93 protein-coding genes and 6 tRNA genes (1 of these 99 running past the window's edge) are annotated in these 115343 nt (G+C 46.3%); 57 read left to right on the plus strand and 42 right to left on the minus strand.

Going from position 1 to position 115343, the window contains the following annotated elements; translation table 11 throughout:
* The coding region (locus BMX05_RS09535) for an RNA-guided endonuclease TnpB family protein (protein WP_143051958.1) at positions 1-504 on the plus strand (504 nt) is incomplete at its 5' end.
* Positions 505-719: 215 nt separating this feature from the next.
* On the opposite strand, the gene BMX05_RS09540 is transcribed toward BMX05_RS09535, so the two are convergent.
* A complete protein-coding gene (locus BMX05_RS09540; protein ID WP_093310913.1) occupies positions 720-1253 on the minus strand; it encodes a gamma carbonic anhydrase family protein in 534 nt (177 codons plus the stop codon).
* A 75-nt stretch (positions 1254-1328) separates the two neighbouring features.
* On the opposite strand from BMX05_RS09540, the gene dapB reads away from it, so the two are divergent.
* Positions 1329-2132 (plus strand): 4-hydroxy-tetrahydrodipicolinate reductase, encoded by an 804-nt coding sequence (dapB, locus tag BMX05_RS09545; protein WP_093310916.1) that lies wholly within the window; start codon positions 1329-1331, stop codon positions 2130-2132.
* A gap of 42 nt (positions 2133-2174) precedes the next feature.
* Here the strand turns inward: dapB and BMX05_RS09550 are convergent, their stop codons facing one another.
* The 3 genes from BMX05_RS09550 to BMX05_RS09560 form a co-directional block, all read right to left on the minus strand.
* A complete protein-coding gene (locus tag BMX05_RS09550) occupies positions 2175-5057 on the minus strand; it encodes a bifunctional diguanylate cyclase/phosphodiesterase (protein WP_177166866.1) in 2883 nt (960 codons plus the stop codon).
* A gap of 81 nt (positions 5058-5138) precedes the next feature.
* Positions 5139-5696, minus strand: a complete 558-nt coding sequence (locus tag BMX05_RS09555; protein ID WP_093310928.1) for a type III secretion system chaperone family protein — start codon at positions 5694-5696, stop codon at positions 5139-5141.
* Positions 5697-5720: 24 nt separating this feature from the next.
* Entirely contained in the window at positions 5721-6305 is a 585-nt protein-coding gene (locus BMX05_RS09560) for a CinA family protein (protein ID WP_093310931.1), read from the minus strand.
* Positions 6306-6476: 171 nt separating this feature from the next.
* On the opposite strand from BMX05_RS09560, the gene purL reads away from it, so the two are divergent.
* From purL to flgJ, 12 genes are all read left to right on the plus strand, one after another.
* Positions 6477-10385, plus strand: coding sequence for a phosphoribosylformylglycinamidine synthase (gene purL / locus BMX05_RS09565; RefSeq protein WP_093310934.1), 3909 nt, complete (start codon positions 6477-6479; stop codon positions 10383-10385).
* A 321-nt stretch (positions 10386-10706) separates the two neighbouring features.
* Entirely contained in the window at positions 10707-11108 is a 402-nt protein-coding gene (gene flgB, locus BMX05_RS09570; RefSeq protein WP_093310940.1) for a flagellar basal body rod protein FlgB, read from the plus strand.
* Between the two features lie 17 nt (positions 11109-11125).
* On the plus strand, positions 11126-11596 hold the full coding sequence (gene flgC, locus BMX05_RS09575; RefSeq protein ID WP_093310943.1) for a flagellar basal body rod protein FlgC: 471 nt from the start codon (positions 11126-11128) through the stop codon (positions 11594-11596).
* A 28-nt stretch (positions 11597-11624) separates the two neighbouring features.
* Positions 11625-12329: a flagellar hook assembly protein FlgD gene (locus BMX05_RS09580; protein WP_093310947.1), complete on the plus strand. Its 705-nt coding sequence runs from the start codon at positions 11625-11627 to the stop codon at positions 12327-12329.
* 40 nt (positions 12330-12369) lie between these two features.
* Positions 12370-14646, plus strand: a complete 2277-nt coding sequence (locus tag BMX05_RS09585; protein ID WP_093310950.1) for a flagellar hook-basal body complex protein — start codon at positions 12370-12372, stop codon at positions 14644-14646.
* Positions 14647-14700: 54 nt separating this feature from the next.
* Positions 14701-15447: a flagellar basal-body rod protein FlgF gene (flgF, locus tag BMX05_RS09590; RefSeq protein WP_093310952.1), complete on the plus strand. Its 747-nt coding sequence runs from the start codon at positions 14701-14703 to the stop codon at positions 15445-15447.
* Between the two features lie 50 nt (positions 15448-15497).
* Positions 15498-18479, plus strand: a complete 2982-nt coding sequence (locus BMX05_RS09595) for a tetratricopeptide repeat protein (protein WP_093310953.1) — start codon at positions 15498-15500, stop codon at positions 18477-18479.
* Between the two features lie 112 nt (positions 18480-18591).
* Positions 18592-19788, plus strand: a complete 1197-nt coding sequence (locus tag BMX05_RS09600) for an RNA-guided endonuclease InsQ/TnpB family protein (RefSeq protein ID WP_245710662.1) — start codon at positions 18592-18594, stop codon at positions 19786-19788.
* Positions 19789-19925: 137 nt separating this feature from the next.
* Positions 19926-20711 carry a flagellar basal-body rod protein FlgG gene (flgG, locus tag BMX05_RS09605; RefSeq protein WP_093310956.1) on the plus strand — a complete coding sequence of 262 codons (786 nt, stop codon included), beginning with the start codon at positions 19926-19928 and terminating at the stop codon, positions 20709-20711.
* Positions 20712-20731: 20 nt separating this feature from the next.
* A complete protein-coding gene (flgH, locus tag BMX05_RS09610; protein WP_093310958.1) occupies positions 20732-21415 on the plus strand; it encodes a flagellar basal body L-ring protein FlgH in 684 nt (227 codons plus the stop codon).
* A 43-nt stretch (positions 21416-21458) separates the two neighbouring features.
* Positions 21459-22568 carry a flagellar basal body P-ring protein FlgI gene (locus BMX05_RS09615; RefSeq protein WP_093311268.1) on the plus strand — a complete coding sequence of 370 codons (1110 nt, stop codon included), beginning with the start codon at positions 21459-21461 and terminating at the stop codon, positions 22566-22568.
* Between the two features lie 15 nt (positions 22569-22583).
* Positions 22584-23690: a flagellar assembly peptidoglycan hydrolase FlgJ gene (flgJ, locus tag BMX05_RS09620; protein WP_093310961.1), complete on the plus strand. Its 1107-nt coding sequence runs from the start codon at positions 22584-22586 to the stop codon at positions 23688-23690.
* Here flgJ and tadA read toward each other — a convergent pair.
* Positions 23687-24142: a tRNA adenosine(34) deaminase TadA gene (gene tadA, locus BMX05_RS09625; protein WP_093310962.1), complete on the minus strand. Its 456-nt coding sequence runs from the start codon at positions 24140-24142 to the stop codon at positions 23687-23689. The genes flgJ and tadA overlap by 4 nt on opposite strands.
* Before the next feature lie 117 nt (positions 24143-24259).
* On the opposite strand from tadA, the gene BMX05_RS09630 reads away from it, so the two are divergent.
* The 9 genes from BMX05_RS09630 (at position 24260) to BMX05_RS09670 (ending at position 36907) form a co-directional block, all read left to right on the plus strand.
* The gene (locus tag BMX05_RS09630; protein WP_177166867.1) at positions 24260-25024 is read left to right on the plus strand and encodes a DsbC family protein; all 765 of its coding nucleotides are present in this window, start codon (positions 24260-24262) and stop codon (positions 25022-25024) included.
* Positions 25025-25076: 52 nt separating this feature from the next.
* Complete coding sequence (locus tag BMX05_RS09635) at positions 25077-26387, plus strand: homoserine dehydrogenase (RefSeq protein WP_093310967.1); 1311 nt, start codon at positions 25077-25079, stop codon at positions 26385-26387.
* A gap of 15 nt (positions 26388-26402) precedes the next feature.
* Positions 26403-27794, plus strand: coding sequence for a threonine synthase (thrC, locus tag BMX05_RS09640; protein WP_093310969.1), 1392 nt, complete (start codon positions 26403-26405; stop codon positions 27792-27794).
* 178 nt (positions 27795-27972) lie between these two features.
* Positions 27973-30249: a methyl-accepting chemotaxis protein gene (locus BMX05_RS09645; protein WP_093310971.1), complete on the plus strand. Its 2277-nt coding sequence runs from the start codon at positions 27973-27975 to the stop codon at positions 30247-30249.
* A gap of 89 nt (positions 30250-30338) precedes the next feature.
* On the plus strand, positions 30339-32183 hold the full coding sequence (locus BMX05_RS09650; protein ID WP_093310974.1) for a single-stranded-DNA-specific exonuclease RecJ: 1845 nt from the start codon (positions 30339-30341) through the stop codon (positions 32181-32183).
* Positions 32184-32213: 30 nt separating this feature from the next.
* On the plus strand, positions 32214-34256 hold the full coding sequence (gene prlC / locus BMX05_RS09655) for an oligopeptidase A (RefSeq protein ID WP_093311271.1): 2043 nt from the start codon (positions 32214-32216) through the stop codon (positions 34254-34256).
* Positions 34257-34379: 123 nt separating this feature from the next.
* Positions 34380-35246 (plus strand): polyamine aminopropyltransferase, encoded by an 867-nt coding sequence (gene speE / locus BMX05_RS09660; RefSeq protein WP_093310978.1) that lies wholly within the window; start codon positions 34380-34382, stop codon positions 35244-35246.
* Between the two features lie 69 nt (positions 35247-35315).
* Positions 35316-36032 carry a class I SAM-dependent methyltransferase gene (locus BMX05_RS09665; protein ID WP_093310982.1) on the plus strand — a complete coding sequence of 239 codons (717 nt, stop codon included), beginning with the start codon at positions 35316-35318 and terminating at the stop codon, positions 36030-36032.
* A 2-nt stretch (positions 36033-36034) separates the two neighbouring features.
* Positions 36035-36907, plus strand: coding sequence for an AEC family transporter (locus BMX05_RS09670; RefSeq protein ID WP_093311274.1), 873 nt, complete (start codon positions 36035-36037; stop codon positions 36905-36907).
* Here the strand turns inward: BMX05_RS09670 and BMX05_RS09675 are convergent.
* The 6 genes from BMX05_RS09675 to BMX05_RS09700 all read right to left on the minus strand — a co-directional run bounded on the left by BMX05_RS09675 (position 36898) and on the right by BMX05_RS09700 (position 45950).
* Positions 36898-38691, minus strand: a complete 1794-nt coding sequence (locus tag BMX05_RS09675; protein WP_177166868.1) for a flagellinolysin — start codon at positions 38689-38691, stop codon at positions 36898-36900. The two genes, BMX05_RS09670 and BMX05_RS09675, sit on opposite strands and share 10 nt — an antisense overlap.
* A gap of 61 nt (positions 38692-38752) precedes the next feature.
* A complete protein-coding gene (locus BMX05_RS09680; RefSeq protein WP_093310990.1) occupies positions 38753-40819 on the minus strand; it encodes a class I SAM-dependent methyltransferase in 2067 nt (688 codons plus the stop codon).
* A 76-nt stretch (positions 40820-40895) separates the two neighbouring features.
* Positions 40896-41339 carry a flagellar export chaperone FliS gene (gene fliS, locus BMX05_RS09685; protein WP_093310993.1) on the minus strand — a complete coding sequence of 148 codons (444 nt, stop codon included), beginning with the start codon at positions 41337-41339 and terminating at the stop codon, positions 40896-40898.
* Between the two features lie 124 nt (positions 41340-41463).
* On the minus strand, positions 41464-44298 hold the full coding sequence (fliD, locus tag BMX05_RS09690) for a flagellar filament capping protein FliD (RefSeq protein WP_093310997.1): 2835 nt from the start codon (positions 44296-44298) through the stop codon (positions 41464-41466).
* Between the two features lie 130 nt (positions 44299-44428).
* A complete protein-coding gene (locus BMX05_RS09695; RefSeq protein WP_177166869.1) occupies positions 44429-44881 on the minus strand; it encodes a flagellar protein FlaG in 453 nt (150 codons plus the stop codon).
* A 229-nt stretch (positions 44882-45110) separates the two neighbouring features.
* Positions 45111-45950 carry a flagellin N-terminal helical domain-containing protein gene (locus BMX05_RS09700; protein ID WP_093311005.1) on the minus strand — a complete coding sequence of 280 codons (840 nt, stop codon included), beginning with the start codon at positions 45948-45950 and terminating at the stop codon, positions 45111-45113.
* Between the two features lie 747 nt (positions 45951-46697).
* Between BMX05_RS09700 and BMX05_RS09705 the strand changes: the two genes are divergently transcribed.
* The 4 genes from BMX05_RS09705 (at position 46698) to BMX05_RS09725 (ending at position 50553) form a co-directional block, all read left to right on the plus strand.
* Entirely contained in the window at positions 46698-48005 is a 1308-nt protein-coding gene (locus BMX05_RS09705; RefSeq protein ID WP_093311009.1) for a methyl-accepting chemotaxis protein, read from the plus strand.
* 398 nt (positions 48006-48403) lie between these two features.
* The gene (locus BMX05_RS09715) at positions 48404-49078 is read left to right on the plus strand and encodes an HNH endonuclease (RefSeq protein WP_245710679.1); all 675 of its coding nucleotides are present in this window, start codon (positions 48404-48406) and stop codon (positions 49076-49078) included.
* A gap of 85 nt (positions 49079-49163) precedes the next feature.
* A complete protein-coding gene (locus BMX05_RS09720; RefSeq protein WP_093311021.1) occupies positions 49164-49742 on the plus strand; it encodes a GNAT family N-acetyltransferase in 579 nt (192 codons plus the stop codon).
* A gap of 16 nt (positions 49743-49758) precedes the next feature.
* The gene (locus tag BMX05_RS09725; RefSeq protein WP_093311025.1) at positions 49759-50553 is read left to right on the plus strand and encodes an alpha/beta fold hydrolase; all 795 of its coding nucleotides are present in this window, start codon (positions 49759-49761) and stop codon (positions 50551-50553) included.
* 184 nt (positions 50554-50737) lie between these two features.
* On the opposite strand, the gene cysM is transcribed toward BMX05_RS09725, so the two are convergent.
* The 4 genes from cysM to gatC form a co-directional block, all read right to left on the minus strand.
* Positions 50738-51628 carry a cysteine synthase CysM gene (gene cysM, locus BMX05_RS09730; RefSeq protein ID WP_218139033.1) on the minus strand — a complete coding sequence of 297 codons (891 nt, stop codon included), beginning with the start codon at positions 51626-51628 and terminating at the stop codon, positions 50738-50740.
* 206 nt (positions 51629-51834) lie between these two features.
* Positions 51835-53292, minus strand: a complete 1458-nt coding sequence (gatB, locus tag BMX05_RS09735; protein ID WP_093311033.1) for an Asp-tRNA(Asn)/Glu-tRNA(Gln) amidotransferase subunit GatB — start codon at positions 53290-53292, stop codon at positions 51835-51837.
* A 45-nt stretch (positions 53293-53337) separates the two neighbouring features.
* Positions 53338-54810, minus strand: coding sequence for an Asp-tRNA(Asn)/Glu-tRNA(Gln) amidotransferase subunit GatA (gene gatA, locus BMX05_RS09740; RefSeq protein ID WP_395855295.1), 1473 nt, complete (start codon positions 54808-54810; stop codon positions 53338-53340).
* Positions 54811-54863: 53 nt separating this feature from the next.
* A complete protein-coding gene (gatC, locus tag BMX05_RS09745) occupies positions 54864-55151 on the minus strand; it encodes an Asp-tRNA(Asn)/Glu-tRNA(Gln) amidotransferase subunit GatC (RefSeq protein WP_093311035.1) in 288 nt (95 codons plus the stop codon).
* A 256-nt stretch (positions 55152-55407) separates the two neighbouring features.
* Here gatC and BMX05_RS09750 point away from each other — a divergent pair, with 256 nt between their 5' ends.
* The gene (locus BMX05_RS09750) at positions 55408-56445 is read left to right on the plus strand and encodes a rod shape-determining protein (protein ID WP_093311280.1); all 1038 of its coding nucleotides are present in this window, start codon (positions 55408-55410) and stop codon (positions 56443-56445) included.
* Here the strand turns inward: BMX05_RS09750 and BMX05_RS09755 are convergent.
* Positions 56442-57317, minus strand: coding sequence for a PHP domain-containing protein (locus tag BMX05_RS09755; RefSeq protein WP_093311038.1), 876 nt, complete (start codon positions 57315-57317; stop codon positions 56442-56444). The two genes, BMX05_RS09750 and BMX05_RS09755, sit on opposite strands and share 4 nt — an antisense overlap.
* A gap of 111 nt (positions 57318-57428) precedes the next feature.
* Between BMX05_RS09755 and BMX05_RS09760 the strand changes: the two genes are divergently transcribed.
* Positions 57429-57986 (plus strand): septation protein A, encoded by a 558-nt coding sequence (locus BMX05_RS09760; RefSeq protein ID WP_093311041.1) that lies wholly within the window; start codon positions 57429-57431, stop codon positions 57984-57986.
* Positions 57987-58077: 91 nt separating this feature from the next.
* Here the strand turns inward: BMX05_RS09760 and cmoB are convergent, their stop codons facing one another.
* Both cmoB and cmoA read right to left on the minus strand, forming a co-directional pair.
* Positions 58078-59100, minus strand: coding sequence for a tRNA 5-methoxyuridine(34)/uridine 5-oxyacetic acid(34) synthase CmoB (gene cmoB, locus BMX05_RS09765; RefSeq protein ID WP_093311044.1), 1023 nt, complete (start codon positions 59098-59100; stop codon positions 58078-58080).
* A 33-nt stretch (positions 59101-59133) separates the two neighbouring features.
* Positions 59134-59883, minus strand: a complete 750-nt coding sequence (cmoA, locus tag BMX05_RS09770; protein ID WP_093311046.1) for a carboxy-S-adenosyl-L-methionine synthase CmoA — start codon at positions 59881-59883, stop codon at positions 59134-59136.
* Positions 59884-60045: 162 nt separating this feature from the next.
* Here cmoA and BMX05_RS09775 point away from each other — a divergent pair, with 162 nt between their 5' ends.
* Together BMX05_RS09775 and BMX05_RS09780 are read left to right on the plus strand one after the other, a co-directional pair.
* A complete protein-coding gene (locus BMX05_RS09775) occupies positions 60046-61119 on the plus strand; it encodes an efflux RND transporter periplasmic adaptor subunit (protein ID WP_177166870.1) in 1074 nt (357 codons plus the stop codon).
* The gene (locus BMX05_RS09780; RefSeq protein WP_093311052.1) at positions 61112-64351 is read left to right on the plus strand and encodes an efflux RND transporter permease subunit; all 3240 of its coding nucleotides are present in this window, start codon (positions 61112-61114) and stop codon (positions 64349-64351) included. The genes BMX05_RS09775 and BMX05_RS09780 overlap by 8 nt, the downstream gene beginning before the upstream one ends.
* A 49-nt stretch (positions 64352-64400) precedes the next feature.
* Here the strand turns inward: BMX05_RS09780 and BMX05_RS09785 are convergent, their stop codons facing one another.
* Positions 64401-65297, minus strand: coding sequence for a hypothetical protein (locus BMX05_RS09785; RefSeq protein ID WP_143051961.1), 897 nt, complete (start codon positions 65295-65297; stop codon positions 64401-64403).
* Between the two features lie 318 nt (positions 65298-65615).
* Here BMX05_RS09785 and ttcA point away from each other — a divergent pair, with 318 nt between their 5' ends.
* The gene (ttcA, locus tag BMX05_RS09790; protein WP_093311284.1) at positions 65616-66470 is read left to right on the plus strand and encodes a tRNA 2-thiocytidine(32) synthetase TtcA; all 855 of its coding nucleotides are present in this window, start codon (positions 65616-65618) and stop codon (positions 66468-66470) included.
* On the opposite strand, the gene BMX05_RS09795 is transcribed toward ttcA, so the two are convergent.
* The 12 genes from BMX05_RS09795 to ccoN all read right to left on the minus strand — a co-directional run bounded on the left by BMX05_RS09795 (position 66458) and on the right by ccoN (position 78258).
* Complete coding sequence (locus BMX05_RS09795; protein ID WP_093311060.1) at positions 66458-66997, minus strand: adenine phosphoribosyltransferase; 540 nt, start codon at positions 66995-66997, stop codon at positions 66458-66460. The genes ttcA and BMX05_RS09795 overlap by 13 nt on opposite strands.
* Positions 66998-67063: 66 nt before the next feature.
* Positions 67064-67837, minus strand: a complete 774-nt coding sequence (gene fnr, locus BMX05_RS09800; protein ID WP_093311287.1) for a fumarate/nitrate reduction transcriptional regulator Fnr — start codon at positions 67835-67837, stop codon at positions 67064-67066.
* A 145-nt stretch (positions 67838-67982) separates the two neighbouring features.
* Positions 67983-69398 (minus strand): oxygen-independent coproporphyrinogen III oxidase, encoded by a 1416-nt coding sequence (gene hemN, locus BMX05_RS09805; RefSeq protein ID WP_093311063.1) that lies wholly within the window; start codon positions 69396-69398, stop codon positions 67983-67985.
* 25 nt (positions 69399-69423) lie between these two features.
* A complete protein-coding gene (locus BMX05_RS09810; RefSeq protein ID WP_245710681.1) occupies positions 69424-70107 on the minus strand; it encodes a sulfite exporter TauE/SafE family protein in 684 nt (227 codons plus the stop codon).
* The gene (ccoS, locus tag BMX05_RS09815; RefSeq protein WP_093311067.1) at positions 70104-70328 is read right to left on the minus strand and encodes a cbb3-type cytochrome oxidase assembly protein CcoS; all 225 of its coding nucleotides are present in this window, start codon (positions 70326-70328) and stop codon (positions 70104-70106) included. Before ccoS ends, BMX05_RS09810 begins: the two co-directional genes overlap by 4 nt.
* Complete coding sequence (locus BMX05_RS09820; RefSeq protein WP_093311072.1) at positions 70325-72790, minus strand: heavy metal translocating P-type ATPase; 2466 nt, start codon at positions 72788-72790, stop codon at positions 70325-70327. Before BMX05_RS09820 ends, ccoS begins: the two co-directional genes overlap by 4 nt.
* A gap of 20 nt (positions 72791-72810) precedes the next feature.
* Positions 72811-73308, minus strand: coding sequence for a FixH family protein (locus tag BMX05_RS09825; protein ID WP_093311077.1), 498 nt, complete (start codon positions 73306-73308; stop codon positions 72811-72813).
* Positions 73309-73401: 93 nt separating this feature from the next.
* A complete protein-coding gene (ccoG, locus tag BMX05_RS09830) occupies positions 73402-74862 on the minus strand; it encodes a cytochrome c oxidase accessory protein CcoG (protein ID WP_093311081.1) in 1461 nt (486 codons plus the stop codon).
* A gap of 231 nt (positions 74863-75093) precedes the next feature.
* Positions 75094-76011: a cytochrome-c oxidase, cbb3-type subunit III gene (gene ccoP, locus BMX05_RS09835; RefSeq protein ID WP_093311084.1), complete on the minus strand. Its 918-nt coding sequence runs from the start codon at positions 76009-76011 to the stop codon at positions 75094-75096.
* Complete coding sequence (locus BMX05_RS09840; RefSeq protein ID WP_093311087.1) at positions 76004-76204, minus strand: cbb3-type cytochrome oxidase subunit 3; 201 nt, start codon at positions 76202-76204, stop codon at positions 76004-76006. The genes ccoP and BMX05_RS09840 overlap by 8 nt, the downstream gene beginning before the upstream one ends.
* Positions 76205-76209: 5 nt before the next feature.
* The gene (ccoO, locus tag BMX05_RS09845; RefSeq protein ID WP_093311090.1) at positions 76210-76818 is read right to left on the minus strand and encodes a cytochrome-c oxidase, cbb3-type subunit II; all 609 of its coding nucleotides are present in this window, start codon (positions 76816-76818) and stop codon (positions 76210-76212) included.
* Positions 76819-76836: 18 nt separating this feature from the next.
* Positions 76837-78258 (minus strand): cytochrome-c oxidase, cbb3-type subunit I, encoded by a 1422-nt coding sequence (gene ccoN / locus BMX05_RS09850; RefSeq protein ID WP_093311093.1) that lies wholly within the window; start codon positions 78256-78258, stop codon positions 76837-76839.
* Positions 78259-78759: 501 nt separating this feature from the next.
* Here ccoN and BMX05_RS09855 point away from each other — a divergent pair.
* The 7 genes from BMX05_RS09855 to BMX05_RS09885 all read left to right on the plus strand — a co-directional run bounded on the left by BMX05_RS09855 (position 78760) and on the right by BMX05_RS09885 (position 81589).
* Positions 78760-78835: transfer RNA gene (locus BMX05_RS09855), tRNA-Val, on the plus strand.
* 23 nt (positions 78836-78858) lie between these two features.
* A tRNA-Asp gene (locus tag BMX05_RS09860) sits at positions 78859-78935 on the plus strand.
* A gap of 3 nt (positions 78936-78938) precedes the next feature.
* A tRNA-Val gene (locus tag BMX05_RS09865) sits at positions 78939-79014 on the plus strand.
* 26 nt (positions 79015-79040) lie between these two features.
* Positions 79041-79117: transfer RNA gene (locus tag BMX05_RS09870), tRNA-Asp, on the plus strand.
* Positions 79118-79152: 35 nt separating this feature from the next.
* Positions 79153-79228 (plus strand) — tRNA-Val (locus BMX05_RS09875).
* A 21-nt stretch (positions 79229-79249) separates the two neighbouring features.
* A tRNA-Asp gene (locus tag BMX05_RS09880) sits at positions 79250-79326 on the plus strand.
* A gap of 229 nt (positions 79327-79555) precedes the next feature.
* Positions 79556-81589: an NADPH-dependent 2,4-dienoyl-CoA reductase gene (locus tag BMX05_RS09885; RefSeq protein ID WP_177166871.1), complete on the plus strand. Its 2034-nt coding sequence runs from the start codon at positions 79556-79558 to the stop codon at positions 81587-81589.
* 97 nt (positions 81590-81686) lie between these two features.
* On the opposite strand, the gene BMX05_RS09890 is transcribed toward BMX05_RS09885, so the two are convergent.
* The 5 genes from BMX05_RS09890 to BMX05_RS09910 all read right to left on the minus strand — a co-directional run bounded on the left by BMX05_RS09890 (position 81687) and on the right by BMX05_RS09910 (position 86660).
* Positions 81687-81911: a hypothetical protein gene (locus BMX05_RS09890; protein ID WP_093311099.1), complete on the minus strand. Its 225-nt coding sequence runs from the start codon at positions 81909-81911 to the stop codon at positions 81687-81689.
* A 72-nt stretch (positions 81912-81983) separates the two neighbouring features.
* Positions 81984-82601 (minus strand): 3'-5' exonuclease, encoded by a 618-nt coding sequence (locus BMX05_RS09895; protein WP_093311104.1) that lies wholly within the window; start codon positions 82599-82601, stop codon positions 81984-81986.
* Between the two features lie 11 nt (positions 82602-82612).
* Positions 82613-84457, minus strand: coding sequence for a putative nucleotidyltransferase substrate binding domain-containing protein (locus BMX05_RS09900; protein WP_093311109.1), 1845 nt, complete (start codon positions 84455-84457; stop codon positions 82613-82615).
* 96 nt (positions 84458-84553) lie between these two features.
* Positions 84554-86356 carry a sodium:solute symporter family protein gene (locus BMX05_RS09905; protein WP_093311113.1) on the minus strand — a complete coding sequence of 601 codons (1803 nt, stop codon included), beginning with the start codon at positions 86354-86356 and terminating at the stop codon, positions 84554-84556.
* A 46-nt stretch (positions 86357-86402) separates the two neighbouring features.
* Complete coding sequence (locus BMX05_RS09910) at positions 86403-86660, minus strand: DUF4212 domain-containing protein (protein ID WP_093311293.1); 258 nt, start codon at positions 86658-86660, stop codon at positions 86403-86405.
* A 317-nt stretch (positions 86661-86977) separates the two neighbouring features.
* On the opposite strand from BMX05_RS09910, the gene BMX05_RS09915 reads away from it, so the two are divergent.
* Together BMX05_RS09915 and BMX05_RS09920 are read left to right on the plus strand one after the other, a co-directional pair.
* Entirely contained in the window at positions 86978-90961 is a 3984-nt protein-coding gene (locus BMX05_RS09915) for a hybrid sensor histidine kinase/response regulator (RefSeq protein ID WP_093311117.1), read from the plus strand.
* A 12-nt stretch (positions 90962-90973) separates the two neighbouring features.
* Entirely contained in the window at positions 90974-91846 is an 873-nt protein-coding gene (locus tag BMX05_RS09920; RefSeq protein ID WP_093311121.1) for a 23S rRNA (adenine(2030)-N(6))-methyltransferase RlmJ, read from the plus strand.
* Here the strand turns inward: BMX05_RS09920 and BMX05_RS09925 are convergent.
* The 4 genes from BMX05_RS09925 to BMX05_RS09940 form a co-directional block, all read right to left on the minus strand.
* Complete coding sequence (locus tag BMX05_RS09925) at positions 91843-92145, minus strand: BolA family protein (protein WP_093311125.1); 303 nt, start codon at positions 92143-92145, stop codon at positions 91843-91845. The genes BMX05_RS09920 and BMX05_RS09925 overlap by 4 nt on opposite strands.
* 18 nt (positions 92146-92163) lie before the next feature.
* Positions 92164-93066 carry a hypothetical protein gene (locus tag BMX05_RS09930; RefSeq protein ID WP_093311129.1) on the minus strand — a complete coding sequence of 301 codons (903 nt, stop codon included), beginning with the start codon at positions 93064-93066 and terminating at the stop codon, positions 92164-92166.
* A 71-nt stretch (positions 93067-93137) separates the two neighbouring features.
* Positions 93138-95036, minus strand: a complete 1899-nt coding sequence (locus tag BMX05_RS09935; RefSeq protein WP_317622229.1) for a beta-ketoacyl synthase — start codon at positions 95034-95036, stop codon at positions 93138-93140.
* Positions 95037-95463: 427 nt separating this feature from the next.
* A complete protein-coding gene (locus BMX05_RS09940) occupies positions 95464-98292 on the minus strand; it encodes a LuxR C-terminal-related transcriptional regulator (RefSeq protein ID WP_093311139.1) in 2829 nt (942 codons plus the stop codon).
* Between the two features lie 179 nt (positions 98293-98471).
* Between BMX05_RS09940 and argH the strand changes: the two genes are divergently transcribed.
* The 13 genes from argH (at position 98472) to scpB (ending at position 110093) form a co-directional block, all read left to right on the plus strand.
* Positions 98472-99866 carry an argininosuccinate lyase gene (gene argH / locus BMX05_RS09945; RefSeq protein ID WP_093311143.1) on the plus strand — a complete coding sequence of 465 codons (1395 nt, stop codon included), beginning with the start codon at positions 98472-98474 and terminating at the stop codon, positions 99864-99866.
* A 4-nt stretch (positions 99867-99870) separates the two neighbouring features.
* Positions 99871-100035: an LPS translocon maturation chaperone LptM gene (lptM, locus tag BMX05_RS12510; protein ID WP_177166872.1), complete on the plus strand. Its 165-nt coding sequence runs from the start codon at positions 99871-99873 to the stop codon at positions 100033-100035.
* 23 nt (positions 100036-100058) lie between these two features.
* On the plus strand, positions 100059-101318 hold the full coding sequence (gene lysA / locus BMX05_RS09950) for a diaminopimelate decarboxylase (RefSeq protein WP_093311146.1): 1260 nt from the start codon (positions 100059-100061) through the stop codon (positions 101316-101318).
* Positions 101319-101353: 35 nt separating this feature from the next.
* Positions 101354-102187, plus strand: coding sequence for a diaminopimelate epimerase (dapF, locus tag BMX05_RS09955; RefSeq protein ID WP_093311151.1), 834 nt, complete (start codon positions 101354-101356; stop codon positions 102185-102187).
* Positions 102184-103023 (plus strand): DUF484 family protein, encoded by an 840-nt coding sequence (locus BMX05_RS09960; RefSeq protein WP_093311154.1) that lies wholly within the window; start codon positions 102184-102186, stop codon positions 103021-103023. The genes dapF and BMX05_RS09960 overlap by 4 nt, the downstream gene beginning before the upstream one ends.
* Positions 103008-103724, plus strand: a complete 717-nt coding sequence (locus BMX05_RS09965; protein WP_093311158.1) for an HAD family hydrolase — start codon at positions 103008-103010, stop codon at positions 103722-103724. Before BMX05_RS09960 ends, BMX05_RS09965 begins: the two co-directional genes overlap by 16 nt.
* 22 nt (positions 103725-103746) lie before the next feature.
* Positions 103747-105078 (plus strand): DNA-processing protein DprA, encoded by a 1332-nt coding sequence (gene dprA, locus BMX05_RS09970; RefSeq protein WP_093311165.1) that lies wholly within the window; start codon positions 103747-103749, stop codon positions 105076-105078.
* 51 nt (positions 105079-105129) lie between these two features.
* Positions 105130-105636, plus strand: a complete 507-nt coding sequence (gene purE, locus BMX05_RS09975; protein WP_093311168.1) for a 5-(carboxyamino)imidazole ribonucleotide mutase — start codon at positions 105130-105132, stop codon at positions 105634-105636.
* A gap of 12 nt (positions 105637-105648) precedes the next feature.
* Complete coding sequence (locus tag BMX05_RS09980) at positions 105649-106200, plus strand: L-threonylcarbamoyladenylate synthase type 1 TsaC (protein WP_093311170.1); 552 nt, start codon at positions 105649-105651, stop codon at positions 106198-106200.
* A 47-nt stretch (positions 106201-106247) separates the two neighbouring features.
* A complete protein-coding gene (gene hemF / locus BMX05_RS09985; RefSeq protein ID WP_093311173.1) occupies positions 106248-107174 on the plus strand; it encodes an oxygen-dependent coproporphyrinogen oxidase in 927 nt (308 codons plus the stop codon).
* A 799-nt stretch (positions 107175-107973) separates the two neighbouring features.
* Positions 107974-108600, plus strand: coding sequence for an L-threonylcarbamoyladenylate synthase (locus BMX05_RS09990; protein ID WP_093311175.1), 627 nt, complete (start codon positions 107974-107976; stop codon positions 108598-108600).
* Between the two features lie 3 nt (positions 108601-108603).
* Positions 108604-109410, plus strand: coding sequence for a segregation and condensation protein A (locus BMX05_RS09995; protein WP_093311178.1), 807 nt, complete (start codon positions 108604-108606; stop codon positions 109408-109410).
* A 5-nt stretch (positions 109411-109415) separates the two neighbouring features.
* On the plus strand, positions 109416-110093 hold the full coding sequence (gene scpB / locus BMX05_RS10000) for an SMC-Scp complex subunit ScpB (protein ID WP_093311180.1): 678 nt from the start codon (positions 109416-109418) through the stop codon (positions 110091-110093).
* Positions 110094-110138: 45 nt separating this feature from the next.
* On the opposite strand, the gene BMX05_RS10005 is transcribed toward scpB, so the two are convergent.
* Both BMX05_RS10005 and BMX05_RS10010 read right to left on the minus strand, forming a co-directional pair.
* Positions 110139-110858, minus strand: coding sequence for an SIR2 family NAD-dependent protein deacylase (locus BMX05_RS10005; RefSeq protein ID WP_093311183.1), 720 nt, complete (start codon positions 110856-110858; stop codon positions 110139-110141).
* 11 nt (positions 110859-110869) lie between these two features.
* Positions 110870-112039, minus strand: a complete 1170-nt coding sequence (locus BMX05_RS10010; protein ID WP_177166873.1) for a MalY/PatB family protein — start codon at positions 112037-112039, stop codon at positions 110870-110872.
* Positions 112040-112147: 108 nt separating this feature from the next.
* On the opposite strand from BMX05_RS10010, the gene fur reads away from it, so the two are divergent.
* From fur to BMX05_RS10025, 3 genes are all read left to right on the plus strand, one after another.
* On the plus strand, positions 112148-112558 hold the full coding sequence (gene fur / locus BMX05_RS10015) for a ferric iron uptake transcriptional regulator (RefSeq protein ID WP_093311188.1): 411 nt from the start codon (positions 112148-112150) through the stop codon (positions 112556-112558).
* A gap of 252 nt (positions 112559-112810) precedes the next feature.
* Positions 112811-115069: a GTP diphosphokinase gene (relA, locus tag BMX05_RS10020; RefSeq protein ID WP_093311191.1), complete on the plus strand. Its 2259-nt coding sequence runs from the start codon at positions 112811-112813 to the stop codon at positions 115067-115069.
* Positions 115070-115158: 89 nt separating this feature from the next.
* Positions 115159-115343 carry the 5' portion of a response regulator gene (locus tag BMX05_RS10025; protein WP_177166874.1) on the plus strand. The gene runs 2695 nt beyond the window's last position, so 185 of the gene's 2880 nt are visible here — the first part of the coding sequence; its start codon is at positions 115159-115161; the stop codon falls past the right edge of the window.

A 115343-nucleotide genomic window follows, 5' to 3' on the forward strand; every position in this document is an offset into this window, starting at 1 on the left:
CGCCGGCTGAGCAAGAAAAAGCTCGGCTCGGCCAACCGCGCCAAGGCCCGACAGAAGGTGGCGAAACTTCACGCCAAAATCTCCGATTGCCGGCAGGACAACTTGCACAAGCTGTCCCGCAGATTGATTAACGAGAACCAAGTGATCTGCGTCGAATCCCTGAAAGTGAAAAACATGATCCGTAACCCGAAATTGAGCAAGGCCATTGCTGACGCTGGCTGGGGCGAGTTCGTGCGCCAGTTGGCGTACAAGGCGGAATGGGCAGGGCGCTCACTGGTCGCCATTGACCCGTGGTTCCCCAGCTCCAAACGCTGTTCGGGTTGCGGACATACCTTATCGTCGCTGCCGTTGTCGGTCAGGCAATGGCGCTGCCCGGAATGTGGCGCAGACCATGACCGCGACATTAACGCCGCGACCAACATTAAAGCCGCCGGGCTGGCGGTGTTAGCCCTTGGAGAGAATGTAAGTGGCATGGGGTCAGTCCCCGTGTCCTGTTCTCGATGAATTGGGAATCCCCTTCCTTTAGGGAGGGGAGGATGTCAATTTAACTGGATTGCGTCTTATATCAGAGCGTGAAGTATTCTAACGCTGTATTAAGATGTATTAAGAGGCCGTAGCAGCCTAGCTAGGTGAGTGAAACGAACGATTTCGAGCGCCTTGCTATGGAAATTAAGTGCCACGCAAGGCCCAAAAGATAGAGGACAGGCACGGGGAGGACGTCAAGCTAAATACTCGTCCTTTAACTTCACATAATTGGCTGCACTGTATTTAAAAAAGGCGCGCTCGCTATCTTTTAACACTCGGATTGCTTTGGCAGGATTGCCTGCATACACATGGCCAGATTCTAAATGTCGTTTGGGTGGTACCACAGCACCTGCGGCAATAATGACCTCATCTTCCACCACGACGCCATCCATAATAATGGCGCCCATCCCAACTAGGATCCGGTTCCCGAGCGTGCAGCCATGCAAAATCGCTTTGTGGCCTACGGTGACATCTTCCCCCAAGGTTAAAGGCCAGCCACCTGGGTTAAAGTCGCTGGCATGGGTAATATGCAACACGCTACCATCTTGCACACTGGTACGGGCACCAATACGGATCTGGTGCATATCACCACGGATCACCGCTTGCGGCCACACGGAAACATCCTCTCCTAAGACAACATCGCCGATCACGCTCGCTTGTGGATCAATAAACACCCGTGGGCCACAAACAGGGGTGTGCCCGCGAAAAGTACGTAAATGATGTGACATGATGGCTCCTCACAGCAGATTAAAAAAGATTAAGGTATCATACTCGACCTAATCCAAAACTAGGAGTATCAACATATGCAACGTATTGCCATTTTAGGCGCAGGTGGCCGCATGGGCCGCACCTTGATTCAAGCGGTTCATGATGATCCTGAAGTCACCTTGGGGGCAGGGATTGTTGAGGCAGATTCTTCTTTAGTGGGGGTTGATCTTGGCGAGTTAGCAGGCGTCGGTAAATTAGGCATTAAAGCAGTAGCCAGTATCGAGGACGTTTGGGATGCCTTTGATGTTTTGATTGATTTTACTTCCCCCACTAGTACCTTGGCGACTTTGGCTTTGTGTGCATCAAAAGGCAAACAAGTGGTGATTGGTACCACGGGCCTGACAGAAACCCAAAAAGCTGAGCTGGCTACCTATGCCCAACAAACCAGCGTGATGTTTGCGCCGAATATGAGTGTCGGGGTGAACTTATGCTTGAAGTTGTTACAAGTTGCCGCACAAGTGCTAAATACTGGGTATGACATTGAGGTACTAGAAGCTCATCATAAACATAAGGTGGATGCACCTTCCGGTACTGCCTTACGTATGGGTGAGGTGGTTGCTGAGACCTTAGGCCGAGATTTAAAAACCTGTGCTGTGTATGGTCGCGAAGGCCAAACGGGAGCACGTCCTGAACAAGAAATCGGTTTTGCTACCTTGCGTATGGGAGATGTGGTCGGCGATCACACAGTGACTTTTGCCACTGAGGGTGAGCGTGTTGAAATCACGCACAAAGCGTCCAGCCGGATGACCTTTGCTAAAGGTGCTGTACGTGCCGCTAAATGGCTGGCAGCGCATCCCACCGGCTTATTTGATATGCAAGATGTGCTGGATTTAAAATAATCTTTTGGGTGTGCTCTTGCTAGGGGCTATACCCTAGCAAGCTTAACTGTTCAGTGGTTGTAACCAGCCTTGCTCAGGGGCATAGTTCGCAATCCATGTGGGCAATTCCTGCGCTGGCATAGGCTTTGCTATTCCGTACCCTTGCCCTAATTCACAACCCAAGCGGATCAAATGCTGGCCGTGTTCCATACTTTCGACCCCTTCAGCAATCACTTGGCGGCCAAAGGTGCGGCTTAACCCGATCACGCCTTCGATAATAGCCATATCTTCCGGATCTTTAAGCATATCGCGTACAAAGGACTGATCAATTTTAAGGACATCTGCCGGTAAACGTTTAAGATATGTTAATGAAGAATAGCCTGTACCAAAATCATCCAAGGCAAAGGTGACCCCAAGCTTGCGGCATTGATCGATGACATCAGAAACATACTGAATATCTGCTAGGGCGGAAGTTTCTACGATTTCTAGCTCCACCTGTTGCGGACACACATCTGGATAACATTTCAATAAACGGGCCAGATGCTCGCAAAACCCCCTTTGCTGCAGATGACGCCCCGCAATATTAATACTAATGGTGAGCTGTAAGCCTTGTTGACGCCAAATATGCAGTTGGCGAATCGCTTCTTCTAAAATCCACTCGCCTAGGCTGACCGACAGCGGGTGTTCCTCAATCAAGGGTAAAAACTCGCCTGGACTGACCAGACCACGTTGTGGGTCTTGCCAACGTACCAAGGCTTCTGCGCCAATCACACGTCCTTCACGCATGTTGACCTTGGGTTGGTAATACAGACAAAATTCGTAATTCTCAATCGCTTGAGCGATACGGTTTAAGGCTTCTTGATGCGCGTGGACTTTGCGATCTTGTTCAGGGTCAAACAAATGGTAGCCGTTGCGGCCTGCTTGTTTGGCTTGATACATGGCTTGGTCAGCGTGTCTTAAGAGGGTATCTGCATCGGCATCATCATCAGGAAAAATGGTAAGCCCTATGCTGGCGGTGACATAAGCGAGCTCCCCGTTATGCAATAAATAAGGCTGAGAGATAATTGCCAGTAAACGTTCTAAGGCTTGTTCACAATCGTGCAGATGTTCTAAATCACACAGTAAAAGCACAAACTCATCGCCTCCCAAACGCGCGACCGTATCACTGCCGCGCATATGGTTTTTTAAACGCCGTGCCACTTCTACCAATAAGTAATCACCGGCTTCATGGCCGTAAGTATCATTGACGGGTTTAAAACCATCTAAATCCATATAACACACGGCCATTTGGGTTTGGGTGCGCCGTGTTTGTGCCAAGGCTCGTTGCAAACGATCGGCAAGCAGGACACGATTGGGCAAATCGGTTAACGCATCATAATGCGCAAGCTGCTCTAAATGCTGTTGGTGCTGTTTGAGTTGGGTGATATCAGAAAAAATCCCCACATAGTGGTTAATGCTTTGATCACTCCCATACACCACAGAAATTGTGAGTAATTCTGCGTACACTTCGCCGTTTTTGCGTCGATTCCAAATTTCTCCACGCCAGAAGCCTTCCTCGTGCAGGGTTTGCCACATATGACGATAAAAGAGCGGGTTTTGATGGCCTGATTTTAAAAAGCTTGGATCACGCCCTAAGATTTCGTTACGGCTATACCCTGTGATTTCACAAAAGGTCGGGTTGACATCAATCACACGGTTTTGGTGATCTGTGATTAAAATCCCCTCATGTGCATGAGTAAACACACTGGCAGCAAGGCGCAAACGTTCGTCCGCTTCTTGGCGCTCGCTAATATCACGACAGATACAATACACCAAGGTTTCCCCTTCCCAGTGCACACTATTTGCACTGATTTCTACTGCGTATGTGCTGCCATCTTTGCGTTTGTGTTGGCTTTCAAAAGTCCGGCTATTGCGTCTTAACCCTTCAATAAAAGCGCGTACTTGGGATTGATCTGCCCCATATTGCCAATCGGCGGCATTCATTTGGCTAAGTTCTGCTAAAGAATAACCCAGCATATAAGCAAAGCTGGGGTTAGCCTCGACCACCTTGCCTTCTAAATCCAAAATCACAATGCCATCGCGCGAGGTATTAATCAGGGTTTTATTACGAAAGACCTCACGCGCCAACGCGGTTTCCATGGCTTTGCGTTCGCTAATATCTGTGGAAATCCCTGCGATCCCAGTGACTTGTCCTTTATTATCGAATAGAGGGTATTTAATGGATAAAAAGGTTTTGCCTGTTTGGGCATTGGCTGTAGAGAAATACTCTTCAAACACCAAGGGGCGTTTTAATGCTAAAACTTGCAAATCATTGCGCCAATGCTGGGCGGCTTGCGTATATTCTAAAAAGTGCTCTCGGCTACAACCGAGCCAGTCTTTTGGTTGCTTATTGGTGCTTAGTAAATCCAGTAACGGCGGATTAGCAAAAAGTAAACGCCCTTCTGTATCAAAGGCATACATAAACGCAGGGCTTTGTTGAACCAAGCGCTCAATGTAAGCTGTCTGTGCTTGCGGCTGCGGACTGGCTCCCAGATCTGTCATCAAGGTAATAAAACCTTGCTGGTGCCAAGGCAGCACACTAATGCGTAATTTTTTTTGCTGAGGCGCATACCAAGCCTCGAACTGTTTCGGCGTTTGCGTCTGCACCACTTGCGCATAAGCCTTCAAAAAAGGCGCTTGTTGAACCTGATACACTTGGGTGGCGGTTTGCTGGCAAATGCGCTCGCTGGAAGAAGCAAGTAAACGTGCAAATGCAGGATTAAGGTGGACAAAACGATAATCACAAGGCTGATTGTTCGCATCGAACACCAACTGCTGAAACGCTAACGCTTCTGGGATCTGCTCAAATAAGTGTGCGTAATCGCATGGCTCTGGAGGACAAGCACAAGACGGCATCCTAGCCGATAAGACGTCTTGACCAAGTTGAGAAGAAGGGGCCTGATCCATAGGATAATCCATAATTACTAGGGCTTGATATGCTGACAAGAAAGAAAAGCAACAGGTATGCGTTGCAAAAAGTAAGCGCTGTTAGCGGCTATAACGATAAATATCATCGGCGACCTGATCTAAGGCACTGCTAAAAAGTTGTAGAATATTTTCTTCAAATTCTTGCACGTTTAAGCCGTATTGCACTGGATATTGAATTTCAAGGCGCAGGCTATCACGCTGATACATGTAAGCCTTGGGTTGGCGTTTATCACGATTCCAGCGGTTACAATAGTGGAGCAAATCATTATAGTGATTTTCTTTGGTGCTAAAGCTAGCTACTAAAGCGAGATTCCAAATTTGCTGATTATCTAAGCGATCAAAAATAATATAAGCGCGATATTGTATCCCATTTTCGACTAACACAAGGTCTAAATCTTGATCTTGGCTGACCTCATAGCGAATCCCTAGCCGGTCTAACAGCTGCCTGATCGCTTTATCTGGCGCGATGGCGTTGGTTTGCGTTGCGTCTGTTGGTGCCACTTGCTGGCTTAATGCACCATAAGATACTACGGCGTTTGCCTCACTGGTGTGAGGCAAGGTGAACATCAAACCAGCAAGCACACAAGCATACTGGGGATATTTGATTAACTGAGGCATTGTGTTAACTCCATGTGAAAAGCACTAGGTGTTCAGCGGCTGTTGTAGCCATAACTTCAATCCTTGCAGCGCACAAAGGACCGCACAACGGCGTATCTGATCACGATCCCCAACGAAATGTAAACGACGACTGACCAGCGCATATGGATTGGTACCCCAAGCAAAATCCACAGTACCTACCGGCTTATTAGCACTGCCGCCTCCAGGGCCTGCAACCCCACTAATGGCTACACCCAGATCTGCTTGTGCGTGTTGTAAAGCCCCTTGCACCATGGTTTCTACCACAGGCGCACTTACAGCACCGAGCTGATCTAAATAGACTTGAGGTACGTTTAAGGCTTGATGTTTAGCGCGATTGGCATAAGTGACCCAAGTGAGGTCCAGACAAGCCGAACTACCAGCAATTGCGGTTAAGCTTTGCGCTACCCAGCCACCAGTACAAGATTCTGCACAAGTTAAGTGCAGATAGTGTGCGCAGGCTTGCGTGATGACCTGGTACGCTGTGTCATAAATCAAAGCATCTGCAATCGGGCGCTGAAAGTCTTGCGTGCTCAAGTGTACATCCAATGCACAGGCAAAAGATTGCTGTGTATACTGAAAGTAAGACATTAAAACTTCCTAATATGAAATCTCTTGCACCTAAGATACGCCACGGCGCGAACTTTTTTGTGTTTTAAGATCTTTTTTGTGCTTGAAAGTCTCACTCAGACAGTGAGGATTTTTGCTATCATAAGCCTCGGTAAATACCTTATCTACAGCTTATATAGAGGCTTTCTGATCATGCTAGAGTTGCGTGGAGCGCCCGCCTTATCGGCTTTCCGTACCCAAAAACTACTCTCCACTTTACAGGCAATTTGCCCCCAAGTAACCCAAGTGTATGCTGAGTTTATGCACTTTGTGGATTTAGAATCCAGCCTGAGTGAAGATCAATTAACGCGTCTACAGCAGCTCTTGCACTATGGGCCCCACAATGAAAGCGCCGCTTTACAAGGCCAGTTATTCCTTGTCGTACCGCGTCTTGGCACCCAATCGCCTTGGTCTTCCAAAGCGACAGAAATTGCCCAAAACTGTGATCTCACCTCTGTGTTACGTATTGAGCGTGGTACCGCTTTTTATGTGCAAGCCAGTATCCAGCTCAATGACCAAACATACCAAGCCATCAGTGCGGCCCTGCATGATCGCATGACGCAAACTGTGCTAACCAGCACAGCCCAAGCAGCAAGTTTATTTCGTCATGAAGCGCCGCGGCCTCTTACCCAAGTCGACATTTTACAAGGTGGGCGCGCCGCTTTAGTCGCGGCAAATCAACATTTAGGACTTGCGCTTGCTGAAGATGAGATTGACTACCTGTATACAAGTTTCCAAGATTTGGGGCGTAATCCCAATGATATCGAATTAATGATGTTTGCGCAGGCCAACTCTGAGCACTGCCGCCACAAAATCTTTAATGCTACTTGGAGCTTGGATGGGGAAGTACAAAGCCATTCCCTATTTGGCATGATTCGCAACACGCACCAGCAGCATCCAGAGAAAGTCCTTTCTGCATATAAAGATAATGCTGCAGTGATTGAAGGCCATGTTGGCGCACGTTTTTATCCTGATCCACGCACGCACCAATATCAAGCGACGGAAGAAAAAGTCCATATTTTGATGAAGGTGGAAACCCATAATCACCCAACGGCCATTTCGCCTTTTTCTGGTGCTTCCACAGGGCACGGTGGCGAAATTCGTGATGAAGGTGCCACCGGACGTGGTTCTAAACCCAAAGCTGGTCTCACCGGTTTTAGTGTCTCCAATCTGCGTATTCCAGATTATATCCAACCTTGGGAACAAGAAGATTATGGCAAGCCGGAACGTATCGTTTCCGCTCTGGATATTATGTTGGAAGCCCCTTTAGGGGGTGCGGCCTTTAATAATGAGTTTGGACGCCCGAATCTCAACGGTTATTTTCGTACTTTTGAGGAGTATGCACTGGGTGCCGCTGGGATGGAGCGTCGTGGTTATCACAAACCTATTATGCTGGCCGGTGGTTTGGGTAATATTCGTGAACAACATATTGAAAAGCACGAGATTCCCGTTGGTGCGCACCTGATTGTTATGGGTGGGCCAGCGATGTTAATCGGTCTGGGTGGTGGTGCGGCCTCATCGATGGCAACTGGGGCATCAAGCGAAGATTTGGATTTTGCCTCGGTACAGCGTGAAAACCCAGAAATTGAGCGCCGCGTACAAGAAGTGATTGATGCTTGTTGGGCTTTAGATGATCACAACCCGATTTTATTTATCCATGATGTCGGTGCCGGTGGTTTATCCAATGCCTTGCCTGAGTTAGTGAAAGATGGTGGCCGTGGCGGTAAATTTGCCTTAAGACAAGTTCCCAATGCGGAACCTGGCATGAGCCCGCTAGAAATTTGGTGTAACGAAGCGCAAGAGCGCTATGTGCTGGCAGTGGCGCCTCAAGATTTAGCGACTTTCGATGCCTTATGTCAACGCGAGCGTTGCCCTTATGCTGTGGTTGGCGAAGCAACCCAAGCGCATCATTTAAGCGTGCATGATGCGCACTTCAACACGCACCCGGTGGATTTACCTATGAGTGTGCTGTTTGGAAAGCCACCAAAAATGCACCGTGAGTTTACCCGCCAAACGATCCAACAGGTGGATTTAGATCTGTCCCAAGTGGATTTGACCGAGGCGCTTGCGCGTGTCCTTCAGCATCCTAGTGTTGCCAGTAAAAGCTTCTTGATCACTATTGGTGATCGCAGTATTACCGGCATGGTCGCTCGTGATCAAATGGTTGGCCCTTGGCAAGTTCCAGTGGCAGATTGCGCTGTCACTACGACTACAGTGAGCGCACGTACAGGGGAAGCAATGGCGATGGGCGAGCGTACGCCGGTGGCCTTGATCCATCCAGCAGCATCTGGCCGTCTCGCGATTGCAGAAACCCTAACGAACTTATGGGCTGCGGATATCGAGGCCATCAGTGATATTAAGCTATCTGCTAACTGGATGTCCGCGGCGAATCATCCTGGAGAAAACCAAGCTTTATATGACACCGTGTATGCGGTAGGTATGGAGCTTGCACCCGAATTAGGCATTGCGATTCCTGTAGGTAAGGATTCGATGTCGATGCGTACCCAGTGGCAGCAAGCAGACACGCAAAAATCTGTGACCTCTCCTTTATCTTTAGTGATTTCTGGATTTGCTCCCGTCACAGATGCTGCGCAAACTTGGACGCCACAATTACAGCAAGATCAGGATTCTGTGCTGGTTTTGGTGGATCTAGGTCGTGGCCAAGCACGCTTAGGGGCTTCGATTCTCGCACAGGTCTATAACCAAATTGGTGCGCAGGCACCCGATTTAGATCAAGCAGAGGATTTAAAAGCTTTGTTTAAAGTATTGCGCACCTTACGTCAGCAAGGCAAGGTGCAGGCTTATCATGATCGCAGTGATGGCGGTTTGTGGGCCTGTGTTGCTGAGATGGCATTTGCTGGCCATGTTGGTGTCGATATTGATTTAAGTACTTGGGCAGCTACCCCAGATCAAGCCTTGGCGGCCTTGTTTAATGAAGAAATCGGGGTGGTGATTCAGATCAAGCAAGCCGATTTAGCAGCGACCCTCACGTGTTTGGCAGATGCTGGCTTGGCAGCTTGCTCAGGGGTGATTGCCACGCTGAATACAGATCAACACTTACGTGTACGTTATCAAAATCAGATATTAAGCCAAGATACACGTGTGGCTTATCAGCAATTATGGAGCCAAACGAGTTACCGTTTACAAGCCCTGCGTGATAATCCTGTGTGTGCTGAGCAAGAGTTCAATCGCTTGCAAGATGAGCAAGACCCAGGTTTGCATGCCCAGCTCAGTTTTGATGTTGCCGAAGATATTGCCGCGCCTTTTATTGCCACTGGGGTCCGTCCCAAAATGGCCATTTTGCGCGAGCAAGGGGTGAACGGCCAATTGGAAATGGCTGCCGCTTTTGATCAAGCCGGTTTCGATAGTTTTGATGTGCATATGAGCGATTTGCTCGCCGGTCGTGTTTCTTTAGCCGATTTCAAAGGCTTGGTGGCTTGCGGTGGTTTCTCTTATGGTGACGTTTTGGGGGCTGGCGGCGGCTGGGCAAAATCTGTGCTTTTCCATACACAAGTGCGTGACGAGTTTGCGGCCTTCTTTGCGCGTACAGATACCTTTAGTTTAGGGGTGTGTAATGGCTGCCAAATGCTGTCGCAGTTGAAAGACTTGATTCCTGGTGCGGAGTTCTGGCCACGTTTTGTCCGTAATTTATCCGAACAATTCGAAGCCCGAGTGGCTATGGTAGAGGTACAAAACTCACCCTCGGTTTTATTACAGGGAATGGCAGGGTCACGTATGCCGATTGCGGTGGCGCATGGTGAGGGACGCGCTGAATTTACGGATCCGCAGCATCTGCAAGCGGCACAAGACTCTGGCTGTGTTGCCTTGCGTTATGTTGATCATTATGGCCAAGTGACCCAGGCATATCCTGCTAACCCGAATGGCTCACCTGCAGGGATTACTGGCCTAAGCAGTCGTGATGGTCGGGTGACTTTGATGATGCCACACCCTGAACGTGTCTATCGCACCATCACTCAATCCTATTGCCCACCTGAATGGCGTGCACATACCTATGGTGCTTGGATGCGTTTATTCCGCAACGCACGCGTTTGGGTCGACTAGACTGATGAGCAAAAGACGTTGGGTTGTTTAGCAGCAACCCAGCATCTTACAAGGATGCCTGTGCCCAAATTGGGCACAGGTTGATGTGGTTTTTGCTAAGATAAAATAAGGCGTTAGCAAATCAGTTGTTATTTCAATTAACAGACATTGAAAATGCTTTTTTATTTGCTGCTGGGATCAAGGTGAGCAAGCCTTTTTTTATCAAAGACACCCTAGCGTGTTTAAGTCACAAAGATATACAGGTTGCAACCGAGCTTGGCTTGTAAAACACTGGTTAAAACGCTAGCTTAAATTTTTTAAGGCCCAACAGGAGTTTGGATCATGCCTACTATCAATTTTGATAATGCGCTGGGGATTCATCCTCAAGCGGTTCAAGTCCGCAGTCAGCGTGCCGAAATACTAGCTAATAATATTGCCAATGCAGACACGCCTGGGTTTAAAGCCCGTGATTTAGATTTTCAAGGGATGCTTAAAGGGGAATATGATAAGCGCCAACGTATGGAATTAGCCCGTACCAATGCGTCCCATATTCCTGCAGCAGTAGAAACGCATGATTCTGCGTTGAAATTCCGCATCCCAAATCAACCTGCAGTCGATGGTAATACGGTAGAAGCCGATATTGAGCAGGGTAAATTCGCACAGAATTCACTGCAATATCAATCAAGCTTTACTTTCCTTAATAGTAAATTCAAGGGGCTCTCACGCGCTTTGAAGTCAGAATAAGCCCGAGGTAATGGAGCATGTCACTAGATAAGGTTTTTAATATCGCAGGGAGTGGTATGAATGCGCAAACTCTGCGCTTAAATACCACCGCAAGTAACCTCGCGAATGCTCAGAGTGTCAGCTCAAGCATTGATGAAACTTATCGTGCTCGTAAACCTGTATTCGCACCTATTTTAGAGCGTTACAAACAGCCTGCATTAACCGATGAACAAGGCTTTGAAAATCCGGTCACCAGTTTTAACCCAGAACATGTCGCAGGTGAAGGGGTGCAAGTGCTGGGGATCGTGGAAAGTGATGCGCCTTTGCAAGCACGATTTGAACCTAACCACCCTATGGCCAATGACGATGGTTATGTGTATTACCCTAATGTCAATGTGGTTGAGGAAATGACAGATATGATTTCTGCGTCTCGGTCTTATCAAACCAACGTAGAAGTTGCCAATACGGCGAAACAAATGATGATGAAAATCCTCACCTTAGGCCAATAATGCCCACTGATTTTAGGGAGTGACCTGCATGAGTATAGGTACAGATAATACAGCCGGTGATGCCATGTCTCGCCTTGCCATTGGCCAAAGGGTCGATGCATCTAAAGGGGATAAAACCCGTAACGAGATGGGCAAAAATGAGTTCTTGGAACTTATGATCGCGCAAATGGAAAACCAAGATCCTTTGCAACCTCAAGGGAATACAGAATTTATTGCCCAGTTAGCACAGTTTAGTTCTCTTGAGGGGATGCAAAACCTCAACGAAACTGTGAACCAGTTTGGCGATATGATGCGCGCCAGTCAGGTCGTACAGGCATCCACCATGATAGGTCGAGATGTCCAAGTCCAAGGGGATACAGCTTACTTTACCGCGCAAAAGCCGGTTGCAGGCACCATAGAACTACCTTCTAGTACGAGCAACTTATTAATGAAGGTGTACAACCAAGCCGGTGAACTGGTTGATTCCAGCTCCCTAGGAAGCCATGAAGCGGGCGATGTTCCTTTTAACTGGGTTGGCGTTGATGAAACCGGCGAAGAATTAATGCCAGCAGGTTTTTACCGTTTTGAGGTGACCGCTGAACAAGACGGTGAACAAACCGCGCTCACCACCTATCTTGGCGCTCAAGTCGGCAGTGTGACTATGGGTTCTGGAGCGAATGCAAACGATATTATGCTGAATGTGGTCGGCCTTGATGAGCCTGTCGCCTTGTCCAGCGTGAAAGCAATTAACTAATTGGCTGACTTGCCTAAAAGACTGAACAGGATTAACGCTTATGTCGACCTTTAATATAGGTGTCACTGGCTTAAAAGCTTCTACCACGAACTTAAATGCGATTGGTAATAACGTTGCCAACTCAAGCACGGTAGGCTTTAAGAAATCACGTGCTGAGTTTGCGGATATTTATGCTAACTCAGGTGTTTCCAGTAGTGGCGCAAAAACCGGAAGCGGTGTATTGGTCTCCAGCGTGACACAAATGTTTGCCCAAGGCGATCTAGATGTCACAGGTAATGACTTGGATTTGTCGATTGATGGTAACGGCTTTTTTATCATCAACAATAATGGCGAAACCATGTACACGCGTGCGGGGATGTTTGGCTTAGATCGTGATGGTTTTATCGTCAATAGTTCAGGCGCGCGCTTACAAGGCTATGAAATGCAAAATGGCCAGTTTGCTGGTGGTGCGCTGACAGATTTGCAAATTCAAACCAAAAGTATCCAGCCGAAAGAAACAAGTGAAATTGACTTGGCGGTTAACTTGGATTCGCGCTCTTTACCACCAGAAGGTTATCCACTGAATCCAGAAGATCCAGATACTTACACCCGTGCAACACCCGCAACCATTTATGATAGTTTGGGTAACCCCCACACTTTAATGCAGTATTTTTCTAAACAGCCGCCTTATTTGCCACAACTTGGTGAGCCAAGCTATCGCTTAACCAGCTTAATTAGCTTATTACGCAACGAATCTTACCTAGATACGATTGCCGATGATGATACCAACGATGGCTTTGCCAATGCCACCGGTGCGGCAGAAATTGACTTTAATAAAGATGGTGTTTTCAGTGCGGGCGATGGTGAATTTGCCTTGGTAGCCGTACCCTCTGCAAGTACAGGCGCGACTTTGCCGCAACTCTCTGCCGGTAAATTCTTCCTTGCAAGTACAGATGTTAACAATGGTTTTATTTCGCCTGCAGGTTATAACCCAGATTCCGATTTGATGGCCCGTGCTCGGGTGGAAAACATTAAAACCCTCAAAGGCGTGTTGGAGGGGTATTTGGATGATGAAGGTTTAGAATTTAAACAAAAAGAACTGTATCAAAGTGCCATTGACGTCATTGATGAGATGGTACCGACTTTGGATGTGGCTTCCGAGTTGGATGATAAGGTGTATGCATCTATCCTCACCAACATTGAGTTGGCACTTGGTGATACAGCCACTGTGTATGCCAATATCTACCAGCTACAAAATAGTGTCACTAGTGCGTACGAGTCTTTTCTGAAAAATGAAACCTCCACGGTCGACCCACTGACAGGTGTGACCGCTTCTGCGGCTTCGACCCCTATCAGCCAGCAAGATTTGGCATCCAATTTACAAGATTTCTTACTCTCAGTAGTGGGTGCGCTCATTAATGGGGACACAGAAGTGACCTATAAGGGAGCTTCCACAGCTAACCCAGTCAATGCCGCAATTCAAGGTTCTGCTGCTGATAAAATTAATCTTGCCCAGTTATTGGGGGTTTCTGAAGATGCCATCAAAGAAGCCAAAACCAATACGGATCTCAAGCGTAGTTATCAGCTTGCGTATGATGCGATTAACAATGCACCTATGAGCGAGCCTGCCGGCAGTGATCCTATTTTAGACTTCCGGAATGTCTACCAAGCCTTGACCACACCGAACTCAGATAATATTTGGGAGGTCTCCCTTGAGGTCGATGGTGCGCCAGTGTACAACACCAATTCTTTTGGTGCCGATGGTGAGCCTTTGCTGACATATCGTATTAAGTTCGACGAATTTGGCCAACTTTCTGATAATTCACAAAACCCGATTGTATTTAATAACTGGGAGCCTTTCGATTCCCAAACCAATCCAACTGGGGCGGATAAGCCTGTTAGTGTGTCCATTAATCTTGATGGTTCGACCCAGTATGGTGCTTCCTTTGCAGTGAACTCGCTCACCCAAGACGGTTATACTTCTGGGCGTTTGGCTGGCTTGCAAGTGGATTTAGATGGTAATGTGCAGGCGCGTTATACCAATGGCCAAGTGGCCGATGTGGCGAAAGTCGCGGTTGCTACCTTTGATAATCCACAAGGCTTAGACCCAGTCGGCGGCACCAATTGGCGTCAGACCCTAGATTCTGGACAACCCACGGTTAACGAAGCCCGTACAGGTACAGCAGGTGCGATTAAAGGGGGTACTTTGGAATCCTCCAACGTGGACCTTTCCGAAGAGTTAGTCAAAATGATTTTGGCACAGCGTGATTTCCAAGCGAACTCGAAAACCATTCAGACCGCTGATACCCTGTCACAAACCATTATTAACCTACGTTAAGCCTTGGCTGCCTACCCTCGCTGAGGGTGGGCCTCTTTCTTTATAGGTGATGTGATGGATAAAGGTTTATATATTGCCATGTCCGGTGCCAAGCAAAATATGCTGGCACAAGCGGCACGCGCAAATAACTTAGCTAATGTGAATACCACAGGCTTTAAAGCCGACTATGAGCAAGCCCGTGCTCAGCCGGTTTTTGGTGAGCATTTCCCAACGCGTGCGTATGCACAAACCGAACGCCCTGCGACAGATTTACGCAGTGGTACCTTGATTGAAACCGGCCGCGCCTTGGATCTTGCGATTAAAGAGCAGGGGTGGTTGGCCGTCGAAGATAATAACGGCGAGGAAGCTTATACGCGTTTAGGGGAGCTTGCCATTGATGCTGAAGGGATCTTGCGTACCTCAACCGGTCGTCCTGTACTCGGGGAAGGTGGCCCAATTACCGTACCTCCTGCAGAACAACTGACGATAGGTATGGATGGCACCATTAGTATCCGTCCGCTGGGGGCCGTCGGTGCAGAACTGGCCGTGATTGATCGTATTAAGTTGGTGAATCCAGAAGCCGAAGGCCAAGCGCTCGATAAAGGGCTAGATGGTTTATTTCGTTTGCGTGATGGTGGACAAGCGGCTTTAGATCCTAATGTACAAGTGGTTTCTGGGTTTGTTGAGGCCAGTAATGTCAGTGCAGCCGATGAACTCATTAACATTTTGTCTTTGCAACGTCAGTATGAAATGCAAACCAAAATGATGAAAACCTTTGAGGAAAATGCCGGCGCTAGTGCGACTATTATGCGTATGGGCTAAATCAAATACCCTGATACTTTTCCTCCTTTTTAAGGAAGCTTGCTTTGTCTATGCCGATTCAACGCTTGATTCAACAGGCTGAACACTTTTTGAATCAGCATGAGTATGTCGCTGCCGAACAAATTTACCTGAGTGTTTTAGAGCTGGATCCTCAGCAAATCCAAGCCTTGCTGGGGATGAGTTTGCTTTCTTTACAATGTGCCCAGCTCAAACATGCACAAAAATTTGTGCAGCAGGCGCAGCAAATCCTTGAACAACAAGCGTCTTCAACCGAGACGCAAGTAGCTCTTGCTTGGGTACGTTTGCAACAATTGCGTATTTGGCAAGCCCAACAAGCGCATCAGAAGGTTATCGACAAAGCCCTCGCTTGGGATGCACAGGATGTCAATTTTTTGTGCTTAGCTGCGCAAAGTGCGCGCATGCTAGGTGCTTGGTCACAAGCGCGAAGTTATCTTGAACAAGCACAAAATCAATTACCTGAACATCCTTTACTGCAAACAGAAGCCTATACCCTTGCCTATTGGCAACCTGCGACAAAAGACACGCAACACCAAGCTGCTCAAGATTTATTGACCTTGGTGCGTCAGCAAAGTCAATGGACTCCCTTGTTAATCCAAGCCAGCGCTGCTGTGATCGAGTTAGAACTGCCGCAGGCCTTAGAGGTTTTGCCTCCTTTACTTGGGCGTTTACATCAACTTGATCCCCAGCATCACGAATTTTTAGCCCTGTACGCAGGCTTTCAATATCTGCAAGGTAAAACTGCAGAAGCAGAAATCTATTGTCAGCGGGCTTTGGATATTTGTGCAATTAATCCTTGGGCCTACTTAGTGCGCGCTCGTGTGTATGCACAACAACATAGATACAGGGATGCCAACGCCGCTTGGGCGAAACTTTTAACTTGGCAGCCAGGACGTTTTGAGGAAGCTTGGCAAGATGCGCAAATACGTTATATTCAACGCCGAGATGCGAAAGATGCCTTCCAACGTGTATTAAAGATTCAACCACTTGATCCAAGTGCAGGGCGATATTATGCTTTACAGGCTTTTATGCTTGCGGAAGAAGGTCAATATGCGGCTGGGGCTAAAGTGGTGCAGGGCGCTTTGCAATGGGTCACCCAAGATCAAGCAGAATTACATGCCTTATGTGCGGTTTTAGTTCTCCAACCTTGGTTGGATGCCTTGCGTGAGGGGCAAAAACTCAAGCTGACTAAAACACAAAAACGTTTATATCAAAGCTATCGTACTGGCACACCGCCCTCCTCTTGGCTTGCGCTAAATGAGTATTTACAAGTTTTGGATGCAGCCTCTGAGCAAAAATGGCCACTGGCTTATCAGAAAATGCAGGCGGTCTTGGCGGCGTATCCCCGTTTAGCTTTATATCGCAAAGTCTTTGCGTATTTGGCGCAACGTACCGAACGCACCCAAGAATGTATTAAGATTTTGGAAGCCTTGTTGGAGGATTTCCCCAAAGATGTCGGTACGCGCCAGCAGCTGATGCGTTTATATGCCCATCAAGGGGATGATGCGCGTGTTTATCAGCATGAACGCGCTTTGGTTGAGTTTGTTCCCGAATATTTACAAGAAGCGATTCAAGCCCGTTTAGATCGAGAACCTGAGAACCCACGCCATCTGCATGATATGGCGGTATTGTTAGCAGAACAGCCGCAAAAGCGGGCCAAGAGTTTGCCTTGGTTTACCGCCTACTTGGCAAAAAAACCGCAAGCAATCAACACGCATCTTAAATATGCGGGTGTGTTAAGGGATTTAGAAGATTTTCCGGCAGCGTTACAAGTGTACGAGGAAATTGCCCAGTATGCCCCAGAACATCCAGAACTTTGGTTAGGGCGCGCACGTGTTTATCTTGCAGATAACCAATACGCGCAAGCGCAAGCCTGTGCCGATCAGGCTTATCAACTGCGTGCAGATGAAACCAGTTTGACCGCCTTAGCGCATATTTATCAAGAAATTGGTGTTTCTGCTGAGCGGGTTTTAAGTTTGCATGATGAAGTAGTCCAATTACGTCCGGATGCGAGCGTGGCGCGTTGGAATCGTGCCTTGGCGCGTTTACAATATGCGCAGGATTACCCCAGCCTACAACAAGCCATGCAAGAATATGATCATGGTTTTGCTGCAAAAACCCGTAAACCTTGGCGTCAATTTAAAATCCCACAGTGGCAAGGGGAATCGCTAGCAGGTAAAACCTTATTGTTATGGCGTGAGCAGGGCGTTGGTGATGAAATTCAGGCTTCGCGTTATTACGCGAAAGTCATTGCCCAAATAGAGGCTGAAGGCGGCCATTTAATTCTAGAATGTACAGATCGTTTATTGCCCTTGTTCAGAGCCAGTTTTGCCAGTGCACGCGTGCGCATCCAACCAGAACGTCCCAATGATGACCAGACCCGCACTGATTTGGATTACCACTTTCCAGTGTGTTCTCTGATTGGTTTAGTCACCCAAGCCAGTGATTTTACCTATCCACCGCAAGTACAAGCGCATTATCGTTTTCCTGAGAAATGGATGCATAAGTGGCAAACAAGAATCGCAGCTTTAGGGTCTGGGTTAAAAATTGGTTTGTGTTGGCGTAGCGGGATGCGTAATGCACAACGTAATAAGCATTACGCCACTTTGGAGGCGTTAGCGCCTTTAATGCAGCTGCCTGGGGTCACTTGGGTGAATCTCACCTATAGTGATTATCAGCAAGACTTGGTCGAGATCAAACAAAATTATGGGGTTGATTTGCATACTTGGGAAGATTTAGATCTTAAAAATGATTTTGCACAAGTGGCCTGTATGACCAGCCAGCTTGATTTAGTGATTAGTGCGGCTTCTGCACCTGCGCCCTTAAGTGCCGCTTCAGGGACACCAGTTTGGTGTTTTGCATTCGGTGCACAAACGCCTAACACACCGCCTTATTATCGGATGCAGGGCTATCCTATCCTGTATTGGTGTCGCCATTATTCAGAAACTTACCAGCACATTTTCCAACGTATGGCAGATCAACTACAAAAGACGAAGATTAATTTTTTGCCATAAAGGCCGATATTGGCTAATAGTTTGGGGCTTTTTAGCAGAAACCGCGTAAACCCTCGCCCAATCGGGCGGGGATATCAGCGGATGACTGCGAAGCAGGCATGGGTTGTTGTTCATGGAAAAGACAGGCATTATTTACAGTATGATCAAAGCCACAAAAGTACGCATCTACCCCACACCCGAGCAGGCAGATTTTTTAAACCGCCAGTTCGGTGCTGTGCGCTTTGCGTATAACAAGGCTTTGCATATCATCAGCTCACAATACAAACGCCATGGCCTAAAACTCAAAGCCAAGCAAGACCTTAAGCCGCTGCTCGCGGTGGCGAAAAAGTCCCGCAAGTATCACTGGCTCAAGGATTTTGATTCGATCGCACTTCAGCAAGCGTGCATCAACCTCGATAAAGCCTTCCAGAACTTTTTTGACCCCAAGCGCCCCGCCCGTTATCCCAAGTTCAAGCGCAAACATGGTAAGCAATCCAGCTATCACTGCACGAGTGTCAGCATGGGTGAAAACTGGATCAAGGTGCCGAAGATGGAACCCATTAAGGCGAGGATTCATCGCAAGGTGGAGGGCAAGCTGAAAAGCATCACCCTATCCCGAACTGTGACCGGCAAATACTATGCCTCGCTGCTGATTGATAATGGCCTAGACACACCTGCGCCCATGCAAACGCTTGATAGCGTATTGGGCCTTGATATGGGGCTGACACATCTGGTCATCGACTCAGACGGCAACAAAATAGAGAATCCACGCTTTTTGAAAAAAGCCAGTGCCAATCTGCGCCGTAAGCAAAAAGCCTTATCACGCTGCCAGAAAGGCAGCAAGGGCCGTGCGCAAGCGCGTCTTCAACTTGCCAAGGCGTATGAGCGTCTGAAAAACGCCCGTGCTGACTTTCAGCACAAGCTGTCTCGAACGATTGTTGACGAAAACCAAGCGGTGATTGTTGAGACACTAAAAGTAAAAAACCTGCTGAAAAACCGGACGCTGGCAAAGTATATTGCCGATGCCGGCTGGTTCAGTCTGGTTCAGAAGCTGGAGTACAAGGCCAAAGAACAAGGCAAACATCTGGTTAAAATCGACCAGTGGTTTGCCAGCTCCAAGACCTGCGCCTGCTGTGGGCACAAGGTAGACACTCTACCCTTGTCAGTACGCTACTGGACATGCCCAGCTTGTACAGTAGCGCTTGACCGCGACATCAACGCCGCGATCAATATCCGCCAGCAGGGTATTATTAAACTAAGGGCCGAAGGACTGTCGGTTCCTGCCAATGGAGGCTTGCGTCAATCCGGTCACGCGCCGGTTGCGGCCTGAGAAGTTGGAAGCCTCGCCTGTTAGGGCGGGGAGCAGTTACTCACCTGTAGTTACAGCGCCTTGCTAGGCGTTCGTGCTGAAATTAGTTACCATGCAGTGAGAGTTGCCTAACGCTCGTTGCGCAAGAGGATACGATTATGCATGCCGCACTTTGGGTCAGTAAAACAGGTTTAAGTGCACAAGACACTAAACTCACGACGATTTCTAATAACCTTGCTAACGTCAGCACTGTGGGTTTCAAACGTGACCGTGCTGTGTTCCAAGATCTTTTGTATCAAAAACAGCGTCAACCCGGTGGCCAGTCTTCTGAAAATACCCAACTGCCTTCTGGTTTACAATTAGGCACAGGGGTGCGTACTGTTGCCACCCAAAAAGTGTTTACCACAGGGAGTTTGCAAGTCACAGAACAACCGCTTGATATTGCGGTCAATGGACGTGGTTTTTTCCAAATCCAAATGCCAGATGGCACCCTAGCCTATACTCGTGATGGTCAATTCCAAGTCAATTCTGAAGGCCAGGTGGTCACCTCTAATGGCTTTTTAATGGAACCGAATATTGCCGTTCCTCCTGATGCAGATTCCATTACGATTAGCCGCGATGGCCTCGTAAATATTACCGTGCCTGGTGATCCTAACCCACAGCAGATTGGCCAAATTACCGTCGCTGACTTTATCAACCCTGCAGGTTTAGAGTCTGCAGGTAATAACCTTTTCCTTGAAACAGCCGCCAGTGGTGCGCCTATTGTCGGGATTGGGGGTCAGGATGGCATAGGAACCTTGGAACAGGGGATGTTAGAAAACTCTAACGTGAGCGCGGTTGAAGAATTGGTCAATATGATTACCACCCAAAGGGCTTATGAAATGAACTCTAAAGTGGTGTCAACAGCGGATCAGATGCTGCAAAACCTGACCCAAACCCTTTAAGTTTAATGGAGAAATTCGGGATGCTGCCTAGATCGATACCTTTATCTTCGCTTGTTTCCACCCTAGGTATGCTATGGCTGCTTGTCGGCTGTAGCCAAGATCCGGTAGCACAGCCCGATGATCCAACTTATGCACCTGTGCAACCGGCACAAATGCAGCCACCGCCCAGTGCGGATGGTTCTTTGTACCAACAAAGTTTTAGTAATCCCTTGTTTGGTGATCGCAAAGCCTACCGTATTGGGGATGTGATTACTATCCAGCTGACAGAACGTACCCGCTCTAGCAAATCCGCGACTACAGAGATCAGCAAAGAAGCCAGTGTTAACCTAGGTAACCCTACACTTTTTGGGAAAGAGCGTTTAGATTTAGCCGTGGGTATTGATGGCGCACGTGATTTCAGCGGAGATGCATCAAGTGATCAAAGCAATAGTCTGACAGGTAATATCACAGTCACCGTACATCAGGTGTATCCAAACGGTAATTTATTTGTGCGCGGTGAAAAATGGCTTACTTTAAATCAAGGTTCAGAATTTATTCGTGTTTCTGGCATTATCCGTCCTGAAGATATTTCCCCTGCAAATACCATTCCTTCAACTAAGTTAGCCGATGCCCGTCTAACCTATAGTGGGAGTGGCGATCTTGCTGAATCAAATCGCCAAGGCTGGTTGACCAAATTCTTTAATAGCGAATGGTGGCCATTTTAGTGGTACTTTAGTGGTACAAAGAGGGCGAAAACAGATGCAGCAAATGGGTAAGTTTTTATCTTGGGGATTGGTTGGCATTCTAAGTTTTATAACTGTGCCTTTCAGTTATGCAGAACGCCTTAAAGATATTGCCAGTGTGCAGGGAATCCGCTCTAACCAACTGATAGGTTATGGTCTGGTTGTAGGACTGAATGGCACTGGGGATAAGGCCCCTTTTACCAATCAAACTTTCACTAATATGATGAATCAGTTTGGGATTACTTTACCCCCAGGGGTGGATCCCAAGTCTAAAAATGTGGCTGCGGTCACCGTGAGTGCCGAGCTTCCTGCGTTTGCTAAGCCTGGGCAAACGCTGGATATCACTGTCGCTTCAATTGGTAATGCTTCGAGCTTGCGTGGTGGCACTTTATTAATGACCCCATTAAGAGGTGCAGATAATAACGTCTATGCCGTAGCGCAAGGGCATGTCATTTCTAGCGGTTTTGGTGGCGGTGGTGCGGATGGTACTAATGTGACTGTTGGTGTTCCCAGTGTGGCCCGTATTCCAAATGGTGCAAGTGTTGAGCGCACAGTGCCTAGCGGCTTTCATCAAGGGGATACGCTGACCTTTAATTTACATACCCCAGATTTTACTACTGCCAAACGGGTGGCTGAGCGGGTCAATGAATTATTAGGCGATGGTGTAGCACAGGCTTTAGATGCAGTTTCTGTGCGGGTACGCGCCCCTAGAGACCCGAATCAAAGGGTCAGCTTTATGTCGATTCTTGAAAATCTTGATGTCGAGATGGCAGAAGTGGCGGCTAAAGTCGTGATTAACTCGCGGACAGGGACCATTGTCATTGGTAAAAATGTTACGGTTTCCCCTGCAGCGGTCACGCATGGTTCTTTAACTGTCAGTATTACTGAAAATTACCGCCCAGCAGCGGGTGCCGGATTTAATAATGGTGAGACTCAAGTCCAAGGTGGCTTGCCAAAATCGGATGTGGCGATTCAGCAACAAAATGGCCAAATGTTTAAATTTGCCCCTGGGGTGACCTTGGATGAGATTGTCCGTGCTGTCAATCAAGTGGGTGCCCCCCCAACAGATTTAATGGCGATTTTAGAGGCACTTAAGCAAGCAGGGGCGCTTAAGGCTGACTTGATTGTGATTTAACAGCGAGCATTCATCATGGCAATTGGCAAAGATTTTTCACAAGCAAGGGTTTATTCAGACATGCAAGGGCTGGATAAATTACGGCGTGCAGCTCGTGAAGATAGCCCAGAAGCTTTGCAAGAAGTGGCCCGCCAGTTTGAAGCCATGTTTGTGCAGTTGTTATTAAAAAATGCGCGGACTTCTAATGAGTTCCTCACTAAGGATACTTATCTGGATAGCCATCAGCTGCGTTTTTATCAGGGTATGTACGATGAGCAGATGAGTTTGGAAATCGCTGGCCAAGGCTTAGGGCTCGCCGACGCTTTGGTACGTCAGCTAGGTCAGCAGCTGGATGTTAAAACAGAAAAAACTGACACAGACCAAGGGTTTCGTACCAGTATTCAAGAGATGCTCGCGCGTGGTTCTCAAACTCCCGCGGTGAAGTATGCCTTACGGCAAGCGCAACAACCCCAAGTCCCTCCAGAACCTTTATTAGATTTGCAACAAGCCGCTATTGCGACAGGGGTTTGGCGCCCTGAATCCACACCAGAAAAACGCCATCTACCGGCAACAACATCTGCGCAAAGCCAAGCTGCAAGCCGCCCGCCCTTGCAAGCGGCCGCTATAGATAAGCAAGCACGTTTTGATTCTCCTGATGAGTTTGTACAACATCTTTACCCCATAGCAGAGCAAGAAGCCCAGAAGTTAGGGGTAGATCCCAGAGTGATTTTGGCACAAGCCGCGCTAGAAACAGGTTGGGGTCGCTATATGATTAGCCACCCAGATGGTAGCAATAGTTTTAATTTGTTTGGTATCAAAGCCGATCAACGTTGGTCCGGCGATCAGGCGGTGGTTTCCACCTTGGAATACCGTTCTGGCGTTGCCCAACGTGAGCGGGCGGCTTTCCGTTCTTACCAATCGTATGCGCAAAGCTTGGCGGATTATGTTGGCTTTTTACAGCGCAATCCGCGTTATCAACAGGCCTTGCAAGTGGCAGAAGACCCCAAAGCTTTTACCCAAGGTTTACAGCAAGCTGGGTATGCCACAGATCCTAGTTATGCACAGAAAATCCTGCGGATTATGCATAGCCCGGTCATGCGTAATGCCTTAGCTAACTTATCAACTGCCAGCAACCAAGGTTAGCGACGTTTTTGCTGAAAAAACGCCTTTAATAAACGTCGTGCAGGCGCAGCTAAAATACCACCTGTGACTTGCATCTGTGGATGGTACCAGGGCTGTGCAGGCAAGTTGCATACAGATTCAATGACCCCTGTTCTCGGCTCGCTCGCACCATAGTATAAATGGCTAATACGTGCATTGATCATCCCGCCTGTGCACAAGGTGCAAGGTTCCAAAGTAACGTATAAATGACAGCCACTCAGGCGGTAATTGCCTAGCGTGCGTCCCGCATCGCGCAGGGCCTGAATCTCTGCATGGGCACAAGGGTCTGAGGTTTGAATCACTTGGTTGTAACCACGCCCGATAATCTCTCCTTGTGCATCGACCACCACAGCACCCACAGGGACTTCTTGCTCAGCAAAAGCTTGTTGGGCAAGCTCTAGTGCGCGGTGCATATAAAATTCAGGTTTACGCATACCTTTCCTTTTGGGTCTTTTAACTTACAGTGCGCCAAATTTGGTGAGGCGCACAAGACATAGTACACTGGGAAAAATACAGCACCATAAAAAATGGTGGGCGCAGGGAGATCAAGATTGAAAAAATTAACCCGTTTGGCCATGTTGCCTTCTTTGGCTTGGGCCATGTGTTTATCCGTTGGCACGGCGGCCGCCGATGATGCCGCGATTGGATTGATTAAGCAAAAATTAGGTGCTTTGCAACAGCAAATGCCTGTTGAAAGCATTCAGGCCAGTGAGCAAGTCAAAGGCTTGTACGAAGTCCGCCTGAGCACAGGTGAGACATTTTTTGCCACACCGAATGGGCGCTATCTTGTCGTTGGTGACTTATATGAAGTGGCCGAGCAGGGTGTGTTAAACCTGAGTGAACAGGCACGCGATCAAGCACGGATTCAAGCGGTACAAGCGATTGATCCTAGTACGCAAATTCTTTTTTCTCCTAGTGCACCTGTAAAAGCGAGTGTTTATGTCTTCACGGATGTAGATTGTCCGTATTGTCAAAAACTACATCAAGAGGTGCCCAAACTGACGGCAGCCGGCGTCGAAGTCCGTTATTTGGCGTTCCCACGGACAGGCCCGCAAAGTGCGACCTATCAAAAAATGCAGCAAGTATGGTGCGCTCAAGATAAAGCCCAAGCACTCACGCAAGTCAAACAGGGCCAAAGCCTAGAAACACCGCCCTGTGATAGTCAGGCATTACCAACACAATATGCGCTTGGACAAAGTGTTGGGGTGCGAGGTACGCCAAGTATTGTCTTGCCCGATGGACGCATGATTCCCGGTTATGTACAAGCAGAGCAGTTAATCACGGCTTTGGGCTTGTCTTTAGAAACAGCGAACTAATGCCCCCGCATTTCCTTTTATTTTTTGCAGCAACTCAAAGAGGATACCCAGCTTGAAACCCGTTAAAGTAGGCATTTGTGGTCTAGGTACTGTTGGTGGCGGTACCTTTAATGTATTAGAACGTAATGCAAGTGAAATCGCGCGTCGTGCCGGGCGTCCTATTATTGTGGAACAAATTGCAACCCGTCGCGACAACCCCAGCTGTGATACACATCAGGTTGCCTGTACCCAAGATATTTTTGAAGTTGTTAACAACCCTGAAATTGATATTGTGGTGGAGCTAATCGGTGGCTATGACACAGCTTACGAGCTGGTGATGCAGGCGATTCGCCAAGGTAAGCATGTGGTAACAGCGAATAAAGCCCTGATCGCTGTCTATGGCAACGAGATTTTTAAAGCCGCAGAAGAAGCAGGCGTCATTGTTGCTTTTGAAGCGGCTGTTGCTGGTGGGATTCCCATTATCAAATCCATTCGTGAAGGCCTGACTGCCAACCAAATTAATTGGGTCGCCGGTATTATCAATGGGACGGGTAATTATATCCTAACGAACATGCGCGATCATAAGCGTGATTTCACCGAAGTCTTAGCTGAGGCACAAGCTTTAGGTTACGCAGAGGCTGATCCGACGTTTGATGTCGAAGGGATAGACGCCGCACATAAACTTACCATTTTGGCCTCAATCGCTTTTGGGATCCCGCTACAATTTGATAAAGCCTACACAGAAGGCATTGCGCGTTTGCTGCCTATGGATATTGAGCAAGCCGATGTTTTAGGCTATGTCATCAAACACTTAGGTATCACCAAGCGTACTGAACAAGGCTTAGAGTTACGGGTTCACCCAACCTTAATTCCTAAAGAGCGTTTATTGGCCAATGTGCATGGGGTCAAAAATGCGGTCATGGTTTACGGGGATGCGGTCGGGCCAACCCTTTATTATGGTGCAGGTGCAGGTGCAGAGCCGACAGCTTCCGCTGTGGTTGCCGATATTATTGATGTCGCGCGCGAAATGGCCACAGATCAAAATAACCGAGTTCCTTATCTAGCCTTTAGCGAAGTTGCGCAGGCAAAAGATATGCCTGTGCTGCCAATGGAAGCCATAGAAACCGCGTACTATTTGCGTTTACATGCAGTGGATCGCCCCGGCGTGTTGGCACGCGTTGCCACCATCTTAAGTGATCAAGGGATTAGTATTGAAGCTCTGATTCAAAAAGAAGCGACCGAAGGCGAGTTAGTGCCTATTATTTTGATGACTCATAAAACGCGTGAAGCCAGCATGAACGAAGCCATCCGCCAGCTTGAAGCCTTGGTGGATGTTGCGGGTGATGTGGTGCGTATTCGTGTAGAAAATCTCGACGAACAATAAGCAAGGTATCTCAAGGTGCGTTATATCAGTACTCGCGGGCAAGCGCCCGCTCTTAATTTTGAAGATGTGGTTCTGACGGGGTTAGCAAGCGACGGTGGCTTATATGTACCGGAACAAGTCCCCCAATTCAGCCCAGAACAAATTGCCAGCTTTAGTGGGCAAAGCTACGCAGAAGTTGCCTACCAGATTATTCATCCTTTTGTCGGCGGCATGATTGAGGATGCGACCTTACGTACCTTGATCGAAGAGGCCTATGCCAGTTTTGCCCATGATGCGGTTGCACCGATTAAGCAACTGGATACGAATCACTTTTTACTTGAACTTTTCCACGGCCCCACCTTGGCCTTTAAAGATGTGGCCTTGCAACTGCTGGGACGCTTGCTCGATCATTTCCTCGGTTTACGTAATGAAAAAGCCGTGATCATGGGCGCTACTTCGGGTGATACTGGCTCTGCAGCTATCGAAGGTTGTAAGCCTTGTGCACATGTAGATATTTTTATTTTGCACCCACATCAGCGTGTATCTGAAGTACAAAGACGACAAATGACCAGTGTGCTGGCCGATAATGTCTTTAATATCGCGGTGGAAGGTAACTTCGATGATGCGCAAGCGATGGTCAAAGCCAGCTTTGCCGATCAAAGTTTCTTGGAAGGTCGGCGTTTAATCGCAGTCAACTCCATCAACTGGGCGCGCATTATGGCGCAGATTGTGTATTACTTTACTAGTGCCGTGGCTGTCGGGGCGCCGCATCGTGAAGTTTCTTTCTGTGTGCCTTCGGCGAATTTCGGTGATGTTTTTGCAGGCTACATGGCTTACAAAATGGGCTTGCCAATCAAGCAACTGATTGTTGCCACCAATGCCAATGACATTTTGCATCGCACTTTAGCACACAATGATTTTAGTAAACGCGAGTTGGTGCCAACTCTAGCCCCATCTATGGATATTGTCGTTAGCTCCAACTTTGAACGTTTACTCTTTGATTTGTACCAGCATGATGGTGCTGCGGTCACTGGTTTGCTAGAGCAGTTCCAACAGCAAGCCATGACTTTAGATGCAGAGGCTTGGCAACGTGCCCAGCAGCTCTTTAGTAGCTACTGTGCCGATGATGCGACTATTTTAGAAGTGATTCAAGATGCGCATCAACGCACAGGTGAGCTCCTTGATCCTCATACAGCAACCGCTTACCTAGCCACGCAAAAGTGCCGTTTGGATACGCACACCCCTGTGATTAGCTTAGCAACGGCACATCCTGCGAAATTTGCTGACGCTGTGGTACAAGCAGGTTTTGCAGAAGCCCCTTTGCCTGCACATATGGCAGATTTGCTGACCCGCGAAGAACGCTATCAAGTGTTACCTGCAGACTTGCGCACAATCCAAGAATTTGTGCGTACGCATAAACGTCCTTAAGTTATCAAGGTCCCACACTTGTGGGGCCTTCCTGCCTGCCTCCAGCCATGATCCAAAGTGTGAGTGTGCTTTCTGCAACCTATCGCCTTTGCCTGTATCTTTTTGTTAATTTGCCGCAAAATACCTGTATCCGTGATTGCAGACTTGATATCTGCTTTACCCAGCCGATGAGGCCTTTATGCTCAATAATCTACGTATAGGTACACGTATTATTTTAGGCTTTACCCTAGTGTTAGTGCTTGGGGTAAGTATGCTGATTCCTATGTTTTTGGCAGATCTAGATGAACTCACGGTAGGTGTAGAACGTCGTGAGCTAGAACGCCTGCACGAAACTGCATTGGCTGAACTGACCGCACAACAGCAAATGGCCGTCAACTTAAGCCATTTAGTCGCCCAATTACCTGTAGTGCAGCAGGCATTTGCCAATCAAGATCGAGCCTATCTACAAAGCTTGCTATTGCCTGTATTTGCCACTTTAAAAGACACTTTAGATATTCGCCAATTCCAACTCCATACCCCGCCGGCCACCTCCTTTTTGCGTTTACATAAACCAGAAAAATTTGGCGATGATTTATCCAGCTTTCGCGCTACTGTCGTGGCAACTAACACCCAGAAAGTCGCAATTAGCGGCATTGAAAAAGGGGTTGCTGGTTTAGGCGTCCGTGGCGTGGTCCCTATTTCTTGGCAACAAAATCATCTGGGTTCGGTGGAATTTGGCTTGGCTTTAGGACAACCTTTTGCCAAAGCTTTTAAAGAAAAACATCATGTTGATCTGGCAATTTATTTACCTGAAGGTACAGGCTTTCGCACGTTTGCCTCCAGCCGTGGCCAACAAAGCAGTAGTTTTTTAAGCCAAGAGCAACTACAAGTCGCCTTTAATGGGCAAGCTGTCAAGCAGCGTCATCAAGAAGCAGGCGGACACTGGGCCACCTATGCCAATGTATTAACTGATTATTCTGGTAAAAGTTTGGGGATTATCGAAATTACCATGGATCGCAGCCACTATGTGGAGGTCATGGAGAAATCCTTGCGCCAAGCTTTGATGACTGCGGCTTTGATGTTAGTGATCGGAGTTGTCATCGCTATTTTGATTACGCGTAGTATTTTGCAACCTCTCTACCAGCTCCGTGATTTGATGCATAACATTGCCGAAGGGGATGGCGATTTAACCGTTAAGCTACCAGAACAAGGCAATAATGAATTTAGTGATGTCGCTGCCAGCTTTAACCGCTTTACTGAGCATGTAGAAAATATTGTCCGTGAAGTCATGCGTTCTTTAGCCACCTTGGCAGAAGGGGGCGCACGCATGTATCAGGTGACAGAACACACTAATGAAATTATTCAACTGCAGCGGCAAAATACGGCAGAAGTGGCAGCTGCTATGCATCAAATGAATGCGACTGCGCAAGAAGTGGCCAGTCATGCAGCGGCGACAGCGCAATCAACAGATCAAGCCGATGAACATGCAGGCACAGGGTTAAGAGTCGTGACCGACAGCACCCAAGCGATTCGTTCTCTCGCTGAAGATGTCGAACAAGCCGTGACTGTGATTCGTAAACTCGATGAATACAGTGAAAATATTGGCACCATTTTAGATGTGATTCGTGGGATTGCCGAACAAACGAACCTGCTGGCCTTAAATGCGGCAATTGAAGCGGCACGTGCAGGAGAACAAGGACGCGGTTTTGCGGTCGTGGCTGATGAAGTTCGCCAACTAGCACAACGTTCGCAAGAGTCTACCAACGAAATCCAAACTATGATTAGCCAGCTACAACAAGGTGCTGAAGATGCTGTCAGTGTGATTGAGCATAGTCGTACGCGCGCTGTCGATAGTGTCGCTATGACGCAAGCCGCGTCAGAGGCTCTTAACAGTATTGTCGCAGCGATACAGCGTATTAACGATATGAGTGCACAAATTGCTTCTGCTGCGGAAGAACAAACCTCGGTTTCTGAAGAAATCAATCAGCATATGATTCATATTAGCGAAGTGGCTGAAGATACCTCACAAGGATCTGCGCAAATTATTAGTGCGACTAGTGAAATCGGTACGGAAGTTGCCACCTTAATGAAAACGTTACGCCGCTTCCGTATTCATGTGGATCATGGTGTGGAAATTGCCATGGCTAAAAGTGCACACCAAGCATGGATTATCCGTCTACGCGCCTTTTTAGATGGTGAAGGCAATCTGAGTGAACAGCAAGCCATGTCGCACCATGAATGTGATTTAGGGCGTTGGTATGATGGTATAGGTTTAGAAAACTATGGCCATTTACCGGCGATGCGTTCACTAAAGGACCCACACAAGCGGATGCACCAGCTGATTAAAGAAATCATCCATGCGAAACATGCACAAGAACATACGCATGCAGAAGATTTGTATCAACAGGTAGGCAAACTCTCTAAAGAAATTATTCGTTTGTTAGATGACATTGAAAATCAGCTTGGCAAGCATTAAGTCGCCACCAGATCAACACCCACTGGATCACCCCTAGGATTGTAAAGGTCTTAGGGGGGTAGGTGGGCCCCTTCCCATTAGGACAACCGATGAAAACAAAGCGAGAGCGCCCTTTTAATGCGGCCTTAGCAGAGCGCTTGCAAGCGCTTGGATTAACCCCCTTGCAAGCACGTATTTTTTGTGGACGCTTGCTAACCCAAAGCGCTTTAGAAAGTAAAACCCCTGAATTTAGTGCCGAGGTTTTAGCTGCTTTAGTACAGCCTCAGTTACAACACCTTGCGCATCCAGATTTGCTCAAGGACATGCCAAAGGCGGTACAGCGTTTACAAGAGGCGATACAAGCACAGCAAAAAATTGGTATTTTGACCGATTATGATGTGGATGGGATTAGCTCACACTTGGTGATTTATCGTGCTTTGCATGAATATTTCGGCCTTGCCTCTCCTTTATTGGCGTCTTATATCGGCCACAGATTGGAAGATGGCTATGGTATTAGCGCGAATTTAGTCGATCGTATTCTGGCGGAAACCCCGTTACCCAAAGTCATTATTAGTGCAGATTGTGGTTCTTCGGATGAAACCCAGATCCAACGCCTTGCCGCTGCTGGGATTGATGTGATCGTGACGGACCACCATGCTTTACCGATCGAAGGCCCGCCGCCTTCAGCGTATGCAGTGATTAATCCCACCCGCCACGACTGCCCTTATCCAGATGCGAGTATTGCAGGCTGTATGGTGGCTTGGTTGTTCATGAGTGCCTTGCGTACGCATTTAATTCGACAAGGTCAACTCAGCGCACAAGCCCCTAAACTGAGCCAACTTTTAACCTATGTGGCTTTAGGGACGGTGGCTGACTGTGTCACCTTAGGCCAAAGTGCGATCAATCGTGCCGTAGTGACTTGGGGTCTTAAACTGATTAATCAAGATCCAGCTCCCTGTTGGCAAGCTATGCGTGAGCGCTTAAAAATCCAAACCTTTGATGCACAAACCCTAGCTTTTCAAATGGGGCCAAGAATTAACGCACGCTCGCGTTTAGCGGATCCTTACGCCGCATTATATTTTATGCAAGCGTCGGATCTTGGCAGTGCCCGTACTTACCTAGAGCAGCTGGATCAAGATAATCAGGCACGCAAACAGATTGAAAGCCAAATGACCCAAGTGGCAAAGCAAGCGGCTCAGCCTTACTTGCAAGCTGGGTGCCAATCACTGGTTTTGTTACTGGAGCAAGGGCATCCAGGCGTGCAAGGCATTGTCGCATCACGCCTTGTACAAGCTTATGGTGTGCCCACTTTAATTTTAACTCCAGGTTTACAAGAAAATACCTATGCCCTTTCAGGACGTAGTGTGTTAGAAGTGCATTTACGTGAAGCGTTACAAGGGGTTGCCGATTTACACCCTGATCTTTTTATTCGCTTTGGTGGTCACAGAGGTGCCGCTGGTGCTAGCTTAGTACGTCAAGATCTCACCCGTTTACGCCAAGCTTTTGAAGCCTGTGTGCGTGCGCAGCTTGATACCCATACTCTCAGCCCTTATATATTAGTTGATGATAATTTAAATGCAGCACAATTAACTCTTGCCACAGTGGCAGAATTGCAAGCACTTGAACCTTATGGACGCGAGTTTGAAACCCCGTTATTTTATGGCCATTTTTACCTTGATAGCTGGCGTTTGGTGGGGGCAGAAGGTCAACATATCAGCATGCGCTTGGTGCCATTAGATGCGCCTGAGCATAGTGGTATTGCAAGTATTTGGTTTTATGCGGTAGACATGATCAATACCGATGATTTGACCCCAGATGTTTGTCTCGAAGTCATCTATACATTAAATGCGAATACTTACCGTGGACGGACGCACTTACAACTTGTGGTGGAAAGTGCGCATTGCATTGAACACCCTAACGCCTCCAGCTCACTCACTTATACATATCAACCCTGATGGGAGTCTCTGTCTGTGAATACACCTCAAATGCCTAACCCTTTATTGATCCCCAAAAGCCTACCTGAATTTAGCCAGTTACAAGCAGAACATATTCAACCTGCGATTGAAGCCCATATTGCTGCTAATCGTCGTTGTATAGAGGAAGTGCTAGCGCGTGGCGATTTTAGTTGGCAGGGATTAGTCGAACCCTTGGCAGAGGCTGACGACCGTTTATCACAAGCTTGGTCACCCGTTTCCCATTTAAATAGTGTGCTAAGTCATCCTAAATGGCGCCAAGCCCATGATGCTTGCTTGCCACTGTTATCCGAGTTTTCGACTTGGGTCGGCCAACATACGCAATTATGCGCGGCGTATCAGACGTTAAAAGATTCGCCTGAGTTCGCCTCTTTAAATGCTGCACAGCAAAAAATGCTAGAAAATACTTTACGTGATTTTCACCTTGCTGGGGTGGACCTTGCCGAGGCGCAAAAAACGCAATACGCACAGATTCAAAGTGAGTTATCAGAATTAACCAATCAGTTTGCAAATCAAGTGCTAGATGCAACCCAAGGGTGGCAGCACTTATTAACCAAGGCAGAAGACTTAGCTGGCTTGCCAGAGTCTGCCTTGCAAGCCGCGCGCGAACGTGCGCAAGCTAAAGAGCTGGAAGGTTATTTACTCACACTGGATTTTCCTAGTTATCATGCAGTGATTACTTATGCACAAGATCGCGCCTTGCGCGAGCGCATTTATCAAGCCTATGTGACGCGTGCATCGGATCAGGGGCCACACGCTGGCCAATGGGATAATTCCCAAGTGATGGAACGTATTCTGGCGTTAAGAACTGAGCGTACGCATTTGTTAGGTTTTGAGACCTATGCGGATTATTCGTTAGCCACCAAGATGGCCACTTCTGCCCAAGAAGTGTTGGATTTTTTACAGGATCTAGCGCACAAAGCCCGCCCACAAGCGCTTGCGGATAAAGCCCAGCTTGCTGAATTTGCTGCCCAAGAAGGGGTCACGGATTTACAGCCTTGGGATCTTGCCTATTTCAGTGAAAAATTACGCCAGCGTGAATATGATCTTAGCCAAGAAGAACTTCGTCCTTGGTTTCCTGCTGCCGATGTGATTCAAGGTATGTTTGACTTGGTTGGTAAGATCTTTGGCCTACGGATTGAAGAAGATACCACGCAAGATGTTTGGCATACAGATGTAAGTTTTTACTGGATTTATCAAGGCGATAGCCAGCAAGCTTGTGCTGGGTTCTATCTTGATCCTTATGCGCGTGAGCATAAACGTGGCGGTGCTTGGATGGATGTGTGTCAAGTGCGCAGACGCACGCAAGCGGGCGAAATCCTCAAACCGATAGCCTATCTTGTGTGTAATTTTAATCCACCTTTGGCCAATCAGCCCGCTTTACTCACACATGATGAAGTGACCACTTTATTCCACGAGTTTGGGCATGGCTTACACCATATGCTCACCCAAGTCGAAGTAGCAGAAGTCTCAGGGATTCATGGTGTGCCTTGGGATGCTGTCGAGTTACCTTCGCAATTTATGGAGAATTTCTGCTGGCAACCAGAAGGCCTTGCTTTAATTGCGCGTCACTATCAAACAGGGCAAGCGCTGCCAACAGAAAAACTCGATAAATTACTGGCAGCTAAAAATTTCCAATCAGGGATGTTTTTGTTGCGCCAAATCGAGTTTGCGTTATTTGATTTGCGTTTACACGCTGAGTTGGGTGCTGCTTCTAGTACACAAATCCAAGCCTTATTAGATGATATCCGCCAACAGTGGGCCGTGGTCCCTGTGGTGCCTTATAACCGTTTCCAGCATGGTTTTACCCATATTTTTGCTGGTGGGTATGCTGCTGGATATTACAGTTACTTGTGGGCAGAAGTGTTATCTGCGGATGCTTTTAGTGCGTTTGAGGAAGAAGGTATTTTAAATCCAGCCACAGGGCAGCGTTTTTTACAATGTATTTTGCAAGCCGGTGGCAGCGCAGATCCCTTGGATTTATTTATTGCTTTCCGTGGACGTGCTCCTCAAGTGGATGCTTTCTTGCGCCATAGTGGGATTCAAGTTGCATAAATATTCTTGTTGAATACCTTGTGTCAGCGGCATAAATGTCATTAACTTTCGCTATATCCTTGGACGTGGGGTGTTGAAGCATCCTACGCCTTACATTGACCTTTGATTAAATAGGCGCGGCTTATGAGCGAACATTTAGATGCATCTTGGTTTACGGAAGCTTTTACCCGTTGTGGCTCGGCATTCTCGCTAAAAATTACAGCGAAACTGCATGAAGAGCAAACCCAGTATCAAAAGCTCGCCATCTATGATACAGAAACCTACGGCAAACTGATGGTGTTAGATGGCTGTGTGATGTTGACCGATCGTGATAACTTTTTATATCACGAGATGATGTCGCATCCTGCGCTCTTCACCCATGCGCGTCCGCGTCGTGTGGTCATTATTGGTGGTGGTGATTGTGGTACCTTAAAAGAAGTGCTCAAGCATCCAGGTGTAGAAAAAGTCACCCAGATTGATATTGATGAGCGTGTCACTTGGGCCGCAGAGCAGTGGTTCCCTGCGTTGGTTGAATCGAATCAAGATCCACGCGCAGAATTGTTATTCGAAGATGGTGTCAAGTGGGTAGACGAGTGTGAAGAGGCCAGTGTAGACCTGATTATTGTTGATTCCACCGACCCAGTAGGTCCAGCAGAAGGTTTATTTAAAGTCGATTTTTTCAAGCGCTGTTTCCGCATCCTACGTGAAGGCGGTATTTTGGTACAGCAAAGTGAATCCCCTTTATATCATACGCATAGCATCATTAAAGAACTGCATACGGATATGCAAGCCGCTGGCTTCCAAACCACAGCCACCTTACCTTTCCCTCAACCTGTGTATCCTTCTGGTTGGTGGAGTTGCACCATGGCGGGTAAGGAATGCAATGTGAAGCAGTTCCGTGACGCAGATGCTAGCGCGCGTCCTTTCGATACCGAATATTACAGTGCAGATATTCACCGTGGCGCTTTGGCTTTGCCTCCTTTTATGCAACGTGTCCTCAACCGCCGCTAAGTTAATTTTTGAAGATTTTAGCTAGATGCAAGTGAGCATCTAGCTTTTTTTGTGATTAAGGAAGCCTCAATGCCTGCACATCCTACTCGCTTAGCCCAAACCCAAGCCCAGTTATTACGCCATCATGGACATGATGGCCAAGCTAGTGTGCATACTTTAACCCGTGGTTATGCACGCCGCCATGATGAAGCCTTTTGGCAGTATTGGCAGCAATATTGCGAGCCTGCCTTACAAGGGAGCAAGCATCCTAAATTAGTAGATTTGGGTGCAGGTACGGGTTTATTTATGCGTGATTTAAGCCAACGTTATCCACAAGCTCGGGTAGCAGGGATAGAATGCGCGCCTTATATGTTGGAAGCACAGGTTGATTTACCCAAAAATGCCGATATTTATGTGCAAGATTTAAACCAACCTGAATTAACCCAGTTTAAAGAAAAGAGTGTTGATCTTGCGAGTTGTAATCTTGTTATTCATGAATTAAACCAGCCTATTTTGTTATTGCAAGCGATACGCCATTGGCTTAAACCTAGCGGACGTTTATATCTAGTGGATTTGGTTCGTCAGCCATTAGACCAATATTTACAACGGCGTTATGCTGGTTTGGATTTAACCCAAGAAAGTATCGAGCGTGATGATCTAGAAGATGCCTTTCAACATTTTTTAGAACATAATCGTTATCAAGCCATCGATTTACTGTATTTACTAAAAGCCTGTGGTTTTAAAATCCTCCAAGAGGAACTCATTCAGCAAGGGCGCCAATTGCGTCTTGTCGCTCAGGTACGCTGATGATTATTGAAAAACTCATTAATACCCTTTTGCCAGTGGTCTTAATTGTTGCTTGTGGTGCCGCCTATGGGCGCTGGCGGCGTCCAGATATGCGTTTAAGCAATCAAATGAATATGGATATTTTCGTACCCGCATTGGTTTTTTCCGTCTTGGCGAGTAAAGATTTTGATATTCTTGCCTATCAGGAATTAGCCTTAGCGGCGACGGCCGTTGTCTTAGGTTCAGGGCTTTTATTACTACCCATTGCTTATTTATTAAAGTTGAATTTAAAGACTTTTTTACCACCCATGATGTTTAATAATACTGGCAATATGGGGATTCCTTTATTAGTGTTAGCTTTTGGTGAGCAAGCGCTTGCTGCAGCCGTTTTAGTCTTTGTGGTAGAAATGCTTTTACACTTTTCTATTGGGATTTATATTTTAGATCCCAAAACCTCTTTATTACGTATGCTGAAAATGCCGATTGTACAAGCCAGCCTATTAGGTATCCTTTTTAGTATACAAAATTGGCATTTACCGGCAGCGGTTGCACTTCCTATCGAGATGTTGGGGCAAATATCAATCCCTCTGATGCTGTTTGCCTTAGGCGTACGTTTACTGGATATTGATTTTTCTGATTGGAAGTTAGGCGCTTTTGGGGCGGTGGCCTGTCCTTTATCTGGACTGGCTGTGGTTGTTCTATTGATGCCTTGGCTTACACTCACCAGTTTACAAATGCAGGTGTTATGGGTGTTTGCGGCTTTACCGCCTGCAGTTTTGAACTACATGCTGGCGGAGCAATACCAGCAAGAACCAGCGCGTGTGGCTTCTTTAGTCTTACTGGGCAATTTGGCTAGCTTAGTGGTGATACCTTGGGTGTTGGCTTATCAGCTATAGGGTGAATCTCTGAGTAAAGTCAGCAGTAATTGCGGGCGGCTATTTGCTTGTGCCATCAGACTAATACTGACTTGTTGCATCATTTGCGCTCGCATCATGCTGGAAACCTCTTGCGCATAATCTGCATCATAAATGCGTGATTGTGCGGCCATCAGACTCATGACGCTATTTTCCTGCACACGAATACGGCTTTCCAAACCATTTTGCATAGCGCCCAGTACAGCACGCTGGGCAGAAATCACCTCTAAAGCTTGATCCAAGGCTTCTTGTGCACCTGCGGGATCTTGGGTTAAATCGACATCCGCTAAACCGAGTGCGTTGATATCCAAGTTCATCAAGCCAAGTTCGTTATAGTCCCCAGCATTCGCACCAACTTGTAAGCGAATGCCTCGATCATAGGTGGTGTTGGACGTTTGAGGTTGATACCCCGTTGGCCAAAATTCTTGGAAAAATTCTAGTGGATCATCCGTATAATTGATGTCATCTGAGATAACATCTTGTGCATTGAGTACGGCACCGCCATCGGCATCCGCTCCCCCGATGGCCCCTGTATCTTCATTACTTAAATTCATGGCGCCGATATAAGCAGCGCCATTGGTGGCATAATAGGTGAGAAAGCTTTGTTCATCGTTAAACCCCCCAATGCCATAATCTGTACTCATCTGGGTGATTGCCTGATCTAGCGTACGGGTTTGTGGATCTGCAGCCATCCAAGTGAGTAGATCTTTTAATCCATTACCGCCATGATTTTTGATTTCATCATGCAGCATACGCACGGCGGTATACCCTGCGGCATAATCTAGGCTTTGTTGATCCCAACCATAATCACCACCTGCGCCATTATCTGCGGCATTAAAAGCACCGGCAATAGCGGCAATGCCATCAACACTGACGTGTGCCGCTACACGTTCATCGGCACCATGAATAAACTCTGCCATCCCTTCAACAAACCAAGTCGAAGCGACGCTGGCACTGCCATTCCCAGATAAAGAAGCATAATTGAGTGCCCGCCCTTGAATCGCATGCACCATCTCGTGCGCAATGACACGGTCACTATATTGAGTTGCGTCATTGATAACATCTGCTGGGGTACCCACATCGAATAAATCAATTTGCATGTATTGATTATGCGCGAGCGTATCAGGGACACCTCCCGGATAATATATGCTAGCGACCAGAGCCAAAGCGCCGCCTGGGGCATCGTATTCAATACGAAACTCTAAATTAGCCCCGTCTCCGGTGAGGCCATAATATTCTTGGATACGCTTTTCGGATTGTTCTAAGGCAGAGTTAGCCAATAAATTCACCACATCTAATACTCGATCCCCTGTGTTATAGGGGTTTACTTCTGGCGTGATAGGTGCAGCTGCTTTAAATAAAGCGAATCCATTAAAGTTGGTATCCTTACTGATGCGGCCCACTTCTTCTAATAAGGCGCTAGCTTCTTGCTGGATGGCGGCTTTATCACTAGCTTGTAAGACGGGGTTATTTGCTTGTACGGCTAATTCACGCACACGTTGCAAATGATCTACCATGGCCCCTAGAGAGCCTTCCGCGGTTTGGATTAACGAGATTCCATCAAGCGCATTACGAATGGATTGGTTGGTGCCGCGAATTTGCGCCTCAAAGCGTGTGCTAATGGCTAAGCCCGCAGCGTCATCTTGTGCACGATTGATACGCACGCCCGAGGATAAACGTTCCATTGAGGTGAACATTTGATCTTCGTGTGCTCGGTATTGGCGCTGAATAAAAGAGGCAGCTAAATTAGTATTAATGGAAAGCATAGGCCACATCTCACTAGCAAATGCCTTCCCTTGCACCTAATGGGAATTAAGTTCCAACAAATTAATCGTTGACTTGAATTGGGCGTACCCAGAACTCATAACCACTGGTAAATAAATGAGGATGTTTTTCTTCAAAACGTCGCCATTGGTTTAAATTGACACCATGAGGATCTTCATCGACGACCCCAGCAAAACCACTGCTGATCCAAGCTTGGTAATCTTCAAAAATAGCTACATAATGCGGGAATTCAAAGCCCAAAAACTCTAAACCCAGCTCGCTTAAAATGCTTTGTAGATCGCGTAAGTTTAATCCAGTCATCGGCTCTTGTAAGAGCTTTTTAAAGCCGCTATAGCTAAAAAACTCAGGCAGTGTACTGATACGTTGTTGCTCTTTCACAGAGGAGGTAAGCAACTGCATTCTAAACTGGCGCAAATCAATTTGTTCTAAGCTGCCTGCGTCATTTAATGCTTGATAACCAGAACGCAAAGCGGCTAAACCTGCTTCACTGGCGAGGCGTAATTTCAATAGACCGTCTTGCGCAAGTAACTGTTTTAAAATGCCTAAATCGCGTGCCGGATTTGCAGATAGCTGCAAGCTATTTAATAAGCAACCACCTGAAGCATCAATTAATTGGAATGTATGCTCAGAGGTTTGCATGGCTTCAATGGGGGCACAACCAAAGTGTAAATTATCTAACTGGCTCTGGTTTTTGCGGTTAATACCATAAGCTAGGGCGCGTAAATCTGCATCGAAGGCATTGATGGCTAATTCAGGGCAACGCTGTGCCCATTGGTAAGCAAGCTGGCCTGTACCACAACCGACCACAAGCGCAAGACCTTGCGTCCCTGTTTGAGGCACCAGTTCTTCAGGCTGTTCATAATGTGGAAACGCTTTTGCCAAGGTTTGTGCTAAACCTAGGGTTTTGATAAAGGCTTGCTTTTGCCAACGTGGGCTAGGTGCTAATTTGGGATACTCATCCAAAGATGCATTTTCAGGTGCATTTTCTGCCTGTGCCCATAGCGCAATTTCATTCACAGGTTCTAGAATTTGTTGTTCTAATACCGGCTGCATCGCAGGATTAAGCAGAAGCTGTTTTAATAAATCTGCATCACGTGCCCAAGTATGCATATGCAAGGGCTCATAGGCTGCTAACAATAATAAAGCACCATGCCCAGGAAGTTGACGTGCAATATAGCCTTTGGCAATCGCTTGTCTAAGCTCGGCAAGCACTTGTTCCTCATGCGCACTGACTGGATAAATATACTCATTTAAGTACATTTGTTGTGCCAATGCACTTAATAACGCTTGCATATCTTCAGCAAAATCTTGTTGCCATAAATCAAGCAATAAAGCACGTGTACTTAATAATAAGGATTCAATTTTAGAATCTTTGTTAATCTGCTGCTCTAATAAGTAGCGAAATAAAGGATGAATTAACGTTTGGCAAGTCAATAAATGTTGCTTTAAACCAGCTTCATCACCTTGAGCTAATAAGCTTTGCCAATGTTGAATATCTGCTTGTTGGTTAACCCAACGTGCAATGGTCGGCACCAGCTCATGGGCATCTAATAATTGTAAACGTGTGACCTGGATTAAATCCTTGGCTAGGGCGTCATCGAAAACTCGTGCATCATCAGCAAATTTCAAACGTACAAAATTACGTAAGGCCTGCGCCATACCGTCCCATACAAGTGCACTATCATCACCATTTTTTAAGGCGTGACGGAAGGCAACCAAAGCTTTATGGGATTCATCTTCTTGATTATAAGCACGTCCAATCCAAGAAAAGACATGGGTTAACTCAGGTTTAAAGCCAATGGCTTTTTCAAGGTTTTCAATCGCTTCTGGGTATTTACCTAGCTCAAACTGAACGCGCCCTAAGTTGGCGTAGGCCTCTGCAAGATCTGGCTGCAAATCAATCGCATCTTGAATAACGATTTCCGCAGCATCATACATGTCTTGATCCAGGGCGATGACCCCGAGCAAGTGCATGGCGAAACCATTATTCGGGTCTTCATCCAAGATATGACGATAAAGCTCCCCCGCTTCGTCTAATTCACCGGCTTGGTGCAAGCGTACGGCTTCTCTATAAATATCTTCGAGTGATTTTTGCTCTAGGTTGCTCATATTCACAAGGTATCCCGATTCCTAACGCGAGAGGGCAAGGATTGGCTTGGTTAACCAATCCTTACGGCGAGAAAGATTAAGCCTGTGGGGCAATCTCATCCCAGCCAGATTTCACTGTACTTAAAAGTTGTGCAACTTCATCTAGCATTTCGACCGAATTTTGTACATGGGCTTCAGTTAAACGACGCACAGCATAATCGTATAAATTATTTAAGTTATCTGCCAATTCCTTTGCATTGGGTGCAGCTTCTGGATTAAGGGCCTCTTGCAAACCACCGATAATACCAACCGCTTTATTAATGGCAGTCCCTTTGGTAGCAATATCTTGACGCTGCATGGCACCCTTTGCTTCTGCAATACGGCGCAAGGCACCTTCAAATAGCATTTGAATAAGGCGGTGTGGACTGGCGTTTTCAACTTCTGTTTGCAGGTTTAAATCACTGTACTGACGTGCCACTTGACGTGTGCCTTGATTTGGATTAACTGCTTGATTTGCTTGTTCTTTCTTAATGATAATCATGGGTTTTCCTATAGATAAATGAGCCAATATTCAAAGCACAAACCTTGAACGCTTATAGGCTGCCTGCGCGTTGGCAAGAAGTAAAGTGAAAAGCGTGTCGCAGGCAACCCAGAAGGAGACAAGATTAATCTTTCTGTGCGTTCATCGCCTCAAACTGAGATTTCAAGAAATCAAAGGTGCTATTTAAGCGCGAAACAATAATATCTTGGGTAGTGAATTGACGCGACAAACGATCTCGCATGGTATCCATACGTTCATTAAGCTCAGTACGTTCCTCGTTTAGATCAATCAGCTCTTGGTCTAATTGATTGAGGCGGCTACCAAAAATCCCTGGGGAATTTGTATTACGGCTTAAAGCACCACCGATGACATCCGTAATCCGTGAAGCGATCCCTTGGGTATAAGTAAGTGAACCCCGATCCCCTGCATTACCATTGGTCAACATAAACATGAGACCTTTGGCATTGCCGCTTTCGATGTTGAAGAAGTTACCACGCGCGGTGACTTCTTGCTGTGTGCCTGTGGTAATCGCTGTGGCATTGCGTTCTGTGCTCACCCCTAAATTAGCAAGTGCATCCGCGCCTAAGGCGGTAAAGCTGATTTCGCCACTCGCTAACACATTGGACGCCTTGAATTCTAGGCGGCGCATTTCCGCGTTATAACTGACTTGCAGGCCTTCACGATAAGTGGTAGCAGGGTCTGCATCAGGATCACTCAAGTTGGCATCTGAGTTAATTGCAATATTGAGTGTTTGTGCCAATTCAGTCGCGCTATGGAAAATCCCAGCGCCATGACCTGCATCCAAGCTTGAAATATCAATCGTATTGGATTCGGTCCCGTTGACTGAGACCCTAAAAGTTGAGCTTGCTGAGCCAGAAAGATCTAACGGCGTACCTGCAGAAATCGTATTGAGGCTGGTCAGAGAGTCTCCGTAATACACCATATCAGAGACTTTTGCGGTTGCCGCATCGGTAATCAGTGCGCTGGCATCTTGTCCGCCAACCCCTTCAAAGCCAAAGGTACTATGGAAAGTATTCGAAGTATTACCGCCTTGATCCCCAATAGAAAACAATTGGGTAAACTTGCCATCGCCACTTTTATCCGCTTGGATTTCAAAATGATCTGTATTCCAAGTGACAGTGACGGTTTCGTTTTTGGATTGAAGCTTGGAATCCCCGTTAATTGTGGCTTGTAATAAAGTCGCCATCGAGTCCATATCCGTATAGGTGCCCTTATTTAAAGTGAGCTCATCACTTAAGGTACCATTGACATTAATACGGAAGCTGTTGTTGGTATCATCGACTGTCAGCGTGGGTGCACCACCTAAGCTGCTCCCTGCCAATAGGCTATTGTCTGCTTGAAAGCCAAACAAACCACCGGCAGCTTCAACTTCATCAAAGGTTACAAAAGAACCACTGCCTTCTTTACTGGAGGTAATCGTTAGCTTGTTATCTGCACCAAACTCCACCGTCACTTGCTTACCGGATGCACCAAGTTTGGTATCTTGGTTGATCAAATCTTGTAGTGCAGCGGCCAACTCATCCCCTGAGTTATAAGTCGCACTGGTATCTAACTCCAATAAGTTAGAGACAATGCCATCGACATTGATTTTAAAACCATTGTCCGCGGCTGTCGGTGTATAAGGGAAAAAGGCGCTTAAATCAGCCCCTTTGGTATAACCTTGGCTGGCTGTTTGGGTGACATTAACATCATAAGTGCCTTCTTTAGTCGCTGAAGAAGCCCCTATATATTGAATGCCTGAATCTGTGGCTGTGCCTTGGGTCGCAAATAAAGCCACCACATCCGCTTCGCTAGAAGCCATTTTTTGCGCAAACTTGGCGCTATCAAAGGTGAGTTTAAAGTCATTGTGACGATCTGTACCCAAACCTATGTCTGCCAGCGAGCGCACGCTGGAATCTTCACGCCCTGGAATGACTTTAGAAATCAAGCCACTCACCTGACGGCTAATGGTGTTCACCGCAAAATCACCAATTAATACACCCGCTTGCCCAGTATCCGTATCGTATTTGGTGTAATTTTTTACCAAGTCACGAAATTCGTTATAGGCTTCCACAAACCCGTTAATTTTTTCGCTCAGCTGATCTGTATCACGAGAGACACTTAAGGTTGCATTGCCCACATCTTCTAAAGTTAAAGTGACCCCTTTAATGGCCTCTGTCACCTGGTTTGACTCACTGGTGACATTCATCCCATTGAGTTTAAAAGCGGCTGACTGTGCTTGTATTGTGGTGTCTGCTTCCTGGGTGGTTTCGTTAAAATCGAAAACCGACAAATCCCCTGTCGTGGTCGACGAGGTGAGACGCATCGCACTACTTTCGCCCGTGTCTTCTGAAGTTAACAATAAACGATAGCCATCGGTTCCCCCCGCATTCACGATGGTGGCGGTCACACCCACGCCAGCATCATTAATCGCATCGCGCAATCCTGATAAGGTATTGTTGGAACTGTCGAGATTAATGGTAATCGGATCTTTCGCGGTGTTTTGGGTAAAACCATCCACTCCGTTATTCCAATCATTATCAGCGTCTGTGTAATTGCCGAATTGGATTTGAATCGTCCCTGTACCTATCACATCATCGACTGAGGAAAAAGCCCCTGCTTTGGAAGCAATTGAGTGGGATTCAGCCAATTGGGTGACATTCAGGTTATAAGTCCCTGAACCTGCCAAGGTACTTGCCGTCCCACGAGCAACACTTTCGTTGCTACTTGTGGCTGTGTTACGGCTAAAGGTGGATGCACTGGCTAGGGAAGACAAAGAATTTTCAATTTTGGAAAGGGCACTACTCACTTCCCCTAAGGCTTCTTGGCGAAATTCGAGTAATTCTTGTTCACGATCTAATTTATTGGTTGCAGGGACTTTTTCCGCATCGACTAACTGATCAATCAGATCATTGGTGAGAATATTAGAACCTATCCCTATCGATTGAATGCTCGCCATCTCAAATACTCCCGCTTGTCATTCACAAGCTGATAAAAACTTAGAAAGGGTACATGCGGGCAGAAGGCCGCAGATACCTAAAGCTATTGCTTAGTATCGGCGGCTTACGCGTAAAATTAACCTATGGCATTTAAGCTTCCGCTTCAAATAAACGCCCTTTCGGTTCTTCTGAAGTGGTTGGTGCTTCTTGGCTATCATCACGCAATACCTTAGCCAGAGCGAGTGCCAGTTCGGAGGGAATTTGTCGAATCACTTCTTCCGATTCCTGATCCATCACCTTGACCACCACTTGGCTCACGTCTGTATCCACACTAAAGAGTAACTGACGCTTACTTAAATCAAGATACTGGTTGATATCCTCCACAGCTTTTTCAACTAAGGATTGTTGCTCTTCAGGGGGGAGTGCTTGTAAAGCCGCGCCTTCTATTTGCTCAACCGCGCTTGTGGTATCCACGCCTGTTGCCCGATCACGTTTAATTTGCTTGCTTAGACCCAAATCTCCAAGCAAAGCACTTGCTGTTTGACTGGGACTGTTCGTACTTGTATTTGTGTGTTGCCTACCAACCGCAGCAAATTCACTCATCATTCACCTCCAAAAGCCAAGATTTGGATTTCATCGTTGCTTACCAAGCTTAATAGTATTTTAATCGTGTGCAATTTGCTTCTTTTATAACAAAGCCTTGCTTGAATTTGTATCTCAGCAAAATAAGTGGATGCTCTTGTGGTTTGTGAATGCTAAAAACTCGCAATAAAAAAGCCGGCTTTCTTAAGGAGCCGGCAGGGTATTTTACCCGAATGTACATTTGAGACTACTAGCTCAGCAGTGACATCACAGTACCTCGCCCTTGGTTGGCTTGGGTCGACATGGCTTGTTGTGCTTGTTCTATAATCTGCTGACGTAGTGTTATTTGAGGATCAGGCGCAAATTCTGTATCACGGATAGGCGTTTGTTTCCCTTGAGTGTTTGCAAAGGTGGTGTCTTGCGCACTTACGCTGGTGTTTTGCAACCGACCTAAACCAACGGTTGCTTGATCAATAGAACTCATTGCATTAGCGATTGCTGTAAACGCTTTCTCTGCCCCTTCTGCTGTGGAAATATCTATCTCCTTTAACGCTTGGCCACCAGTCCCCCCCTGTTGTTTACCGAGTGTATCTGTTCCCATATTGCTGATGGCAAAACTAAAGCTTTCTTGTGGGTTGACATTGATCTGGGCATTGAGAGAACCATCTAGAAGCTTAACGCCCTTAAATGCAGTCTTATTCACAATATCATCGATTGCTTGCAAAGATTTAGAAAACTGCTCTTGATATCCTACACGCTCAGCTTCTGTCGCATCACCAAACGTGCGTTTCACCAAAGTGTACATGTCGCCCAAATTATTTCGCACATCCTTTAAGCCACTTAGCCCAGTTTGTGCTAAGCCAGCCGCATCATTCATATTACGAATACTTGAATTGGCATCGCGCACTTGCGGACTGAGACGGGTGGAAACTTGAAAACCTTGGGTCTCTTCTTGGGCGCTACGAATACGCATCCCAGAAGAAAGGCGCTGAAAAGTGACTTCGACTTCACTCGTTGGTCGAATCTTATTTAAGCCTTGCTGCATTAGCGCAGGCGGCATAGGCATATTCGTGTTAATGGTTGAATCCATAAGAAAGACTCCTAATTAAGCTTGATTGGATGTTTACGTTATGGATTATGGAAGAGATGTGTTTTATTCGCATACATCTAATTGGTATCAGCAGGATAATGTTGAGTCTTTTTTTGACGTGCAACAAATTAAAAAATAGTAGCCTAGATTGGGCTACCAACGGCAACCCAACGCAAACTAAACAAGTGTTGGGTGATTAAAATAACCCAACCTACTACCGTGGAAGATCTCCATGTTCGCGTGTGGGATTGTCCCTTATGTGGCAGCCAAGGCATTTGCCGCGATACCAACGCGGCCAGAAACATCCGAGAGATAGGTTTAGCTGATGCGCTCGGAAAGCGCGTTTGCGTAAAGAGTTCCCACACAACCAGCCCTGTCAGTGCGGGTCGCAAGAAGCCCCCACTAGAAGGGCACCAGCCGTTTAGTGGCGGGTATTTCACTGCTTAGTTTACCAGTACGGTGAAATCGGATAAGCTGAAAAATCAATAAATTATGATAACCGTGCCAAAAATAACAGGTGCATGGTCAGGGTGTGTAAGCGTATTGAGCAGGGAAGCGATCAGATCAGAAAACAGATTTATCTTTTCTAATCAGCAGCCTAGGTTGGCTGCCAACGGCAACTCAACATAAACTGAACAAGTGTTGGGTTATTAAAAGAACCCAACCTACTGGCTAGCTGCAATACTCTGCCTACATGCTGTTGCTGAAGCCTTCACGCTACTCCCTTTCTCTTGGAGCCTCAACACCATGACTCAGCATATAAAAAACGCAGCCTATATATTGCATGCAGGCATGTTTCTTCTGCTGGCTTTTCTTGCATTGGAACAGCCTATTCTTATTGCGGGTATCGTTATCCAACTTTCACTGCTGGCTATCGGATTCAAAAACCAACAAATAACCGCTGAAAAGATTCATCTCTATAAGCAGATTATTGATGCCATCGAAAATCCCTTGTCAGTTACAGATATGGAGATGCGATGGACTTTTGTTAACAAGGCTGCCACAGAGCCTTTAGGCGTTACTCGTGACGCAGTGTTGGGCAAAAACTGTCACAACTGGGGAGCCAATATTTGTCAGACCGATAAGTGCGGTATTAACTGCTTACGAAAAGGCCAGGATACGACTTTTTTTCGACAGTGGGATAAAGATTTTAAAGTTACCAGCAAATACCTTCTGGGCCTAAAGGGCGAAAAAATCGGCCATGTTGAGATCGTGCAGGACATTTCTGAAAAAACCGCTCTACAAAATGTATATCAAGATCTGGTACGTGTTAGCAGTCACCTGACCGAACGAAGCCGAGGATTGAATCTAGCAAGCGATTCCTTGAGCCAGGGGGTATCCCAGCAGGCGTCGGCGCTAACCCAAATTGGGGTTTCTCTGGATTCCAGTGTGGCCGATGCCAACAAGAACGCTAAACAAGCTACATCAGCCAGTCAACTGGCTGAGCAGGCCAGCCGCATGGCGGCAGAAGCTGCAAAAGATATGGCCGAGTTTGAAACCACAATGGCTGATATCACTCAGTCCAGTGAAGCGATCCAAGGTATTATCCAAGTAATTGATGATATCGCTGCCCAAACCAATCTTCTGGCACTGAATGCTTCCATCGAAGCGGCCCGAGCTGGGGAAATGGGCAGAGGGTTTGCCGTTGTTGCCGACGAAGTTCGTCAGTTAGCAGAACGCAGCACTAAAGCCGCCCAGCAATCTTCAGAACATCTGCAGCACTCCATTAACAGTGTTGAACAGGGCAATCGAATAGCTGGCTATTGTGCTCAATCTCTACAAGATGTTGCAAAACAACTGACTGAAATTCACCAGATGGTCGCTGAGATTGACAACAATTCTAATCAGCAGGCTATTCATCTGGATCAGATTCATCAGAGTATTTCTGAGATTGACGAGGTAATACATAAATCTGCAGCCTCCGCAGAAGAGACTCGAACGACTGCAAGCGAATTTAGCCAGCTTTCAAACGATATGGAGTATCAACTTAGAGGTATCAGCGCTATTGAAGATCTCATTGCTGCTAATAAAATCCAGGTAACACAGATCTCCTAGCAACATAAAAAGATCAACCCAACATAACCAGAGAGTGCTCAACAATGAGCGTCCTCTGGTTTTAACAATGCCAGACAGCATCAAAGTTTCAGGACTTACTCAGATTACGGTGACTCGCCTTCAGAAACTCATCTTTCAGATCTTCATAAGTGTGAACCGCAGGGAGTTGAAGGAACTAGAAATAACAGGTGCATGGTTAGGGTGTGTATTGAGCAGCCTAGGTTGGGCTGCCAATGGCAACCCAACACAAACTAAACAAGCGTTGAGTTATCAAATACCCCAGCCTTCTAGCCTTAGCAGTTTTCATTCCAGCGTTGGGTTTGGCATTTACAGTGGTATATTTGAGTTTCTTGATGAAATTTTCACACCTTAATTTGGTATTGGGCAAGAAATTAAAGATGAGTACTTTCAATAAATATTTTCCAATTATTGCTAGGACCATTGATTCAGAATTACTGAGAAAGGATTCTATTAACAGGGACGAAATTATTATTAAAATGCTAGAAGTTGCAGAAGTTAAAAAACGACTACCTGATTTGATAAGAAATAACAAGAAACATAACACACCAGAAAAAGCTGTTGGAAATCTAGTTGACTGGTTTAGTGCTGAAATAACAAAAAAATCGAAGGCATCTTTACCTTGGGTGAATAAATATGTTAGAGAAAAAACATTGTATAGTGGAAGAAGAATTTGGGAATATCGGTTTTCAGATAAGATATTAGAGAATGAAATAGACGAAAGAGATGTTGAAAAATTAACCGAAGGCTCTGTTAAAATTGTCAACGTCAATGCTTATGAAAGAAACCCCAAAGCGAGAGAAAAATGTATTGCATACTATGGATTGACATGTAGCTGTTGTGGTTTTGATTTTTTTAAAAAATATGGCGAGATTGGGCAGGATTTTATATACGTTCATCATTTGGTACCAATTTCTGAAATGAAAAAAAGCTATATCCTTGATCCAGTTGAAGATTTGCGGCCTGTGTGTGCAAATTGTCATGCCATAATACATCGTAAAAGTCCACCATTTACAATAGAAGAAATAAAAATCATGATAGAAAAAAATGCTTAATAAGGTATTGTGTGCGGATGCGCTGTGCTCGAATTTCTCCGACAACCCAACCTACTAGCTAGCTGGCAAGCAGAGGTTAAAAATTTTGTGGATAGAAAATAGCTTAATTGAAGGTCAGTATATAATTCTTGAGCCTCTCAGTTTGGAACACATACCATCATTGATTGAAGCGGTTAAAGATGGTGAACTCTGGAAACTCTGGTTCGCGAATGTACCAAGTCCTGAAATAATGCATCAATATGTCAAATATGCTATCGCTCAAATGGTGCAAGGTGATATAGCTTATGCTGTGCGAGTTAAAGCGACAAACCAAATAGTTGGTACGACTCGATACTACAAGGTTGATCCACTAAATAGACGGGCTTTGATTGGCTATACTTGGTATTCAAATGCAGCCAGAGGAACTCGAGTTAATACAGAGTGTAAGTACCTTCTCCTTAAACAGCTATTCAATAAATATGATGCAATTGCAGTAGAATTTCGAACCCACACTCATAATCTAGTATCTAGAAAAGCCATTGAACGCCTTGGCGCGAAGCAAGATGGAATATTGCGCAATCATATTATTTTAAAAAACGGTAATATAAGGGATACAGTTGTTTATTCGATTATAGATACCGAATGGCCTGATATTGAACAAGAATTGCTTAGAAAGCTCAGATAATAAGGATGCTTTTTTCATGGAAAATATAACAATCACTGAAGCCTGGATCAGTACACCCCAAGGTCGGCTTTGGACACAAACTTATACACCCACTCAGGTGAAGCAAGTACCTATTCTCCTGCTACATGATTCCCTCGGATGTGTTGCCTTGTGGCGGGATTTTCCACAAGCCTTAGCACAAGCCACGCAGCGGCCAGTGATTGCCTATGATCGTTTAGGTTTTGGTCGTTCTGATGCACACCCGAATCAATTAACAAAAGATTTTATTGCGACAGAAGCTCAGCAAGGCTTGCGTTTTGTCTGCGAACACCTGGATATCCAAGATTTTATCTTGCTCGGTCATAGCGTGGGTGGAGGTATGGCAACCTATAGTGCAGCGGCTTATCCAGATAGATGTCAGGCGCTGATTACTCTTGCAGCTCAATCGTTTGTTGAGCCTTTGACCCGTGCAGGTATTCGTGAGGCACAAGCCAAGTTTCAGCAAGCCGGTGCTATGCAAAGTTTGCAAAAATATCATGGCGAAAAGGCCGCTTGGGTCTTGGCCTCTTGGACGGAGACTTGGTTAAGTGCAGATTTTGATCATTGGAACTTGCAACAAGTACTGCCGCAAGTCAGGTGTCCTATGCTGGCAGTACATGGTGATCAAGATGAATATGGCTCTTTGCAACAGGTAGAAAACTTTGCACGCTGGGCGTCAGGCGATGCTAGAACTTGTATTTTACAAGGGTATGGCCATGTGCCTCATCGAGAATGTCCTCAGTTGCTGATCAAGCAGATACAAGCCTTTTTGTATTCGCTCAATATTTCGTGATTGCACCTCGCCCAAGCAGGCGGGGATACCAGCGGGAACTGTGCAGCGGTTCTACTCGGGCGTAGCCTGGCTCTGTACGTACTTACGCAGAATCTCTCAGCGCTTCTTTGATCCGCAGCGCCCTGCCCGTTACCCTAGCTGCAAACGTAAGCACGGCACCTGATATGTAAGTAAGCCAGCTGATTTAAGCGTTAAAAACGCCGGTTGATAAATAGCGGTCACCACGATCGCAAATAATGGCAACTAGGGTTGCATCTTGTAAGTTTTCGGCCAACTGGAGCATACCCGCTACTGCCCCTCCAGAAGAGACACCCGCAAAAATCCCCTCTTCACGTGCTAAACGGCGCATGGTTTGTTCTGCGGCTTGTTGGCTAATATCCAATACTTGATCCACACCTTCAGGCTGATAAATACTTGGTAAATAGGCCGCTGGCCAGCGTCGAATTCCTGGAATACTAGCGCCTTCTTCTGGCTGCAAACCCACAATTTGCACCTGCGGATTTTGTGATTTTAAATAACGCCCTGTGCCCATAATGGTACCTGTGGTCCCCATGGCACTGATAAAATGGGTAATTTGTCCTTGTGTTTGTTGCCAAATTTCTGGTCCTGTGCTGTTGTAATGTGCTTGTGGATTATCTGGATTAGCAAACTGGTTTAATACCTTACCCTTTTTTTGCGCTTGCATGGCTAACGCGAGATCACGGGCGCCTTCCATGCTTTGCTCGCGGCTAACGCTAATTAAGGTGGCGCCATAAGCGCTCATGGCGGCCTTACGCTCAGCACTCATATTATCTGGCATAATTAAAATCATTTTATAGCCTAGCATGGCCGCTGCCATGGCAAGGGCAATCCCTGTATTGCCAGAAGTCGCTTCAATCAGAGTATCCCCAGGTTGAATTTCACCACGCGCTTGCGCCTGCTGAATCATAGAAAAAGCGGCTCTATCTTTCACCGAGCCTGCTGGATTATTGCCTTCCAACTTAACGAGCAAGGTATTATTTTGCCCTGCATGGATGCGCTGCAAACGGATAAGTGGGGTATGACCGATGCAATCGGCTAAAGTGGGATATTGAATTTTTGACATAAACAAGCAAGCTCCCCAGACAATGGGCATAAAAAAAACAGAAGGGCCTAGCGCTTTTTACCCGTAGTGGATACGGATTAAAAAAGTCACTAAGCCCCAGATCGCCTAGATATAGGCGTTTTTACGTCAATTGAAAAATACTCTTTTGCTGGCCTTCAATAACCCTAAGTTATAAACATCGGCCTGCTGGTATTGGATTAATCCAAAAGTGCAGCCAACTTGTCCGCAAGTAGCTGATTAACCGCTTGTGGGTTGGCCGTCCCTTTGGAGGCCTTCATCACTTGGCCAACAAAAAAGCCCATCATCTTGCCGCGTTTATCCACTTCAGCCGCCTTATATTGCTCGACTTGGGCGGTGTTTTTGGCCAGTACTTCATCAATAATGGCTTCAATTGCACCTGTATCTGTGACTTGCTTGAGGCCTTGTGCAGCAATAATCTCGTCTGCGCTTTGGCCTTCTTGTGCCCATAAAGTAGCAAATACCTGTTTTGCGGCTTTACCATTAATGGTGTTATCTAGGATTCTTTGGATCAGTTGCCCTAACTGAGTACTACTAACGGGTGAATCTTGGATTTCTAACCCATCACGGTTCAAACGTGCACTTAACTCGCCCATCACCCAGTTTGCAGCAGCTTTGGCATCTTGGCACACTTGATACACTTGCTCAAAGTAGTCTGCTAAAGCGCGTGAGGCTGATAAAACACTAGCATCATAAGCAGACAAGCCAAGCATTTCGATAAAACGGGTTTGTTTTTGGCTGGGTAGTTCAGGCAATTGTGCTTGCAGATGCTGGATATAAGCTTCATCCAAGACCACAGGTAACAGATCAGGGCAAGGAAAATAACGGTAATCGTTGGCTTCCTCTTTAGAACGCATGGCGCGCGTTTCATCCAAATCAGCATCATAAAGGCGCGTTTGTTGGATCACCCTGCCACCTTCTTCGATCAGTTCGATTTGGCGTTGGATCTCGTAATTAATGGCTTTTTCCACAAAGCGGAAGGAGTTCACGTTTTTAATTTCGCAACGTGTACCTAATGTCGTTTGCCCTTTAGGACGTACGGACACATTAGCATCACAACGCATAGAACCTTCTGCCATATTGCCATCGCTAATGCCTAAGTAAGTCACGATAGCGTGAATGGCTTTAAGATAGGCAACTGCTTCCTTAGCAGAGTGCATATCGGGCTCGGAGACGATTTCTAATAAAGGCGTGCCGGCACGGTTGAGGTCAATGCCTGTCATACCGTGGAAGTCTTCGTGCAGGCTTTTACCTGCATCTTCTTCTAGATGTGCGTGGTGAATACGTACATGTTTTGTTGTCTGCTCATCCAAGGTTAAATCTAACCAACCAGGCCCCACGATAGGTTCAGCCATTTGGCTGGTTTGATAGCCTTTGGGCAAATCAGGATAAAAATAATTTTTACGCTCGAAAACAGAACGCGTGCTAATTTTTGAATTGACGGCAAGGCCAAACTTGACCGCCATGGCCACGGCTTGTTCATTCACAACAGGTAAAACACCCGGTAAGCCTAAATCAATCGCACAAGCTTGGGTGTTTGCCTCAGCACCGAAAGCCGTGCTGGCACCGGAAAAAATTTTTGATTGAGTTGCGAGCTGGACATGCACTTCCAACCCGATCACAGCTTCCCATTGCATAAATAAGGACCCTTGGTAGCAAATTAAGCAGGCACGGTTTGACAGTTAAAACGCGAGTTGGGGACGCGCTTGATGCCAAGTGGTGACTTGTTGGAATTGATGTGCCACATTTAACAAACGGGCTTCTTCAAAATGGTTGCCAATTACTTGTAGACCGATTGGCCGTGTACCTGAGCGCCCTGCGGGTAAAGATAACGCGGGTACGCCTGCGAGGTTAATCGCAATGGTGTACACATCTTCCAGATACATTTGTACCGGATCTTGGGTGTTGGCACCCAGATCAAAAGCTGGGGTGGGTGCTGTGGGGCCCATTAAGACATCAACTTCATTAAAAGCATTGAGGAAGTCTTGTTGAATCAAACGGCGGATTTGCTGCGCTTTGCGATAGTAGGCATCGTAAAAGCCTTCCGAAAGTGCATAAGTCCCAATGAGAATCCGGCGTTTTACCTCAGCGCCAAAGCCTTCTTGACGGCTGCGCTTGTATAAATCTTCTAAGTCTTGCGGATCTTGGCAACGGTGGCCAAAGCGTACGCCATCATAGCGAGAAAGATTTGAGGAAGCTTCCGCAGGGGCGATGACATAATATGCCGGAATCGCTAAGTGTGTATGGGGTAAGCTGACCTCGCAGATGCTCGCTCCTAGAGATTCATAGACCTTAATGGCTTCTTCTAAGGCGGCGGCAACGTCTGCATGCAAACCTTCACCAAAGTATTCTTTAGGTAAACCGATTTTAAGCCCATCAAGATTCGCAGCTAAAGTCGCGCAATAGTCTGGTACCGCACGCTGTACACAGGTAGAATCCTTAGGGTCAAATCCAGCCATGGCATTAAGCAATACAGCACAATCTTGTGCACTGTGTGCCATGGGGCCGCCTTGATCTAAGCTGGAAGCATAAGCAACCATACCCCAGCGTGAGACACGTCCGTATGTGGGCTTTAAACCTGTGATCCCGCAAAAAGCGGCAGGTTGGCGAATTGAACCACCCGTATCTGTGCCTGTTGCCGCTGGTACTAAAGATGCCGCGACAGCTGCCGCTGAGCCGCCTGAAGAACCGCCAGGCACAGCTTGTAAATCCCAAGGATTTTTAACCGTGCCATAGTAGGAATTCTCATTGGATGAGCCCATGGCGAATTCATCAAGATTGGTTTTCCCTAAATTCACCATACCCGCGGCCGCTAAACGCTCGACAACCGTCGCATTGTAAGGGGGGACAAAGTTTTCCAGCATTTTAGAGCCACAACTGGTACGCATCCCCTGAGTACAAAAAATATCTTTATGTGCTAAGGGCAAGCCAGTAAGCGGGGTTGCTTGTCCCTGCGCGAGGCGTTGATCTGCAGCGGCAGCTTGTGCAAGGGCGCTTTCTTGGTCGCTGACACTAATGAAGGCATTGAGATGCGGGTTGAGCTTGTCAATACGTGCAAGCAGAGCTTGAGTTAGCTCCACACTGGTGAATTGGCGTGTTTGCAAACCTTGCGCAAGCTCGGTAAGGCTAGATTCGAGCACACTGGATTCAAGCATAGAAGCACTTCCTGAGAGACAAAATAAAAAAATGGATAGCCAAAGAGGTTGGGTTATTCAATCACTTTAGGGACAAGGAAGAGCCCAGCTTCCGTTGCGGGTGCACCAGCGAGCAAGGCGTCGCGTTGGTTGCTTTCTGTGACTTCGTCCACGCGTAGGCGTTGAGTCGCATCTAAAGGGTGGGCCATAGGCTCGACCTCTGAGGTATCCACCTGCTGCATTTGATTGACCAAATCTAAGATATTAGATAAATCCCGTGTATATTCAGGGATTAGGCTTGCATCAATTTGAATACGCGCTAGGTGGGCCACTTTTTCTACATCTGCTGAAGTTAATGCCATAAGGCTTTGTCCTTAATCCTGCTAAACATCTTAGTGAGGGATGGAAAGAGCTATAAAGGAATATAAAAGCGCAAGGATAGCATATCCACACGCACTTAGGTCGCCTTTGCCCATGTCGTGTTAAGATAGCAAGGGTTAAAGGCGAATTCTCGATATCAATCTTGGACCCGCGCCCTGTTTGGCTTGCCCAAAGGCGATGGCGTTGTTAGAGTTTGCGCAGCACAGGGCGTATCTGTATTTAGGTGAAATCAAAAGCATGTTCAAACGACTGAGAGGGTTATTCTCAAGCGATTTATCCATCGACCTTGGGACTGCAAATACCCTAATTTACGTACGTGGCCGCGGTATAGTGCTCGATGAGCCTTCCGTTGTTGCCATTCGTCATCATGGTAACCAGCGCAGCGTGGCTGCAGTTGGTCTGGACGCAAAGCGCATGTTAGGGCGCACACCCGGGAATATTACGGCGATACGCCCAATGAAAGATGGGGTGATTGCAGATTTCCATGTCACTGAGAAAATGCTCCAACATTTTATCAATAAGGTGCATGAGAATAACATTTTTACGCCTAGCCCCCGGGTGTTAGTTTGTGTGCCTTGTATGTCGACACAAGTCGAACGTCGCGCCATTAAAGAATCTGCGATGGGTGCAGGTGCGCGTGAAGTTTTCTTAATTGAAGAACCTATGGCCGCGGCGATTGGCGCCGGGCTGCCTGTAGAAGAAGCCCAAGGGTCTATGGTAGTGGATATTGGTGGTGGTACCACAGAAATCGCTATTATTTCCTTAAATGGGGTGGTGTACTCTGAATCTGTCCGTGTCGGCGGGGATCGCTTTGATGAGGCCATTGTGGCGTATGTACGCCGTCATTATGGTAGTTTGATCGGTGATGCAACGGCGGAGCGTATCAAGCAAGAAATTGGATGTGCACATAAAGATAGCGAAATGCGTGAAATTGATGTGCGTGGCCGTAATCTTGCGGAAGGGATTCCGCGTAGCTTTACGTTAAATTCCAATGAAATTTTAGATGCCCTACAAGAGCCTTTGTCCTCCATTGTACAAGCGGTGAAAAGTGCCCTTGAACAATCCCCCCCTGAATTAGCCTCAGATATTGCTGAACGTGGTCTAGTGCTCACCGGTGGTGGTGCTTTGCTACGCGATATTGACAAGCTGATTGCTGAAGAAACCGGCCTGCCTGTGGTGATTGCGGAAGAGCCTCTAACTTGTGTAGCGCGAGGCGGTGGTAAAGCCTTGGAGATGATTGATCAACACACCTTCGATTTGTTAGCAACTGACTAATGCAGCCAGTGCAAAATACTTTCTTCTGCTGTGATAGATGCAGGTAGAGGGCTAAAGCGGCCGACGTCTTGCCAAGGCGTCGGCTTATGAAAATCACTGCCCCAGCTCATTTTTAAGCCTAAAGCCCGCGCTTCTTTGACGAGCTGCTGGGTTTGGCTCGCCTCTTGACGTCCACTCACGATTTCCAACCCTTGTCCACCAGCTGCTTGAAATGCCTGCAATAAATGAGAACGTTTTCTTTGAGTAAGGCGATAGCGCATAGGATGCGCCAACACGGTAATAGTACCCGCTGCTCTTAAACCTTGAGTCGCTTCTGCCAAGCTTGGCCAATTGGTTTTGACATCACCCACTTTGCCGCTACCAAGATACTTTTTAAAGGCTTGGCGCTGATTGGTAACATAACCAAGATCACATAAAACTTGCGCAAAATGCGGACGGCCTAAGCTGGTGCCTTGGGCATACTCTTGTGCTTGTTGCCAAATCTGCGCTGTTAATGCCTCGCGTTCTGGCTTAGGCGCTAGGGTACGCGCTAAACGTTCAGCAATTTGTTGTGCCCTTTGCTGGCGTGCGGCTTCTTGAGGAATTAAATGCGCATTCAGCTTGCCTAAGTCCTGCTGATTAGGCAATAAAGCAACGATATGAATCCCAATCCCTTGCCAAACGCAAGACATTTCCACGCCGGTCAATAAATGAACGCCTAGACTTTGTGCTTGTTGGCGTGCTTCTGCAAGCCCTGCTAGGGTATCATGGTCCGTTAAAGCAAGGGTTTGCACGCCTTGTTGATGGGCGCGCTGCACCAGTTCTGCTGGTGTGAGTGTGCCATCAGATGCACGCGAGTGGGTATGTAAATCACTGGTATGACATGCCTGCATCTGATAGGTATCCTGTACTAAGGCGTGCTGAAGGGAAGGTATGCAAATAGGTGTTTCTCCGTGCGTCACAGCACAAAATAATGAAGATACTACTACACAGACGGGGCAAGCGTGAAAATACTGCTCGATTTTTTACCTATCGTATTATTTTTTGTCGCTTACAAAATGACAGGCGATATGATTACGGCAACCTTGGTATTGATTCCTGCGACCTTAGCACAAGTCGCTTGGGTTTGGTGGACAACGCGCCGAATTGAAACCATGTCACTGGTCACCTTAGGCTTGGTGGTACTGCTCGGTGGAGCTACGGTGATTTTCCAAGATGGGGCCTTTATTCAATGGAAGCCAACGATTGTGAACTGGTTATTTGCCGCGGCATTTTTAATTAGTCCTTTCTTCGGTGGCAAAACCCTGATCCAACGTATGATGGGGCATGCGATGCAGTTGCCGCAGGTCGTTTGGAAACGTTTAAATTTTGGGTGGATTCTCTTCTTTATTTTTATGGGAGCAGCCAATTTATACGTATTTAGCTACTTTAGCGAAGAAACTTGGGTGAATTTTAAGCTCTTTGGAATGCTAGGGTTGACCTTAGTCTTTGTGATTGCTCAAGGGGTTTATTTAGCAAAGCATATTCAGCCGACGACTTCAGACACAGAAAAAACAGAGTAAGCTCCCCTGTCGCAAAGAAAACTTCCTCCCCCTGTTCAGGGGAGGGAGGATCTTCTGTTTGTATCCCCGCCCGCGAGGGTTGAGGAGATTGCTAACTCGCACGAATTGCACTGAAAATGGCCCGTTTAGGGGCTGGTAAACCTTCGCAAGTGCGGCTTGTATCGGCTGGATCAAGAAAATCTTGTAAAGATTGATAGGTCATCCATTCAGTAGCTCTTTGTTCTTGTACTGAGGTGGTACTGACATCTAAACAACGCACTTGGGTAAATCCGCATTTGCGTAGCCATAAGCTTAAAGCCGCAACACTGGGTAAAAACCATACATTGGGCATTTTGGCATAGCGACCTTCTGGCACGAGCACCTGATTTTCATCGCCATCAATCACTAAGGTTTCTAAAATCAGTTCGCCGCCGGGGCGTAAAGTCCCTTTGAGTTGCCATAAGTGATCGATTGGGGAAGGTCTGTGATACAAAACGCCCATAGAAAAACAAGTATCAAAACAGGCTAACTCGGGCGGTAAAGCTTCCAAGCCTACAGGAATATGATGCACACGATAGGCATCAGCATCACCGATAAAGTGTCGAATGGCTTGAAACTGCATATAAAAACGCGGAGAAGGATCAATACCTACCACCCATTGCGCGCCTGCACCTGCCATGCGCCAACAGTGGTAACCGTTGCCACAGCCTACATCTAAGACTTTACGCCCTTGTAACGGTTGAATATGAGGCGCCAAGCGTTGCCATTTCCAATCAGAGCGCCATTCGGTATCAATCAAGGTTTGATGAACTTCAAAAGGCCCCTTGCGCCAAGGCATGAGTTGTTTCAGTAAGCCAGCGATTTTAGCTCGGGTTCCTGCATCAATATCAGGGTGAAAAATACGTACAGTCTCTTGATCGAGCTGTATTTGGGCATCTGTAATAGTTGGCAGTTTGTGTAAGACGCGTGCCCAACCCTTTAAATCTGCATGTCTTTGGGTGTCTAAACCCTGAGCCATCTGTTGTGGTAACAAGGCAAGCCAAGGGGCTGCACCATAAGATGCCATCTGTTGATATAAAGCGGCTTGATCTAAAGTTGTTATCGGTTGCTCTAAGCTTGCTAAGCGAAAGGCCATCGCCTGATGCTCCCGTGAAGTTCCGTGTGTACTTTATTTAATGGCTAATAAAGAAGCAAAGTTAAGATATTGAAACCAAACACCAGCTTGTGAAAAGCCTGCTTGGTATAAACGTTGGGTATGCGTGCTGAGGGTGTCGGTGTGCAAGACATCTTCTAAAGCGCTGCGCTTTTGGCTGATTTCTAGATCACTGTAACCATTCGCGCGTTTAAAATCATGGTGCAAATCATACATGAGAGGTTGCCATGACGCTTGCTCATCGGCGAAATGGACTTTCTCTGACAAAATTAACACTCCCCCAGGGACCAAAGCTTGGGCAAGGTTTTCTAATAAAGTGGCACGTGCTGGCGGCGCAATAAATTGTAAAGTGAAGTTGAGAATCACAACGGAAGCAGGTTGTAAGGTCAGCGTTTGAATATCTGCTTCCAGCACTTCTACCGGATGCTGGGGGCAATGTTGGGCAAGGGTTTGCCGACAAGAAGCCACCATCGCAGGGGCATTATCAACAGCAACCCATTGATAATCTTGTGCAGGTAAATGCTGGCAGGTTGCCAAGGTTGCTGCACCTAAAGAACAGCCAAGATCATAAATGTAAGTATTTTTTTGCGCATATTTTTGTGCAATCACACCTATCATACCAACAATCTGGCTATAACCGGGCACAGAACGTTGGATCATATCAGGAAAAACACGTACTACTTGCTCATCAAAAGAAAAGCTCGCAACCTGATCAAGCGGTTGCGCAAAAAGGGCATCACGCTGCCATGAATGTGAATCTTGCATGCAAAGGCCAACCTTGAAGATCAAAAACCTAATGATAAGACAGGCAAGCCCTAAGCTGCAAAGCTGTACGCATATTGTGACTTGCTTTTATTAGATTAAACTAATATTATCTGGGTTCAGATGATCAAGCTTGTCACTCTTTCTGTCGAGGAGGTTGTGTTAATGATGCCTTGGACCCGCCACTGGCTTAGCTTAGGGGTGCTCCTTGCGAGTACCGGCCTAGGTTTAGTGCTGACCGAGTTTAGCCACGCAAATGCGGGCGCTCAGTTAGCAAAAATGGAATTACATCCTCAAACCCTTGTACGCTATGTCACCTTGGATGCTGTGGTGGAGGCGGTCAACAATAGTAAGGTATCCGCACAAACCAGCGGCAAAATCACTGCGATTTATTATGATGTCGATGATGCCGTACCCGCAGGTGCGTTAATCATGCGCATTGATGATAGTGAACAAAAGACGCGTTTAGAACAAGCACAAGCCAGCTTGCAAGAAGCCCGTGTGAATTTGCGTGATGCCCAACAAAATTTCCAACGTATCCAAGGGGTGTATGAGCGCAAACTCACTTCTAAAGCGCAATATGATCAAGCACGCAATCAATATACTAGTGCGCAAGCGCGTTTTGATCGTGCACAAGCAGCGCAAGATGAGGCAGAAAAACTCCTTTCTTATACACAAGTCGTCGCGCCCTATGGCGGTATTGTAACCGAGCGTTATGTCGAGCTAGGCGAGCTAGTACAACCGGGAACCCCTTTAATGGCGGGGCTTTCTTTAGCGGCCTTGCGTGTGAATGTAGACTTGCCACAGCGCTATGCTGCCAGTGTACGCGCGCGTCGCGATGCACAGATTTTGTTACCTGATGGCCGTCAGTTGCTTGCAGAACATTTCACCTTTTTCCCGTATGCCGATCCTAAAACCCATAATTTCCGTGTGCGTATTGATATTGCCAATCCAGAAGGCGATTTGTACCCAGGGATGTTAGTGAAAGCACAATTTCCTCTTCAGCAAGAAGAGGCGCTGTTAGTGCCGCAAACAGCGGTCGTGCATCGTTCTGAGTTAACGGGGCTTTATATCTTGGATCAGCAAGGCCATCCCCGTTTGCGTCAGGTGCGTTTAGGGCACCCGCAGGGAGATCAAGTTGAAGTTTTGGCCGGTGTTCGTGCTGGTGAAACCTTGATCTTGCAACCACAGGCAGCACTAGTTTATTTGAATACGCGCAGAGGAAACCCAAATGAGTGAGGCGACGAAAGAAAACCCACCCGCTTTGGGGATTTCTGGCCGTATTGCACGCGCATTTCAAACATCGGAAATCACCCCCTTGCTGGCGTTGGTTGGGGTCTTGATGGGGCTGTTTGCCATTTTGGTCACCCCTAAAGAAGAAGAACCCCAAATTGATGTCACCATGGCCAATGTAATGATTCCTTTTGCAGGGGCAACTCCTGTGGAAGTGGAACATTTAGTGGCGATTCCAGCTGAGCAGGTGATGAGTGAAATCGAAGGTGTTGAGCATGTCTACTCGGTTTCCCGTCCTGGTATGGCGGTGATTACGGTACAATTTGCCGTTGGGGTGCCACGTCAACAAGCGTTAGTGCGTTTATATAATCAGGTGTTTTCTAATCAAGACTGGTTGCCACCGCGCTTAGGTGTAGGAACGCCTTTAATTAAGCCGATGGGAATTGATGACGTGCCCATTATGGCATTGACTCTTTGGAGTAAAGACGAGGCCACAGGCGCTGCGGAGCTACAACAAGTGGCTCATCAACTTGAAGTTGAATTAAAGCGGATTCCGGGTACACGCGATATTTATACCCTAGGTGGGCCGGATGATGTCGTGCATGTACAACTAGATGCTGCGCGTTTAGCGGGTTTTAATTTAAGCCTAGACGAGCTTAGAGCCGCACTGTTAAGTACAAATACTAACAGCCAAGAAACCAAGATTGTGCACAGTAATCAAGTGATTCCTGTGCAAGCTGGCGAGTTTATCAGCACAGTAGAAGAGGTACGCCAGCTGGTGGTTGGTGTGCATGAGGGCGCACCTATTTTCCTTGCGGATGTGGCAACCATTGCGCGTACCAGCGACACCTTAGAACAAGGTGTTTTTATGGGTTTAGGGCAAGCACACACAGAATATCAAGCACAAGTGTATCCCGCTGTCACTTTGGCGATTGCAAAGCAGCCGGGCAAAAATGCGATTGAGATCACCCAAGCCATTCGGCAGCGCCTTGCTGATCTGGAGAATTTAGCCTTACCGCAAGGGGTTGAGGTTACGATTACCCGAGATTATGGCCTCACTGCAGCGAATAAATCTAACACCCTGATGAGCAAGTTATTATTTGCTACAGGCTCTGTGGTGATCCTTGTTCTGGCGGCTTTGGGATGGCGACAAGCGCTTATTGTTGGTTTGGCAGTCATTATCACCTTAATGATTACCCTATTTGCTTCTTGGGCTTGGGGCTTTACGCTCAATCGGGTGTCTTTATTTGCGTTGATTTTCTCTATAGGCATTTTGGTCGATGATGCCATTGTGGTGGTGGAAAATATCCACAGGCATTTGCAAATGGGAGCGAAATCTTTACGTGAGGCCATCCCAGTCGCTGTTGATGAAGTTGGTGGACCAACGATCTTAGCCACGTTTACCGTGATTGCCGCCTTGATGCCCATGGCTTTTGTCAGTGGTTTGATGGGGCCTTATATGAGCCCTATTCCAATCAATGCTTCTGCAGGTATGCTGATTTCTCTGATTATCGCTTTTGTGGTGACCCCTTGGTTAGCCATCAAATTAATGCGTCACTCAGATCATGCAGATCATGCAGATCATGCAGATCATGCAGATCATGGCCATCAAGAAGCTGCGAATCCGAAAGCATTAAAATTTTTCCGTACCCTGTTTACGCCTTTTTTAGGGGCAGGTTGGGGACGAGCACGCCGCTGGATGTTAGGGTTTGCTATGCTCGGATTAACCGTGGGGGCTGCCGCCTTACCTGCAGGATTTTTTGTGGTATTAAAAATGCTGCCTTTTGATAATAAATCCGAGTTTCAAGTCATTGTGGATATGCCAGAAGGGACTCCGGTAGAGCAAACGCAAAGCGTATTATTAGCATTAGGGGCCTATCTAGAACAAGTACCCGAGGTGACCCATTATCAAACCTATGCAGGCACAGCCGCACCGATTAATTTCAACGGTTTAGTGCGTCAATATTATTTGCGTAGTGAGCCCCACCAAGGGGATATTCAAGTCAATTTGCTGGATAAAAGCCAACGCGAACGTAAAAGTCATGAAATTGCATTGGCGATGCGTGAACCCCTACAAGCCATTGGGCAACAATTTGCTGCGAACGTTAAAATAGTGGAAGTGCCTCCAGGACCGCCTGTTATGGCACCTTTAGTTGCTGAAGTGTATGGCCCAGATTATCAAACCCAGATCACAGCAGCACGTCAGCTAGCACAGCAATTTGCGGCTACGGCAGATATTGTCGATGTGGATACCAGCATTGAAGCAGATAGCCGTAAATATTTACTGAAAATTGACCGGCAACGAGCCGCAACACTAGGGGTTACTCAGGAAACTTTAGTTAAAGCTATTTATGCCGCCCTTGAAGGGGAAGATATTAGTTATTTGCATACGCCTTATCGAAAATATCCAGTGCCTATCCGTTTAGAATTGCCGGAGGGAGATAAAGCCCATTTAGAGCAAGTGCTTACTTTGCCGGTACGTAGCCAATCAGGTGATTTGATTGCTTTGTCTGAGGTGGTACAGATTATTGATACCCAATGGGAAAAAGCTATCTGGCACAAGGATTTATTGCCTGTCACTTATGTTATGGCAGATATGGCTGGTGAGCTAGACTCACCCTTGTACGGTATGTTTGATTTAGTTGGGCAAATTAATCAGGATGCGTCTTTTGAACAGTTTTTTATCCAACAACCACAACTAACACTCGTGCCTGCGATTAAATGGGATGGTGAATGGCAAATCACTTACGAAACCTTTCGTGATATGGGAATTGCGTATGGCGTTGGCATGATTTTAATTTACATGCTAGTTGTCGCTCAGTTTAAATCTTATCGGGTACCTTTAATTATTATGGCACCTATTCCTTTAACTTTGATCGGTATCATGCCAGGACATGCACTCCTTGGTGCACAATTTACTGCCACTAGTATGATAGGTATGATTGCACTGGCAGGGATTATTGTACGTAACTCTATCTTGCTGGTTGATTTTATTAACCAAGCGGTAGCACAAGGTACAAGTTTTGATGAAGCTGTCATTCAAGCCGGTGCGGTACGTGCACAACCCATTATTTTAACGGCTTTAGCAGCTATGATAGGGGCCTTCTTTATTTTGGATGATCCTATCTTTAATGGCTTAGCGATTGCGCTTATTTTTGGCCTCGCAATTTCTACCTTGCTCACCTTAATTTTCATTCCTTTGTTGTATTATGGATTTCGTCCACCGTCCATGCGTTAAGGAATAAAACGCCCCCGCCGTATGTCAGGCGGGGGTCTTGCTTTAAGCCTTAAGTATTTATTTTTTGTTGTAACTCTTCTAGGGTAACCCCCTTATTTTTCATTAAATTAATAATTTCCTGAATATCTTCTTGATGTTTTTCTTGCAAAGCTTTTTGCAAGTCCTGTACTAAGGCACTGATCTGTGGCTTAGAAAGGTTTTTTAATATTTTTACGCGTTTATTGCTTGTTTCTTTCATTAATGTATTTAAGCCTAAATCTGCCTCCTGTTTTGTAGTTTTTTCTAGGTTCTGTACTGGTTGGGTGATCACAGGTATATCTTCATTGGATATTTTACTATCATCTGCGCTTATTTTAATTTCATTTGCCAGAGTCTCTACTTGTATTGCAGAGGCTTCTTTTTTGAGTGTCTGGTGATAAAAAGCCAAAGGCGGCAACATATAATCTAAATGTTCCCGTAAGGTTTGATGTACTTTTTTTATTTTTGCAGGCGTAATATAGTCGGTGGAAGATTTTTTTTGCTGTAGAGCTTGGTTGAGTTCTGCTTGGATTAAATTTTCGCGAAATTTTTCTATTCCTTGTAGGCTTGCTTCTTGCATCACCATCTCGTGCTCCTGTTTGCGTAATTTGTCTGCTTGTAATCTTAATTGTTTGATAATGGATTGGCGGACTTTTTGCAGTTTTCTTTCAAGTACGATTTTGGGAGTAATAAGGCCTTTAGCTTGAGGAGGATGATGAATAGGTAGGCTGATCTCTGTTGTTTGGTGAGGTTGGTGTAGCTTTTTAAGCTCATGCTTAATATCCCCAATAAAGTTATTATAAGACTTAGTATCTGAAGGTGTTGCTCCTGTGTGAAATACTTTATCTATGCCTTTGATTTTAACTTGTAAGTGGTTGGATTTCTTCTTGCGATAACTAAAAGGTCGCTCCCCTAAAAGATCTGGCAAGTATTTAATAATACGCTTTTGATAAGGGCTGTAACATCTTAAGGCATCAGACATGGTGAGAACTCCCTATTCTAATTAGCTTAAATACCAGATTTCATTGTGAACCTAGTATCATCATAAGTACAAGCTTTGTTTTATACATTATTCAATAAGGATACTAGAAAAAATGCCTGAATTGAGGGAGGTTAAGCTTAACTTTTGCCCACCCGCAAGATTGGGTAGAATAGACACGATCTGTCATCCACCTTTTTTATCAAGAAGAGAAGTTCCGTGTCCAATCCTCTAGCCACTAGTGTGCAACATTTTCATCCGCAATTGATCGCGACTGATGCAGGTCAAGGACAAGCTGAACAAGCCAAACGCGAGCAGCCCGAGTACAAGAAAAAACGCGAATTTAATAAACTACAAAAGCGTTTGCGGCGGGCCGTGGGGCAGGCAATTGCAGATTATGATATGATCCAAGACGGGGATAAAATCATGGTTTGCCTTTCGGGGGGCAAGGATTCTTATACCTTACTTGATATTTTGATGAATTTACAAAAAAGTGCGCCTGTGCATTTTGAATTAATTGCGGTTAATTTAGATCAAAAGCAGCCCGGATTTCCTGAGGAAGTTTTACCTAATTACTTAGCGAACTTAGGCATTGCCTATCATATTATTGAGCGTGATACTTATAGTATTGTCAAAGAAATTGTTCCAGAGGGAAAAACCACTTGTGGTTTGTGTTCACGTTTGCGTCGTGGCACTTTATATGGATTTGCACAAGAAATAGGGGCAACTAAAATTGCATTAGGGCATCATAGAGATGATATTTTAGAGACTTTTTTCCTCAATATGTTTTATGGTGGTACTTTAAAAGCAATGCCGCCAAAACTTTTATCTGACGATCAGCAACATATTTTAATTAGACCTTTGGCCTATTGTAAGGAAGAAGATATTAGTGCTTTTGCACAGGCAAAAGCTTTTCCGATTATTCCTTGTAATCTCTGTGGCTCACAAGAAAATATGCAACGCCAAGTCATTAAAGAAATGATACGTACATGGGAGCGCCAGTATCCAGGACGCACGGAAACGATGTTCCGTGCGTTACAGAATGTGGCGCCTTCACAGTTGGCAGATACGCAGTTATTTGCGTTTCATGCTTTGGAGCAAAAGCGCGCTCAATCAGAATAAGCAAGTAGAGTAAAAGTTGCTAAATCTGCATCTGCAAGGCGTTGGCGGCCACCTGCATCGGGAAGGTCTATTAAGGTGGCCACTTCATGAATCTGGCCTTGTTGGCGACGAATGAGTGCACTGGCTGCTAGTAAAGTGCCACCACTGGCAAGTACATCATCAATTAATAAAACACGACTTGCTTCAGTAAAGGTATTTTTGGCAAGCTCCAGTGTCCTATCTCCCCCAGCACCATGCGCACGTTCGCGCATGACTTCACCTGGGACTTCCCCTAAATCCTGAAACAAAATGATAGGGACGTTTAATTGATAAGCCAGCATAGAAGCCACTAAATAGCCCTTGCCTGGTAAAACCGCAACATGGGTGACACCCGTATCTAGATAACGCTGTGCGAGTGTATCGAGTACCATGTGTACCGCTTTGGGATCTGCAAGTAGGGGGGTAAAGTCGCGAAGATGATACCCGCGACGTGGAAAATCTTTATGAGTAACGACTAAAGATTTCACATAAAATTCATCAAACACCATGCGTTCCTCCCGAACTCCTTGAATAATTATTTTAACTTCCAACACTCGGTGTTTTAGGTGAAGCCCTCAGGACGAAGAGGCAATACGCGGACTGGACTCTTGTGTCACTAAACCTGCAAGCAAGCCTAATTGTTCCATGTCCAAAATATGTACCTCTTTACCATTAACCGCGATTAGTTGGTTATTTTGGAAGCGTGTAAAGACACGGCTTACCGTTTCTACTGCCAACCCTAAATAATTGCCGATTTCGTTACGTGACATGGGCAATCTAAAGGTATAAGGCGAGTAACCCCGTCGCTTAAAGCGTGTGGATAGATTACTTAGAAAAGTCGCGACCCTTTCTTCAGCATTTTTCTTGGATAACAGCATCATCATTTGCTTATCATCACGTAATTCCTTACTCATGATACGCAGAATTTGTGCTCTTAATTCTGGCAATTCTACAGCTAACTCTTCTAAGCGTGAAAAAGGAATCTCACAGACAGTGGTTGTTTCTAAAGCTTTGGCAGACACGGGATAAGTATCACAATCCACGCCATCTAAGCCCACGAGCTCACTAGGCAAATAGAAATTGGTGATTTGTTCCTCACCTTCATTAGTCATTGCATAGTTTTTGATACTGCCTGAGCGTACCGCATACACACAATCAAAGTTGTCCCCTTGATGAAAAAGATACTCGCCTTTTTTCAAAGGTTGGCGACGTTTAATGATACGATCAAGTTGATCAATATCTTCAAGATTTAACGATAAAGGTAAGCACAGCGAACTTAGACTACAAGTTACACAACGCGCTTCCTTGCTAGGATGAAAACATAGGCCTTTTAAATGCCGACTAGGCATAAACGCACCCTCCATAACGCTTGGATGGCGTAATTCAGATGAAATACAGCCATACATTATGGCAAGTTTCCTCGCCTAGGCCAATAAATTTGATCCATATCAGAGATACGACCAAAGTGAAACATGCTGAGCGTATCTAGATACATTAAATAATACGTGAATAAGCTTTTTGTAAAGCAGAATGATCTAAATAGGCATCAAAAACCATGCAAATGCTACGGATAAGTAAGCGTCCTGCAGGGGTAACTTGAAGTTTATTGCCTTGACGGATCAGTAAACCATCAGCTTGATGCTGTTTAAGATAGCCAAGTTCAGCCGCAAAATGTTCAGCAAAATCAATGCCATGTTCCGCTGCGAAGGCATCACCATCGAGTTCAAAATGACAAATCAGCTGATTGATCAGCGAACGTCTGAGTTGATCTTCTGCGCTTAGAGTCAAACCCCGCAAGGTAGCAAATTCACCAGCCGCAATACGGCTTTCATAGGCTTCACGCTTATGGTGATTTTGTGCATAAGTTGCGCCTACTTGGCTAATCGAGGAGGCACCTAAAGCCAATAGATCACAGTTAGCGTGGGTGGTATAGCCTTGGAAGTTTCTGTGCATCCAACCTTCACGCTGTGCCATAGCGAGGGTATCGTCTGGGCGTGCAAAGTGATCCATACCAATATAAACGTAGCCAGCTTCTAATAAGCGCTTGATACTGTATTCTAAAATGGCGAGTTTCTCTGGTGCTGAAGGCAAATCTTCTGCACGAATACGACGCTGAGGTTTAAAACGTTCTGGCAAATGTGCGTAGTTAAAAATGGAAAGGCGATCAGGGTTAAGCTCAATAATTTGTTCAAGGGTTTGTCGAAAACTTGCTAAAGTTTGTAACGGTAGGCCGTAGATTAAATCAATGTTAAGTGAGCGGAAACCTAAGTCGCGGCAGCTTTGTAAGACGTCGCGTGTCATTTCATACGGTTGAATACGGTTGACGGCTTTTTGCACTTGAGGGTCTAAATCTTGTACCCCTAAACTCACTCGATTAAAACCGAGATGTCTTAGCAAAGCTAAACCGGTTTGGTCCACTTCGCGTGGGTCGATTTCAATTGAATAATCGCCCTGATCATCGTCGCGTAGGTTAAAGTGTTCGCGCGTGCTGTGCATCAAATCTTGCATTTGCGGATGTGATAAGAATGTCGGAGTACCACCGCCCCAGTGTAATTGTTCTACCGGACGTTGCGGATCAACCCATTGAGTCAACAAATGCATTTCTTGCTTAAGGTAATCGACATAAGGCGCTGCTAGTGAGGTATCTTTAGTTGCTAACTTATTGCAACCACAGTAAAAACAAACTGTCGTGCAAAAAGGAATATGAAAATATAAAGATAAAGGCTGTGCTTGCGTATTGCTAGCAGCTAAGGCAGCTTGGTAATCACTGGCTTGCCAAGTTTCGGTAAATTGAACCGCAGTTGGATACGAGGTATAACGTGGACCTGCGACATTATAACGCTCGATAAGCGCATGATCCCATTCAATCGCGGTGGGAGTGGGGTGAAGATCAGATGCAGAGGTGCCCATAGCCAAAAGAATCCTATTGCAAAACTTAATAATGAAGAAGATGCCACATTTGCCAGCCTGCAAGAGCAAGCAAGCTCAACCCTGCAAGGGTGCGTGTATATGGGTGTTTTAACCCTTGTTGTAATCGACGCGCAAAGGCGCCAGTGGCTAATAAGGTAGGTAAGGTGCCAGCACCAAAAGCGAGCATTAATAAGGCACCTTGTGCGGCACTACCGGCGCTTAAGCTCCAAATAAGGGCGCTATAGACCAACCCACAAGGCAGCCAGCCCCATAAAGCACCTAATATAAAGGCTTGCCTTGGATGATAGACAGGTAAAAAACGCCGAGCTTGAGGCTCAATATATCGCCACAAATGCTGGCCAAGACGTTCTAAGTGGGTTAAGCCTTGCCACCATTGTCCGATATACAAGGCCATCATCACTAAGACAATTAAAGCAATGCCCTGCAAGATTTGCGTGAATAAAAGGCTACCACTAAAAAGGGAGCCTAAACTAGCAACTAAAGCACCTGCAAGGCTATAACTTAAAATACGTGCCACATTGTAACTTATGAGTAAGCGGCTAAGACGCCACCAAGAACGCTGGCTGGGTGGAATGGCAAACGTTAAAGCGCTCATAATCCCACCACACATGCCAATGCAATGCCCGCCACCGAGCAAGCCCATCATAAAAGCCGCGCCTAAGTTTAAGCCAGAGTCAGTGAGCATCATAGGCGTTTAGTTGACGCGTCGCTAGTTTCTGTTGTGGTATCAGGTGCTTGCGTGCTTGCTTGTGTATTTTCTTTCGGCATATCGTCATCATCATACAGGATGCTATATGCCGGCCCGTCTAGGTCTTCAAACTGGCCATTGTCAACAGCCCAGAAAAAGATATAAACGGCAATTGCTAGAAAAATCAAAGAAATGGGAATCAGGATATAAATAATACTCATAAAGCACCTGCCGTAAATGATGCCGGTGAAAGGGGATCGGCTTCCTTATCTGCCGACAAACGCAGCGCATTAAAAACGACGATCAGGGAGCTTACTGACATACCAATTGCTGCCAACCAAGGGGGAATCATACCCATGGCGGCTAACGGCAAAGCCAGCACATTATAGACCAAGGCCCACATCAAATTTTGCCGGATCACACGGCGGGTTTTATAGGCTAGACGGATTGCATCGCTAATTCGTGTGAGATGTGCGGACACTAGCAGGGCATCTGCACTAGTTTTTGCGAGGTCTGTAGCATTGCCCATCGCAATAGACACTTGTGCGCCTGCTAAGACAGGCACATCATTAATCCCATCGCCGACCATAATGACAGCTTCGCCTGCTGCTTGGAGTTCACGCAAACGCGCTAGTTTGGTTTCTGGTGAGGCAGCCGCCGTATACGTACTAATCCCTAATTTTTGCGCCACTTGGGACACTGCTGGGCCTTGATCACCACTTAATAATTCAACTTCTAGCCCCATGTCCTGCAAACTTTGGATACAGGCTAAAGCATCATGGCGCAATTGGTCATCTAGGTGAAACCAGCACAAAGGCCCTTGTTGGTCTGCCAATAAAATGCTTTGTCCGGTTAACGTTGGTGGCTGATGTTGAGGTGCTTGTAACGCTTGCTGAGGCCATGCAAATTCTGCTTTACCCAGACGGTAGATCTGTCCTTGGACTTCACCAGTTAACCCTTCCCCCATGACCACTTGGGTTGATTGGGCGCGCATATCTATCTGTCGATATTCGCTAAAGGCACGTGCAATGGGGTGTTCTGAGTGGCTTTCGAGCGCAGCGGCTAAGGCTAATACGGAATCACATCTTGGATCTTTGGGATCTGCAATCCAAGTATGGTGAACTAATTTGAGTTGACCTTGCGTGAGGGTACCGGTTTTATCAAAAATAATGTGCGTACTTTGGGCAAGTCCTTCTAGGACATGGCTGCGGGTCACTAAAAAACCACGGTTTCTTAAATGATTCATTGCCACAGTCAGTGCGGTGGGCGTGGCCAAGGATAAAGCACAAGGGCAAGTCACCACGAGGACAGATAAGGTAATCCAGAAAGCATCACTAGGTGCCAGTTGCCACCAAACATAGGCGACGCTTGAGGCTATGATTAAAACAGCTAAGACAAACCAATGCGCAATACGGTTAGCTAGTGCAGCCACTTTAGGTTTTTCGGCAAAGGCTCGGTCTGTCAAACGTGCAATACTGGCCACACGGGCATCTTGTCCTGTATGTTCGACCTGCATTTCTAACGGGCTTTCCACATTTTGCGTCCCTGCCATCAAAGGATCACCTAGCGTACGGGCAACAGGCATGTATTCGCCAGTTAAGGCTGCTTCATTTAGACTCGAACGTCCTTTCACAATACGACCATCTGCGGGCACGCTTTGCCCTGGCTTCACTAGAACGCGATCCCCGACTTGTAAATCCCGTGTGGGGACGATTTCTTCTTGGCCATCCGCTGTCAGGCGAATCGCACTTGTGGGTAATAAATTTTGTAATGCATTGCCTGAGCGACCAATACGGTGACGCGCACGCATTTCGATATAGCGCCCAAAGAGTAAGAAAAAAGTAAACATACTGACAGAATCAAAATACACTTCGCCCGTATCTGTCAGCGTCGCCCAAACGCTTGCAAGGTAAGCAGTACCGATAGCAAGGGCAACAGGTACATCCATGCTTAGATGTCGCGTGCGCAAATCACGCCATGCTGCTTTGAAGAAAGGATAAGCGGAAAAAAGCACCACAGGGGTGGTCATCACCAAAGATAACCAACGAAATAAGTTTTTAAAATCTTCTTCAATCCCTTGAAAAGCTTCTGCATATAAGCCGACAGCAAACATCATCACTTGCATCATGCCAATCCCTGCAATAATCAAGCGACGGGTAAACATCTTTTCTTGCTGTAGTAATTGGGCTTGCTGCTGATCTGCTTGGTAGGGGCAAGCTTGATAACCAATGCTTTGTAAGCAAATGAGCACTTGGCTAAGTTGAGTTTTTTTAGGATCCCAAGTGAGGCTGGCTCTATGCTGGCTTAGATTAACAGCAATTTTATGCACGCCAGTTTCTTGGCTGAGTTGGTGCTCAATCAGCCAAGCACAAGCCGCGCAGGTAATGCCTTCGATAGCGAGTTGGATGTGGGCGAGCCCTTGTTCATCATGGTGTACAAATTCGGCTTGTAATTCAGGACGATCATAAATACGCATCTCTTGTTCAAGATGTGGGTGATCTTCCTCCGGCCGCAACGGCATCTGCGTTCGATATTTGTAATAACTAGCCAAACCGCCTTCCACAATCGCATGTGCTACTGCCTCACATCCAGGGCAGCACATAGGGTGGCGAGTTTGGTCGAGCTCGATAAAGTAAGGTGAATCTGCAGGGACAGGCTCGCCGCAGTGGTAGCATTTTTCCATAGATGAACATCCAAACCGGTTTACTGAGTGCTGGCGCTAAGAATCACTGCATCTTCACTAGGGAAACGGACGACGCCTTGTAAACGCCATTGCTCAGAAGGCGGTTGTAGCTGAATATACCAGCGATTATTTAATCGATCTGCAAGCGCACCCACATAGCGAGAACCATTTTGGTGGTTTAGGGTGATTTCTAAATCTCGGTCTGCACGTGTGGGAAATTCTAATGCCAGCTTTAAAGTGGTAGGCATTTGTTCTAGTTGACCTTGCAGGTCAAGTACGACATCACCGGTGAGACTATCAAAACGCAAACTGGCTTTGAGCTCAAGCTGTTGTGCTATGACATCTTTTTCTAGCTCTTGGTTAATGGCTAAACCGGATTTGTAGTAATCATCACGTACGGTGCCATCAAAGTAACGAATCGACATAATTAGCATCGTGGTACCGACCAACACGCTAACAATCAAGGGGGCTAAAATAAGCCAAGGCCAAAACTGTTTGTACCAAGGAGGGGTGTTCATAATATCCTACCTAGTTAAAAAAATGTGGGATCACAAAGGATCCCACGAGCTGCTTACATTCGCTATCGCAGCGCAAGCAAGGTGTTGGTGCAATTAGCGACGCACTTCACTAATGAAGCGTGTCTCTTTTTCACTGTAAATGCTGGTGTCATCTACAGAAGCGACTTGCACAAGCACATCATAACTTGGCGCTTGTAGATCCTTTGGATCGACCACAAGTTGTATTGGTAAGTTCAAGACTTCACCCGCTTCTAGTGTCACCTGATGCTTACCTTGAATGCGTAAACCTTCTACGCCTGAAACTGAAAGTGCATAAGTATGTGGTTTTTGATCCATATTGGCGATTTTAATCGTGTAGTTATTCTCAATGAAACCTTCAGCGGTTTCACGGAACAATTGATTACGATCGCGCAGTACTTCAACTTCCATTGGCACCCGTCCACCAAGAGCGATCATAAAGGCGATAATCATCCCCATGAGCACGGCAAAGTAGCCAATTAAACGAGGACGCAATAATTTGGTGGTATTGCCCTCGAGCTCCTGTTCTGTGGTGTAGCTGATTAAGCCTTTTTGGTAGCCCATTTGCTCCATCACAGTATCACAAGCATCGATACAAGCGGCACAAGTAATACACTCGTATTGCAAACCATCGCGAATATCAATCCCCACTGGGCAAACATGCACACATAAATTGCAGTCAATACAATCACCTAAACCAGCTGTTTTAGGATCAATGGACTTTTTACGCGCACCTCTTGGTTCACCACGACGCGGATCATAAGACACAATGAGTGTATCTTGGTCGAACATGACAGACTGGAAGCGTGCGTACGGGCACATATAAATACAAACTTGCTCGCGCAACCAACCCGCATTGAGGTAAGTGAAAAGGGTGAAAAAGCCTAGCCACCAAGCTTCCCAAGGCCCTAAATCAAAGCTGAGAATACGCGGTAATAACTCACGGATAGGTGAGAAATAGCCCACAAAAGCAATAGCGGTCAGTAACGCAGCCAACAACCAAAGCGCATGCTTGGAAGCTTTGCGCTTGAGTTTGGTTTTATCCATTGGCTGTTGATCGAGTTTGATACGCTGATTGCGACTACCTTCGGTTTTATCTTCAATCCAGATAAAAAGCCAAGTCCACACACTTTGTGGGCATGCGTATCCACACCAGACACGTCCTGCAAAGTTGGTGATAAAAAACAATGCGAAAGCCGAAATAATCAGCAACCAAGCTAACAGCATGAAATCATGTGGGAAGAAAGTGATACCGAAGATGTGGAACTGGCGGTTCGGTAAATCAAATAAGATGGCTTGACGCCCATCCCACTGAATCCAAGCAGCAAAGAAGTATCCCAAAAGCAGTAACCAGTTTGACCGCGTGCGCAGCTTTTGAAAGACACCTTTGACAAGGCGTACATAAATATGCTTGCGTTTTGCGTATAAAGAGCCTGAAGCCTCATTGTCAGTTTGGGAAGCGGCTTGGGCTTTAGTGGCGTCTACCGCTTGCCCGGGATCAGGCGTAATATCCTGAGTAGGGATTTTATCGGTCATGGTTATCACCAAGCTAAATTTTAGAAAAAGAAGAAGTCAGTAAGACTTAAAAGACAAGTAATAGGTCAGCAAGTGAATGAGGGTAGGGCTATTATAAGCGTTTTCTGTTTTAAGGGGCGCAAAAGAAGCCTGAGTGCGACACTTTGACGCACCCGAGTTTTGTACTTGTGCGTAGGCAATAAAAAAGGGAATCCTTTTAGGATTCCCTTGGTTTTTCTGCACCTAGCGTGTTTATTTTTGTGACAAACTATAGACGTAAGCAGCGAGGATATGGACTTTATCTTCACCGATGTACTGTTGCTGTGCAGGCATGTGGCCATTACGACCATAGCGTAGGGTGTACTCGATAGACTCAGCTAAGCTTTGCTGAGGCTGTTTGTATAACCAAACGTTATCAGTCAGGTTAGGCGCACCCAAGGCGTGCATACCTTTAGCATCTGCACCGTGACAAGCAACACACATGGCAGTAAACAGGGGTTGACCTGCAGCTGCTTGAGTTGTGTCATGCTGTTGATCAGATAAGCTGAGTACGTACTGAGTTAGGTTTTTGATACCCTCTTCACCCAAGACGCTTTCCCACGCAGGCATCTGACCATTACGACCATTGATGATACTGTATTTGATGGCTTCAGGATCACCACCATAGAGCCAGTCAGTATCTGTAAGGTTCGGGAAGCCATAGGCACCTTTACCTGCTGAACCGTGACATACAGAACAGTTGTTTTGGAAGATACGTTGACCTACTTTCATCGCTTCCGGATCTTTTGCCAAAGTTGGGATTTCAATTTTGGCAAAGTCTTGGAAAATAGGTGCATAGTATTCTTCTGCGTAGGCTACTTCTTCTTCCCATTGACCTGTTGATGTCCAGCCTAGTAAACCTTTCCAGTTACCTAGACCTGGGTACAAAATCAGGTAAAAAATGGCGAAGATGATGGTGCCGACAAACATCAGGAACCACCAACGTGGTAGAGGATTATCATATTCCTCGATACCATCTGCTGCGTGACCTGTGGTTTGTACTTCACCATTAGCATCCGCTGCTTTATCAGTTTTGCGGTTGGCAAAGAGCAGCCACCAGCAACCACCTACCACGCCCAAGGTGATAATGCTGATCCAGGCACTCCAGAAGCCGCTCATAGCTTCAGTCATGAGGTTTTTTCTCCAATGTCGATCCTAGGTCTGAGTTAGGTGAGTCACCTTGATCCTCAGCGTCGGCAAAGGGCAGATTGGCAGCCTCATCAAAACCTTTCTTTTGCCTTGCGCTATAGGCCCACCAAACAATTCCCATAAAACAAATAAAGACCAGAACTGTAAGGATGCTGTGTAAGGTGACCATATCCATAACTACTACCGCTTATCTTTGAGGACTGTACCTAGTTGCTGTAAGTAGGCAACTAGAGCGTCGATTTCAGTTTTACCTTGAACCTCAGCACGTGCGTTGGCAATTTGCTCTTCAGTGTAAGGCACACCTAGACCTTGCAACACGCTCATTTTGCGTGCGGTTAGGTCACCATCGAGCGTATTGGAAAATAGCCAAGGATAGGCAGGCATTTTAGATTCAGGCACAACGTCACGTGGGTTATACATGTGAGCACGGTGCCACTGATCTGAATAACGGCCGCCTACACGCGCAAGGTCAGGACCTGTACGCTTGGAGCCCCAGAGGAAAGGGTGATTATAAACAAACTCACCTGCCACTGAGTAATGACCATAACGCTCTGTCTCTGCACGGAAAGGACGTATCATTTGTGAGTGACAAACGTTACAACCTTCACGGATATAAACATCACGACCTTCCAGCTGGAGCGCAGTTAAAGGCTTGAGACCTTCAACTGGTTGCGTCGTTTGCTTTTGGAAGAACAGAGGAACGATTTCAGCCAGACCACCGAAGCTGATCACCACAAGGATCAGCACGGCCATCAAGCCAATATTTTTTTCTAAGACTTCATGTTTCATCGCACAACCCTTCTTGGCTTAGGCAGTCTGAGCCACTGCATTTTGTGCAGCTGGACTTTTAACGGTCATGGTTACGTTGTAAGCCATAATCAGCATACCAACGACCCAGAAACAGCCGCCGAGCCAGCGCACGAAAAAGCCTGGATGACTTGCTTCTAACGCTTCTACAAAGCTGTACATTAGGGTGCCGTCGATGTTTACTGCACGCCACATCAGACCTTGGAGGATACCGTTAACCCACATAGACGCGATGTAAAGGACCGTACCTACCGTTGCCAGCCAGAAGTGCACGTTGATTAAGTTGGTAGAGAACATTTGGCCTTTGTTAAACACACGTGGAATCAGGTGGTAAATAGAGCCGATAGAAATCATCGCAACCCAACCCAAAGCCCCAGCGTGTACGTGGCCGATGGTCCAATCAGTGTAGTGTGAGAGCGCATTCACTGTCTTAATGGACATCATAGGGCCTTCGAAGGTTGACATACCATAGAAAGACAGAGAAACCACTAAGAAGCGTAAGATAGGATCATGGCGCAATTTATGCCAAGCACCAGACAAGGTCATCATACCATTGATCATACCGCCCCAAGAAGGTGCAAGCAGAATCAAAGACATGATCATACCAACAGACTGAGTCCAATCAGGTAGCGCAGTATAGTGCAAGTGGTGAGAACCAGCCCACATATAGGTAGTGATTAGCGCCCAGAAGTGCACGATAGATAAGCGATAGGAATAAACAGGGCGCTCAGCTTGCTTAGGTACGAAGTAGTACATCATGCCTAAGAAACCTGCGGTTAAGAAGAAGCCTACCGCATTGTGGCCATACCACCATTGTGCCATCGCATCAATCGCACCTGCATAAGCAGAGTAAGACTTGGTCAGTGACACAGGTACAGCTGCACTATTGACAATGTGTAATACAGCAACTGTTAGAATAAAGGCGGCATAGAACCAGTTCGCAACATAGATATGTGAGGTTTTACGTTGCTTAATGGTACCTAAGAAGACCACAGCATAAGAAACCCATACCACAGCGATCAAAATATCAATCGGCCATTCTAACTCTGCGTACTCTTTAGATGAAGTCAAACCCAGAGGTAGCGTAATAGCCGCCAATACGATCACTGCTTGCCAACCCCAAAAGGTGAAGTTAGCGAGACTATCTGAAAACAGACGCGTCTGACAGGTACGTTGGACAACATAATAGGAAGTGGCAAACAATGCAGAACCACCAAACGCAAAAATAACTGCGTTAGTGTGTAAAGGACGTAAACGTCCAAAGCTAGTCCAAGGAAGGCCAAAGTTCAGTTCAGGCCACACCAATTGAGCTGCGATCCAGACGCCGACAAACATGCCGACGATACCCCAGACCACAGTCATGATGGCGAACTGCCGAACCACCTTGTAATTGTAGGTCGGATGTTCAAATGCTGTGCTCATGTCAGGTTCCCATAACAGCGAGTTAGATGGAGGAATCCAGTCGCAAGTTTGTTAGAAGTGCGACTACTTGGGCAATGATACATATCAATGTATGTGCGACATTTTACCGCACACCCTGCTAGACCTGAATAGCCTTGCACACAGAATTACTAATTTTCTGCAACGCAAGTCAAACCAACTGCTTATTATTACTATGAAAAACAGTAGCTTTATCAAAAAAATCCGCAAGGATTTTAGACAAATGTCTAACACAAATTTTTGTATTAGACGAAATGGAAGGTCAGGCTTTCGCCGCTAGTGTAGATGAGTTTTACAAAAGAATACATACTTCAATTTTTTTGCATGACATGGCGACCAAAACTTAGGTTTTAGTCATCTTGGTTATCAAAGGCTTTCAGAATAATCTGATCTAAACGATAAACAAATCAAAATTTGCTTTTGATTGAAAAAAAAGTTGACACTGAATAAAACCTACTTATAATACGCCTCCACATGCACAGCGGGTGGTTAGCTCAGCTGGGAGAGCACCAGCCTTACAAGCTGGGGGTCACAGGTTCGATCCCTGTACCACCCACCAAATGCATGACCTAGATGATATGCGGACCGGTAGTTCAGTTGGTTAGAATGCCGGCCTGTCACGCCGGAGGTCGCGGGTTCGAGCCCCGTCCGGTCCGCCATTTGGGTGGTTAGCTCAGCTGGGAGAGCACCAGCCTTACAAGCTGGGGGTCACAGGTTCGATCCCTGTACCACCCACCAAATCATCGGGTTCGTTTTAGTTCAGTGGACCGGTAGTTCAGTTGGTTAGAATGCCGGCCTGTCACGCCGGAGGTCGCGGGTTCGAGCCCCGTCCGGTCCGCCACTAAAACAAAAAGCAAGATATTCTGCCTCAAGCTTGGGTGGTTAGCTCAGCTGGGAGAGCACCAGCCTTACAAGCTGGGGGTCACAGGTTCGATCCCTGTACCACCCACCAAGCATATTGGCTAATAGATGCGGACCGGTAGTTCAGTTGGTTAGAATGCCGGCCTGTCACGCCGGAGGTCGCGGGTTCGAGCCCCGTCCGGTCCGCCATTAGTCAAACAAATCGACATCTTTTATATCCAAGCAATCAATAACTGCCATCTTCTAAAAAGAAGAAATGGTGGTTTTTTTGCGTTTTTTATCTTTCTTCCCTCCTTTTCTTTCCCTCGCTTTGTGCATGGAATAACAGAGCGGTGCTTGCGCCTCTGATATTTTTATCATACGATCGTTTGAATTGTAACCATCACTTGATAAAAATAACAAAGGTGAGGATGTGCCCATGTACCCGCATTTATTTACGCCCCTAGACTTAGGTTTTACGGTACTTAAAAACCGTATTCTAATGGGTTCTATGCATACCAATCTCGAAGAACGTCCCCAAGGTTTTCAGCGTTTAGCAGCTTTCTATGCACAAAGAGCGGCTGCCGGTGTAGCGCTTATTGTGACCGGAGGAATTGCACCTAATGATCAAGGTGTGGTGTTTGCAGATGCAGCCAGCTTGACTCAAGAAGCACAGCTTCCAGAGCATCAATATATGACTCGAAAAGTACAGGAAGCCGGTGGCAAGATTTGTATGCAAATTCTGCATACGGGGCGTTATAGCTATAATCCGCGCTTAGTTGCCCCTTCAGCTTTAAAAGCACCTATTAATCCTTTTACCCCACATGCACTGACTGAGACTGAAATTGGGCAGCACATCCAAGATTATGTACGTTGTGCGGCTTTGGCGCAGGCCGCTGGCTATGATGGTGTAGAAATCATGGGGAGTGAAGGTTATTTAATTAATCAATTCTTTTGTCAACGCACTAATCATCGTCAAGATGCTTGGGGTGGTTGTTTAGAAAATCGGATGCGTTTTGCACTTGCGATTGTCGCTCAGATACGTGCCCAAGTTGGCCCTGAATTTATTATTATCTTTCGCTTATCCATGTTGGATTTGGTCGAAGATGGCAATACTAGAGAAGAAATTATTACGCTTGCGCAAGCTTTAGAAAGTGCTGGTGTGACTTTACTCAATACAGGGATTGGCTGGCATGAATCGCGCGTGCCTACGATTGCAACCTCTGTACCGCGTGCAGTCTTCGCGCAAGTGAGTGCGCAAATACGTGCGCAAGTCAGTCTCCCTGTGATTACGAGTAATCGTATCAACATGCCGCATACTGCTGAGGAATTACTTGCGCGTGGGGATGCAGATATGGTGTCTATGGCACGCCCTTTTTTAGCGGATCCTGAATGGGTACAAAAAGCACAACAAGGGCATGCGCATCTTATTAATACTTGTATTGCCTGTAATCAAGCTTGTCTGGATCAAATTTTCCAAGGGCAAATTGCGTCTTGTTTAGTGAACCCTTTTGCCTGCCGTGAAACTGAACTAAAAATCCAGCCTGCACAACAGAAAAAACGCGTTGCGATTGTGGGTGCAGGTGTTGCGGGTCTTGCTTGTGCGGTGACAGCGGCTGAATCTGGCCATCAAGTGACTTTGTTTGAAGCACAAGCAAAGATAGGTGGACAGTTTCAATATGCGAGTCAAATTCCAGGTAAGGAAGAATTTACGGAAACACTCCGTTATTTTCAGCATAAAATCATGGCAACAGGCGTGAATCTTCAATTGCATACACGTGTTCAAGTAGAGGATTTGCTTGATTTTGATGAAGTCGTTCTTGCTACCGGTGTCAAACCTCGCATTCCAGACTTTTTGGATATTCAACATCCACAAGTGATAAGTTACCCAGAAGCGATAGCTCATCCACAGATGCTAGGGCAAAAAATTGCGATTTTGGGCGCGGGAGGAATAGGATTTGATGTCGCCAGTCTTTTGTTGCAAACAACCCCAGCAAGTTCACCGGATGTAGATTTAGCAGAACGTCAACAAGCCTTTTGCCAATATTGGGGCATCGATGTAACGGCGAAGACAGCGGGTGGGCTGATTGAACCGCACCGTGCGCCTGCACCGCGCGAAATTTGGTTATTGCAGCGTAAAACATCTGCTGTTGGGAAGGATTTAGGGAAAACGACAGGCTGGATTCATCGCGCCCATTTAAAGCATCAGGAGGTCCACTTTTGGAATGGATGCCAGTATCACTATTTTGATGAAGAAGGTTTGCATCTGACTTATCAAGATCAACGTCAGTGCTTACCTGTTGATCAAGTGGTGGTATGCGCAGGGCAAGAATCTGTGACAGATTTGCTAATACCATTGCAAGCACAAACATCACAGAAAAAAGTGCGCCTAATAGGTGGAGCAGCACTTGCTGGTGAACTTGACGCACAGCGCGCGATTCGAGAAGGGGTTGAGCTGGCATTGAGTTTATAAGAGGTGCCAAAAAAACCCGGGACCTTATCGACTTAAGTTCGATAAACCCGGGCCAGAGTGTTGCGGCAAGTCAGAGATAAGGCTCTCTGGGGCCAAGTCACCATAAAAAGATACTGTTTACAAAGCGTAGCACGACCCCAAGGAACATCAATAAAATTCCAAGGCGGTTCATTTTAAATTCCTTTGGGGTGAGTTGCAGGCGAGCGGACCAGAACACTAAAACCCCTTTTATATCACGCGTTCTTTTGATGTATAAGGCTAAAGATAAAATGACGATGGCCAAGCCAATCCAAATCAAGGCTTGTTCAAGCAGGGTCCACATGAAATTGCTGTCCTCCAAAGCAAGCCCTTGCAAAAGACATTAGTCTTTATCGTACAAGGGCTTGTGCGTTAATTAGCTAGGTATTTTACCTTGCAATAAGCGTACATACATTAAACCTGTGGTGATGGCATCTCCCACAGCCGTATGTCGTCCCATAATAGGCACGCCGAGTTTCCCTGCAATCTTTTCAAAATGCAAATCAGGCTGTAGCTCCGGATTAGTTTGCTGGATCTTGTGCTGATACAAGTGCGACAGCTCGATCACTTTATTGGGTAAGCTAAAGCCAAATCGTGGGCGTATATGGCGATTTAAAACCGCAATATCAAAGTTGATGTAATAACCTAGGATAGGGCGGTTACCAATAAAATACAGCAAGTCTTGTAACGCATCACCGAGCACCTCACCTCCATGTAGGTCGATGCCGCGAATCCGGTGGATTTTAATTGAATCTCCCGTCAGACTTTCTGGGCGCTGTAATTTGATATCCAAGCGATCACTGGTGATCACTTTACTACCGCGTACCTTAACTGCACCGATAGAAACAAGCTCAGCAGATTGAGGATCTAAACTTGTCATCTCACAATCTAAGGAAACGCATTCTTCCCCTGTGTAGGGTTCGAACATAAAGCCAAACTCACCATCACGATGAGTCCAGCGGTCGGTCGCTTTTATTATTGTTTTCAAGACCATAACCTGACCTCTTACCTTTCTAGATGATAACGGTAGGACATTCTAGACTTGAACTCTTTCACCAAGTGTAGGGCTTCACGTAGTAAATCCCTATCGAGTTTGTTGAGCTCTTGTACTAGAACATGGTTGCTGCTTTCCGCCTCGCTTTGTCCTGCAAGTACTTTAAGCTGTTGCTTTAAGCGCAAAAACGAGAACAAAGCTAAAGCTTCTGCTAGGTTGGCGGCGAATTCCTTCTCTAACGCGCCTTTCTCCGCTAGGGCTTCTAGACGAGTAAAGGTATTGGTTGCCTTGATACGCTGTTCCAAAGCCATCAAGCGTGCGCCATGCACAATAGGGAAAATACCGCCTTTTTTAATATCAATTCCGTGTGAAGAATCCTTGATACCACCAAAAATAGTTAAAGGGGTACCAAAATTCAGCATAGGTCGACCAAAGTAGGAGTAAAAAACATCCTTACCACTGAGATGTTGGAATAACCAGTCACGAGTGCGAGTAAACATAGATTTATCGCCAGCTACTGGGTGACCATCAACAAAAATGGCTAGGTTCATTAAACCGCGTCCATTGACAGAGGCGGTCCACTCACCAAGGCGCTTAGTCCACTCGCTTTCTGTCATCACCCATTCAGGGTTAGACACCATGATTTTGCCATCACATAAAGGGTAACCAAAATCGACGAGGGTTTGTGTAAACTGATCCAATACCTTCTGTCGCTCTTCTAATGGCCACTCTAAATCATCGGCCAAAATCAGGGCGTTGTCCTGATCGGTTTTTAAAACCTGCTCGCCACGGCCTTCGCTACCCATCACCAGCAAACAGACTTTGTTGTGTAAATGTGCTGGCAAAATATGTGAAAAGACCTTGCCAATAATGCGTCCATTGAGCGCAGCTAATAAGTCCATCGCAAAGCGAATTTTAACGCCTTGAGAAACTAAGGAGCTGACTAACTGATCCATACCACGCGCTGCAGCGCCCAATTCTTCTAAGGTTTCTGCACGCTCAATTTGCAAACCAATCACATGCGATTGACTGGAGAAATAGCTTAAAACATCCGTTAATTCGACAATACCTTTTAGATGTGGGCCATCAAACACCACCACGCGCTGAATTTGGTGGCGAGTCATTAAGATAAGAGCGTTAAAGAGAAAGTCGCCTGCAGGTACAGTTAATAATTGATAGTGTGCGATTTCTGCAATATTGGTTTCTACAGGGGCCTGGTTAAGCACCACGGCATTTAATAAATCAGTACGGGTGACCATACCGTATTGGCTGCCTCTTTGGACAAGCAGACAATCCACACGACGTTCCCGCATGGCAGCAGTAGCTTCGCGAATCGAAGTGCCGTTATCAAGCACTAAAGCTTCGCGCATACAGGATTGATCAACTTGAGCCAACATAAAATGGGATGCATCCATACCCATATCTTGCTGACGTCGTGTATTTAATAGTTTAGTTTTTTCTGCCAGGCTATTGTGGAAAAAGCTGGCAAAGTCTTGGTTGGCTTCTAATAACGCCTGAAAGTAGGCTTTTGGAATCAGATAACTGATCGTTTCTTCTAGTGCATTAAAATTATAGCGGCTTGCACCATTAATAATGGAAATAGCACCGAAGAGGTCATCTTGTGCGTAGTGACCAATTAAGCCTTGGTGCTCTTCGTCTGTCTCTTTTACTGTGGGGTCTGTTTCAGCAACAGCCCCTTTTAAAATAATGTAGACATACTCACTTGGCTGACCAGCCGCGAGAATTAACTCATCTTTATCAAAATAAGCAATATCTAGGCTAGATTTGAGCTTGGTTTGTTGCTCTGGGGTGAGCAGATTAAAAGGAGGATGCTGAGTATCAAATTCATCAGCCATAAGAAGTCTCCGCTTCTATAAAAAATGCGCCAACTTAAAGCTTAAGCTGGCGCATTCGATACGATTTTCAGTGATATGCGTGATGACGCACCTGAATTAGTGATCTACCGCAGCACCTGCGCCACGAGGAATACGGATATTCTCGACGATTTCTTGAACGTCTGCAGGTGGCTCTGGTGTTACTGTTGATACAGCGTAAGCCACAACAAAGTTCAGAATCATACCAAGAGTACCAATACCTTCAGGCGAAATGCCTAGCAACCAGTTATCAGCTGTGTTGGCTGCTGGGTTCACGAACTTGAAGTACACAATGTATGCGAAGGTGAAGATCAGACCTGTCAACATACCTGCAATGGCGCCTTCTTTGTTCATGCGCTTGTAGAAGATACCCATAATAATGACTGGGAAGAAGGAAGCTGCTGCCAGACCGAAGGCGAAGGCAACAACCTGGGCTACGAAGCCTGGAGGGTTGATACCGAAGTAGCCAGCAATCATGATAGCGACAGCTGCAGCCATACGGGCTGCGAGTAACTCGCCTTTCTCAGTAATATTCGGGTTAATAGTTTTCTTGATTAAGTCATGCGAAATTGCTGCGGAAATAACCAAGAGGAGACCTGCGGCAGTGGATAGAGCCGCTGCTACACCACCGGCTGCCACAAGTGCAACTACCCAACCTGGAAGCTGACCGATTTCTGGAGTGGCTAGTACGATAATGTCGCGGTCGATATAGACTTCGTTGGTTGATTCTGTTGCTTCGTTGGTCAACAGACGCTCACCATGCGTACCACGTGCGCTTTCGTCATCGTTTTCACCTTGGAAAGTCGGTTTACCTTTGAAAGGCGCACCTGCGGTGAACTGCACTTTGCCATCGCCATTCTTATCAACCCAACCGATCAAACCAGAGTTTTCCCAGTTATAGAACCACTGTGGCATATCTTTGTATGCAGTTTCATGCACAGTATCGATCAGTTTAACACGCACGAAGGCACCGATAGCGGGCGCTGTGGTGTAAAGCAAAGCGATGAAGAAAAGTGCCCAACCAGCAGAAGTACGCGCATCACGTACACGAGGTACCGTGAAGAAACGTACAATAACGTGAGGCAGACCAGCAGTACCACACATGAGTGCAGCAGTGATGAAGAACATATCAATCGTTGATTTCTGACCTTCAGTATAAGCACTGAAGCCAAGCTCTTGCACTAAACCATCGAGACGATCAAGCAAGTAAACGCCTGTATCATTGCCAGCAGCATCTAACATGGTGGCGCCAAAGCCGGTTTGTGGCAAAACGTGGCCGGTCATTTGGAACGAGAGGAAGAACACAGGAACCAAATAAGCAGAAATCAAGACACAGTATTGAGCAACCTGGGTGTAAGTAATCCCTTTCATGCCGCCAAGTACTGAGTAAACAAAAACAATCGCCATCCCGATAACAACACCTGTGTTGATATCAACTTCGAGGAAGCGAGAGAATACAATACCTACGCCGCGCATTTGGCCGGCTACATAGGTGAAAGATACGAAAATAACACAGATCACCGCAACTGTACGGGCAACGTTAGAATAGTAACGGTCACCAACGAAATCAGGCACAGTAAACTTGCCAAACTTACGTAAGTAAGGTGCAAGTAGCATCGCAAGCAATACGTAGCCGCCTGTCCAACCCATGAGGTAAACAGAGGCATCAAAACCGACATACGCAATGATACCGGCCATAGAAATAAAGGAAGCGGCAGACATCCAGTCGGCGGCAGTTGCCATACCGTTTGCAGATGCAGGTACGCCACCACCAGCGACATAGAACTCTTTCGTTGAGCCAGCGCGTGCCCAGATTGCAATCCCGATGTAGAGTGCGAAAGACGCCCCTACAAAGAGGTAGGTTAGGATTTGTACATCCATTATCAGGCCCTTTGTTGTTATTATGGGTGTTTAAACTTTAACTATTTTATTCTTCATGAACATCATATTTCTCATCTAGCTTGTTCATAGAACGCGCATAGAGAAGAATCAATGCCAAGAAGCAATAAATCGAACCATTCTGAGCGAACCAGAACCCCAACTTGAAGCCAAAAAATTGAATGTTATTCAACACATCGACTAACAGGATACCGCAACCGTAAGAGACTACGAACCAGATCGCCATATAACCCAAGATCGTCCTGATGTTTTCTTGCCAGTACGCTTGGGCTTGACCTTCACTCATGCTCATAAGATGAATCCACCCTTATTTTTGTTATTAAGCACAGAAGTCGCCTGTGGTTGTCCACAAGCTTGACTTTAACAAAGCTTGCCTAAGGAAAAACCCTGACTTTAGTCTTATGGCGCGCGAAGGAAGAAGAAAGTTTTTTGTATTTTTGCATTAAAATCAAATAGTTAAAATCAATTTTTTGTGACTTGCAAGTCATGGCGTATTAGACTTAAGACGGGCTATTTTGCAAGCGATGCCATACCTAAAACCGAGAAACGCGTATACTAAACGTCTCAGTATTCACATTCACACGCGATAAGGTGTTAAGGCGCATGTATCATGGTGGCCTCCTCGTTGGTATTTCTCTGCTTTATATCGGTATTTTATTCTTTATTGCTTGGTGGGGAGATCAGCAAGCACGCCGTTATGGGCCGTCTGCGCGTCGTCCAATCATTTACAGCTTGGCTATGGCAGTGTATTGCACCTCTTGGAGTTTTTATGGCTCAGTTGGTCAAGCCGCCGCGGGTGGCTGGGTTTATTTAAGTATTTTTATTGGGCCAATTTTAATGTTTACCCTAGGTTGGCCTGTATTAAATAAAATTCTTTGTGTGAGTAAAGCACAAAATATTACTTCGATTGCAGATTTTATTGCCTCTCGCTATGGCAAAACGCAAACCCTAGCTGTGATCGTCACTTTAATTGCTTTAGTGGGTACTCTACCTTATATTGCTTTACAATTAAAAGCCGTCGCTATGGCTTATAATGTATTAACCAGCTATCCGGAAACCCATGCGCTAACTTCAGGGGAGTTTTTTCTTGCAGATACTGCCTTTTATGTCGCAGCTGTGATGGCACTATTTGCAATTTTATTTGGTACCCGTCATATTGATGCAACAGAGCATCATGAGGGACTAATTCTCGCAATTGCATTTGAATCTGTTATCAAGCTGATTGCCTTTTTAGCGGTAGGGGTATTTATTACATTTGGTTTGTTTAATGGATTTCAAGATTTACTATCAACTGCCAATTATTACTTAGAGTTAGAGCGTCAACTGAATCCAGATATGTTAAGTCAAGGATTTTTAGCGCAAACTTTACTATCCATGATTGCTATTTTAGCTTTGCCACGCCAATTTCATGTCATGGTTGTAGAAAATACCCACCCTGATGATTGCCGAACAGCCCGCTGGTTATTTCCATTATATTTGGCTTTGATTGCCCTTTTTGTCTTACCGGTTGCAGCAGCAGGGTTGATCACTTTTAGTGATGGTTTTATGGAGCCAGATACTTATATGCTCACTCTGCCGATGCAGTCGGGAGCTACTGGACTCACTTTATTGGCTTTTATTGGTGGTTTTTCTGCGGCAACAAGTATGGTCATTATGGCAGCTGTGGCCGTAAGTATTATGGTTTCTAATGAAATTGTCATTCCTTTATTGTTGAAAATTCGCTGGTCTGGAAAAACCTTACATAGAGACTATGGCCGTTTAGTCTTGATTATTAGACGTTTGACCATTATTGGAACTTTAATACTTGCCTATTTCTCTTATCTTACTTTAGCTGAATTTAATTCTTTAGCTTCTACTGGATTTCTTTCTTTTGCAGCCATTGCCCAGTTAGGGCCTTCTTTGCTGATTGGTATTTACTGGAAACAAGGGAATCGCCAAGGTGCTTTAGCTGGGCTGGCTGTCGGCTTTATTTTATGGACGTACCTTTTATTGTTACCTAGTTTAAATGATGCAGGATTTTTCGTCTTTGATCTTATGGAATCAGGCCCTTGGGGGTTGACTTGGTTGAGCCCTGTTCATTTATTTGGAGCTAACTCAGTCGATTTTTTTACACAAGGTGTTTTAGTGAGCTTGTTAGCTAACTTAATGACTTATGTACTTGTATCACGCTTAACTAAGCAAAGAGTGATTGATCGTATCCAAGCATCCGCATTTACTGAGAGTATAGAAACACGTCCTGCCAAAATTAATCGTCCTTGGCTAGGCAATACAAGCATTGGTGATCTGTATGCGCTATGCGAACGTTTTCTCGGTGCAGAAGCCACAGAAAAAGCTTTCAATGACTACACCTACCAAAGAAATCTAAAACCCCTCCGTTATGAAGAACGGGCAAGTATTCAGGTCATCCAATTTTGTGAACGCTTATTAGCAGGTGTACTAGGTGCTTCTTCTGCACGTATTGTGATTAGTTCCGCTTTGCAAGGTAAAGACATTCAAATTTCTGATGTAATTTCGATTGTCGATGAAGCATCACAAGTTTTAGAATTCAACCGCGCACTTTTGCAAGCTACAATAGAAAACCTCAATCAAGGAATTAGTGTTGTAGACCAAAACATGCGCCTAGTGATTTGGAATCAGAGATATTTAGAATTATTTCATTATCCAGATAATTTTATTCATGTAGGTAAGCCGATTGCAGAGATTTTTCGATTTAATGCAGAGGCGGGTGAATATGGCTCAGGTGACCCTGTTGAGCAAACACAAGAGCTTTTAGACAATATCCAAGCAGGAGAGCCTCATAAATATATTCGTTATCGTCATGATGCGAGTGTATTAGAAATACAAGGTAATCCTATGCCTGGGGGCGGTTTTGTTTATACTTATCAAGATATTAGCCAGCAAAAACAAACAGAAGAGGCTTTAATTCAGTCTGAAAATAATATTCGCATCTATACAGATAATGTGCCTGCGTTAATCGCCTACTTTGATACAGAGCAAAGGTATTTATTTACAAATAAAGCTTATGAAGAGGCCATGCATGTCGACAGAAACACGATTATTGGTCAGCCTATTTATAGTGTGCTGGATAAAAATCAATATCAGTTAAGGGTGAAATATATTCAGTCTGCTTTGGCCGGCTCGCGCCAAGTATTTGAGCTGGAGTTGCCCACATTGAATCGATGCTTACGTTATGCCTTAGTAACTTATACACCGCATATCAGTGAACAAAACCAAGTACTCGGTTTCTTTGCTTTATATCAGGATATTACAGAGCGGCGCTTAGCAGAAATTGCTTTGCAAGAAACCAATGAACATTTAGAAGAACGTGTACAAGAGCGCACACAAAAGCTTTCTGAACTCAATACAGCATTGCAGCAAGAAAATATAGAACGTGCGCGTACACAAGAAGCGTTAGGCGCAGCAAAACAACAAGCAGAGGAAGCAAATGCTTCAAAAACACGCTTTTTAGCAGCAGCAAGCCATGATTTATTACAACCTTTAAATGCTGCACGTTTATTTACTTCTGCACTAGCACAACAATCTCATGATACTCAAGTGCAAAAAACAATTACCAATATTGATAACTCATTAAAAGCGGCAGAAGAATTGCTAAGCACTCTATTAGATATTTCTAAGTTAGATGCAGGCGCTTTACATGCCAATGTGAGCGAATTTAATTTGCAGGATATTTTACAGCCATTAAAAGCTGAGTTTGAGGTATTAGCTGCGCGGCGCAAACTGAACTTTCGTGTTGTAGCCACCCAGACTTGGGTGCGTTCTGATAGCCAAATGCTGAGGCGTATTGTGCAAAATTTTTTGTCGAATGCGATTCGCTATACGCAAACCGGTAAAATTTTATTGGGCTGTCGGCGTCAAAAAGCGAGTATCTGGATTCAGGTTTGGGATACAGGGCCTGGGATTCCAGAAGCTAAACTCAAAGAAATTTTCCAAGAGTTTAGGCGTTTAGATACTCCTGATCGTCATAACGAAAAAGGTTTGGGACTGGGACTATCGATTGCAGATCGGATGGCACGTGTGTTGGGGCACAATATTCAAGTGCGCTCTTGGCCTGGAGAGGGGACTTTATTTTCAGTGCAAGTCCCTTGTGTGCCGACACCCCAGTTAGAAGAAACAAAAACAACCGATCCACAAGCGGCGTTGCGTGTTTGCCTGAATACTAGCTTAAATCCGCTGGCAGAGATTAAAGTGCTCTGTATTGATAATGAGCCCTTAATTTTAGAAGGGATGCAAGCTATGTTATCTGGCTGGCAATGCCAAGTTTTCACGGCAACAACCATCGGTGGTGCTAAATCTATTCTACGCCACCAAGCTCAGGCGCCTGTGATTTTCCTTGCGGATTATCACTTGGATAATGACGTTACTGGGGTGATGGCATTGCAGGCATTACAAGAAGTGCTAGGGCCTGAGGCGCTTACAGGCATTGTGATCACTGCAGATCGCACAGATGAAGTCGCAGATGAGGTACAAGCTGCGGGATATGCCCTCTTACATAAGCCAGTCAAGCCTGCTGCTTTGCGTGCGTTAATGACTCGTTTACTACAAAAGCGCCGCATGGCGCGTCATTAGGATATTACTCAGATGTTAAGTTACCGCCATGGGTTTCATGCAGGCAATCATGCCGATGTGCTTAAGCACTTGACCTTACTTGCTGTATTGGAGCAATTACAGCGCAAACAGAAGCCTTATTACTATTTAGACACCCATGCAGGGGCTGCTTTATATGCTTTGGATAGTGCTTGGGCACAGCAAACACAAGAAGCCAAGCGCGGTATTTTGCCTTTATGGGATCAGGCGCAACAAGGACAAAAACTACCGCCTTTAGTGCAAACTTATATACAACATTTACAAGTGCTCAATCCAGGCAGCACGAGTCTACATGCTTACCCAGGCTCACCTTATCTTGCAGCCATGCATAGCCGTGAACAAGATACCTTAGTGGCTTTGGAACTGCACTCCCAAGAAATTGATCAACTCAAAATGAATTTGTGTCAGGCACCACATAAAGTGCAAGTACATCATAGAGACGCTTTAGAAGGCTTAGTTGCTTTAATGCCGCCTGTGCCAAGGCGTGGTTGTGTACTGATTGACCCAGCTTATGAAGTGAAAAGCGAATATCAAAGTCTCTTACCCAAGGTACAAAAGGCGCTGGCTTTATGGCCACAAGGCTGTTTTATGTTGTGGATGCCTATTTTGGCAAGCCAAGCGCATTTACAGCTGATTAAAGGGGCACGCAAGCTAAGCGGTGCCCATTCTGGGATACTTTGTTATGAGTTGGAATTACCTGACATTGAGCAAGGCATGTATGCCAGCGCCTTGGTATTGATTAATCCACCTTGGGGATTGGAGGCGCTGTTGGATCCAGCGTTAGATGCCTATCAGCAAGCACTAGAACACGCACATATGCGTGCCCATTGGAAAAAAGTGTGGTTACAGCAACCAAGTGCGGCCTAATGACCACCGCCGTAACATCCTGGTGAGTCTGGGCGTTCTTGTTGACGTGCTTGCCATTCTTCTGGGGTATATAAATGCAAAGCCAAAGCATGTACCCCTGAATTCAAGGCTTGTGCCAATAAAGCGTAAACTTTTTGATGACGTTTTACAGGAAGCAAGCCAGCAAAAACCTCACTGACAAGGGTAATTTTAAAATGCGAATCTGTTCCCTTGCTGTGTTGATGGCTCTCGTTCTCCACCGCTAAATACAGGGGGGCTAATTCGGCCAATTGCGCTTCAATATGGGCTTGCATTGACATTCCGGCTTCCTCACTAAACTAGGGGCGCAAACGCGCGGCTAAGTGTAAAAAATCAGGTAACGTTTGTAGATAAACCGCTAAACGTCCAAGAATATCGACGTAATCTTGCCGCGGCGTTAAAAAACCTTGCTCTGCATCTTCAATCGCCTGCACCAACAAAGCCCGCGCACGCCAGCGGTTCATGCCGATTTCAATTAAAGGTGCCAACAAAGGGGCAAGGAGTACACCAGCAACCAAGCCACCGCCAGCACCGGCAAAAGTGACCCAAGAAGGTACCCCAGTGAGAGAGACCCACAAACCGCCAAACCAAGATAAATGACTGGTATATAAGCCGACGGCTGCCGCTTGCCCAACCGCTAAACTACTGCCAAATGCACTTGTCCCTAAACTTTTGCCAAGTATTCCCATCAAGCAAAACATTAAGGCTTCGCGTGTTCCCTCAATGGAAAGATTCAAACGTTCCACTTGTTGGCCGAGTTGCTGCGCAAAGGCCGCTTGTTTTTGCTCGGGTACTTGTGCCAAAAGTTGATGAATTTCTTGCTCAAAGTGCGCTTGATGTGGTTGGACATAGGCTTGAATTTTGGCTTCAAGCCCAGGCAGGTCGAGTAACTCCTGCTGCAAAATGGCTTCGAGTGCTTGTTGCTTGCCAGAACGTCTTGGGCTGGTTTCTTCTGTGTTTTTGCGTCCACTCAATTTACGTACACCAGACCAAAGACTACGCGGTAAAGCGGCTAAATCGCTTGGAATATCCTGCTTGTGCTGCCAATGACGTTTAAAAACTGCACGTCCACAAGCAAAGTGGGCTTGGTAAACCGGATCAATCCGAGTTTGGGCTTGTTGAAAATGTGCATGGACCAAGGCCTCTAATTGCGCCTTATATTCTGCAGCACTTAAGGGAACCGCGGGGGCTTGTGTGACCATAGCAAGACTCAAGGTAATCTAGAAGATCAAAAGAAGGCAGCCGATATCGCTGCCTCTTGCTAAGACACACCTTATAGGAAAGGGTTCTCTAATTTAAGGTCCACACTACGTGCATAACCTGGGATCTGAATTTCATTTTCAGTGATGACTAACTCAGGCCCTTCCAAAACCGACTCACCAAAGTGATATAAAGTTTTAAATTCACCTTGATCCGCAGCTTGCAAGTAAGCTTGGGTTTGTGCTGCTACGTTTTCATGCGTTTGTGCATGTTGTTTCAGGGCAGCTTGTCCATGACGTTGCGCTAATAAATCTTGCGTTGCTTGCGGTGATAATAATAAGGCAGTAGCGTTATTGCCACCGAAACCTTTGGCATTAATAAAAGCCAGCGGCGTTTTAGCCGGATCGATTTGGGTGTGCTGATCACTCAGCTTGAGATTTGAATCATAAATATCGTCCGCAAACTGTGTTGACGTACGGATACCAGGTAACCAAGCCTGCGCCCAAGTCCCTAAAGCACTCACTAGCTGGTCCGCACCTGCACTGCCTTGCGAGTGACCTACAAAGCATTTCACAGCAGCCACCGGCCAATCAGTAATACCAAAAGCTTTCGCGACCTCATTGATCACATGGGATTCGGTCACACGGTTTTTCGGTGTACTTGTGCCATGTGCATGCACAAAGCTGCCATGACGCAAACCTTGCTCACCCACCAAAGTGCGCCCTAAAGCGGCTGCTTTGGCTAAGGTTAAGTAGTTACCTATTCCAGGTGCCGAAATCGAGCGTTTAAAACCATCTGCATTCACAAAAACATCTGGCACAGCCGCATGAATGTGGGCACCTAACTCTAAGGCTAAACTATCATCCGTGAGTAAAATAAAGTGCGCAGCTTCTGCAATGGTAAAGCCACAATTCGGTGCAAATGGACGACACGCGCGGCGATAATCATCATCTGCTAATTGTGTTTTACCATCTAAGGCTAATAAACTGGCATCATCGGCCAAAGCGCCCATCGCTCGGAAGCCTTCAATAATCTCCGGAGTTACAGGTGCATCCGCACTGCCCACAAAAGCAGCTCGGCAACGTCCAGAACGAATATCACGTACTGCCGCTTGTAAGTTATAAAGGAAGCTGGCACAGGCACCTAAGGTACCACCTGTCATACCAAGATTGCCCAACACATAGGCATTGATAAAATCAGCGGTCATTTGCCCATAGCCCAGCGGCATTTGCTTAGCTGTAGCGCGTTTACCACTGATAAAGCTTTGTAATAAACCGCCCCAACCTTCTTGATCAAGCTGACCAATCGAATTACTGGCATAGACACCAATTTGATCTGGGTTGACACGTGCTTGAATTGCTTCCCAAGGGATACCACAAGAGCCGAGCAAATCCGAGGCTGCAAAAATAGCCATTTGTAAGCCACGCGGATGATGCGCAGAACGATATAAACGGCTAGGATCAAAACCTGTTGGCAATTGTCCTGCAGCTTGTACTAAGGCTTGGCGCTGATCTGGCAATAGGGCATCTAAAGCCTCTGGAATCCACAACTCAACCTCGCCTTTTTCAACATCTCTTACCTGCCAATTCGCTGGTATGTGATCTGGCAGTTGACGTTTCCGCACCCGTACTTTTAGCCCTTGCTCGGCTTTAAGTTTGGCAAGACGCGCGGCAGGAATCGCGTTCACATCGAACAGATGTGGCTCGATACGACGAATGAGTGTATGGGCTTGAATATAATCGGCATAGGTTTGCGCAATCACGGATGCAGATAGCGCGCGCCCTTGCGCATCTTGCGCTTGTCCTTGCTGGAACTGAACTTGCCCCATAAGACTGGCCAACCCGACTAAAGTCGATTGACGTTCTTGTTCTGAGAGCACCTCAAGTAGCGTACGTTTAAATCCTTGATGTCCGGAGGTTCGGCCTGCGGCGTTAATACCTCCCATGCCAATAATGACTGGTAACTGAGACAAGCTCTTACCCTCGCTAAAAATAAATGCTAACTTGACCCAAATGGGGTTTGGAATGCTTGGTTGTCCTGAAGATCAGGCTTGAACAGCTTGGGGGCGGTCATTCAACTAGACAAGCTACGGCATGGGCGCAACCCGCTAAGATCAAAACCTACCGACAGAAATCTTGCACAAAAGTTTGTGTGTCCTTGTGTCCTTGTGTCCTTTGGGCAATATTTTTATATATTGCGGCGCACAAAAGCACTAAGGGGCATCTAGTCTAACACTCTCCCTAAAAGGTGACCAGAGACGAGCGTGCCAATAGAAACGAATCTTGCCGCCTTTCGTATCCAAAGATCCAAGGCTAGTGAATGCAAGCTGAGTTTTTGAGATGGTTCATTTTTGAGAACGTTGAGGTCATCTTAAACCAAGAGCCTGTATCGTTAATTTATTATTGAAACCACCCCAAAACTCTTGCTTTTTGTACAGCTTGCATCCGTGAACGTGCATCTAATTTGCGTAAAATATGACGCATATGGGTTTTCACTGTATGTAAAGAAATAAATAAACGTTCTGCAATCGCTTGGTTAGATAATCCTTGAGCAGCCAAGGCTAGGACCTTCGCCTCACGCTGGCTTAACGGCTCTACTTTAGCAACAGAAGGTTTAGGTGTCTGGGTAGGCTTTTTATGCTGCCATTTCTCTAATAACCAAGCTTGTTGTTGTAGCCAAGTATAAGCGGGGCGTTTTTTGGGATACTCCTCCAACATACGCACGAGTTGCGGCTCTGCATTTAACAAAGGCCAATAATGCATTTGTGTTTGCATTTGTATTAATAAAAAATCTAGATGTGCATAAGCTGAGGTAAAATCTTCTTGTTGCCATAAAAATAGAGCCTGTTGTAACTGGGATGCTAACCCCTGCACACCGGATTTCATCGGTGTTAATTGTGCCAATAACGTATGCACTTGCTGATTTTTTTGCTGTAAGATAGCCAATCTTAACCTTAACGCACGCACACGCTCATCTAAATCGTCCAAATAATTTGGTGGCTTCACTGTATTATCAGTTAATGCACACTCAATTTGTAATAACCAAGTTTCTGCTAGTTCATATTTGCCCTCATCTATCCATAACTGTGCTTTGCTAACTGTGATCCAAGCTAAATAATAAATGGAAGGGACATCCCAAATATGCATTAAACGTTCAGCCTGTGATAAATGCACAAAGGCTTGTTCTGGACGCTGATAACAAACTTCTATATCTGCCAATAATAAATAAGCAGCTAAACTAAATAAATCTCGGGTTCGTTTCAATAAGGGTAAGGCTTGATTTAAATCGACACATGCTGATTGTAACTGACCTTGGCCCGCTTTGCGGTAGGCTTGATAGACCAGCAAACGCCCATAACTAGCTTGACGCGCTTGTTGTGGATAAGCTTGTGCCAGTGCCAACCCTTGTGCTAAAGGCGCATCTAACGCCTGCATGTGACCTTTCGCAAGTTCTAAAGCAATATAATCAACCAGTGCTTTTTGTTCTAACTCAACTTGCTGTGTTTTATGCGCCAAGGCTTGCGCGGCACGATTATAGCCACGAGCACTTTTGAAACGTTTCAAGCGCGTGTAATTCTCCGTCAGCAAAGACAAGGCCGCAAATTGCCACACGGCAAGATGAGGATTAAGACGATGGTAAGCCTCTAATGCCAACTGATTCGCAGTTGCCAAATCACCACGACCTTGCGCAATCTGCGCTTGAATCACCCCAAGCTGGCCGGCATTCGCTGGTGCTATCTCAGCATCGGCCAGCAGCTTTTGCACTTGGGCATAACTCATATCCAGCTGTCCTGCACAAGCCAATGCCCAAGTATACAAAATATGCAAATGGATCGCGGTTTCCCAGATAGATTCAGGTAACTCTAGACGCCAAGCGAGAACACGCGCTAAATCCTGCGTGACTAAATAACTTGGATAAGCTTGTTGGACCCAGTATAAAACGCCTTGAGTATCTTGTGCCGCAAGTGCATATTCTAAAGCCGCACGCATATGCGCTTGACTTGCATACCAGCGGCTAGCGGCTTGGTAAAACTGACAAAGCTGTGTTTGACTCCAGTGAGTTGGAGCGGGTTGTGCGTGTGTCAACAGTGCTTGACTTAATGGATGCAATTTAAACCATTGACCTTGCGCATCTTGCGCGACCAACCACAAACCTTGCTGCTGGAGTACTTGTAAACGCTGGGCGTTACCAGTAGGTAATGGGGGGTGGCTTGCACGACATACAGCATCTAATAAATCTGCGCAAAATAAATCGAAATGCGTTAATAACCAGATAAAATGCTGCAAATCTTCAGGTAAATGCGCAAAAATATCCTGTAGTAAAAAGTCGACTAAAACTTCCGGTGGGTGTGCCAATAGATGACGGATCGACTCAGCGCTAGTCACCTCATCTGTGCTTATTGGTTGTGTTTGATCTTGTGCGTGCATGTGCGCTTGGGCTTGAAAAAGCAAGGCTACCGCTGCTGGCCAACCGGCCGTTTTTTGGGCAATTTCTGTTAGGATTTCCGAGCGATACACGCACCCAGCTTGGGCTTGGGCCAGTTGTTGGATCTCTGTTTCTGTAAAAGCGAGTGCACTTTCGTCCAAAATCGCCACAGCTTGGCGCGCGGCCAGTCGCCCTAAAGGCAAAGGTAAAGGCAGACGAGATGCCAAGATTAAAGTGACATTCGGCGGCAAAGCTTGTAACAAAAATTCAATACATGCGGCCAATGCGGGGGCTTGGATCACTTGAGCATCATCTAATACCACCAGATAGCGCGGCGGTGGTCTTGTGTCATTAGAGATTTGATAAGGCGTCGTGGCAAACGGAGGTTCTGTTGCAAGGCACGTGAGTTGGGTTTCAGGCAAGGCTAACTCATCACACACACTGGCAAGAATATTTTCCAAATCTAAGGGCTGGTGGGTTTGCCGTGCGGCTAAAGCCTCTAAAGCCTGTTGCCCTATTGCTTGCGTGTAAGGGCTGAGCCGGCGCAGTGCGTAAATCCAGTACGTTAAAAAACGCCCGACATCCGCATCCGCAGGATCTAAGGTCAACCAAGTGGCATACTCTTGCGTACCTAGCTCACTCAACCAATGGGCCAATAAAGTCGTTTTGCCAAAACCTGCAGCAGCTTGCAAAATAATCAAGGGTTTACTGTGGGCCTGCTGCAAAAAGTCTAATAAAGCAGTACGCTTAAGCGCTTTGGCTGCAGGTGGCGGCATAAAAAATTTCGCGCTTAATAGAGGCATTTTGCGTTTTGATCCATCCTATGCAAAGTCAATTGAGGCTGAGAAAGAATTGCGTGCTTTTCATTAAAACTTGTTCGCGAACAAGGTAAAATCTTTTCTATCCATTAAACCTATCCAATTTACCTAATACCAATCAAGGGAGGCAGCAAATTTCCTGCGGGGTCATTTGCTGAAAATGCATGAGTGAGCAACAAAGTACAGATAAACCTTGGGGCGGACGTTTTACTGAGCCAACCGATACTTTTGTCGAGGGCTTTACTGCTTCTGTAGACTTTGATAAGCGTTTGTATTTCCATGATATTCAAGGCTCTTTGGCCCACGCACGCATGCTAACCCAAGTCGAGGTGCTCACTGAGGATGAATATCAAGCTATTGAACAAGGCTTGACTGAGATCCGCAGCCGCATTGAAGCAGGGAATTTCCCTTGGTCTGTCAAGTTGGAAGATGTGCACATGAACATCGAAGCCCAGCTCACCCAAGCCATTGGGATTACAGGCAAAAAACTGCACACAGGGCGTTCACGTAATGATCAAGTCGCCACAGACATCCGCTTGTATTTACGTGATGAAATCGATGTCATCAGTGCCGAGTTGGTGCGCTTGCAAACCGGTTTGATTGAGCAAGCCCTGACCTATGCAGATACGATTATGCCAGGCTTTACTCACCTACAAACAGCACAGCCAGTGACTTTAGGGCATCACTTGCTCGCTTGGAATGAGATGCTGCAACGTGATTATGAGCGTTTACAAGATTGCCGTAAGCGGGTGAATGTGTGTCCTTTAGGGGCCGCAGCTTTAGCAGGAACGACCTATCCGATTGATCGTCATTTAAGCGCCCAATTGTTAGGTTTTGAGCGTCCAACAGAAAACTCCTTGGATTCAGTTTCCGATCGAGACTTCGCAATAGAGTTTTCCAGTGTGGCTAGTTTGATGATGATTCACTTATCCCGTATGAGTGAAGAATTAATTTTATGGACCTCAGCCCAGTTCAATTTTATAGACCTCCCAGATCGTTTCTGCACGGGCTCTTCCATTATGCCGCAAAAGAAAAATCCAGACGTGCCCGAGTTAGTTCGTGGCAAATCTGGGCGTGTTGTCGGGCATCTGATCAGCCTTTTAATGTTGATGAAATCTCAACCTTTGGCGTATAACAAAGATAATCAAGAAGATAAAGAACCTTTATTTGATGTGATTGATACTGCTAAGGGATGTCTAAAAGCCTTTGCGGATATGATCCCAGCAATTCAGGCTAAACCTGAGGTAATGCGTGAAGCGGCACGCCGTGGCTTCTCTACCGCGACTGACCTAGCCGACTACTTGGTGCGCCAAGGTTTACCTTTCCGTGATGCACATGAAGTGGTTGGTAAAGCCGTGGCTCACGGAGTCGCCACCCAAAAAGATCTTGCCGAAATGAGCTTGCAAGAGCTGCAAGGCTTTTGTGCCAGTATTGAAGCGGATGTGTTCGATGTGCTCACCTTGGAAGGTTCCGTACAAGCCCGAGACCATATCGGCGGTACCGCCCCCAGCCAAGTTCGTGCCGCTGCCCACAGAGCGCGTGCGCGTTTAGGAGCTTAAGTCTATGCCTGTCGCCCTTTTCACCTGCTTACTTACGCTCTTGTTCACCCTGACAGGATGTGGCCAAAAAGGGGCGCTGACACGACCGGAAGCTCCCCAAGCAGCGTCCTTGTCATCCACTGCGGGCATGGCAACCGCTTTATCAGCGCCTCAGCGCTCCACCCCCTAATCAACGATTATTGAGCGGCTTTTATGGATCACTTTACCTATCAAGATGGGCATTTGCATGCGGAAGATGTCGCCTTAGCCCAACTTGCCCAACAATTTGGCACCCCTTGTTATGTATATTCACGAGCGACGTTAGAGCGCCATTTTAAAGCATTCCAACAGGCACTTGGCACACATCCTCATCTGATTTGCTATGCAGTCAAAGCAAATTCCAACCTTGCAGTTTTAAATGTACTGGCACGCTTAGGGGCTGGATTTGATATTGTCTCTCGTGGTGAGCTAGAACGTGTCTTAGCTGCAGGTGGTGATCCAGCACGGATCGTTTTTTCCGGCGTTGGCAAACAAGCCAGTGAAATGCGCCGCGCGCTAGAAGTTGGGGTGAAATGTTTTAATGTGGAATCTATTCCAGAGTTAGAACGCCTTAACCAAGTTGCTGAACATATGGGCCTACAGGCGCCTGTATCTTTGCGCGTTAACCCTAATGTCGATGCCAAAACCCATCCTTATATTTCTACTGGACTGAAAGAAAATAAGTTTGGTATTCCCATTGAGGAAGCTTTTGCCGTCTATCAACAAGCCGCTCGCCTATCTCATGTGCAGATCAAAGGCATTGACTGCCATATAGGCTCTCAATTGACCCAGCTATCCCCTTTCTTGGATGCACTTGAACCTGTCTTGGCCTTAGCAACTCGCTTGGCACAAGCCGGTATCCACATTGAGCATCTCGATTTAGGCGGTGGCTTAGGCGTGACTTACGATCAAGAAACCCCGCCGGCGCCCCAAGAATACGCCCAAGCCTTGCTTGCACGTTTACAAAAAGAGGACTTACCTTATACGCTGATTTTTGAACCAGGACGTGCGATTGCCGCCAACGCAGGGGTTTTGCTCACACAAGTAGAATACTTAAAAATGGGCGCAGATAAAAACTTTGCGATTGTCGATGCGGCCATGAATGATTTGCTGCGCCCTGCGCTATATCAAGCCTGGCAGGCGATTATTCCGGTAAAAATGCCTGCTGAAGGTACAAGCACGCAAGTCTATGATATTGTAGGCCCAATTTGCGAGACTGGAGATTTTATCGGCAAGCAAAGAGCCCTTGCCTTGCAAGAAGGCGACTTGCTAGCGGTACGTTCTGCAGGTGCTTACGGTTTTGCGATGGCTTCTAACTATAATACACGTAACCGTGCTGCTGAGGTGATGGTCGATGGCCATAAAACCTATTTAGTGCGTGCACGCGAAACCTATGAACAACAAATGGCCGGAGAGTCGGTGTTACCTGAATAATACCGACTTGATGTCATCTTTTGAGGGGGACTTCTATGCTATTGAAATTTACCAAAATGCACGGTTTGGGGAATGATTTTATGGTGATTGATGCCATTACCCAGCGCGCGCCTAAATTACGCACCCAAGATATACGTAAACTGGCCGATCGGCATTTTGGCATAGGTTTCGATCAGCTCTTAATTGTGGAACCCCCTCAGCACGCAGACATGGATTTTCGCTATCGTATTTTTAATGCCGATGGCAGTGAGGTTGAAAATTGCGGTAATGGTGCGCGGTGTTTCGCGCGTTTTGTGGTGGATAAAAAACTCACCCACAAGCAGCAAATCCATGTAGAAACCCAAGGTGGCCCGCTTGTCCTACAACTTACCAGTGAAGGCTTGGTCAGTGTGGATATGGGTGCCCCTCGGTTGTTACCCAGTGAGATTCCCTTTGTGGCACCGGCACCTGCTAAGGAATACCTTGTGGAGGAAGCTGGAAAAAATTACCCCCTTGGCGTAGTCTCTATGGGAAATCCACACGCTGTTTTATGTGTAGATTCGGTAGCCGATGCGCCTGTTGCGCAAGTGGGTGCCTTACTCACACAACATGCGCGTTTTCCTCAAGGGGTCAATGTTGGCTTTATGGAATGTGTCTCTCGGCAAGAGATTCGTTTACGTGTTTTTGAACGTGGTGTCGGAGAAACACTGGCTTGCGGTACAGGTGCTTGCGCTGCCGTGGTTTCAGGACAAGTACGCGGCTTATTAGATAGCCAAGTCAGGGTACACCTACCTGGTGGATCTCTGGAAATTCAATGGGCTGGGGAAGGACACCCCGTAATCATGACAGGACCTGCAGTACGAGTATTTGAAGGACAAATTTTCCTATGAATCAACAACAGCCACCTTTTGTTTCTTTATCTACAAAAGAACCTTTATCCACACAAGAAAAGACCACAGCAACCAACACAAGAAGCGATCAGCTAGGGGTATCACCGCTGAAAGCACGTCCCCTTCCCAAAGCAGATGTCGCCGCTAGCAATGCTGCGAAAGTCGCCGCGTATTTGCAGCAGCACCCAAATTTCTTTATTGGTCGTGAGCGTTTACTAGCAGAGCTGCAATTGCCACACCCAAGCAGTGGACAAGCGGTTTCTTTATTGGAATATCAAAACCGTTATTTACGTGAACAGCTGGAAGTCAGCAACGAACGTTTACAACATCTGATTGCTCATGCACGCAATAATGACAAACTCTTTGAGCGCACCCGCCAGCTCACTTTAGCCCTGTTGGGTGTCCAGGATCTGAGCACTTTAGGAGAGCTTTTAACAACCCAGCTTGCACGCCACTTCACCTTGGATGCTTGTCGTTTGCTGTTATTTGCACCTTTAGAAGAGTGCCACCTGCCTTTAGTGGCGGTTTCTGATTTAGAACAACAAGCGGCGATTTTGGCCTTACTTAAGCAACAAAATGCACGTTGCTTAAGTTTAAATCCCAGTCAGCAACAACTCCTTAGTTTGCAGACCGCTTGGCAAAAAGAAAGCGGCTCTGCTGTTTTGGTACGCTTGCATCATGGACGTACACAAGGTGTTTTAGTCTTAGCTAGCCAAGATACGCATCATTTTCAAGCCGATATGGGGACTTTATTTGCCGAATATTTAGGTGAATTGCTCAGTCGTTTATTGCCGCGTTGGATTAGTACGGATGATAATTTATGGGTCAGTCTCTAGTCTCTATCCGTGCCTTAGTTTTTGATTTAGACGATACTTTGTGGGATAACCCACCACTGATTGCGGCTGCCGAACAAGCACAATATGCTTATTTACAAGCGCATCTTCCTGCATTAACGCGGGATATTTCTTATACTCAAGTGCAAGCTGCCCGCTTGCACTTTGCACAGTCTTTGGCCCCGAAACACATACAAGCGGATTTATCTGCCTTGCGTCGCGCAGCCTTAGCTCACCTGATTGCACCTTATGTTTCTTATCACGTAAAGAAGGTGCAACAACTTGCAGAAGGGGCCTTTCAAGCCTTTTGGCACGCACGTCAACAAGTACAAGATTTTCTCTTTGCCGATACTTTAAGCACTTTAGAGTATTTATATCCGCGCTATCTCTTAGGCGTACTGACTAATGGCAATGCGGATTTGCATTACATCGGTTTAGCACACTACTTTCAATTTAGTTACAGTGCTGCCGATGTTGGTGCACCCAAACCAGAGCCTGCACTTTTTACACGTGCGCAAACGCATCTTGGCCTTATGCCACAGCAACTGATGTATATTGGTGATGATCCTGATAAGGATGTGCAAGCTGCACAAGTTTTGGGTTGGCATACCGGTTGGATTGATCGTGGTTTACACCAAAAGCCCGCACACCTTCATCCAAGCCTGCATTTAAGGCAATTAAGCGAGCTTTGCAACTTTTTCTAAATCAATGGCAAGGATAGCCCAGATGTGTACACAAGCGTCCTGGCAAACCCAATTTGAACTGTCCACAGAGACACAGTTAACCCGTGCCGCATACGAGGAACGCGAATGGATTAGTAGCTTATGCTTACTCGCAACCCCCAAACTTGGCAGCCGAACCCTGATCCGTGCTTTGCATCAATTTGGTAATGCATACTTGGCATTACAGGCCATTGCCGCACAAACCCAAAACTTTACTTACCAAGGGCGTATTAGTCCACAAGATCAACAAGCCCTACAAGCGGCGGCGAAAGATTGGCGTACAAGCCCTTATGCACCACAAATCGAACACCATCTGCAATGGTTAGCACAAGCTTCTCGCGAGATACCTAGAAGTATTCTCACCCCGCAAAGCCAGGATTACCCAAGTTTATTACTAGAAATTAGCGACCCGCCTCCTGTTCTTTTTGTACAAGGGCAAGTGTCTTATTTGCATTTACCCCAGCTAGCGATGGTCGGCTCCCGCAACCCAACGGCTGAAGGCGAACGCAATGCCTTTGCATTTGCGCGTTATATGGCTGAAGGTGGTTTTACGATTACCAGTGGGTTAGCCTTGGGCATTGATGCAGCTGCACACCAAGGGGCTTTGCAAGCGTCAGGCTACACGCTTGCGGTATTAGCTTGCGGCTTAGACAAAATTTATCCAAGCGTGCATCAAAAGCTTGCCCAGCAGATTGCGCGCCAAGGTGCTTTGATCAGTGAATGGCCCTTAAAAACGCCACCATTAGCAAAACATTTCCCGCGTCGTAATCGTATTATTAGTGGCTTATCTTTAGGGACTTTGGTGGTAGAAGCAGCACCTCGCAGCGGCTCTTTAATCAGTGCACGTATGGCACTTGAGCAAAACCGCGAAGTGTTTGCTATCCCAGGTTCTATTCATAATGTGCATAGTCGTGGTTGCCATCAGTTGATTCGTGACGGTGCCACCTTGGTCGAAACCGCAGCAGATATTATCCAAGCGTTACAATCCAGTCTCCAACGTGAGTGGCTCCTCAATCCGCAAGCGACACTTGCAAGCACGGCAAGGCCATTGCACAATTCCCCCCTAGATCAGACTACAGCCAGTTTAGGTACGTCCGTTACGGCACAAAAGTCCGCTAAACTAGAGGCCCCACCAGAAAGCCACGCGCGGCAAAAAGATCCCCCTTCTGAGGAACTTTCTGCTTTACTTGGCTATCTAGGTAGTGCCCCCCAGCCTTTAGACCTTTTGGTGGAACGGACTCAGTGGCCAGTCACTCAGCTGCAAGAACACCTACTCTTGTTAGAGCTTGAGGGCTGGGTACAGCATGTACCTGGCGGCTACATACGCTGTCGTTAATTTTTGATTTCTTGCTGTTGTGTATTCACTTTAATGGGAGATTAATCCGCTATGAGTACCCCTTTCGTTGCTATTTTGATGGGTTCAGATTCTGATTTACCAGTGATGCAAGCTGCCTTTGATGTGCTCAAGGCCTTGGGTGTACCTTTTGAAGCCAAAATTAGCTCAGCCCACCGCACCCCTGAGCAAACGCATACCTATGTTAAAGATGCCGAAGCACGTGGCTGTGCAGCTTTTATCTGTGCCGCTGGTATGGCCGCACACCTTGCAGGTGCTGTCTCAGCCAACACCTTGCGTCCTGTGATTGGGGTACCTATTAATTCTTCTCTTGATGGTTTAGACGCACTCTTATCCACGGTGCAAATGCCCGGCGGTATTCCTGTAGCAACGGTTGCGATTGGTAAGGCAGGCGCAAAAAACGCTGCTTATTTAGCGGCACAAATTATCGCCACCAGTGATGACGCTTTATTCGCTAAACTCAAGGCTGAGCGCCAAGCAAATGCTGAAGCTGTGATTGCCAAAGATGCGCAACTCCAACAGCAACTCCAACAAGCATAAAAGGACACTAGCTTGAATTTGCTGAATCTTGCACAAGCACAGGCTTTGATTGCGAATGGGCAAATCCTCGCTTACCCCACGGAAGGGGTCTGGGGTTTAGGTTGTGATCCTTTATGCACCTGCGCTGTCGAGCAAATTTTAGCGATCAAACAACGCGAAGCAGCCAAGGGTTTAATTCTCGTTGCTGCGCATCTGGATCAGCTTTCCCCTTGGTTATATGCACTTTCTGCCGCGCAAAAACAGAGATTGCAAGCCCCTCAACCACGCCCAACCACTTGGGTGATTCCAGACCCAGAACATCGCGCCCCAGCAAGCATACGTGGTGGCCATGCCAGCCTTGCCATCCGCTTGAGCCAACATCCACAAGTGCAAGCACTTTGTCAATTGTGCGGTCCTTTAGTCTCCACTTCTGCCAACCCTGCAGGCCTAGCAGCCGCGTTAAGTGTCCAAGAAGTTTATGCTTACTTTGGCGAGCAAGTGCCTATTTTGGCAGGGGATTTGGGGCAAGCTCAACAAGCTAGCCGCATCCTTGATCTGGTCAGTGGACGCATCTTACGTGCCTGATCTGCTACACTGCGCCTCTTGTTTAATCAACCTGAGGTGCCTTTCCTATGTCACAAATTCCCCCCAACACGTCGCAAGATTCTGTTGATATTCAGGCCGTCAAAACTTACTTACTCGAACTGCAAGACAATTTATGTCAAGCCTTAGCAGATTTGGACGGCAAGGCAGATTTTATGACAGATGCTTGGACACGTCCTCAAGGTGGCGAGGGACGCTCGCGTGTGATCCAAGACGGTGGTGTTTTTGAAAAAGGCGGTGTCAATTTTTCACACGTGACCGGTGATGCTTTACCTGCTTCTGCCACGGCAGTACGTCCTGAACTTGCAGGTCGCCGCTTCGAAGCAATGGGGGTTTCTTTGGTGATGCACCCGCAAAACCCTTATATCCCCACCTCACATGCTAATGTACGTTTTTTTATTGCTTCCAAAGCAGACGCTGAACCTGTTTGGTGGTTTGGTGGCGGCTATGACTTAACGCCTTATTATCCTTTTGTAGAAGATATTGAACACTGGCATCAAACGGCACAAAACGCTTGTATGCCCTTTGGTGAAACACGCTACCAAGCTTACCGTGATTGGTGTGATCGTTACTTTTACTTACCACATCGTCAGGAAGCACGGGGTGTAGGCGGCCTTTTCTTCGATGATTTAAATGATCTAGGATTTGCACAAAGTTTTGCCTTCATGCGTGCCGTTGGTGATAGTTATTTACCAGCATACGCTCCGATTGTTGAACGGCGGCGGGCACATGATTACGGTGAACGTCAACGCAAATTCCAAGCGTACCGTCGTGGACGTTATGTCGAATTTAATCTGGTGTATGACAGAGGGACCTTATTCGGTTTACAGAGTGGTGGGCGTACAGAGTCTATTTTGATGTCCTTACCTCCCCAAGTCGAATGGCACTACAATTGGCATCCAGAAGCCGACAGCGAAGAAGCACAAATTTATCGCTATCTTAAAAAACTCTCTTAGTTCCCTTAGGTGTTACCCTTAGACACACTTAGCGCGACTTATAAGTCACTTTTGGGTAACACCTTGCCATGCTTGCCTAGATTAAGCGCAAACAAAAAAAATATCTTACTGATTTAAAAAGAAAATTATTTTTTTGGCACATGACCTGCATAGTATAGTGTAAGAAAAATAAGAATACCGGAAAACAGTGAAACACACGAACAAAAACAACAAAGTGTTGCGCTGTTAACCAAGATCCAAATCTAATAAAAATAACAACTGGATCCATGGTGAACATCAAGGTGCAGGCTTCACAATAAAAACAAAAAAAGAAGCTCTCGCACTAGAGTCAATAGCCATAAAATAACAATAATAGGCTGGCTCGAAAACCGGTCTTGTGTGGCAAGTGTTTTGCGCAGGGTAATAACAATAACAAGCCACTAGCAAAACAACTTCCCGATAACAATAACAATATGGGAAGTCGTAATATCCGAGTTTATCGGAGTAGGTTGTCAGACAGAGGGTGCACTGAATACGAAAGCTAAGTGCGTATATCTTTACAAAAATAATAACAGGCGGCAAAGGGCCAGATAGACACACAAAGCACAGTAGCGTATTCGGGAAGTTGTGCAAATTGCAGTTCAAAGTGTCTTCTAGGTTAAGTTTGACTTAACTCAAGAAACACTGAACCGTTAAATCTTTGCTCTTTGAGCATATTTGATGCAATACATAAATCGGAAGGAAGCGCTATGCGCTTCCTTTTTTGTTTTTTGCTATCATAAGCTTCCGACCCTTAAGTGCTAAATGCACGGAGCTGACCATGAGCCAATTTTTTCATATTCATCCGGATAATCCACAAAAACGTTTGATTTGCCAAGCTGTCGAAATCATTCGTCGTGGCGGCGTGATCGCTTATCCTACGGATTCAGGCTATGCGCTAGGTTGCGGATTAGCAGAAAAACGCGCGGTTGAAACCATTAAACGCATTCGTCGCCTAGATCAACATCATAATTTTACCCTCATGTGTGCGGATTTATCCCAGCTTGGCTTATATGCCAAAGTAGATAATGCACGCTTTCGTTTACTCAAAGCACACACCCCAGGGCCTTACACCTTTATTTTGCCAGCAACCTCTGAAGTCCCTCGCCTCTTACTTCATCCAAAGCGTCGCTCTATTGGCTTGCGTGTACCTGAAAATCAAATTGCACGTGATCTGATTGCTGAACTTGGCGCACCTATTATGAGTGTCACTCTCATCTTGCCAGAAGAAGCCTTGCCACAAACTGAAGCCGAGGATATTCGCGAGCGCATCGGGCATGAGTTAGACCTCATTATTGATGGTGGGGCTTGTAGCTTAGAAACGACAACGGTTGTTGATTTGCGTGACCTTCCTGCACAAATCCTGCGTGTAGGCCGTGGTGATCCTAGCCCCTTTGCAGATCAATAATCCATGTCAGAGTCACCCCACTTACCCACGGATTGGATCGCACGCGTTGGCGCACAGAAACTCACCGCCATACCGGAAGATTTATATATTCCACCTGAGGCATTACGGGTTTTTCTCGAAGCTTTTGAAGGCCCGCTTGATTTGCTTTTGTACCTGATCCGTCGTCATAACCTAGACATTTTGCAAGTCAATGTTGCTTTAGTTACGCGCCAATATATGGAGTATGTCGATCTGATGCGCGAGTTGCGTCTTGAACTTGCAGCGGAATATCTGCTCATGGCGGCTTTATTAACTGAGATCAAATCTCATTCTTTGTTGCCGCGTCTTCCCAGCACAGAAGACGCCTTGCAGGAAGAGGAAAATGACCCAAGTGCAGACTTGATTCGGCGGTTGCAAGCCTACCAACAAGTAAAACAAGCTGCCGAAACACTCGATGCCCTACCGCGTGTGCAGCGGGATACTTTTAATGCACAAGCTGCATGGCCAGAAATACCTACTCAGTTGCCGCCTCCACAAGTCGATTTACCAGATATTTTGCTAGCTTTCGCACAAGTGCTCAAACGCTTGGACTTACATGCACATCATCATGTGCAAATGGACACTTTATCCACTTATCAACGTATTCAACAGCTAGTGGCTTACCTGCAACATACACCAGAGTTTTACTTATCCGCCTATGTGATCAAACAAGAAGGTCGCATGGGGATTGTGGTGACTTTCCTTGCCTTATTAGAATTATGCAAAAATGCGCACCTTCTACTTGAGGTCGTGGATACACCACACCCTGATCTTCTTATTCGCGCGATCTAATCCCTATGTCTCAAATCTCTCTTGTCAATCTCCTAGAAGCCTTATTGTTAGCTACCGCTGAGCCTTTATCTTTACAAGAGCTAAACGCCTTGGTAGCCCCTAAAGAAACCTCCGAAGAGACACCTTTTCCCTTATTTACCCGCTCCCAAGTGCAAGCGGCGCTCCAAGAGCTTGCTGCTTTAGAAGCACAGCGCCCCTTTCGCCTACAAAAGGTGGCCAGCGGTTATCGCTTACAGCTGAAAGCAGAATATAGCCCTTGGTTGCAACGTATGGCACAGACAAGACCGCCTCGCTACTCACGTGCCTTACTGGAAACTCTTGCTTTAATTGCCTATCGTCAACCGCTTACGCGGACGGATATTGAGCAGGTGCGTGGCGTTAGTGTCAGTAGCCAGATTATTCATACCTTAGAAGAACGCGGTTGGATTCGTATCATTGGGCAAAGAGACACACCAGGCCGTCCCAACCTGTATGCCACAACACGCCAGTTTCTGGATGACTTTAACCTGCAAAGCTTAGAAGAATTACCTGCTTTGGATGAGATCCGCTCGCTAGATGAACTAGATCAACAATGGAGCCAGCAAACCCAGCAACAAGAAAACCTTTCTTTCGCAGACTTGTATCAAAGATTACAAGCCAGATTGGCCATCTCGGAAGAAGAGGAAACGGCCACACGCCATTAGCAAAACTCGTATCAACCCTGGTCTAAGAAGAGGAAGGAATCTCTCTTATGATGGTTGAATAAAATCAGGCAAACCCAGTCCATGCGTACACCAATAATCCACGAGCTGAGGAACGCCTTGCGTGGCTGTCGCCACCAGATTATACACACCGGGAATTGCTTGCGGATCTGGATCAATGCGAATACAAGGCACTTGTGCACGCACCGCATGAATTAAGCTCGCCGCCGGCTGTACTTCTAAGGAGGTGCCAATAATCAGCACATAATCCGCTGCTGCTACCCACTCATAGGCTTGTGGATAAAGGGGAACGGCTTCTTCAAACCAGACAATATGTGGACGCAATTGGCTGCCTTTATCGCACAAATCCCCCGGATGAATATCTCGCCCATACAAAGGATAGATCAAGCGCGAATCTAAGCTAGAGCGCGCTTTATCGAGTTCACCATGTAAATGCAAAATACACTGAGAACCAGCACGTTCGTGCAGATTATCGACATTTTGCGTCACGATACGTACATGAAAGTGCTTTTCCAGTTGCGCCAAGGCAAAATGCGCTGCGTTAGGTTGTGCCTGTGCAGCCTGACGACGACGTAAGTTATAAAACTCAAGTACACGTTCTGGATGCTGTTGCCAAGCGGTATAAGTAGCGACTTCTTCTAGTGGATACTGCTCCCATAGGCCGCCTTGGTCTCTAAAGGTGGCCAACCCACTTTCTGCGCTTATCCCAGCGCCGCTTAAAACAAGAATATGAGGAGATTTGGTCATGGGTAAAAATCTCAACGAGGCAAAATTGCATCCAAACTTTGTAAAGCTTGCGCTAGTAAGGCACGCGGACAACCAAAATTTAATCGCGCCCAAGTTGGCGCGCCAAAATCCACACCTGCAGATAAGGCAATGCCTTGCGCAACCACGTCTTCATGTGGATAGCCTTGTGGCCAAAGACGTGCAAAGTCAATCCAAGCTAAAAAGGTGGCTTCTGGGCAGTGCCATTGTAATTGCGGATGTTGCTCCATCCAAGTTGCAAGATAGTCGCGATTACCTCTTAAATAAGTCAGCGCGGCTTCCAACCAAGGCTCGCCTGTTTGATAAGCTGCTTTCGCTGCCGTTAGACCAAGCACATTCACATCGGAAATCAAGCCCTGCATTTGGCGTTTAAAAGCCCGTCTAAGTTCAGGGTTAGGAATAATCGCTACCGAGCAAGCCAAACCGGCAATATTAAAGGTCTTACTTGGCGCCATTAAAGTGATGCTATGATCGGCGACATAAGGATGCAAAGATGCAAAAGGTCGATGGGTACGCGTTTCATCTAAGATCAAATCACAGTGAATTTCATCTGAGCAAATCTTTATGCCCCAATGTGCACAAAAATCGCCTAATTGCTGCAGCTCTTTCGTAGTAAAAACACGTCCGGTGGGATTGTGTGGATGACAAAAAATTAATAACTTAGCCCCCGCACGTGCGCCATCTTCTAAGGCCTGCCAATCAAATTGCCAGCCTTGTTGTGGATCATACACTAAAGGAGCACTTTGCGTTTGACGTCCACTTAAGCCACCAAGTGCGAGAATCGGTGGATAAATCGGGGGTTGAATTAAAATAGCCTCACCGGCTTGCGTACAAGTCTGAGTAGCTAAATGAAAACCACTGACAACACCGGGAATCCATACTAGAGATTCTGGCATAAAATCGGCTTGATAGCGCTTGTGCGCCCATGCACAAAAAGCCTCATTCAGCTCGTTTTCTACCTGAGTGTATCCCAAAATGCCTTGGTCGACTCGCGTATGTAACGCCTCCAAAATACTCGGCGCTGCGCGAAAATCCATATCTGCAACCCATAAAGGCAGTACCTCTTTAGGGTAACGGTTCCATTTAAGGCTCGCACTGGCACGGCGTGGATAAACCGAATCAAAATCAAAGCCTTGACCACTAGATATATGAGTATGCGACATAAAACAACAGAAATCCTTAGCAAAAAGGTAGGTTAATGACTTTGCTTCTGTAGCAATCTCTAGCATAATTCGGCTAGATTCAATAAACCTAAGACAAGTGAATGCATTATGGCTGACGAAAATAACGAACTCCGCAGAGCAGGGCTCAAGGTGACCTTGCCTCGTATTAAAATCTTACAGCTTTTAGAACGCAATCAAGACGAGCACCTAAGCGCAGAAGATTTATACAAATCTCTACTAGAAGCAGGCGAAGATGTAGGCTTGGCTACAGTGTACCGCGTTCTGACGCAGTTTGAAGCGGCCGGCTTAGTACAAAGACATAATTTTGATGGAAGTCACGCTGTTTTCGAACTAGCGACAGAAGATCACCATGATCATATGGTGTGTATGGATACAGGCGAAGTCATTGAATTTTTTGATGAAGAAATCGAACGCCGTCAACGAGAAATTGTTGAAGCCCGCGGTTATGAATTAGAAGATCATTCCCTTGTCCTCTATGTACGCAAGCGCAGTCGTTAAGCTGTTACCTTGTGTGCACGCGGTCATACACTGCAGCTCCTCGCCCCTTTTGGCATAGACCAAAGGGGCCTAGCCAAGCTTTTTAATCCTGATTTCTGCTGAAGAAATCCCTGTCAAGACTAGTGCGTGCGTTGCAATAAGGTGTATAACAACAAACGCAAACCCTGGTCTGTCTGCGCTAAGTGCAAGACTTACTTATACTTGGTGTCTGATAAGATGACCTTTCACCCTACGGAAGAGAGAAGATTTCCGATGGTTAAGGTAAGAGAAGATCAACCCCTTAAGGATGATGGTAGCGTTGATATTGAGCTATGGTTGCAACGCCTGCAAGAAGACGTTGTGTTAAACCATCCACAACGTGTGCACCAAGCCTGCGAATTGAGTCAACAGCTAGAAACTCAAGCCATGTTAGAAAACCGTATGTGGCGCGAAGGTTCTAGCAGTTTACGCACAGGTTTGGAAATGGCAGATATCCTCGGCGAATTACGCATGGATGAGGATACTTTAATTGCCGCTCTCTTGTACCGTGCGGTACGCGAAGGCCACGTCAAACTAGAACTCATCGAAAATCGCTTTGGCGATACCGTCGCTAAACTGATTGAAGGCGTACTCCAAATGGCTGCGATTAGCCAAGTCCAGCCCAGTACGTGCTCGCCTGCATTAGGACAAGCGCAAAACCAACTCGATAACCTGCGTAAAATGCTGGTTTCTATGGTGGATGATGTCCGCGTTGCCTTGATTAAACTCGCTGAACGTACCTGTGCCATTCGTGCAGTGAAGGAAGCGGCGCGCGAAAAGCGCCTACAAGTCGCACGTGAGGTCTTTGAAATTTATGCCCCGCTTGCGCACCGTTTAGGCATAGGTCATATCAAATGGGAGCTTGAAGACCTTTCTTTCCGTTATTTAGAAGAAGCCAGTTATAAACAAATTGCCAAGCTATTGGCAGAAAAGCGTAAAGATAGAGATGAGTTTATTGCCAGTGTCATCAAAATGCTAGAACAAGCACTCCAGACCGAAGGTGTACAAGGTGCACACCTCAGCGGACGTGCTAAGCATATTTATTCGATCTGGCGCAAAATGAAGCGCAAAAATATCGATTTTTCTCAAGTGTATGACGTACGTGCGGTACGTATTCTTGTGCCTGAAGTCAAAGACTGTTACACAGCTTTGGGGATTGTACACTCCTTATGGCGTCATATTCCTAACGAATTTGATGATTATATTGCAACGCCAAAAGAAAACGGTTATCGCTCTTTGCATACTGCCGTCATAGGCCCGCAGGGCAAAGTATTGGAAGTCCAAATACGTACCCATAGTATGCATGAAGAGGCCGAATTAGGCGTTTGTGCGCACTGGCGTTATAAAGGGACAGATACTCAAGGTAAAAACCGTAGTTACGAAGAAAAAATTGCTTGGTTACGCCAAGTGCTTGAATGGCATGAAGAAGTCGGTGATGCCAACAGCTTCAAAGATGAGCTACAAAATGACGTCGCTCCCGATCGTATCTATGTCTTTACCCCAGATGGACATGTGGTTGATCTGCCCCATTGTGCTACCCCAATAGATTTTGCTTATCGAGTACACACAGAAATCGGCCACCGCTGCCGTGGGGCAAAAATCAATGGGCGCATTGTGCCTTTAACTTACCAGCTACGTAATGGCGAGCAGGTTGAGATCCTCACATCAACTCAAGGGGGGCCAACACGCGATTGGCTCAATCCTGCACTCGGTTATGTACAAACTTCACGTGCACGCGCCAAGATCCAGCATTGGTTTAAGTTGCAAGCACGAGATAAAAATATTGAGGAAGGGCGTGCTTTAATTCAAAAGGAGTTACAACGCCTTGATCTGGACGGGCTCGATATGGATGCACTGGCCCGTCAGCTCAATTTGATGAGTGAAGACGATCTATACGCGGCTTTAGGTGCTGGTGATTTACGTTCCGGACAAGTGCTCTCTACCGCACAGCATTTATTTGGGGAAACGGATGACCAAGACCAATTAGAACGTTTGCTCACGCGTCCCAGCCGTAAACCCTCTCGTGATAAGGGAGATGCGATTACCATTTTTGGTGTCGGTAATTTGCTGACCCAAATGGCAAAATGTTGTCAGCCTTTACCTGGAGACGACATTATTGGTTATATCACCTTGGGGCGTGGTGTGACGATTCATCGCCAAGATTGCACGAATGTCTTACAACTCCGCGCAGAAGATCCACATCGTATTATTAATGTGGAATGGGGGACCAAGCAGGCACACTTGTATCCTGTAGAAATTCGTATTCGTGCTTGGGATCGTTCGGGATTATTGCGTGATATCACCTCGGTGCTGGCAAATGAAAGAGTCAATGTCATTTCCGTCAATACCTTAACCGATAAGAAAGAACATCAGGCAAATATTCTGATTACTCTAGAAATTGCTGGCTTAGAAATTCTTGGGCGTGTGCTGGATAAGATTAATCAATTACCCAATGTACTGGATGTACAAAGGTTCCGCACCGCGAAAGGTTAACAAGGTTAGCTTAATCTGTGCCATTGCGCCTAGTGTATCTCAATGCACTGGGCGTTTATCTTAGTGCAGCCCACAAGGAGATTTGCTGCGTGCGGACCTTATCTTTACGCTCTCACTTAATTCTCACGCTAGGTTTACCCTTATTAATTGTCAGCTGGGTATTAGCCGTTTATTTTTCTTATACTCATTATCACTTATTAGAAAATCAGCTGAAAGAACGCGGCTTAACTCTCACTCGACAAATGGCCTTGCACACAGCTTATTTATTGAGTTT

Origin of the sequence: Allopseudospirillum japonicum, assembly GCF_900108915.1 — a bacterium.
Taxonomy (GTDB): Bacteria; Pseudomonadota; Gammaproteobacteria; order Pseudomonadales; family Halomonadaceae; genus Pseudospirillum; species Pseudospirillum japonicum.

Bases quoted from the DNA above. Each gene is read 5' to 3' on its own strand.
- BMX05_RS09540 (WP_093310913.1), bottom strand. From the start codon at position 1,253: ATGTCACATCATTTACGTACTTTTCGCGGGCACACCCCTGTTTGTGGC.
- dapB (WP_093310916.1), top strand. From the start codon at position 1,329: ATGCAACGTATTGCCATTTTAGGCGCAGGTGGCCGCATGGGCCGCACC.
- BMX05_RS09550 (WP_177166866.1), bottom strand. From the start codon at position 5,057: ATGGATCAGGCCCCTTCTTCTCAACTTGGTCAAGACGTCTTATCGGCT.
- BMX05_RS09555 (WP_093310928.1), bottom strand. From the start codon at position 5,696: ATGCCTCAGTTAATCAAATATCCCCAGTATGCTTGTGTGCTTGCTGGT.
- BMX05_RS09560 (WP_093310931.1), bottom strand. From the start codon at position 6,305: ATGTCTTACTTTCAGTATACACAGCAATCTTTTGCCTGTGCATTGGAT.
- purL (WP_093310934.1), top strand. From the start codon at position 6,477: ATGCTAGAGTTGCGTGGAGCGCCCGCCTTATCGGCTTTCCGTACCCAA.
- flgB (WP_093310940.1), top strand. From the start codon at position 10,707: ATGCCTACTATCAATTTTGATAATGCGCTGGGGATTCATCCTCAAGCG.
- flgC (WP_093310943.1), top strand. From the start codon at position 11,126: ATGTCACTAGATAAGGTTTTTAATATCGCAGGGAGTGGTATGAATGCG.
- BMX05_RS09580 (WP_093310947.1), top strand. From the start codon at position 11,625: ATGAGTATAGGTACAGATAATACAGCCGGTGATGCCATGTCTCGCCTT.
- BMX05_RS09585 (WP_093310950.1), top strand. From the start codon at position 12,370: ATGTCGACCTTTAATATAGGTGTCACTGGCTTAAAAGCTTCTACCACG.
- flgF (WP_093310952.1), top strand. From the start codon at position 14,701: ATGGATAAAGGTTTATATATTGCCATGTCCGGTGCCAAGCAAAATATG.
- BMX05_RS09595 (WP_093310953.1), top strand. From the start codon at position 15,498: ATGCCGATTCAACGCTTGATTCAACAGGCTGAACACTTTTTGAATCAG.
- BMX05_RS09600 (WP_245710662.1), top strand. From the start codon at position 18,592: ATGGAAAAGACAGGCATTATTTACAGTATGATCAAAGCCACAAAAGTA.
- flgG (WP_093310956.1), top strand. From the start codon at position 19,926: ATGCATGCCGCACTTTGGGTCAGTAAAACAGGTTTAAGTGCACAAGAC.
- flgH (WP_093310958.1), top strand. From the start codon at position 20,732: ATGCTGCCTAGATCGATACCTTTATCTTCGCTTGTTTCCACCCTAGGT.
- BMX05_RS09615 (WP_093311268.1), top strand. From the start codon at position 21,459: ATGGGTAAGTTTTTATCTTGGGGATTGGTTGGCATTCTAAGTTTTATA.
- flgJ (WP_093310961.1), top strand. From the start codon at position 22,584: ATGGCAATTGGCAAAGATTTTTCACAAGCAAGGGTTTATTCAGACATG.
- tadA (WP_093310962.1), bottom strand. From the start codon at position 24,142: ATGCGTAAACCTGAATTTTATATGCACCGCGCACTAGAGCTTGCCCAA.
- BMX05_RS09645 (WP_093310971.1), top strand. From the start codon at position 27,973: ATGCTCAATAATCTACGTATAGGTACACGTATTATTTTAGGCTTTACC.
- BMX05_RS09650 (WP_093310974.1), top strand. From the start codon at position 30,339: ATGAAAACAAAGCGAGAGCGCCCTTTTAATGCGGCCTTAGCAGAGCGC.
- prlC (WP_093311271.1), top strand. From the start codon at position 32,214: ATGCCTAACCCTTTATTGATCCCCAAAAGCCTACCTGAATTTAGCCAG.
- speE (WP_093310978.1), top strand. From the start codon at position 34,380: ATGAGCGAACATTTAGATGCATCTTGGTTTACGGAAGCTTTTACCCGT.
- BMX05_RS09665 (WP_093310982.1), top strand. From the start codon at position 35,316: ATGCCTGCACATCCTACTCGCTTAGCCCAAACCCAAGCCCAGTTATTA.
- BMX05_RS09675 (WP_177166868.1), bottom strand. From the start codon at position 38,691: ATGCTTTCCATTAATACTAATTTAGCTGCCTCTTTTATTCAGCGCCAA.
- BMX05_RS09680 (WP_093310990.1), bottom strand. From the start codon at position 40,819: ATGAGCAACCTAGAGCAAAAATCACTCGAAGATATTTATAGAGAAGCC.
- fliS (WP_093310993.1), bottom strand. From the start codon at position 41,339: ATGATTATCATTAAGAAAGAACAAGCAAATCAAGCAGTTAATCCAAAT.
- fliD (WP_093310997.1), bottom strand. From the start codon at position 44,298: ATGGCGAGCATTCAATCGATAGGGATAGGTTCTAATATTCTCACCAAT.
- BMX05_RS09695 (WP_177166869.1), bottom strand. From the start codon at position 44,881: ATGAGTGAATTTGCTGCGGTTGGTAGGCAACACACAAATACAAGTACG.
- BMX05_RS09700 (WP_093311005.1), bottom strand. From the start codon at position 45,950: ATGGATTCAACCATTAACACGAATATGCCTATGCCGCCTGCGCTAATG.
- BMX05_RS09705 (WP_093311009.1), top strand. From the start codon at position 46,698: ATGACTCAGCATATAAAAAACGCAGCCTATATATTGCATGCAGGCATG.
- BMX05_RS09715 (WP_245710679.1), top strand. From the start codon at position 48,404: ATGAGTACTTTCAATAAATATTTTCCAATTATTGCTAGGACCATTGAT.
- BMX05_RS09725 (WP_093311025.1), top strand. From the start codon at position 49,759: ATGGAAAATATAACAATCACTGAAGCCTGGATCAGTACACCCCAAGGT.
- gatB (WP_093311033.1), bottom strand. From the start codon at position 53,292: ATGCAATGGGAAGCTGTGATCGGGTTGGAAGTGCATGTCCAGCTCGCA.
- gatA (WP_395855295.1), bottom strand. From the start codon at position 54,810: ATGCTTGAATCCAGTGTGCTCGAATCTAGCCTTACCGAGCTTGCGCAA.
- gatC (WP_093311035.1), bottom strand. From the start codon at position 55,151: ATGGCATTAACTTCAGCAGATGTAGAAAAAGTGGCCCACCTAGCGCGT.
- BMX05_RS09750 (WP_093311280.1), top strand. From the start codon at position 55,408: ATGTTCAAACGACTGAGAGGGTTATTCTCAAGCGATTTATCCATCGAC.
- BMX05_RS09755 (WP_093311038.1), bottom strand. From the start codon at position 57,317: ATGCAGGCATGTCATACCAGTGATTTACATACCCACTCGCGTGCATCT.
- cmoB (WP_093311044.1), bottom strand. From the start codon at position 59,100: ATGGCCTTTCGCTTAGCAAGCTTAGAGCAACCGATAACAACTTTAGAT.
- cmoA (WP_093311046.1), bottom strand. From the start codon at position 59,883: ATGCAAGATTCACATTCATGGCAGCGTGATGCCCTTTTTGCGCAACCG.
- BMX05_RS09775 (WP_177166870.1), top strand. From the start codon at position 60,046: ATGATGCCTTGGACCCGCCACTGGCTTAGCTTAGGGGTGCTCCTTGCG.
- BMX05_RS09780 (WP_093311052.1), top strand. From the start codon at position 61,112: ATGAGTGAGGCGACGAAAGAAAACCCACCCGCTTTGGGGATTTCTGGC.
- BMX05_RS09795 (WP_093311060.1), bottom strand. From the start codon at position 66,997: ATGGTGTTTGATGAATTTTATGTGAAATCTTTAGTCGTTACTCATAAA.
- fnr (WP_093311287.1), bottom strand. From the start codon at position 67,837: ATGCCTAGTCGGCATTTAAAAGGCCTATGTTTTCATCCTAGCAAGGAA.
- hemN (WP_093311063.1), bottom strand. From the start codon at position 69,398: ATGGGCACCTCTGCATCTGATCTTCACCCCACTCCCACCGCGATTGAA.
- BMX05_RS09810 (WP_245710681.1), bottom strand. From the start codon at position 70,107: ATGATGCTCACTGACTCTGGCTTAAACTTAGGCGCGGCTTTTATGATG.
- ccoS (WP_093311067.1), bottom strand. From the start codon at position 70,328: ATGAGTATTATTTATATCCTGATTCCCATTTCTTTGATTTTTCTAGCA.
- BMX05_RS09820 (WP_093311072.1), bottom strand. From the start codon at position 72,790: ATGGAAAAATGCTACCACTGCGGCGAGCCTGTCCCTGCAGATTCACCT.
- BMX05_RS09825 (WP_093311077.1), bottom strand. From the start codon at position 73,308: ATGAACACCCCTCCTTGGTACAAACAGTTTTGGCCTTGGCTTATTTTA.
- ccoG (WP_093311081.1), bottom strand. From the start codon at position 74,862: ATGACCGATAAAATCCCTACTCAGGATATTACGCCTGATCCCGGGCAA.
- ccoP (WP_093311084.1), bottom strand. From the start codon at position 76,011: ATGACTGAAGCTATGAGCGGCTTCTGGAGTGCCTGGATCAGCATTATC.
- BMX05_RS09840 (WP_093311087.1), bottom strand. From the start codon at position 76,204: ATGGATATGGTCACCTTACACAGCATCCTTACAGTTCTGGTCTTTATT.
- ccoO (WP_093311090.1), bottom strand. From the start codon at position 76,818: ATGAAACATGAAGTCTTAGAAAAAAATATTGGCTTGATGGCCGTGCTG.
- ccoN (WP_093311093.1), bottom strand. From the start codon at position 78,258: ATGAGCACAGCATTTGAACATCCGACCTACAATTACAAGGTGGTTCGG.
- BMX05_RS09885 (WP_177166871.1), top strand. From the start codon at position 79,556: ATGTACCCGCATTTATTTACGCCCCTAGACTTAGGTTTTACGGTACTT.
- BMX05_RS09890 (WP_093311099.1), bottom strand. From the start codon at position 81,911: ATGTGGACCCTGCTTGAACAAGCCTTGATTTGGATTGGCTTGGCCATC.
- BMX05_RS09895 (WP_093311104.1), bottom strand. From the start codon at position 82,601: ATGGTCTTGAAAACAATAATAAAAGCGACCGACCGCTGGACTCATCGT.
- BMX05_RS09900 (WP_093311109.1), bottom strand. From the start codon at position 84,457: ATGGCTGATGAATTTGATACTCAGCATCCTCCTTTTAATCTGCTCACC.
- BMX05_RS09905 (WP_093311113.1), bottom strand. From the start codon at position 86,356: ATGGATGTACAAATCCTAACCTACCTCTTTGTAGGGGCGTCTTTCGCA.
- BMX05_RS09910 (WP_093311293.1), bottom strand. From the start codon at position 86,660: ATGAGTGAAGGTCAAGCCCAAGCGTACTGGCAAGAAAACATCAGGACG.
- BMX05_RS09915 (WP_093311117.1), top strand. From the start codon at position 86,978: ATGTATCATGGTGGCCTCCTCGTTGGTATTTCTCTGCTTTATATCGGT.
- BMX05_RS09920 (WP_093311121.1), top strand. From the start codon at position 90,974: ATGTTAAGTTACCGCCATGGGTTTCATGCAGGCAATCATGCCGATGTG.
- BMX05_RS09925 (WP_093311125.1), bottom strand. From the start codon at position 92,145: ATGTCAATGCAAGCCCATATTGAAGCGCAATTGGCCGAATTAGCCCCC.
- BMX05_RS09930 (WP_093311129.1), bottom strand. From the start codon at position 93,066: ATGGTCACACAAGCCCCCGCGGTTCCCTTAAGTGCTGCAGAATATAAG.
- BMX05_RS09940 (WP_093311139.1), bottom strand. From the start codon at position 98,292: ATGCCTCTATTAAGCGCGAAATTTTTTATGCCGCCACCTGCAGCCAAA.
- argH (WP_093311143.1), top strand. From the start codon at position 98,472: ATGAGTGAGCAACAAAGTACAGATAAACCTTGGGGCGGACGTTTTACT.
- lptM (WP_177166872.1), top strand. From the start codon at position 99,871: ATGCCTGTCGCCCTTTTCACCTGCTTACTTACGCTCTTGTTCACCCTG.
- lysA (WP_093311146.1), top strand. From the start codon at position 100,059: ATGGATCACTTTACCTATCAAGATGGGCATTTGCATGCGGAAGATGTC.
- dapF (WP_093311151.1), top strand. From the start codon at position 101,354: ATGCTATTGAAATTTACCAAAATGCACGGTTTGGGGAATGATTTTATG.
- BMX05_RS09960 (WP_093311154.1), top strand. From the start codon at position 102,184: ATGAATCAACAACAGCCACCTTTTGTTTCTTTATCTACAAAAGAACCT.
- BMX05_RS09965 (WP_093311158.1), top strand. From the start codon at position 103,008: ATGGGTCAGTCTCTAGTCTCTATCCGTGCCTTAGTTTTTGATTTAGAC.
- dprA (WP_093311165.1), top strand. From the start codon at position 103,747: ATGTGTACACAAGCGTCCTGGCAAACCCAATTTGAACTGTCCACAGAG.
- purE (WP_093311168.1), top strand. From the start codon at position 105,130: ATGAGTACCCCTTTCGTTGCTATTTTGATGGGTTCAGATTCTGATTTA.
- hemF (WP_093311173.1), top strand. From the start codon at position 106,248: ATGTCACAAATTCCCCCCAACACGTCGCAAGATTCTGTTGATATTCAG.
- BMX05_RS09990 (WP_093311175.1), top strand. From the start codon at position 107,974: ATGAGCCAATTTTTTCATATTCATCCGGATAATCCACAAAAACGTTTG.
- BMX05_RS09995 (WP_093311178.1), top strand. From the start codon at position 108,604: ATGTCAGAGTCACCCCACTTACCCACGGATTGGATCGCACGCGTTGGC.
- scpB (WP_093311180.1), top strand. From the start codon at position 109,416: ATGTCTCAAATCTCTCTTGTCAATCTCCTAGAAGCCTTATTGTTAGCT.
- BMX05_RS10005 (WP_093311183.1), bottom strand. From the start codon at position 110,858: ATGACCAAATCTCCTCATATTCTTGTTTTAAGCGGCGCTGGGATAAGC.
- BMX05_RS10010 (WP_177166873.1), bottom strand. From the start codon at position 112,039: ATGTCGCATACTCATATATCTAGTGGTCAAGGCTTTGATTTTGATTCG.
- fur (WP_093311188.1), top strand. From the start codon at position 112,148: ATGGCTGACGAAAATAACGAACTCCGCAGAGCAGGGCTCAAGGTGACC.
- relA (WP_093311191.1), top strand. From the start codon at position 112,811: ATGGTTAAGGTAAGAGAAGATCAACCCCTTAAGGATGATGGTAGCGTT.